Below are 106,163 nucleotides of genomic sequence, written 5' to 3' on the forward strand. Positions count from 1 at the left end.
GACGCTTCGTTACAAGTCTTAAAGATGGGCTTGTTTCCAGATGAAATAGCTGGAACAGATGAAATGACCATTTTGGCTGAAATACGTAAAAGAGTAAAAAGGGGAGTTGGATTGAAAAAAGATCCGCCAGCTAAAAGAAGCTGCACGCCATTCTATTGGCATGAAGGAAGGCAAAAACCTGGCCAGGTTAAAAATTAAAACCTTAATGGACCAATATACTCTTCTTCACGAAAAAATCAGTGACGTGTGGGAAAGGGTAGAGGAAATGACTAGCACGATTCCTGGTGTAAAGGAAATAAAAGATATCAAAGGCGTAGGTGACAGCACAGTTGCCTCATTTCTAGCAGAAGTAGGGGACTTAAACAACTATGATCACCCAGAACAAATTATTAAATTAGCTGGATTAAATTTAAAACTGGCTACGTCAGGAAAATGGAAAGGCAAAACAGTTATTACCAAGAGGGGGCGTCCTAAATTAAGAGCCCTATTGTTTAAAGTTATTTTGCCTTTAGTCCATCATAACCCTGCATTTAAAGCATTACATGAATATTTTACAACAAGAAAAGAAAATCCGTTAAAGAAAAAGCAATCCTTGATAGCACTATGTTGTAAGTTGATTCGAATTTTGTTTGCGGTAGGTACGAAGCAAGTAGCATTTAGTGCAGAAAAGATGTTACGCGACATTCCGCATTTTCGATTACAGAATGTAGCCTAGAGACATAACGTTTCCCATGTATGAATGAGAATGTAAAACGTTTATTTTTAGAGGAATGATCCATAACAATTGAAGCACGGAGCAGCCGGCTTTAATTAAAGTAGAGTACATTATATTTCTATCATAGAAGTGGTTCGTCGTCGCGTTTTACGTATCAGCAAGTATTCTTTAAATTAAGAGTGCCTTTCATGACGAAGTCTTTAAGTTTTGGTAGTATTATACTAAGAGCTTTCGAATGGAGGAGAACTCAAATGAATAAAGAACAACGTGATGAGGTTTTTAATCAAGCAAAAGAGTGGATATACGAAGCCGGTAAAGAGATAAGAGATCAAATTCACGCTCCATTAGTTATCGATACAAAATCAAATCCGAATGATTTAGTGACGACCATGGATAAAGCTACTGAAGAGTTTTTTACCAAAAAAATTAAAGATACCTTTCCGCATCATTTCATTTTAAGTGAAGAGGGCTATGGTGACAATTTAAAATCAATGAATGGAACGGTGTGGATTATTGATCCGATCGATGGAACGATGAATTTTGTTCATCAAAAAAGAAATTTCGCTATTTCTATTGGAATATATTATGATGGGGTTGGAGAAATAGGTTTTATATATAATGTGATGGAAGATATTCTCTATAGTGCTAAAAAGGGAGAAGGCGTTTATAAAAATAATGATAAGCTACCAAAGTTAAGACAAAATATTCCTTTTAATGAAACAATGTTAAGTTTAAACCATTTTTGGCTATGTGAAAATCGACTAGTGGATGAAAAAGTAATGCAAAAACTTGTAAAAGATGTAAGAGGAGCACGCACTTACGGATCAGCAGCATTAGAATTTGCATATGTAGCCGAAGGAATTATTGATACCTATTTAACACTAAGTCTTTCTCCTTGGGATTATGCAGCTGGTATCGTTATTGTTAATGAAGTTGGTGGGGTGACTACTACTGTTGATGGAGATACGATAAATATGCTCCATAAATCATCTGTAATCACAGGAAATCGAAGTATCCAGCAAACAATATTAAACGACTACGTAAAGAAAGCAAGAAAGTGACTAATTGTCACTTTCTTTTCTTTTTAAAGCTAATTCCTGTACCCATAAAAACGCAACCCAGTACCAAAAATAGAATTACGAGCCAAATATTACGATAGGCGATTGCAATACCAACGCCAATAAACATAGATATTACGAGAAAAGCCAATAATAACATTGGCCAATTTATTTTTTTCATTTTCCCATTCCACCTCTTTTTCTCAAAATCTAGTATATCCGAAAGAGTTGGTGAGTTCAAAGGGGATAACCTCTATACCTAGGGAAGTTGTATAATAATAACTGGCGAAGCAGATAAATATTTAGTATGATGGTACAAGGATCATCAATATATAAATAATTGGATGAATAGTTATGGGGGATGGCTATGGATGGAAGTTTCAGTTTTGTTTTTGATTTTCTTTTAGAACAGTATGGAACCAAAAACATTTTTTTGAAATTATATATCATCAATTTAATTTTTAGTATTATTTCCTTTAAGCTTGGGTTTGCGCGAAAACTGCCAGCATTAAAAACGATTATTGTATACATAATGCTTTTAATTGGAGTATACTTACTAACTATATTTAGCATTATGCAACTGCCGATTACAGAAAGTTTAATTGTTATTTCTGTTGTTTTAGCGATTTATCGGTTTAGACTTCATCGAGAGCGTAAAACAAGATAGTTTACATAACATGTAACGAAGTATGCATGGTTTTACCTGTGTGTGTTCAAAAAGAGGATAAGAGACTTGATGTCGGCTAACGTTACAACGTTCTTGAAAAAATCGTGAAGTTAGTTTTCGAAGCTTCTCTGTCCTTGAAAAAGAAGAACGCTTTTTCTGTGTGCGGTGTATTGCTGCCGAAGCTTTCCTTGTCCTGTTGAGCTAATACGAATCGGGCATTTAGATGCTGTTTCTCTCGCAATGTCATTAAGATAACAGAGACGAAAGAAATATGTATCTATAATATGTAGGGGTTTTTACCAGACTTTTTTGACAATTCTCTTTAATGATTAATATAGTGTTTTATTTACTTAAGTTTTAAAACCAGAGGAGGGAAACCATATCCTCTGGTTTTAACTTTAAATAAAGTCATTTGCTGCTTTTTTTTCTTCATACAAGCGGAATTTTCCTGTTGCGTGGCGCTGCAATGTCTTTTCTTCGATTCTATCGTAGCAATCATTGCATAAGTACATATGAATACGTCGATTACGTAAACGTTTAGCCTCGAAGCAATGATCTTCAATACTCTCTATTTGATCACAAATTGTACATTTTACTTGCATAATTTCACCTCGAAAATCAAAAGATAAGGTATAGTACCAATGTAGCTTCATTAATTTAATCAAGCATAGTCGAAATTTTTCACTTCATCATTCAACTTAATCTTAGGTATTACAGTAGCTAAGATTATTTTTAATTCAACGTGACAGGTTGAAAATGATAAGGTTCTTTGAATTGTATTATATTGAAGAAAAAACGGTCTGTTTTTCTAGGGAAGATATGGACTGTTCGTTTATTTAATTTCTTTGTATTTAAAGATGTAAAACTAGATCGGAACAAAGTTTCATTTAGTATAACATAATAAAGATGTTTGATGAAGTATTGGGATGGGTAAATGGACTATAAAGAGCGTAAAAGAAAGGACGATTCGATGAAAAAGAAATATTTGTATTCAGCTGGTGCAGCTGGAGTTATCGGTGCAACCGTAGCTGGATATTTTTTAAGTAATAAGGATACTCGAAAAAAATTAAAGCAGAGATACAAAAAATATCAAAACTCTATTCGATCAACCTTTGAAAATGCTGGAGTACCAGATCAATCTCCTAGCCAAGATTTAGCACAATTGGAAAATGCCAAAATGGTATCCGAAGGTTCGCAATTTGGTGTTCAATACTATACGGAAAAGAAAGAAAATAACAAAGCAGAAAAACAGCACCAATAAACTGTTATTTTCTTATCGATTATTAATGAAGAAAGTTTCCGTCAATTGACGGAAACTTTCTTCATTACTTTTTATAATGATTGGATTGTTCTTCTTCTACATCTTCTAACTGCTCTTTCTCTTTTTCAGGAATGACTTCTTTATTTTGATCAGGCTCAATTGGTCGATTTTTATTAATTGGAAACTCCGGCATATAACGGCCAACAATTGCAGCCAATTCATCAACTACCCCATATACAGGATGTCCTTGCTGAATTTTATTAGCCATGTTTCGTATTCTTTCATTCCCATCAGCATCAGCGACAACAACAGCAGTTTTTCCGTAAGGGTCATTATATAATGCTTCTGATACACTGTATTTAATCGTACCTACTCGGGAACGGTCCAGATCCTTGTCCACATCAATACCTACCACCGCGTATGGACCGGCAACTACGGATACAGCATCATTAACATTAGGAACGTCACTAGCAATTTTAGCCAAATGATTAGCGATTTCTGTATTCGTTAGTTTCTCCTTTTCATTTGGTTTTGAACTTTTTACCTGAGTGAATTTCTTATCGTTGTCTGTATCTCCAATTGATTCTTCTTGTTGTTGATTACACCCAGCAAATAAAAGCACGCAAGACAGGATGATTACCATTTGGGATAATTTCATCGTAATTCCTCCATCCAAAATAATCGATACAATTATTTTGGATAAAAGTTGTGATATTATACAAAATATAAAAGAAAATGATATATGTTTACTAATATTCCTCTTATTGACGTACCTTCCACCATACAATCGTACATAGACGGGAGTGAGGTCAAAACGAACTGTCAGCGACCAATAATTGTTCTAGAAGATTTTGGACTTTTATATGATTTATCCTTATTGAATCGTAATTCCAGTAATATTCGTTATTGGATTGTCTTTATTTGAACCATCTTTATAGTAAAGGTGTACAGGTCCCTCGTCCTTTAATGGTTTTCCATCCTTAGAAAATAAAAAATAACTTTTATATAAGTCAGCTAATGGAATGGCTGCGTTTTCACCGTTACGAATTAAAATAGCCTCAGTTGCGTCTTCTTTTATTTGTGCATGATTAAGAAAATCGTCAAGTGGCATCACATAAGAACTTTTTAAAATTTTTTCCCTTTCAAACCGCTTAATGCTTCGATTTACAGGTGGCTTTGCTTTATCCGTCACTACGCTATCCCATCTTTTGGAAGCCTTCTCTATGTCATCTTTCTTTTCTTCAGATATCGCCTTATTTGTAAAAGCATGTTCTAATTCAATTTTTCTGTCGTCAAAAATCCAAACAGATGGGTCTAGTGTTATTGGGTATGTAACTTTTCCTTTGATTGGTATGATCATTTTTATCACCTCATAGTAGTTTTCCTCATTTAGAATAGCAGACATGGTATATTTTTTCACTTCAGGCGAGTTATTTTTCCCTATCTACTTTTTGCTAATAGTGTAAGAGACAGGTTAGGTAGGCAATGTCGGTAAAAAGAAAGTGAGTTCTAACTTTATTATAGTCGGTATAATTATTATTGGATACGTATTGAAGCCTTTGCAGATGAATTACAAATTAAACGTATTTTTTTATTTGCATTTTATTGGGACTAACGATAATATAATATAGAAAGAAGTCTTTGAAAACGGAGGGGATTGTATTGATGCCAGAGGTGAAAGTAGATCATCGTGAAAAAGCCCTTGCCCTTCTTAAGGCTGATGCTGAAAAAATTTTGCGACTAATTGAAGTTCAAATAGATAACTTAACAATGCCACAATGCCCATTATATGAAGAAGTACTGGATACACAGATGTTTGGACTTTCCAGAGAAATTGATTTTGCTGTTCGTTTGAATTTAATCAGCGAAAATGAAGGTAAAGCACTCTTAGAGGATTTAGAGAGGAAGTTGAATATACTGCATGAAGCAGCGCAAAATTCCGTATAATCCTACTTACGTTCGGTTTTTGCGAGACGATAAAGGAAGCAAAAACTTTGCCTACATGTGCTATTGGCAAGGTTTTTTTGTTTAAGGAAGTAATCTGTGCGGATAGATATTCGCATTTAACTAGCTATGGATCATAATAAAGCAGTAAACTTTTTTACTAGTTAGTTGATTTGGCGTTTGGATGAAGAAACAATTACTTCTGTATTACATAATAGTAGGGAGAAGGAATATGTTAGATAAATTAAAGTACTACGATTATACGCTGATTATAACACCGATCCTTTTATCTGCATTTGGTCTAGTAATGATTTATAGTGCGAGTATGGTGTTTGCTGTTGTTCAAGGGTTGCCGCCAACATATTACTTAACACAGCAGGCTGTTCGATTTGGAATGGGTTTAGTAGGCTTTATTGTTTGCTCTGTTTTTCCTTATAGATACTATCAAAAATTGATTAAACTAATTATCTTAGGTGCGATATTATTACTAATAACAGTATTGATATTTGGTTCAACTGTTAACAATGCTCAATCTTGGGTTCTGGGAATTCAGCCTGCAGAGTTTGCTAAATTAGCGTTAATTATGTATTTAGCATCTGTATATTCGAAAAAACAGGAATATATTAATGAGTTTAATAGAGCAGTTTTACCGCCACTTATTATTACTGGTTTTATATTAGCACTTATCATTATGCAACCAGATATTGGGACAGCTTCCATCGTGTTTTTGATTGCTTGTTCCGTCATTTTTAGTTCTGGTATTCGCTTGAAGCATTTAGTTTTATTAATGTTTATTGGTATCGTGTTTGTATTGATTGCATTGCCATATATGATTACAGATGTGCGTATTGCTCGTTTTACGGGGGCATACCAACCCTTTGAAACTCCTGACTCTGATGGGTATCAGTTGATCCAGTCGTATGTTGCTATAGGTAATGGTGGACTTGCTGGAGAGGGTCTTGGTCAAAGCGTTCAAAAATTAGGCTATTTAACGGAGGCACATACGGATTTTATCATGGCAATTGTCGCAGAGGAGCTTGGTTTTATTGGTGTGTTAATTGTTATTGGTATGCTTGCAATTATTGTCCTGCGAGGAATTTTTATATCTAGAAAAGCAAAGGACAGTTTCGGAGCATTGTTAGCGATTGACATTTCGTGCATGGTAGGGATCCAAGCATTTATTAATTTAGGTGCAATTAGTGGCGTACTACCTATTACAGGAGTACCTCTTCCGTTTGTAAGTTATGGTGGTTCATCTCTTTTGGTATTAATGATATCAATGGGGATTTTAAATAATATAGCTATGCAAATTAATAAAAGAGAAATGGAACCCACAACAGAAAAGCAGTATAATAATACAAGAGTATTAAAAACTTATCAAGGAGGAAAAACATGGCACAACTCAAACAAATCAACAAAATTTTAGTTGCCAATCGGGGGGAAATTGCAATTCGTGTATTTCGAGCATGTACCGAATTGAATATTCGCACGGTTGCTATTTATTCAAAAGAAGATTTAAGTGCTTATCATCGTTATAAAGCAGATGAATCCTATTTAATTGGTGAAGGCAAAAAGCCAATCGATGCTTACCTGGATATTGAAGGAATTATTACGTTAGCAAAACGCGTTGGGGTAGATGCTATTCATCCTGGCTACGGATTTTTATCTGAAAACATTCAGTTTGCTAAACGTTGTGAAGAAGAAGGAATTATTTTTATTGGTCCGACAAGCAAGCACTTGGACATGTTTGGGGATAAAGTAAAGGCTCGTGAACAAGCTATAAAAGCAGGGCTGCCAATTATACCTGGGAGTGATGGACCAGTTCATTCATTAGAGGAAGTCGAGCAATTTGCTAATTCTCATGGTTTTCCAATTATTATTAAAGCTTCTTTAGGTGGCGGAGGACGTGGTATGCGGATTGTCCGTAGTAAAGAAGGACTTGCTGAGGCATATGATCGAGCTAAGTCAGAAGCTAGAGCTGCCTTTGGTAATGACGAAATATACTTAGAAAAGCTGATTGAACATCCAAAGCATATAGAAGTGCAAATTATTGGTGATGTTCATGGTAATATCGTTCACTTATATGAAAGGGATTGCTCCGTACAGCGAAGACATCAAAAGCTAGTGGAAGTGGCACCTAGTACATCTCTAACAGAAAAATTACGTGCAGATATTTGTGAAGCTGCAGTTAAATTAATGCGCAATGTTAAATATGTGAATGCGGGAACAGTTGAATTTTTAGTAACTGAAGATCAATTCTTTTTTATTGAAGTAAACCCACGTATTCAAGTTGAACATACGATCACAGAAATGATCACAGGTATTGATATCGTTCAGACACAAATAAAGGTGGCACAAGGTAGAAATCTACATGATTCATCAGTTGATATTCCAGTACAGGAAAAAATTGTTACAAATGGTTATGCAATACAATGCCGTATTACAACAGAGGATCCTTTGAACAATTTTATGCCTGATACTGGAAGAATTATGGCATATCGTTCTAGTGGTGGCTTCGGTGTTCGCTTAGATGCCGGTAATGCTTTCCAGGGATCCGTCATTTCCCCGCACTATGATTCATTGTTAGTAAAAGTATCGACTTGGGCAGTAACTTTTGAACAAGCATCACAAAAAATGGTCAGAAACTTAAAAGAATTTCGCATACGTGGAATCAAAACGAATATTCCTTTTTTAGAAAATGTAATTAGGCATCAACATTTTTTAGCAGGTGTTTATGATACTACTTTTGTCGATAACACCCCTGAACTATTCGTATTTCCGAAGCGTAAGGACCGAGGGACTAAAATGCTCACGTATATTGCGAATACTACGGTTAATGGTGTTGATAAAGACGGTAATAAAGAAAAACCTGTGTTCACTAAATTGCAAATCCCACGGATCGATAAATCGAAGCCAATTCCATTAGGAACAAAGCAAATTTTGGATGAGCGTGGTCCTGAAGGGTTAACTACTTGGATGAAAGAGCAAAAAGAAGTATTATTAACGGATACAACCTTTCGTGATGCTCATCAATCATTATTAGCAACTAGAATTAGAACAAAAGATTTATGTCGAATTGCTGAACCTACCGCCAGAATGCTGCCAAATTTGTTTTCTGTAGAGATGTGGGGAGGAGCAACCTTTGATGTTGCTTATCGCTTTTTAAAAGAAGATCCATGGGACCGATTATTAATGCTGCGTGAAAGAATGCCGAATGTATTGCTGCAAATGCTGTTGCGTGCAAGTAATGCAGTAGGTTATAAAAACTATCCAGATAATTTAATTAAAGAATTTGTTGAGAAGAGTGCAACAGCTGGTATCGACGTCTTTCGAATATTTGATAGTTTAAACTGGGTAGAAGGTATGAAGCTTGCTATAGAATCCGTTCGTAACAATGGTAAAATTGCTGAGGCAGCAATGTGTTATACGGGAAATATTTTAGATACGGGGCGCGCTAAATATGATGTATCTTATTATAAAAATTTAGCTAAAGAACTTGAAGAATCCGGTGCACATATTTTAGGCATTAAAGACATGGCAGGTTTATTAAAACCTGAAGCTGCATACCAATTAATCACAACTTTAAAAGAAACGGTTGACTTACCGATTCATTTACACACACATGATACAAGCGGAAACGGAATTTATTTATACGCTCGGGCGATAGATGCGGGTGTTGATGCAGTTGATGTAGCAGCAAGTCCAATGGCTGGCTTGACCTCACAACCAAGTGCACAAACATTATACCATGCATTAGAAGATCATGAGCGTCAGCCGAATATAAATGTAGATGCATATGAAAAGTTATCGTATTATTGGGAAGGAATACGTGAATATTACCGTGATTTTGAAAGTGGTATGAAAGCGCCGCATACGGAGATTTATATGCATGAAATGCCTGGAGGGCAATATAGTAATTTAATGCAGCAGGCGAAGGCAGTAGGTCTTGAGGATCGCTGGAATGAAGTGAAAACAATGTATCGACGGGTTAATGATATGTTTGGCGACATTGTAAAAGTAACTCCGTCATCTAAAGTAATTGGTGATATGGCGTTATTTATGGTACAAAATAATCTAAAAGAAGACGATATTTACGAGCGTGGGGAAACGATTGATTTTCCCGATTCGGTTATTGAATTTGCACAAGGTTATATTGGACAACCTTATCAAGGCTTCCCGCAAGAATTACAACGGATTATTTTAAAAGGAAAAGAACTAATAAAGGTTCGCCCAGGGGAACTATTAGATCCAATTGACTTTAACCAATTGAAAGAAACGCTATTCAAAACGTTGGATCGTCAAGTGACCAGTTTTGATCTCATCTCACATGCACTATATCCAAAAGTGTTTATGGAGTATCATAAATTCCATAGTAGATATGGAGATGTATCAGTTTTAGATACACCAACCTTCTTTTATGGTATGTCACGTGGAGAAGTAATTGAAGTAGAAATAGAACAAGGAAAAACATTAATTGTTAAGCTTGTATCTATTTCCGAACCACGCGAAGACGGGACCCGCGTTGTTTATTTTGAGCTAAATGGTCAGACAAGAGAAATTGTTGTAAAAGATCAAAGTATCCAATCAGAAGTAGAAATGCGTGCTAAAGCAGACAAAAGCAACGCAAAGCATATAGGTGCGACAATGCCTGGAACGGTGCTCAAAGTGCTTTGTAATCAAGGAGATAAAGTAAACAAAGGAGATCATTTACTTATCAATGAAGCAATGAAAATGGAAACTACGGTTCAATCTCCATTTACTGGTGTCATCAAGCAAGTGAATGTTAAAGAAGGAGATAGTATAGCAGTAGATGACTTACTGATTGTATTTGAATAGATAAATAGAATATACGATAAAAAGCTCGGTTCAATCCTTAATCCCTTACAGGTACAAAGATGTTTGCTTGTAAGGGTTTTCTATCTATACAGGAAACTGTAAGTCTCTTGCTTCAATAGTTTAAAGTAGTGGAGCGGGAATACTTTGTGATATATTTTCATAATAACGTTAGAGATATTAAAAGGTATCTCAGAAGATCAGCATTTTATTTATACTATAGGAAAGTATAAAACTTTATGGTTTATAGTATAAGAAAAGCTAAAGCTTTCGCCATAAAGATTTGGCGACAAGCCAAGTTTTTCTAAGAATGTTTATGGATCACTTTTACTATTACGCGAACGTGATTATTATTTGTTTTGATAAATATAGGTCTTTTCTTTTCATATTAATTAGGAAAAGACCTATATTTTTTGGAGTAGATGTAACATCTGTTTCGCTTAAAGGGATTGCACGTTTTCTTTGGTATCTATTTGTTCTGCATATTTTCTGCTTCTACTTGCTAATAATATAAAATACGTCAGCATTGCAAAATAAAGTGAGATAAATAATGCGTGTAAAAGTGCAGTTCCTAGATGCAATCTAGTGATGATTACCAATGCACCAAAAGCTACTTGCAATGTGATTAATGCTAAAGAGATCCCCCAACCCCATGACATGATACGGTTATTTCGGTAATGACGTATCATTCTAATAGCCAGAATTACTGTCCAAAGAAATAAAATTCCTGCTGCAAGTCGATGTCCCATTTGTATCCATTGCGGAACGGAATAGGATGAAAACGCTAACGGTGCATTATTGTTACAAAATGGCCAACTTCCACAGACTAAATTTGCATTCGTATGTCGGACTAATGCACCAGTATAGACGACAAGTATCGTATATATGGTAATTGCGTATATTTCCAATCGATGCGGTTTTTTAATGTGAAGTGAAGTGGCATCAAATTTTTTATCCACTTCAAATATAAGCAATGTTAATAAAAAGATACCTGCAAATGAAATTAAAGAAATTCCAAAATGTGCTGCCAATACAGCATCCGATTGCCCCCACTTTACTGCTGCTGCACCTAACAATGCCTGGAAAATTAAGAAAAACAAAGAAAAGAGAGACAGAAACTTTACTTCGCGAACATGTCCGATTTTTTTCCAAGCTAAAATTACTAGACCAACTACAGCAATGCCAACAACCCCACTTACTAATCGATGACTTAATTCAATAATTAACTCGGGTGTTATTTCGGATGGGATTAGTTCATCTTCACATAATGGCCAGCTGTCTCCACAACCATCTCCAGAATCTGTTTTCGTTACTAAAGCACCTCCCAGTAACACAAAGACCATTCCAAGTGTTGCAACTACAGATAACCATTTTAAGATTCTCATTATTTATAGCCCCCACTTTTAATCTATTTTTCGTATTAGATTTTCTCAACCATTTTTAAAACTGTTGGAAACGAAATGCCTATAACTAATAGTAGTTAAAACTCTCATTACGACATATAATAGATAATTAATTTTTCACCGCACTTAACAACGGTTTTTTATTATCTAGAAAACTATATTGGTTTTCTACATATTAAATATCATTAATAGTAGCTTTGTTGTCTAGTTATGCGCTCAAGTTACAGCAAACTTCGATCTTCTTCCTATAATGAGCAACATTGGCTTATCAAGTCGTCACGTCTTCTTTATCCCGGATGTAAGGATCCGTAATTTTAATCATTTCAAAAACATGCTAATGATATTGCGAACATGATGAGAAAAACGGGTTCTAAATCCCCGATTCGTTTGGGTCGACAGGACAGAGTTGCTACGACAGCGATACTTCGCACGCAGAAAAGTGCTTTTCTTTTCAAGGAGAAGGAAAGCTTCTTGAATAAACATCGCACGAAGAAAAAGTGCTTTCCTTTTTCAAGGACAGAGTTACTACGGCAGCAATACATCGCACGCAGAAAAGTGTTTTTCTTTTCAAGGACAGAGTTGCTACGACAGCAATACATCGCACGCAGAAAAAGCGTTCTTCTTTTTCAAGGACAGAGTTGCTACGACAGCAATACATCGCACGCAGAAAAAGCGTTCTTCTTTTTCAAGGACAGAGTTGCTACGGCAGCAATACATCGCACGCAGAAAAAGCGTTCTTCTTTTTCAAGGACACAACGAACTTCCTCATTAACTTGTTTTAATAGCACGTATTTTAATACACCCATTCAACAAACAAGGTTGCCTTCAATTTCTCAGTTCTTTTTTAACTTGTTAGACTACGCAATTATAACTAGATGTAGAACGTTTTCAATTTTATTTCATTAAATTATTCAGAACATTACTTAAAGGTTAGTAAATTAATGATAATATTAATGACCTAAAAAAAGCAATTAATTAGAAATGATTTTAAGGAGCCACAGATATGTAATACAAACAAATGGTTGCTTTCACTTTAGGTATTAAGTTATATTATAGAAGGTCCGCCTGAAAATAGGAATTTACTCAAGTTACAATTGCTGTTTTTCTTGATCTTACTTCTTTTGGAAACCAGTATCTATCGTAACATGTTCTATTTTTATTTTCACTATTAAAAAGAAAAAACGCTTGCAATGTTTTCGTTTGTTTGCTAGAAATAGTGTAGAGGGGAGTATGATAAGTTCTGTTTAGAAGATAAATAGGTGGTACGTATTTAGGCTTTTAATTATAATTATTCGCATTCGTAACAAATGGTTCACAAAAAAGTCACAAAAAGTTACGGGATATGAAGTAAAATAGAACTGAAGCTTTATTTTGTAAGCAGTTATTAGAATGTAAAACTATTCCATGATACAATGATGTTTGCTATCTAGCTATCTATGTAATTAATTAAGAACCATACATCATGCTTTTTATTTTTGGCGCTTAAAGGGGGGATATGGAATGGAAAAAGCTGAAACAACAGCCGCACACGTTGTTGGAAATGCTACAGTATCCGGGGAACAGCGCTCAAATTCAGTATTGGCGGATATTAAATCATTAATTAAGATAGGTATTATTAATTCTAATTTGATTACTGTGTTTACCGGTTTTTGGCTCGCAATATATTTTAGTGGACTTTCATTCATGGATCACATTGGGACATTCATTATAACCATGCTTGGAAGTGCACTTGTCATTGCTGGTGGATGTATGATTAACAATTGGTTTGATGTCGATATTGATATTATTATGACCAGGACTAAAACTCGGCCAACGGTAACCGGTACAATTTCATTGCAGACCGTACTCATTTTAGGCATGCTTACCTCAGCGTTTGGGTTTGGTTTCTTGCTATTTACAACTATACAGGCAACATTATTTGCATTTCTAGGTTGGTTTGTATATGTTGTTCTTTATACGATGTGGTCAAAACGAAAAACTACGTTAAATACAGCAATTGGGAGTTTATCGGGAGCAGTTCCACCTTTAATTGGTTGGGCGGCAATAGATCCGAATTTTCACATTGTTCCATTTGTTTTGTTTTTAATTATGTTTATTTGGCAAACACCACACTTTTTAGCACTAGCTATGCGAAAATGCAAAGAATATAAGGCAGCAGGTATACCGATGTTACCTGCAGTACACGGCTTTGCAATTACAAAACGGCAAATTGTTATTTACATTGCTTGTTTACTACCACTGCCGTTTTATTTAGCTTCCTTAGGAACGATATTTTTAATTGTAGCTACCGTATTAAATATCGTTTGGCTAGTAATCGGTATCAGTGGATTTTATGCTAAAAACGATATTAAATGGGCTAATATCATGTTCGTTTATTCTTTAAACTATTTAACGATCTTCTTTTTGATGATGGTTATAGTAACTTGGAGTTCTCCATTTAGTTAATATTGTCCTTAATGAATTTAAAATATAAGGAGCATCAAGAAAAGAAAGAGAGGTATAGGTAATGAAAGGTTGGATGGGAAAAATTAAAACGTTATCCCTGTTAAGTTTCCTTGCAGTTGTTTTAGCTGGTTGTGGTAAGGAAAATTTAACAGCTCTTGTACCAAAGGGGTATGGTGCAGAGACTTCCATGGATTTAATTATTCTATCGACAGCAATTATGACATTTGTCTTTGTAGTTGTATTTGTCGTTTATTTGATTGCGATTATTCGCTTTCGTAAAAAGAAGGGGCAGGAGGACTACATCCCCAAACAAGTAGAAGGGAGTAAAAAGCTTGAAACAGTTTGGACAATAATACCAATTATCTTAGTGCTAATTTTAGCAGTACCGACCGTTGCAGCAACTTTTGATTTAGCTGATGAATCAGGTAAAAAAGATGGTATTAATATTGATGTTACTGGAAACCAATATTGGTGGCATTTCAGCTATCCAAATGAAGAAATTCAAACAAGTCAAGACTTATATATCCCTACTGGAGAAAAAGTATTCTTGAATATGAAATCAACTGATGTGATTCATTCTTTTTGGGTACCAAGTATCTCAGGTAAAATGGACGTAAATCCCGAAAATGAAAACACGATGTATATTGAAGCGTATGAAGAAGGGGTTTATTGGGGTAAATGTGCTGAGCTTTGTGGTCCTTCCCATTCTTTAATGGACTTTAAGGTGATAGCAGTTAGTCCGGAAGAATATGAACAATGGGTTAAAGATATGCAAAGCGTAGATCCGAAAGCAGAGCCGCAAGATGCAGTTGCTCAAGATGGAAAAGCAGCGTTTGAGGAAAATAACTGTATGGCTTGTCATGCAATTGGATCATCACCGGCAGCAGTGGGGCCAAACTTAACAAACTTTGGTGACCGGTCAAGAATTGCTGGATTCCTCGAACCGACCAAGGAAAATCTGGTTAAATGGCTACAGGATCCGGAGTCAATTAAACCTGGTAACAAAATGACGGGCAATTACCCTAAACTGTCTGAAGAAGAATCGGATAGCATAGCAGAATATTTGCTGCAATTGAAGCCTTCTGATATAACACCAGAGAGTGCAGGGGAGTAAAAACAAAGGATGGAAGACTTAAAAGGGAGGTTTATGATTTGAGTACTGCTACTGCTCAAAAAAGAGGTTTTGGTGCAGTCCTCTGGGATTATTTAACTACTGTTGACCATAAGAAAATAGCGCATTTATATTTATTTGGTGGGGGCTTTTTCTTTATCCTTGGGGGACTGGAAGCGTTATTAATTCGTATTCAATTGATAAAGCCTGAGAATGACTTTTTAAGTGCAGGTTTATATAATGAAATGATTACTATGCATGGAACTACAATGATTTTCCTTGCAGCTATGCCGTTGTTATTAGCTTTAATGAACGCCATTATGCCATTGCAAATTGGTGCAAGAGATGTTGCGTTTCCATTTCTGAATGCACTTGGATTTTGGTTGTTTATGCTTGGAGGACTATTGTTAAACCTTAGTTGGATAATGGGAGATGCGCCTGATTCAGGCTGGACTGCGTATACCCCGTTAGCAACTGAATCACCTGGACATGGACTTGACTATTATGTGCTGGGCTTGCAAATATCCGGTGCTGGCACCCTAATGGGTGGGATTAATTTCTTGGCGACTATTGTTACGATGAGAGCACCGGGTATGACGTATATGCGTATGCCGCTGTTTACGTGGACAACATTTGTAACAAGTACACTTATTTTGTTTGCCTTTCCAGCCTTAACAGTTGGCTTGTTTCTATTAATGTTTGATCGAATGTTTGATTCAGCTTTCTTTGATGTTACATTAGGTGGAAACTCCATTATTTGGCAGCATTTATTCTGGATATTTGGACATCCGGAGGTATATATTTTAATTTTGCCGGTATTTGGAATATTTAGTGAAGTGTTTGCAACCTTTTCTAAAAAACGTCTATTTGGTTATACCGCAATGGTCTTTGCAACGATGCTGATCGCATTTTTAGGATTTATGGTATGGGCACACCATATGTTTACGGTGGGGCTTGGGCCAGTAGCCAACTCGATTTTTGCAGTAGCAACAATGGCTATTGCAGTTCCAACAGGAATTAAAATCTTTAACTGGTTGGCGACAATGTGGGGCGGAAATATTACCGTAAGCACCGCCATGCTATATGCGCTTGGATTTATTCCTTCTTTTACTATCGGTGGGATGACGGGGGTAATGCTTGCATCTTCCGTTGCCGACTATCAATATCATGATTCATATTTTGTTGTCGCTCATTTCCACTATGTTATTGTAGGTGGAACAGTGTTTGGTATTTTGGCTGGTCTTCATTACTGGTGGCCGAAGATGTTTGGTAGAGTTTTAAATGAAACATTAGGTAAAATTACATTTTGGCTATTCTTTTTCGGCTTCCACTTAACGTTTTTCATTCAGCACTTTTTAGGGTTAATGGGTATGCCGCGTCGATATTGGGTATTTCTAAAAGATCAAGATCTGGATTTAGGGAACTTAATTAGTTCACTAGGAGCCCTATTAATGGGAGTAGGTGGAATTCTGTTTTTAATTAATATTATTTACACAGCTGCTAAAGGTGAAAAAGCTTCTGCTGATCCGTTTGATGGTCGTACGCTGGAATGGGCTGTATCTTCACCACCACCATATTATAATTTTAAACAATTGCCTCTTGTTCGTGGTCTGGATTCATTGTGGATCGAAAAACGGGAAGGAAATGGAAAATTAAAGCCTGCTGAGCCGCTTGGAGATGTCCATATGCCAAATGGTTCCATTCTGCCGTTTATTATGTCTGTTGGATTTACGATTGCCGGTGTTGGGTTTATTTATCAACCGGATAATAGAACATGGCTATTGGCGGTATTTATTGGTATGGGAATCGCATTAGGCTCCATGTTAATCCGATCATTAAAAGACGACCACGGCTATTATATTAGCAAGGAAGAACTTGAAAAGGAGGCGGACTAAATGAGTCACGATCATTCCTTAAATCCAGAAACAATGCCGCAAGAACCAGAGAAGGCAACGCTGGAAGGGAAAAATAAATTCTTTGGTCTATGGTTCTTTCTCGGTGGAGAGACAGTACTATTTGCTAGCTTTTTTGGTACGTTTTTAGCTCTGCGTAACTCGACAGCAAATGGTCCAACTGGTGATGAAATTTTTGGATTAGAGCTTGTTTTTATTATGACAATGCTGCTACTAACCAGTTCATTAACTAGTGTTTATGCCATGTATCATATGAAAAACAATGATTTTAAAAAGATGCAATTATGGCTTGCTGTTACTGCATTTTTAGGTATTGGATTTTTAGGCTGTGAAATCTATGAATTTTATCATTATATTACTGACTTTGGATTTACGTTTAGATCATCGGCATTTGGCTCTGCCTTCTATACTCTTGTAGGGTTTCATGGAGGACACGTAGTATTCGGACTAAGCTGGCTTATTGCTCTGCTGGTTCGGAATGCAAAGCGAGGACTAAACTTATATAACGCACCAAAATTCAATACATTTAGCTTGTATTGGCACTTTATTGACGTTGTATGGGTATTTATCTTTACCGTTGTCTACTTGATGGGAAAGGTGGGTTAAATGATGACAGACAATACGAATTTTAACTCATTTCAAAAGCAGAGAAATAAAGAGGAAATGAAAAGACAACTGATCACATTTGTATTAATGATTGGCTTTACGATAGTAGCTTTCGCGATTGTAGCAACTGGTTCGATGCAAAAAATGTTCGCAGTTCCATTGCTGCTTATTATGGCTGTTGTTCAAGTTGGATTTCAATTTTACTACTTTATGCATATGAAGGACAAAGGACATGAGTTTCCTTCTTTAATGATTTATGGCGGTGTATGGGCAGCAATATTAACCATAGCTGCTCTTGTAGCAATTGTTTGGTGGTAGAAAGGTCGGGGGAGAACATCCCGATCTTTTTGTTTTACTGTCTAGAGCATCCGTTTCTTTATGCGAGAAGTGTCTCGTCTAGTTTAAGCGCTCATGCTACTAGCAAATTTCGATCTTTCCTACGATAGGATAAATTGGTACTTTCCGTTGACGTTTCTTTAACTCATCAATGGTCTATCGTTTGTACGTTGCTAACCAAGCGCATCTAGCTTTTGGTCTTTGCATAGGAAATTATAAAATTCTACGATTGTGGATGACTTTTTAAAAAGTAGCTTAAGTCTGGCTTAAGCGCTCAAGTTGTAGCAAGCTTCGAACTTCTTCCTACGATAAGTCAACATCGGCTAGAATCTAAAGGAAAGCCGACTAAAAGTGGGCTTGCCGCTCAGGCGTCGGCATACCCCTGTTTTAGAGGCATGTTTTCTTTATTCCGCATGTAAGGTGCCGTAAAACTATAACTTAGAGAATACGGAGAAGCTTAAAAAAAACGGCACCTGAATGCCCGATTGGTTCAAGGGCCTTTAGGTCATACCCTTGCGGTACTAACATTTCTTGGGAAAAGCATTCCAAGAAATGAAGTTTCACTTTATCTTGTCAGAAGCTCTCCAGTTTGTACGTCCACTAACCGAGTGCTTTTGGCTTTTTGTTCATTCAATCTGTTGTTAAATTGTCAAATTAGAAATGTTTTTGTGTTTTCAAATAAGTTATAATAAAAAGACAATCCTTTTTAGGGGTGAATAATTATGTGGCTAGAGTTAGAGATATTTGGTTTTCGTGCACTGTGGAGTCCCTACTTTATGGTGTTTGTTATAAGTTTAGCTGTGGCATATTTTCTTATAACCGGGCCATTTCGCCATAAATTTAGCGGAGGAGAGAGACCGACAGTTAAACAGCAAATTATGTTCTATTCCGCCATAGTACTGCTGTATGCTGTAAAGGGCGGGCCAACAGATTTATTATCGCATATCATGTTGACCGCACATATGATACAAATGGCAATATTTTTCTTGGTCTTCCCAATTCTTGTTATAAAAGGAATTCCGGAATGGATTTGGAGAAAGGTTTTATATGCTCCGATTATTAAACCAGTTGTTAAGTTGTTAACGAAGCCGATAATTTCTTTGTTACTATTTAATGGGTTATTTTCATTTTACCATATTCCTGCAGTGTTTAATTTTGCTAAATCATCACAGTTAGCGCATACTTCTATTTCTTTAATTATCCTATTTGCTGCTTTTATGGTTTGGATGCCAGTTCTTGCACCAATTAAAGAACTAGATAGAATGCGTCCATTAGTTAAAATCTTTTATATTTTTGCTAATGGTGTATTGCTTACACCGGCTTGTGCGCTTATTATATTTGCTGATAAGCCATTATTTGCAACGTATACTCAGGATGGAGCCTGGTTACAAGCACTTGCATTGTGTGTACCTGGAGATGTACTTGATGGGCTTGCTGTACAAATCAGTGGTCCGGAAATGTTTTCACCAATGAGTATCTTGGAAGATCAGCAATTAGGTGGAATCATTATGAAGGTTATGCAGGAAATTACGTACGGTATCATTTTGGGGAGAGTATTCTTTAAATGGTTTAGTGATGAAAGCGTAAAGAAGATCGATCCAGTACCAGCAGAACTTCAACACACACAGTGATTTATAATTCCTGTCTATGTCTAATTGCGGTGCAGGAACGTTTCCTTTTCTTTTAACGTTTAGAAGTAAGGTTAAGACATCATAATAGAAAGGTTTATCCCACGTCTAAGTTGCTGTAAGAATCCTGCTTTAAGAGCCATAGAGAATACAAGGAAGTCTAAATGGGAGATGACGACACCTACTGCCCGAAGCAATACACCACGATTTTTCATAGACAGGGAAAGCTTCTTGAATAAACATCGCGATTTTTCAAGGACAAGGAAGGCTTCGACAGCGCTACAATCGTGATTATACCTTTGTTTCTACAGTTTATTCAGTAGGAGATAAAGGAAAAGCCTACTGAATGAAGTTTGGCTTTATGTTTTAATTATATGGCATCAAGAGGTCCATTTGTGAGTAAGTTGTTGTTTGGCTTCATATATAGGATATAGAGAGAAAGGAGTAGTCAGATGCCTGTTTTACCAACCATAAGTACTGCGTTTATTATATTAAGTGCTATCTTAGTAGCAATTGGTTGGCGTTTTATAGTAAAAGGTCAACCAAAAAAACATAAAAAAACAATGATAGCTGCTGCAATTAGTGCATTGCTGTTTTTTATCATTTACGCATCTCGAACCATCTTTATTGGAAATACTAGTTTTGGAGGTCCAGATCACCTGGAAATCTATTATACAATTTTTCTAATCTTCCATATTATGCTTGCTACAGTAGGCGCTATTTTTGGTATTGTAACCTTGACGTTAGCTTTCAAACGAAAAATCAGTGTACATAGAAAAGTTGGGCCTGTAACTAGCATTATTTGGTTCTTTACTGCTGTAACAGGGATAGCGGTCTATTTATTATTATATATTTTGTATGATGGCGGCGAAACAACAAGTTTAATTAAGGCAATTTTGGGCACGTAAAAAAGGTTGGAACGTTTTGTTCCAACCTTTTTTATGTTTGACAAGACTTAACTCGGGTGCATTCAAGTGCTATTAATCTAAAACAGTTTCCTTCCAGCTGTTGTTCTTTATTTGTTATGAACATAAGATGTTAGCGGTAAAGCAAAGCCCATCAGAGATAAATTTAAGTTTTTAGAGAAAGACAAACCTCGTATAGATTACCGTTCACATACTTTTATATTTTAATCTTCCATTTTATTATCCCTGCTTCTTTTGCTGAAGTAAATGCGATAATGATAAGTGGTCCTAAAATAAATCCTAATAAACCAAGCAATTTCAGGCCGATAAACATAGATATCAAGGTTGCTAATGGAGAAAGTCCTATATGCTGCCCCATGACTTTCGGTTCGACTGTTCTACGAATAGCAAGCAATATAACAGCTAATACAGCCAGTTGTATAGCCAAAGTAGTATCCCCAGCCAACAGCATAAATAAAGACCATGGTCCAAGGATGACGATCGAACCAATTATAGGAATCAAATCAATGATCCAAATAATTAAAGACATAATAAGCGCTACTTCTGGTACAATGATGAACAATCCAATTAGCGTTACTGCTAAAATAATAAGACTAACAAGAAACTGTGCTTTAAAAAATCCTAGAAAGACACTAGCTAGTCGATTATTCATAAATGAGACCTTTTCGGCTGTTTCTTTTGTCATCATCTGATACATTTTTGCTTTTAGTATTGGCAATTCTAACATAAATAAAAATAAGGCGATTAAGTATACGATGAAACTAATTAAATATTGAGGGATTGAAGCAAAAAGCTGTGCAATCCTTTCAAAGGTGATAGTTTCTTTTGCTTTCGTACTTAATGCATTAAGGTTTGTTTCAATACTAGAAGAAACCTGTTTAACAAATTCATCTGGTAAATCATCGGTGTATTGTTGAAGTTGTGCTTCCCAATTTTCATAGATCCGATTCAATTTATTGAAGTGTGCGGGTACATCTTCAACAAAATTAACAACTTGTGTCACGACTCTTGTAATAGTAAACGTACCTAAAACACCAAAAATAATTAAAAATAATAGGAAAACGATAGTTACAGATATTTTACGATTAACTTTTAACCGTTTTTGGACGAGCCGTACAACTGGGTTTAGAAAAAGAGCAGTAATAAAGGCAACGATTAATGGAATAGAAATCGGTAAAATGAAAATAAAAGATAGAATTAGTAATATAACTAATAGAATTAATGTTAAATGGCGTTTGGTTAGATTGCGAAACAACGTAATAAAATAGCTCCTTTCATCATACAAACAAAAACATTTATTTATAAAAAATATAGCATTAATCAACGCGTTTGAACAGAAGAATTAATTTGGATAGTAAAAGAAATTATTATTATCTCTGTCAAGCAGTAAATGAAACAGATTAAAAGATTGGTATGGAAGAGAAAGTTTGAAATAAAGTGTTGAAAAGAGTAGCTTAAAGAAGTATTTATCCTGTATCTAAGGCGACGTAAGATACTCGCTTGAAGAATTATAGAAAATACGAAGAAGTCGTGGGGGATAAGCATCTAAATGCCCATTCCTTCGGGTCGACAAGAAAAGCCTCGACAGCGATACGTCACATTTCTTTTTTAAGGACAAGTAAGACTTCTTGATTAAACATCGCGTTTTTCAACGCCTTCCGAGCAATAGTCTTATTTTACTTCTATCAGTAGAAAACTAATACTGAAAGGAGTTTCACTTATGACAGACCTAATATGATCAATAAAAATGGCGGTAATATTAACTATAAAATTAGTTTAAGGATAGTTGATCCCTTTTCACCCGACTTAAAGTCCAAGGAGAGCAGGGATCGTGATATACATTGCATTCGATAATAATATTCTGTGTTGAATGATAAAGAGAAGATAACTGACAGACTACTGTTTAAGTAGCTCGATTTCTGTTTTTAATTTAGTAACTAAATGATTAGCTCGTTCTACAATATTATCTGGAAAGTTTTCTTCTTCACCATATTCAACACCGTGAGGATAGTAATGTTTTCCTAATAATGGTGTCATCAGTTTAATGATGGCGTTTCCACGGTCAACATCACCTTCAACGGCATAGCCTTGAATGCGAATATAGTATGTAATGTTTTTTTCTGAAGAATCAATTCGGTAATCGTATGTCACACGCTCATAGTCCCATTGCTCTGCCCGGATAAAAGCGTGTTTTCCCGTTATATGATCTAGTGCTTTTATGTCAATGACCAGATCCTCTAATCCAGTATTTTCTAATTTCATTTTCCCACCTCACCTCTTTGTCCTCATGATACTATATTAGTATGAAACGTAACAACTTTCAAGAACAAAAGCGAGAAGTGCTCGTTTAGCGGTGTACAAATTTTGGAGAACTTCTAACCAAAATAAAGGGAAACTTCATTCAAGGAGTGCTTTTCTCCTTGAAAAGAAAAGCACTTTTCTTCGTGCGAAGTGTCGCTGTCGTAGCAACTCTATCCTTGAAAAAGAAAAACACTTTTTCTTCGTGCGATGTTTATTCAAGAAGCTTTCCTTCTCCTTGAAAAGAAAAGCACTTTTCTGCGTGCGAAGTATCGCTGTCGTAGCAACTCTGTCCTGTCGACCCAAACGAATCGGGGATTTAGGAGCCGTTTTTCTCATCATGTTCACAACATCATAAGCATTTTTTGAAATGAGAATAATACGGCTACTTACATTTTGGATAAAGAAAACCTGCCTCTAAAACAAGGGTATGCTGACACCTGAGCGGCAAGCCCGCTTTTAGTCGGCCTTCCTTTAGATTCGAGCCCGATGTTGGCTTATCGTAGGAAGAAGCGCGAAGTTTACTACAACTTGAGCGCTTAAGTTAGACGATGCTACTTTAGAATAATATTTCTTAGATAATGAAAAAGATAAATTAAAACGTTTGCTGAAGCGTGAATTTTTTATTATTATACTTGTAATAATAGAGTAACTAGCATTTATTTTTTGAAGAAAACATATAATCGTATAAAAAAGGAGAACGAGCGATGCGCTTTATACGAAATCTATTATTGTTGTCTGTTATCGCCATAGCAGGATTCTATCTTTTAGAAAAAAATGATATGTCTCCTGATGAAAAGATGAATTCGATCAGTGAAACCGTAAAAGAAAAACAAGAAATGCTTAAGTCAAAAAATGTTCCCGAAAGAGACGCATTGTCCTTAGAAGGGGAATTGTTTCAATGGTATGAAAAGCCAACGGATCAATTAGTTAAAAAACTTGGTGAACCTGTTAGAAAGGATCCGAGTGCGTATGGATATACATGGTGGATTTATACCAATGAGGTTGATCAGTATATCCAATTTGGCGTTGTTAATGATCGGGTGAAAACAATTTACGCAACAGGAAAGGGAACGAATATAGAGCCTGTTACCATCGGAGAAAGCTATAAAAAAGTACAGCAACATTTTAGTTTTCCTGAAGAACTAAACTATCGTAATGGACTGGCTTCCTACACATTTAAACTTAAGTCGGAAGATAGAAAAATGCGTCCACTTGTAAAAATATCCGATTCTGTCTTTATGCAGCTTTATTTTGATACGTTTACACAAAAACTCTCATCCGTCCGTATATTGGATGTAGATATACTGTTAAAACATCAGCCTTATGAATTGCAATATCGGGGAAAACTGCCGGAAAAGCCAAAATTAACAGAAGAAGAATGGGCAAAGGTTGAGGCAGGGATGGAGCGACAGATTTTCGATATTACTAATATTATCAGGCAGCAGCACGGAAAAGATAAATTAAAATGGGAAGAATCCGTTGGAGAAGTTGCATTTCGTCATAGTAAAGATATGGAAGAGCATAATTATTTCTCACACTCCAGTTTAGATGGACGAGGGTTGAAAGAACGTCTGGAGGAAGGAGAGGTCGCATTTGTGGCAGCAGGGGAGAATATTGCTGCACAGTATCCAGATGCAGCTGCTGCGATGGAAGGCTGGTTGAATAGTGAAGGACATAGAGAGGCTTTATTAAATGAAAAATATACGCATTTAGGGGTAGGGGTATATCGTCTTTACTACACGCAAAACTTTTTAGGAAAACCCTTTTAGAAGCCGATACTTAAAGTTGGATGCAGCCCAATTATTGTTGCATCCAACTTTTTTTAATCACAAACCATGGGTACTTACATAGAATATAGTGCATATGACTATGTAGTTGAGAGGTGATCCGTATGAGTAACAGGTCCCTACATCCTTCAGTGATCGAATTTAAACAGTTTATTAATAGCCATCCGAAACTGATTGAGGAAATTCGTAAAAGTGGCAAGCCGCTCCAAGAAATGTATGAAAAATGGGCTTTACTAGGTGAGGATGATCCATATTGGACAAAATATAAACAACCCGAAAAGGAATCCAATAAAGAGGAGAAGAAGAAGCGAAATTTTTCGAAAAAAGACAAAAACACAGAGCTGTTTAATCAATTATTGAAGATGACAGAGTCCATCGATTTAGATAAAGTTCAACAGCAAATGGAACATTTTAGCTCATCTATTTCTACCATTCAAGAGATTATTGGACAATTCAAACAAACAAATCATACGAAACAAGCCCCGCATGAACAAATGGGTTGGTTTCGTGATTGAGGAGCGATAAAATGGAGCCAATTTGCTATCGTTATTTGGAACAGAATCCGGACTTGTTACATTTTGTTCGCATGAATCCAATTTGGTATCGTTATTTATCTCGAGATCCCTCCTTACTTCCAGAAATGAAGAAAGAAGCTAAATATTTTTATGGGAAAACTCTTTCCCAGCAAATAAATAGAGTTAATCAGCAAATCCAAATGGTAGGAATGTTGATGCAATTTGCAGGGGCGATGAAAGATTAAACATTTTCACAAACGGTAAAAAGTGATACTATGAAGGTGTGGAGGTGTATAGGATGATAGCGACAATGGATTATGCAGCCATGCTTGATCGTTCGGAGCAATTAAGTAACATGATTATTCATTCGGACGTCATGGAAGTCTATCGTCAATCTCAAAAAGAGTTGAAAGAGGACAAACATGCTCAAAAGCTGATCCGTGCTTTTTTAAAAATAAAAAAGGATTATGAGGAGATTCAGCGATTTGGGAGATACCACCCCGATTATAATACGATTATGAAAGAAGTTCGTAAGGCTAAGCGGGAGATGGATATGCATGAAAAAGTAGCCTCCTTTAAAGTTGCTGAGCGCAATTTGCAACAACTATTAGATGATATTAGTGAGTTTGTTGCTTATAGCGTTAGTGAACAAATTAAAGTCCCACGAGAAGGCGCATTATTAACTGGAGGCTGCGGCTGCGGAAACAGTGGAGGCTGTGGCTGTGCATCATAAAGGAGTCCTTATTTCAACAAAAAAAGAGTTTATTGAGAAAGAAGAACCCTTAGAGATACTATAACAGTGCATGTTGAGGGGATCTCCCCCTCTAAACATGCTATAATCTATATTACATGTTAAGAAATTAAAATTTGATGTGTAAAATTTATGTTTTACTGTCGGTACAATCATTCTTGCTTGCACCGACGATCAACACAAGCAAAGTTTTTTAGAACGTTAAGAAAATATAAAATTTTAACTTAGTGCAAAAATTTTTGATAGTGAGGGTAAAAGGATGCGAATTAATCGACAGGGATTAATTGTTTGGTTTCAGCATATGAAAAATCTGAAGCAAATAAAGCGGTATGGTCATTACATATACAGTTCTAAAAAGATGAGATATGCGGTTTTATATGTGGACCAGGAGGACATAGAGAAAGTAGAAGAAAAGCTAGTCAAACTTTCCTTTGTTTCTAAAGTAGAGCGCTCAAATAAGCCGTTTGTTCGCACAGACTTTGAAAATGCTAAGCTGGATAAAGCGAAGCAATATGATTATAAAATGGGAATATAATTTTTATCCCCATTTCAGTCCTGTAATACTCCCACTTCAAGAGAAATATAGAGAACGAAGAAGTCTAAGTGGGATAACGGCATTTTACATGCTGGATAATGGAAACATGCCTCTAAAACAGGGGTATGCTGACGCTTTACGGCAAGCCCGATTTTAGTCGGCCTTCCTTTAGATTTGAGTCGATGTTGACTTATTGTTAGGAAGGCGGTCGAAGTATACTCAGCTAGGAGACTTAAGCTAGACAGTGCTATTTTTAAAAAAAGTTATCTACGTTATCTACAATGTAGGAATATGATATAGTTTCCTAAAAAAGAAAAAACCTGCAGAAAAAAATCTACAGGTCCCTCTGTTTTCTTATATAGAAAACAAAAAGGCAAAGGGAGAGGAGAAACCGGAAGAAGAACTTATGGGGAAGTGTAAGTCTTCTCCGTGTTTTGAAACAACCAAGGTAACCTCTAGCTGTTTCATTATCTTAGTATAGACGATCGCGCAATTTATATACATCTTACCTAAAAATTTTCCCAGTTGAATATTTTAGTTTTCGTTTTTAAATTTTTATGATAGGATAAATGTCGAATAATGGTTAACGGAGGTGTTGCGATGCGGATTATTGCAGGTGAATATAAAGGAAGACCTATAAAGGCTGTTCCCGGAAAGGCAACTCGTCCAACAACAGACAAAGTGAAGGAAGCTGCCTTTCAAATTATTGGTCCTTTTTTTCAAGGAGGCTACGCCATCGACCTGTTTGCGGGAAGTGGAGCTCTGGGAATCGAAGCTTTAAGTAGAGGAATTGACAAAACTATATTTGTTGATAAATATCCTCTTGCTATACATACCATTCATGAAAATCTGCAACGATTAAACCTTGAACATCGAGCTGAAGTATTTCGGACAGATGCTTTTCGTGCTTTACATGCTGCGGCAAAAAGGCAATTAGAATTTCAACTCGTTCTTCTTGATCCTCCTTATGGAAAAATTAATCTTGAGAAGCTCTTAAATAAACTATTAGAGCTTCAATTAGTAGCAATTGACGGGTGGATTTATTGTGAACACGATGCATCTGAAGAACTGCCTGCTGACCATCCCCGTTTATCCATTGTGAAGCAAACAAACTATGGAGGTACCATTTGGATAACCCTCTATAAAGTTAACTAGAAGGGAGCACTTATCTTGACTAGATTGGCGATTTGTCCAGGCAGCTTTGATCCGGTTACGTATGGACATTTAGATATTATTAAGCGAGGTGCTAAAATATTTGACCATGTAATTGTTGCTGTTTTTAATAACCAGTCCAAAGCTCCATTGTTTACGGTAGAAGAACGAATAGAACTATTAAAAGAGTCTACCAAAGAACTGTCAAATGTTACGGTTGATTCATCGAACAGCTTGTTGATGGATTATGCTAAGTCAAAAAACGCACAAGCAATCATTCGTGGATTACGAGCTGTTAGTGACTTTGAATATGAAATGCAGATTACATCTATGAACAGACATCTTTATGAGGATATTGAAACCTTTTTTATGATGACGAAAAACCAATATTCGTTTTTAAGCTCCAGTATTGTTAAAGAGGTTGCTAAATATCGAGCGAATGTGAGTGAAATGGTTCCAAAAGTAGTTCAAGAGGCCTTAGAAAAGAAATTCAGATAGTTTGTTAAGTTTTAAACGTAAAGAGAGGGCTTCGCTATTCGGTAGAGCCCTCTTTTTGGACACACTTACAGATAGCTTTTCAGTTCGCCATCACAATATAGTTAAATCTTATTTTATGAACCGTCGATATAAAAGAAGAAAGGAAGCTATGATACATATAATAGTAATATATGGACCAACCGAAGCAATTGTTGTAAGAATATCCATCCATCTATTTACTGAAGTCGTATGCGCCACAGGGACATCATACATATCAAAAGCTTGTCTATCTAAATATAGGGGTTTATAGAGAAAGATGGTCAGTGTACTAGCGAAAAAACCGTGCAGGATACGTGCAAAAAAGTACGGTGTAAAACGAATGTCGGTTTTCGATATGATACTAGCTACTTGTGCTTGAACAGAAAAACCGTTAAACCCCAAAATAAAGCTTACTAATGTAGCTTGTACGAGTAATGTATCATTCACACCGGAAATGCTTTGAACACCGATCGTTATTTCAAATAAACCAGATATGATAGGTAGCCCAAATTCTGTTGAGATGGAAAAGACCATTAATAATTGTTCTACCAATTTGGCAATAACGGATGTAAAGCCAATTAGAAACATCAATTTCGTTAATACAGAAAATAAAACGATAAATCCTCCAACCATAACAAGCGTCTTTACCGAGTGAATGACAGCATCACCTAGTATTTCTCCTAATGGCCTCTCATCACTTATTCTCGCGCGATGCATAGCATAAAAAGCTCTTCGTAAGGATGTTTTAGACTTGTTCTTCTTTTTTTGCTCCATCTTCCATTCATGTTCACTTCTACCATAGAATCTCATACATAAGCCGACGAAGATATTACCTACGTAATGACATACAGCAAGTAAAGCTCCCAGTTTGTTATCATGGAAGAATCCAACTGATATTGCTGCAAAAATAAATAATGGGCTTGAAGCATTGGTGAACGATACAAGACGTTCTGCTTCTACTCTTGTTAGTTGTTTTTCTTTACGTAATCTTGTAGCTATTTTTGCTCCGGTAGGATAACCGCTTGCCATTCCCATAAACATGCCAAAGCTTCCGACACCTGGTACATTAAAGAGGGGGCGCATGATTGGCTCGAATAAAACACCGATAAATCGTACTACTCCGAAGCTAATAAGCAATTCAGCAGTAATAAAGAAGGGGAGTAAGGAAGGAAATACGACTTCCCACCAAATATTTAAACCTCTTATACTTGCTTCAAGCGATTGATCGGGAAATTTGACTAAAGAGATGGCGATACATAAAGTTATGACGGAAAAAAGAATTGTTTTTATTATTTGTGCCAATGTTGAGCCTCCTAGAAAATAGCCTTACTCTGTACTTATTCAAATGATAGTAGTAAAATTGGAATACCATTTGGTTAGCCAATCATTTTGCTTCGCGTGTTGTACAAGTATACTTCAAATATACGCACATACATAGTGGTTTTATGCCATACACTTTTTATAGTTCGTCTTTTTGAAAGCAAAATTTGTAGTTTGCCATCTGGCTTAAAATATTTACACTAGAAAAATGATCCTGTTCCATTTGCCAATTGCGTTCACTAATGCCCCATTCTATTGATATGAGCTAATACTATGCTTATTTCGTTTGAGTAATTATTGATCCTAATCCCTAGGTTACAAAGATCGAACGAATATAAAGGAGAATGTTTTTGTTTTTATGAAATGGAAAGGCTGGAAGTGGAGGGTTATATATGAGGAAAAAACATGTATTAAGCTTATTGCTTGTTGTTGTTACTGTATACTTTTTGGCATTTTTTAAATTGCCATATTATATTTATAAACCAGGTAGTGCTGACCCTCTAAATCCAATTGTAGAAGTTGAAAATGGTTTTTCTAGTAAGGGGGATATGCACTTGGTAACAGTAAGTGGTTCACAGGCTACGCCGATGCAATTCTTATTGGCAAAGGTTTTGCCACACCACGAAATATTACCATTAGATCAAGTGTTTCCTGACGGTATTACGGATGATGAGTATATGCATGCACAATTACAAATGATGGAAAGCTCGCAGGAAGCCTCTACTGTTGTAGCTTATAAAGCTGCTAATGGGAAAATTAAAATTAATTATAGTGGAGTATACGTAGCGCTTGTTATGGAAGATATGCCTGCGGATGGAAAACTAAAAATGGGAGATCGAATCATTGGCATTGATGGAAGAAAAATAAAAGAAGCAGATGATTTACTTGATTATGTGGCTACAAAACAGGCAAAGGATACGATAGAAGTCGAATTTGTAAGAGATGATAAGAAGATGACAAAGATGATAACGTTAGAAAAATTAACTGATCTTGGAGGTAAACCTGGAATTGGGATACAACTCGTAACAGATCGCGACGTTTCGGTGGAACCAAAAGTGAAGTTTTCTAGTGGACAAATTGGTGGACCAAGTGCCGGTTTAATGTTTTCTTTAGAAATTTATGATCAATTAACAAAAGAAGATATTACGAAAGGTTATGAAATTGCTGGCACTGGTGAAATTGATTATGATGGAAATGTTTATCGGATTGGCGGAATTGATAAAAAGGTAGTTGCAGCAGATAAAGAAGGGGTAGATATTTTCTTTGCGCCTAATGAGAAGGGAAAAGCAAACTCCAATTATCAAATCGCTCTAAAAAAAGCTAAAGAAATTAACACGGATATGAAAATTGTTCCAGTCGATACGTTTAATGATGCAATTACTTATTTAAAAACGTTAGATGAAAGTAAAAGACCTACTGCTTCTGAGTAGGTCTTTAACAAAGTTTAAATAACACTATAAAAATAGTTTGTTTAATTCATGACGCTTATTGTTAAAGACCGTTGTTAAGCAAAGGAGGCAAACACGGTTAGCTTAGTAATTAGACTGGCAAGATATACACTAAACTTAAGCGCTTTTAACAGTTCTAGGAAATGGTATCGTACTGAGATGGTTAGCTGTATTTGTTCTCCTTGTCATGATAGTACATGAAGGAGCTTTTTTAGAATATGTGAATCGGTGGCTGTAACTCCTGTTTTTGCAACGGTAATCTTCGTTCTGGTGGGACTACACTGTAATAGGCGTTACTTGCATGCTCTTCTATTTCTAATAATGGATGCATTTGACGTGTCATACTTGTAATTATTGGGGTAGCTAGCTTTTTCTTATGTTGATGCAAATAGGATTGTCCGGCTTTATTAAAACCAAGGATTCGTACATATGGGAGTTCATTCGGATTGCATACACTCCTAATTTCTTGTTTCGTAGTATTCGTTAAAATATGTACAAACATTCGTTGGAGTCGAGTCCAGGTGTATCGTTTTGTTTTTAATTGGTTCATCCACTCATTAAAAGAACGTACTTGTTTAACTGTTTTCCTTAATCGATACTCTAAGCCTTCATCCACTCCTTGAATCTTAGAAAGCTCTTTACTAGACATCGTAACTATTCGGTAATGTAACAGTGGAAAATAATGCTCCCAAGTGTGCCAAAGTGAAGCGGCCTGTTTATAAGTTTTCAATTGTAGATAAGTTGTTTCTGGTATAGCGTTACGAACAGATTGAGTTATGTTTCCGGACTCGATGATAGAGTTGCGTATACTAGTAGCACTTGCAATGGTTCCGGTTATTGTTTTATCGTGATAGTCACTTTGACTACGTTCAACCGTCAGAGGTGTTATAGACAGTTGAAGGTCATAAATCATTTTCACATAACTGAAACCAAGAATATTGTTAGGTTTTGATAAATCAATCTTTGCTAGATCAAGACCGATATGTTGATAAGCGGCTTTGCTTGCTTCAGGAAATGCTAACCCCATTTTTACATGTGTTTTTAGCGCTTGTTCAAATTCATTTTTCCTAGCGGTTAGTTGCTTGTAACTGTGAATGAAATCGGATATTTCCCCTGATTCACTACCAAAGCAAAGGCTAGTTGTTCCAAGAGCATCAAGAGCTAAAACTGCACCTTTAGCAAAAAGTTCACTGCTTTGGACAGCGAATGCATATGGAAGTTCAATAACTAGATCAACACCGTGCTTCAAGGCTGCTTTTGTGCGATGGAATTTATCAATTATTGCTGGCTCTCCCCGTTGAAGAAAAGTTCCGCTCATTACAGCAATGATGCAGTCTGCCTGAGTGAGTTTTTTTGCCTGTTGAATGTGATAAACATGTCCATTATGAAAAGGATTATATTCAACAATTAGACCACAAGCTTGCAATTTTCACCAACTCCTTATAAAGTAAACCTTCATTCAGTAATGTGGTTGTCCTTATCTTCTCCTGATAAGTCGAACAAAAGCTAAAACCTCAGACGTCCTTGAAAAACCGCGATGCGTTACGGACATAATTTTCCTTTCCTTGAAAAATCGCGGTGTATTGCTGACGTAGCTTCTCTGTCCTTGAAAAAGAAGTACACTTTTTTTGCGTGCGAAGTATCGCTGTCGTGGTTGTTTCTTGTCCTGTTGCCGAACGAATCGAGCATGTAGCGCCCATAACTCTTGATGCGGAAGTCTTACGGTGACCTTAGATACGGGACAAATATGTGTCTTATTGTAGCAGAAATAATAGATATTAGCATTAGAAAAATTCCACTGGGGAAAATAATAAAGGTAGAAGATGAGTTTAAATGGTTTGGAGGTGAACGTTCAATACTGTAGATAGTCTAAATATAAAAGATGATTAATGAACAACTCAATCAATAAATTGTAAATTAGTCTGTAAAGAGAATATGTTGACAAAAGTCTTTTTTTCTTTTAAAATAACTTTTGTTGCCTTGAGGTGATAATAATGAAATTTGTATTAGCTCAGCTGAAAAAAAGTGCTTATAAGGAACCTTTTGTGTTTGAAAACACTGTAAATGTTCAGGAACTAGAAACGATGAACAACGATATTCGACATATTGATGAAGTTAAAGTTTGGGGAACGTGTTTTTTTCAAGGAGATAACATTATTTTTTCCTTGCATATTAAAGGTGAAATGATACTTCCATGCGCTCGAACATTAGCGGATGTTTCATATCCTTTCGATATTCAAGCCGATGAGGTCTTTACAACTGCAACTTATTTAACGGAAGACGAAGTGGAGGATGAAGTCCATCCAATTGAGGGAGAAGTCCTTGACTTAACACCGTTAATCAAGGAAAATATTTTATTAGAGGTTCCATATCGCGTATTTTCAGATGAAAAAACAAGCCGAGAAAACAACCCAACAGCGGGGAAAGGCTGGCAAATTATTTCAGAAGAAAAGAACGAGCACACGATAGATAAGCGTTTTAAAAAACTGGAATCATTATTTAACGATGACGAGAAGCACAATTAAGCTGATTGCTTAGCGTTTTTTACTACGTAAGAAAAGTATAAAAGTTTAACGCAAGTTTTTTAGTCTCTCTCAAGTATTAAGTTCAAGCTAGGCAATCATCTGTGTGAAATGCTTAGCGTAACCAAGGTTTTCTAATCTTATGAAGGAGGTGTAAGTCATGGCAGTACCTAAAAGAAGAACTTCAAAAAAAGTAAAAAATCAGCGTCGTACGCATAAAAAATTACACGTACCTGGCATGGTAGAATGTTCAAATTGTGGAGAATTAACAAAGCCTCATTATGTTTGTAAATCATGCGGACATTATGACGGTAAAGAGGTAGTAAGTCAGTAATCGCAAACAGTGGGTCGTGTAAGAGGGGGATACTTAAAACAAATATAATAGTTTTTCGGGTATTACTCCGTAAGATTTCTTATAAAAGCTGTTGTAGAGAAAACAGGTCACAGAGGTGGTCTGTTTTTTTATGTGGACAATAACGGACATCTGGCTCTATACAGAATGTGATATATAATCAATGTTCAACTTCCATCAGCACATTTGACAGAGAACCAACTTTAGTGGCGATATAAAAATCGTTAAGATTAACGCATAAGTCCAACTAACATTAGATAACAAACAGACATTGTTGGTAACGTTTTCTTTATCTCAACTAAAAAATCTGCTAAAAATATAATCCTTTATTCTATCACACCTAGTTTTTGCATACATTGATAGCAAACGTATAAGGAGGATGTGTAATGAACGCAACAAGACAAGATGCGTGGACAAAGGATGAAGATATCCTATTAGCAGATACGGTCCTGCGTTATATAAGAGAAGGAAAAACACAATTAGAAGCTTTTAAAGAGGTGGCACAAAAGTTATCCAGAACACCAGCTGCATGTGGATTTAGATGGAATGCTACCATTCGTAAACAATATGAACAAGAGGTACAAAGCGCAAAAGAAGAACGGAAAAAGGGAAATAGAAATAATTTCTGGAATACTGCAAAGTCCCACGATCAAGATACGATAGAGACTGCTATTTTGTTATTAGAAAAAATGAAGTCTAATATTGGTCAGGCGGATGCTAGTCAATACCGTGTTCAAGAACAAACGAAACAATTAGAGCGAGAAAATTTGCATTTAAAGGAAAAGCTGGCCCGTTATGAAAGAGCTTGGGATGAAATAGGGAAGTTGTTAAATTTAGTTAAACCAGAGTAACATTAACGAACAAATAGATAAGTAAATTATTCCAGGTTTTTTTAAATTGTTTATCAAAAATAGGAACGAAAGCTAGAAGCGCTCGTTTAGCGACATACAAACTGGAGAGCTTCTGATGAGATAATGTCAAACTTCATTGGAAGGACTGTTTTTCTCTTCTTTTTCTAGTTGCTTGACGTATAAGCTAGATGAAGTAATTTTCAACAAAGATATCCACTGTGTAGAAATGGATATCGGTTCCTGGACAGTGAAAAAGACATGAATCTTTATTTATTCATGTCTTTCAATTTTTTACGAATGTTTTCTATTTAACTACAGGTTTCTCTTTAACTCCTTCTGGCATCCAAATGAGTGGGTTTTCACCCAGGTCACGTTCCATTTCATATTGAGCCTTTTTGAACCCCATTTTTTCCCAAAACCCATGAGAGTTAATGCGAGGATTCGTTTTGATTGGTAAATTATAGCTTTTGGCAAAATCTACTAATGTTTTTCCATAGCTTTGTCCTTGATATTCCGGAAGCACTTCCAATTTCCATAATGTTAAATAATCTTGTGGAGGATCAAAATAGTAATCATATTTCTTATTTACTTTATAAAGGCTCATTCTTGCTATTAAACTGTCCCCGATATAAATACCATAAAACGGGGAATCGCTTTGATTTTCTACTAGGTTATTTTCTAAATCTTCTAGCATTGACAATTCTTGGTTACCGTATTCCTTAAAATGCTTAAACTTTTCCAATGTTTTATAATTGATCATGAGTTTCTCCACTTTGACCGGTTTCACAATCCTGCCCCCTTATCTCCTGTAGACATAAAAAATTCTGGTTTAAATTCAGAATAGTTTAGGTTTTTTCTATGGTTTTATTATAATATAAAAAAGATGAAGATGAAAATAAATCGAAGCGCATATAATATCTTCTACATAGTATAATTCGGTTTCTACTTCAACAACAAGGATGAAGCTTCTATAATACCCCAATTAAGTAAGAATAAAAGCTAAAAGCTCCGTTTAACGATGCACAAAGGTGTAGGCAGTAATTAATAAAGTTATATTTTTACCGATTTTTTTGTGAATAATTTTTAATAAGTAACCTCATCGTCTAGCTTAAGCGCTTTAGGTTGTAGCAAATTTCAAACTTCTTCCTACGATAAATCATTATCGGGTTCGAATCTAAAGGAAGGCCGACTAAAAGCGGGCTTGCCGCTTTAGGCGTCGGCATACCCCTGTTTTAGAGGCATGTTTCCTTTATCTCGTCAGACCTCCCGTTTGGATGTCACTAATTGAGCACTTTTACCTTTTGTTCTGTCGCTCCGGACGAATCGTCATTTAGGTGTCGTTATCTTCGATTAGATCTCTATAAATCTTGAAAAGAGAATCTTACGGCACCTTACCTTAGATGTAGAATAAAAACAGATCACATGAAATTTGCGATTATTTTATGTACAATACTTAGAGGAGATTACAAATAAAAGGAGCAGGAATTTATGCGGATCAAACCTATCGATCTATATCAGCAAACAAAATTATTAAGGGATTATCGGGACTATAAACAGAAGATTCACACTTTTTTTGATTACAAACCATTGGATGATTTTGACCATAGGTATCATGATCTGCAACAAAGAAACTTTAAGCGTGAGGAGCTAAGCAATGCTTTACTTACCATGAATCGACAGTGGGATGCTCCTGAATCAACATATCGGAATATACAACGACTTAGAACACCTGAAGCAGTAACAGTTATCGGTGGTCAACAAGCAGGTGTATTAACAGGACCTATGTACACGATAAATAAAATCATCTCTATTATAAAATTAGCAAGAGAGCAGGAAGAAAAGTTGAATGTTCCTGTTATTCCTGTATTTTGGATTGCTGGTGAAGACCATGATTTTGCTGAAATAAATCATATTTTTATAGAACAAGAACAACAAATGAATAAATATCAAGTACATCAGCAAGTGAATAATAAGACAGCTATATCTGATATACAAATAGATAAGCAAATAATGAACCCTTGGCTTGACGGTCTATTTAAACAGTTGATGGAAACAAACTATACGAAAGAACTATATGATGAAATAAGAATATGTCTCGAAACATCGAAGACATATGTTGATTTTTTTGCAAAGCTTATTTTTCGGCTGTTTCCTAGATCGGGGCTCGTGTTGATTGATTCTGGAAATAAACATACACGTGAACTGGAAAGCGATTATTTTGTTCAATTAATCAAACATCAACCGCAAATAAGTAAGGGTGTTAGTGATTCAATAACCAAACTGCAGAAACTGGGATACTCTCCGTTGTTAACAGCAGAACTGACTGATGCTCATTTGTTTTATTATCAAGATGGTGAGCGGATATTACTGAATCGAATGGAAAATGGAGATTGGGAAGGAAAGCAACATGAGATACGTTTAACTACAGCAGAAATGATTCAAATCGCGGAAACCAATCCTTTTTGTTTAAGCAATAATGTTGTTACTCGACCAATTATGCAAGAACTACTTTTTCCTAACTTAGCGTTTATTGCCGGTCCTGGGGAACTTAGTTATTGGTCAGCGCTAAAGTCAGCCTTTCATGCGTTGCGAATAAAGATGCCTCCTATACTACCTAGGTATTCAATAACTATCATAGAACGTTCTGTTGAAAAGTTGCTTAAGCATTATCAACTGGACACACAACGAGTAATTAATAATGGAGTGCTTCAAGATAAAGCTGCATGGCTCGAAAGTAAAAGCACCCCTTCTATTCGCCAAACTGCCGATGAAGCACGGAAAAAGGTTGCTCGGGCACAGTTGCCATTACGAGAAGTAGCGATGGCAATGCGAAGTGATTTAGGAGCATTAGCGGAAAAAAATTTATTTTACTTGCAGAAACATATTTCGTATCTAGAATCCAGATTAATGCAAGCACTTGAAGAAAGACATAAGATTGAGTTAGCTGCTTTTGATTTACTTCATTGTACGTTACATCCAGCTGATGGACTGCAAGAGCGGATATGGAATCCTCTTCCTTGGCTGAACGCTTATGGGTTTAATTTCATTGAAAATCTGATGAATCAAGCCTATTCGTTTGAACAAGAACATTATGCAGTTTATGTATAAAGGGGCTTGTAGAAGAGATATGCTCTACCCGAAATGTTGTCATCTGGAGTTTCAAAAAGTTTAATCGAAAAAACACTCAGAAATTTAATCTTAACAGAAAAACAAGGAAAAATTAAATAGTGGGAAATATACTTAGCTGTGAAAAACCCCCACCAGCTGACTAAATTAGATAAAAGGTTGTCATATCAATGAATGACAACCTTTTTTTATTTTGCTTTTTAGGCAAAAAGACCCTTTTTTGTGGATGATAATGGAAAAATTGAAAATGAGGTGGTGCAGAGTGGGGGGATGTGGTAATATAATATGTACGAAGGTGGGGCGGAATATATGTTCATGGGTGAATTCCAGCACAACATTGATACAAAAGGAAGAATTATTGTCCCTTCCAAGTTTCGCGAAGAACTGGGAGCTACTTTTGTGGTGACTCGCGGGCTTGATCAATGTTTATTTGCTTATCCCATGACAGAATGGAAAGTTTTAGAAGAAAAGTTAAAAAAACTCCCCCTTACAAAAAGGGATGCCAGAGCTTTTACGCGTTTTTTCTTTTCTGGCGCAATTGAATGTGAAATCGATAAACAGGGAAGAATAAACATCCCACAAACATTAAGAACGTATGCAAGCTTAGAAAAAGAATGTGTAATTATAGGTGTCTCTAACCGAATTGAGATTTGGTCTCATTCCACTTGGGAAACTTATGTTACTGAATCAGAAGAATCTTTTGCAGAAATTGCTGAGAATCTAATGGACTTTGATATTTAGTGGTAATTCAACTCTGTATAAAAGGTGAGCGTATAAGAAGAAATGGGTGTTTTCAATGTTTAAACATATAAGTGTTTTAAGAGATGAAGCAATTAAAGGTCTTAACGTTAAATCAGATGGTGTTTATGTAGATTGTACCCTTGGTGGTGGCGGTCATGCAGAAGCAATTGCAACTAAACTAAATAAAAATGGTTTACTCATTGCTTTTGATCAAGATTTAGAGGCTTTACAAGTCGCCCAAAAAAGATTAGCTGCTTATGCAAAACAGATACTATTTATTCACGCCAATTTTAATCAGCTTGAAGTGATTTTAGCAGAACACCAACTTACTCATGTAGATGGAGTTTTATTTGATTTAGGTGTTTCATCTCCTCAATTAGATCGAGGGGAGAGGGGGTTTAGCTATCAGCATAATGCAAAGCTTGACATGCGCATGAACCAGGAACAAACGTTAGATGCATATCAAATTGTTAACAACTGGTCTTATCAAGATCTGGTTAAGATTTTTTTTCAATATGGTGAGGAAAAATTCTCGAAACAAGTTGCTAGAAAGATGGAAGAGCAGCGAAAAAAAGCACCTATAACGACCACATATGAATTAGTTGACATAATAAAAGCAGCAATACCTGCACCTGCAAGACGGAAAGGCGGACATCCAGCAAAGCGGATTTTTCAAGCATTGAGAATTGCTGTAAATGATGAACTTGGGGTATTTAATGATGCACTTCATCAAGCAGCGAGGGTACTCGGGATAAATGGAAGACTTGCTGTGATCACCTTTCATTCTTTAGAGGATAGACTTTGTAAACAAGCATTTAAAAAATGGAGTTCAAACAAAGAAACGCCACGTAATCTACCTATTATCCCAGAACAGGCTAAAGCACCATTTCGATTAATAACTAGAAAACCGATTGTTGCAACAGCTGAGGAATTAGCTCAAAATCGGCGATCACGTTCGGCAAAACTACGAATCGTGGAAAAACAAGCAAAATGGCAACAACAATTTACCTATGAAGAAGGGTGGAGAAAATAATGAGTGCGAATCATGCGAGAACTTGGCAACAGACGAGACCGCAACACACACCACATCGTAAACAACCTGTTTCTGTTAAAGTTTCAAAACAGGGATGGATTACGAAAGGTGAAAAAGTAATTTATTCCATCATTGGTTTCTGCATCATTTTAGCTGGTATCTATATGGTTTCTTATTCTTCCTCAACCGATGCGATTAATCGCAACACGCAGGAATTAGAAAGCAAAGTACATGTTCAACAATCGAAAAATGAACAATTAGAGGATGAAATTAAAGAATTAAGTGATCCAGATCGAATCATTAGGATTGCGAAGAAAAACGGCTTGAAAATACAAGATACAAAAGTAAAGCAGGCACAAGTCATCGATAATTAGCCAATTTAAGGGGAACGGACTTGTATGAGAAAAAATAAAACAACTCACTTCATGGCAGGGATATTAATCATCTTATTTGTGGGCATTTTTCTCGTTTTATCGGGAAGGTTTTTATATATTCAAGCAACAGCAGAAGTGGATGGTGTTTCGTTGGAAGCCTGGGCGGACAAGCAACGCACCTCCGCTTATCCATTACCCGCTGAACGAGGTAAAATATATGATAGTAATAGAATGTTATTAGCATATGATAAGCCAACCTATCGCTTGTATGCCATATTAAGAGAAGATTATTCGGAAGGTGCAAAGAAGCCTAGACATGTAGTGGATCCGGAAGAAACGGCTAAAACATTAGCACCTTTATTGGATATGAAGGAAAGTGACATATTAGATCGATTACAGAAAGGGATTGAAAAGAAAAGCTTCCAAGTTGAATTCGGTACAAAAGGAAGAGGACTGTCCTTACAAAAAAAGGATGAGATTGCTGCATTGAACCTACCCGGGATCAACTTTGAAAAAGAAGCTGTGCGTGCATATCCTAATGGAACATTTGCTTCTCAAATTATTGGTTTTGCTAAGAAAATGGAAACTGGTAAAAAGAAAAAGCCACAGACACAAACCAAAGGCGTAACAGGTATTGAAAAGCAAATGGATAAGTATTTAAGCGGAAAAGATGGTTATATTTCTTTTCAACGAGATAAATATAATAAAAAACTGCTTCATCCAGAAGAGGCTGTGAAAAAACCAGAGAACGGAAAAAATATTTACTTAACAATTGATCAAAAAATACAAACATTGCTTGAGGATACGTTGTCTCAAGTAGAGGAAAAGTATGAGCCAGAGCGAATATCAGCTGTGGTCATGGATCCCAAAACAGGGAAGATCATCGCAATGGGTAATCGACCAAGCTACGATCCTAACAATCCGACAAAGGTTGAAAACTGGTACAATGATGTTATTTCAACTCCTTTTGAACCAGGTTCCACTATAAAGATGTTTACGTGGGCAGCTGCGATTGAAGAGGGTGTTTACAATGGAAATGAAGCTTATAAGTCTGGACAATACCAGCCAAATGAAAAAATTAAGCCTATTCGTGACCATAATGGCGGAAATGGGTGGGGAGCAATCTCTTACGATGAAGGTTTTGAACGCTCCTCTAACGTTGCTGCTTCAAAGCTGGTCTGGGAAAAAATCGGTTCTGACAAGTATCTAGAATATTTAAAAGCGTTCCATTTTGATCAAAAAACGAATATTGATTTACCTAATGAAGTGGCTGGCGAGATTTTGTATAATTGGCCCGCAGAAAAGCTAACTACTTCATTTGGACAGGGAACGACGATGACTCCGATCCAACAAATGAAGGCTGCTACAGCCCTAGCAAATGGTGGAAAAATGATGCAGCCATATATCATTGAAAAAATAATCGATCCTAATTCAAAGCAGGTAATTGAAGAAAAATCTCCGAAAGTAGTTGGTGAACCAATTTCAAAGAATACATCGCAGCAAATGCTGAAATTATTAGAGTCAGTAGTAAATGGAAAACATGGAACGGGGAAAAATTTTAAACTAGAAGATTATACGGTTGGAGGTAAGACCGGGACAGCTCAAATCCCTAATCCAAAGGGTGGTTATTTAATCGGTCATGAAAACTATGTGTTTTCCTTTTTAGGAATGGCCCCCATTGATAATCCTCAGTTAATGATGTATGTATCTGTAAAGCAGCCAAAACTTAAGCCGAAAAAAGATGGCTCCATCCCTAATGGCGCCGAACCTGTTTCGTTCATATTTAATAATGTCATGGAAAATGGCCTGCATTATTTAAATATTGATCCAGATAAACAAAATAAGACAAAAACAGAAGCAATAGCCATACCTAGTTTAATTGGCAAAGATGTTGATGAAATGAAAGACGTATTAACAAAACGAGGTTTACGGGTTACAACAACTGGAAAAGGGAAAATAGTAAAATGTAATGTAGCTGAGGGAGATAAAGTTCTACCAAATGGCCATATCTTCTTAGTAACAGAAAAACCGCAAATGCCAAACATCGTTGGCTGGTCATTTCGAGATGCTATGCAGTTTGCTCAACTGTTGGATTTAAAAACAGAAACATTTGGTAATGGTTATGTAGCGACACAGAATATTAAAACCGGGACTAAAATTAAGCCAGGTGACTATTTGGGGATTGAACTTGTTCCACTTAAAAAACAAAAGAATAACTAAGTCTTCATCGAAGTACCCCCTTATCTTCAGTCGAAGTGAAAAAGTATAAGGGGAACCAACTAAAATTCTTCTAAATTAATCTATGAAGAAGAAATAAAAGCCAAGGGTTTTATGTAAGAGAAACAGTGTTCTAATCCATCTTCAATGTTCATATAGTGGATACAAGCATGTCTTTAAAAAGGAGATGTAATATGAAACGTGTATCCGCTGTGACGACGAAGAAAAGGATTGTCGCTGTTTTTCTTATTGGTTTAGTCATTTTTCTCATCATCGATATTCGCTTAGGCTATGTACAATTTGTACTAGGTGATCAATTAATGGGACAAGCTACAGATTCATGGACAAGAAATATCGAATTTGAACCTGAACGGGGGAGGATTCTAGATGAAAATGGAGAGGTTCTTGCTGAGAATGTAACAGCACCCTCTGTTGTTGTTGTCCCTAGGCAGGTTAAAGAACCGAAAGAAACAGCAAAAAAACTAGCGGCTATTTTAGATATTTCTGAGGAGAAAGCATTGGAATATATTACAAGAAATGCTTCCAGTGTGAACATACACCCAGAAGGTCGAAAAATCAATGAAAAACAGGAAATGGCAATTCGCTCACTAAATATGGAAGGTATTTATTTAGCGAAGGATTCAAAAAGGCATTATCCATATGGTGATGATCTTTCCCATGTATTAGGCTTTGCAGGGATTGATAATCAAGGCTTAATGGGACTTGAATTATTTTATGATGAGCTACTAAATGGTGAAAAAGGAAGTTTATCATTTTATTCAGATGCTAAAGGAAGAAGATTAGATGATTTGGCTGATATCTACACACCGCCAAAAGATGGGTTAGACTTAAAAACAACGATCAATACGAAGGTCCAAACGATTATGGAAAGAGAGTTAGATTTAGTGGAATCCAAATATGATCCGGATGGTGCTATTGCTATTGCAGTTAATCCTAAAACGGGCGGTGTTCTTGGAATGACATCACGTCCTAATTTTCATCCGGAAAACTATCAAGAGGTAGATTCTACTATTTTTGACCGTAATTTACCAATTTGGAGTACGTATGAGCCGGGTTCTACTTTTAAAATTATAACACTGGCCGCAGCACTTGAAGAGGGAGTGGTAGATTTAACAAAAGATCATTACCACGATGATGGTGCTATTAAAGTAGGAGGAGCAAGACTACGTTGTTGGAAAAGTGGCGGACATGGGAGTCAGAATTATTTAGAGGTTGTGCAAAATTCTTGTAACCCGGGTTTCGTCAATCTTGGGCAAAAGCTTGGAGACGACAAGCTATTTTCATATATTCATAATTTTGGCTTTGGTAAGAAAACAGGGATTGATTTACAAGGAGAAGGAACTGGTATTTTATTTAAACCAGAAAATATTGGACCGGTTGAGTTAGCTACTACTTCCTTTGGTCAAGGTGTTTCTGTTACACCGATTCAACAAGTGATGGCTGTAGCAGCTGCTGTAAATGGCGGCTATTTGTATAAGCCATACATTGCAGATGAATGGATTGATCCGACAACTTCACAAGTTCAGCAGAAGGTAGAACCAACTTTAAAGAAAAGAGTTATCTCGCCTGAGACTTCAAAAGAAATCCGTCAGGCGCTAGAAAGCGTCGTGGCAGAAGGAACAGGACGTCCGGCTTATGTAGATGGTTACCGTGTGGGTGGGAAAACGGGAACTGCACAAAAAGTGGGGCCAGATGGTAGATATATGGAAAACAATTATATTGTATCATTTATTGGATTTGCACCAGCTAATGATCCAGAAATCGTCGTCTATGTAGCGGTTGATAATCCAAAAAATACTGTTCAATTCGGTGGAGTTGTAGCAGCTCCAATTGTAGGGACTATTATTGGCGATAGCCTCCGAGCAATGGATATCAAACCGCAAAAGGGAGGATTGGAAAAGGAATACCAGTGGCCAGAAGAGCCAAAAGTAGAAGTTCCTGACTTGGTTGGATTAAGAAAGAAAGAGTTAACGGAGTATATGACAAATTTGTCAGTAGAAACGAGTGGAGAGGGAGACTATATCGTTGATCAAGCTCCTAGTCCTGGAACAAAAGTTGAACAAGGATCTAAAATTAGAATTTATTTAGCGAAAAAAGATCGTTAAATAGATTTATATTTGCTATAATAGATAGGCAAAATAAAGAAGAGGGTTATACTACCCTCTTAAAAACGAATGTCACAAAGAATTATTATATAGTGAGAATTTAACAAGAAGAATGGGATGTTACAAATGAATTTAGAAGAATTAGTAAGCTGTTTACCTTTTTATCAAACAAACAAAAGTATCGACAACATTGATGTTACGAACATTGTGATGGACTCACGAAAAGTGGAGTCTGGCAATTTATTTGTTTGTATTGCTGGTTATACAGTCGATGGACATGATTTTGTTAAGCAGGCTGAACAAAAAGGAGCTGTTGCCATTGTCGCAGAAAAGCCGGTGGATTCAAAGCTTCCTACTATATTTGTTGCCGATTCCCATCGAGCCTTGTCGATGCTCGCTGTAAAGTTTTTTGAGAATCCAACAAGTAAACTTCCTTTAATCGGTGTAACTGGAACAAACGGTAAAACAACCGTAACATATTTACTGGAAGCTATCTTTCAATTAGCTGAGCGGAAAACCGGTGTTATAGGCACCATACACATGAAGATTGGAGAAAAAACGTATCCGGTTGTAAATACTACTCCAGATGCAATCATGTTGCAGCAATCATTTAAACATATGTTGGACGAAGGAGTAGACCAGGCAATTATGGAGGTTTCTTCTCATGCACTTGTGCAAGGTAGAGTCCATGGCTGTGATTATGATATGGCTATATTTACCAATATCTCCCAAGATCATTTAGATTTTCATAAAGATATGGATGAGTATTTACGAGCAAAAAGTCTGTTATTTGCTCAACTGGGAAATAATTATACGGAAGAAAAACTAAAATTTGCGATTATTAATGAAGATGAAGCAGCAAGTAAAGTATTAAAAGAAAGCACTGCACAGCAAGTCATTACGTACGGTATTAATAAACCAAGTCAAGTGATGGCAACTGGTATTAAATTAGGAGCTAGAGGGATCCATTTTCAGCTGCAAACCCCAGTTGGCAATATACATATTAAAAGTAAACTGATGGGGAAATTTAATGTTTATAATATGCTGGCAGCGAGTGCAGCCGCAATAGCCGTAAACATTCCACTTTCGGTTATTCAAACAGCTTTTCAGCAAATCGAAGGCGTGAATGGACGGTTTGAGCCAGTTAATGAAGGTCAGCCATTTGCAGTAATTGTTGATTATGCACATACCCCGGACTCGTTGGAAAACGTCTTACAAACGGTGAAGGAGTTTGCCGCTGAACGTGTATTTGTAGTTGTTGGTTGTGGAGGAGATCGGGATCGGACGAAGCGGCCAATAATGGCAAAAATAGCGGCTGAATATGCAGATAAAGCAATTCTAACCTCTGATAATCCAAGAACTGAAGATCCACAGGCGATTCTAGATGATATGATTAGTGGATTATCACAAGATTCCACATATGAGGTGATTGTTGATCGTAAGGAAGCTATTTATGAAGCGGTCCATCAAGCAGCACCTGGAGATATTATCGTTATTGCTGGAAAAGGTCATGAAACATATCAGCAGATTGGTCATACAAAACATGATTTTGATGATCGAAAAGTTGCCCGTGCAGCAATTTTAGCGAAGGAGAATAAATGATGTTTACGGTAAAATGGCTTTCGCAAGTATTGCCAGACTATAAGGGAAATATAATTGGTCAATCGATTCAAGGAGTTTACACGGATAGTCGTGAGACAATGACAAATGGTTTATTTGTCCCTATTATTGGTGAACGCTTTGATGGACATCAGTTTGTCGACCAAGCAATTACGAATGGAGCAATTGCAGTTATATGGGATAAGGAAAAAAAACTACCGGAAACGATACCTGAATATATTACGGTCTTTAAGGTTGATAATACGTTGACAGCCCTTCAAACCTTAGCGTCAGAATATCGCAAATTGGTTGATCCAATTGTGATTGCTGTCACGGGTTCCAATGGCAAGACCACAACGAAAGATATGGTTGCAGCAATTTTAAAAACAACGTACAAGACCCATTATACAGCTGGTAATTTTAATAATCATATTGGTTTGCCATTAACTATTTTGTCAATGCCGAAAGAAACAGAAGCATTGGTTGTTGAAATGGGAATGAGCCACTCTGGGGAGATTCAATTATTATCCACCATCGCAAAGCCTGATTATGCTATTATCACAAATATCGGTGAATCACATATCGAATTTTTAGGTTCTAGGGAAAATATTGCCAAGGCTAAACTGGAAATACTAGCAGGACTGAGTAAAACAGGTACATTAGTAATCGATGGGGATGAACCGTTATTAAGTCATCTGCACCATCATGATTATGTAAAAACATGCGGTTTTACAGCGGGGAATGATATACAAATTACTTCATCAGTATTAAAGCAAGAACAAACCGTATTCCAAATACTTGATGGCTCCACTTATACAATCCCCTTTTTAGGAAGTCATCATGCTAAGAATGCTGCTTTGGCAATTACTATAGGCAAATGCTTAAATATACCAACAGAAAAAATCCAAACAGCGTTTGATTCTATCACGAAAACAGGCATGCGATTTGAAAAACGAATTGGAAAAAATGGCGTTACGATTATTAACGATGCATACAATGCTTCTGCAACATCGATGAAAGCTGCCATTCAGGTTGTTAAACAAATGGGCGGGTTTTCGGAAAGGGTATTAGTGCTAGGAGATATTTTAGAACTGGGAGTTTATTCTGAAGCTATACATCGATCTATTGTAGAAGTAATTGATAAACCAATTACAAAAGTTTGCACATTTGGTAAAGCTGCTAAATATATTACAGAGGCGATGAATGAGCAGAATAACCCGGTTCCTGCAGAACATTACTCAACCAAACAAGCTTTACTCAAAGCGCTGAAACCTCATTTACATGAAAAAGCAATTATTTTATTTAAAGCTTCTAGAGGGTTGAAGTTTGAAGTATTAATAACTGAGTTGAATCAGTCTATATAGTCGGGCGGTTTCGTACAAGGAGGAATAATAATGAATTTTTCTGTGTTATTTATAACCATGGCAATCGCATTCTTAATTACCGTCCTTTTATCTCCTATTTTTATTCCATTTTTAAGACAATTGAAGTTTGGACAAAGTATTAGGGAAGAAGGACCTAAATCCCATATGAAAAAGACTGGAACACCAACGATGGGTGGTATTATGATTGTTTTTAGCATTGTCATAACCTCTCTGATTATGGCATGGAAAACAAATCCAGTCGGTGTTAGCTATGAACTGTGGATTTTATTGTTTGTTCTCGTGGGATATGGTCTGTTAGGGTTTTTAGATGATTTTATTAAAATTATAAAAAAACGTAATCTTGGCTTGACCTCAAAACAAAAGCTGCTAGGACAATTAATTATTGCGCTTATTGTATTTTTTGTCTTACGATATCAAGGATTTCCAACGTATATTTCTATTCCAGGTACAACCATTCAGTTGGAATTAGGCTGGGGTTACGCTCTTTTAATTATATTTATGCTCGTTGGTTCATCGAATGCAGTAAATTTAACAGATGGTTTGGACGGGTTACTGGCAGGAACTGCAGCCATTGCGTTTGGTGCCTTTGGAATCTTAGCTTGGTATGGCTTCCCCCAAAATGAGGTAACTATTTTTGCATTAGCTGTGGTCGGAGCATTACTGGGCTTTCTTGTGTTCAATGCACATCCTGCTAAAGTGTTTATGGGAGATACAGGTTCGTTAGCATTAGGAGGAGCGATTGCTGCCGTTGCGATTTTGACCAAACTAGAGATCATTCTAGTCATCATTGGCGGTGTGTTTGTCATTGAAACACTTTCTGTGATTATTCAAGTAATATCATTTAAAACAACTGGAAAAAGGGTGTTTAAAATGAGCCCATTACATCATCATTATGAGCTTTTAGGCTGGTCAGAATGGCGCGTCGTGACAACCTTTTGGCTAGTGGGGCTTGTTTTTGCAGCTTTAGGAATTTATATTGAGGTGGGCTTAAATTGACAAGGCTAAAAAATTTTCCCTATAACCATATTCTTGTTTTAGGATTAGCAAAAAGCGGCACTGCTGCCGTAAGAGTTTTGTTACAACATGGAAAAAAAGTACGTGTAAATGATCAAAAGGCAGTAGCAACCGATTCAGAGGTAAAGAAACTAAAAGAGATGGGCGCAGATATGATACTCGGCTCCCATCCTATTTGTGTGCTTGATGGAATTGAAATCATTGTGAAAAATCCGGGAATTAATTATGAAAACCCAATTATAAAAGAAGCGATAGAACGTCAGATTCCAATTATTACAGAAATTGAGATAGCTGCCCAGCTAACGGATGCTCCGATCATCGGTATAACAGGCTCAAATGGGAAGACAACGACGACAACGTTAACAACAGAAATGTTAAAAAAAAGTAATCAGGCTGTTAAAGTTGCGGGAAATATAGGGATCGTTGCGACTGAAATAGCTGAAAACTTAGTAGAAAATGAAAGGTTAGTTTTAGAATTATCTTCCTTTCAGCTGATGGGAGTTGATAAGTTTAAACCAAAAATTGCCGTCTTACTTAATATATTTGAAGCACATCTAGATTATCATAAAACCTTTGAGAACTATAAACAGGCAAAGTTTAATATATTTAAAAATCAAACTGAAGACGATTTTCTTGTATATAATGGGAATGATAAAAACATCATAGAAGAGATTGAGAAATGCAAAGCAACAAAAATTCCTTTTTCTGTAAAAGAACAGCTTGCTAACGGAGCTTGGATGGATGAAAATTCCATTTACTTTAAAGATGAAAAGATTATGGATCGAATCGATATTGCCTTATTAGGTGAGCACAATTATGAAAATATTTTAGCTGCAGTGGCAGCTGCTAAATTAAGTGGTGCTACAAATGAAGGAATTCGAACCGTTTTATCTATGTTTACTGGGGTAAAACATCGCTTGCAATTTGTCGGTAATTTCCATGAACGCTTGTTTTATAACGATTCCAAAGCCACGAATATTTTAGCTACGCAAAAGGCATTATCAGCTTTTGAACAACCAGTTATTTTATTAGCGGGTGGTTTAGATCGTGGCAATGAATTTACGGATTTACTTCCATATATGAAGCATGTGAAAGCATTAGTATTATTTGGCGAAACGGCAAATAAATTAAAAGAAATAGGTAAAAAAGCAAATATTCCTGTTATTCGGTTAACAGAAAATGTTCAATCAGCAGTCCAAATTGCTTTTGAAATTTCTCAAGAGAAAGATATTATTTTGTTATCACCAGCATGTGCCAGCTGGGATCAATATCGAACATTTGAAGAAAGAGGAGACATGTTTATACAAGCTGTGCATACATTAGTATAGGGGCTTGTTTAAAATAAAATAATTAAAGTTCATGTTCAAAAAAGAGGATAAAAAGGCTTAAGGTCTGCTAAACTGGCAGGCGTCCTTGAAAAATCAAAGCGCTTTGATTTTTCAAGGATGTTGATCACAAAGACGTTGCAACATGACAAGGAAAGCTACGTCAGCGACGCATCGCACGCTGAAAAAGCGTTCTTCTTTTTCAAGGACATGGAAAGCTACAACAGCGATACATCGCGGTTTTTTAAGGACAAGAAAAGCTACATCAGCGTCGCAGCGCACGAAGAAAAAGCGCTCCTTGAATGAAGTTCCACTTTATCTCGTCAGAAGTTCTCCAGTTTGTATGTCACAGGATGAGTACTCCAGCTTTTGTTCTCCTGTCACAGCGCTGATACTAGCACGTCCAATGTGTCTATGTTCGAATGCAGTTAGAAACATGGGATACGGAGAAATTCGAATCGTTATTTACCGTCCTTTTTGAACATACTTTAAAAAAATTACTTTTTAAACACCCCCTAGCAATCTTGTAAAGTGGGGTGTTATTTTGCTTACAAAAAAGAATAATGCACCTTATTCTTCTCCTGATTACATTTTGATAGGTGTTATTGTTGCTTTATTAATTATTGGCATCGCCATGGTTTACAGTTCTTCATTTGTATGGGCAGAATATAAATTTAATGATGCGTGGTATTATGTAAAACGTCAAGCTCTGTTTGCAGGTGCTGGAATGATAGCGATGATTTTTACCATGAATCTTCCATATACGACATGGAAAAAATATGCCAAATTGATTCTGCTGCTTTGTTTTAGCTTATTATTACTTGTTTTGATACCAGGAATTGGTATGGTACGAGGTGGTGCACAAAGTTGGATTGGAATTGGCGCATTTAGCATTCAGCCTTCTGAGTTTATGAAGTTAGGCTTAATTATATTTTTAGCTACCTATCTATCGGTAAACCAAAAATATATTACATCGTTAAGGAAGGGCTTCTTTCCGTCTCTTTTATTGGTTTTTACAGCTTTTGGTTTAATTATGCTTCAACCTGATTTAGGAACAGGCATGGTGCTTGTATTAACTTGTATGGTCATGATATTTACTGCTGGAGCTAGGTTGTCACATTTTTTTGGACTGGCTGCTGTTGGACTAGCTGGATTTATTGCACTAATTGCATCAGCTCCATATCGGATTAGTCGAATTACCGCTTTTCTTAATCCGTGGGAAGATCCTTTAGGTGACGGATTTCAAATTATTCAATCTCTATACGCAATCGGTCCAGGAGGTTTAATGGGACTTGGATTTGGGGAAAGCTTGCAGAAGTTTTTTTATTTACCAGAGCCACAAACAGATTTCATTTTTGCTATTTTAGGAGAGGAACTAGGCTTTATCGGCGGAACCGCTGTTCTCTTGTTATTTTTTCTGTTGTTATGGCGCGGAATTAAAATAGCGCTTGAAGCACCCGATAGTTTTTCTCGCTTTTTAGCATTGGGTATTGTTTCGATGCTGGCAATTCAGGCGATGATTAATATTAGTGTTGTTATCGGATTGATCCCTGTAACTGGGATTACACTTCCTTTTTTGAGCTATGGTGGTTCTTCTTTAACGTTAATCTTATGTTCTGTTGGTATTTTGTTAAATATTAGTAGATACACAAAAATATAGAATTCACCAGACGCCTGTAAAATAAACTTGTTGGATAATCATAAGTAACAAAGCTCCTAAACATATTTATCCCACATCTAAGGTGCTGTAAGACTCCTACTTCAAAGTTATACAGAATACGAAGAAGTCTAAGTGAATGATAATGGGTACCTGATTTCCGAATCCGTTTAATTAAGATTCAGTAGGGGATGAAGGAAGCCCTTCACTGAATGAAATTTACTTGACCATGAAACTATAAAGATTAGCGAATTTTCAGCCTGTTTTAGTCTTAAAAAGAAGTATAAAGCTAATCTAAATATTATAGCTTGAAAAACTTGATTTTACCTAAGTCCTACTACATGTTTCAAGGGTGAATATGATATACTCATAGTAACAAGCTGAAATGGCATATTTATGCCATTTCTTGTTGTTAATTTAAGATAAAGGAAGAAATGGAGATGGAAAAAAAGAAAATTGTTTCTATTGAAGACCGTATCCCAAAATTGAAGCAGGCAAGGAAAAAAAAGGCAAATCGGCGGTTGCTATTTTATCTGTCTATTTTTTTCATCTTAATTTCCATCATCGTTTATTTACAATCTCCATTAAGTCATATACGTACGATTCACGTAAAGGGCAACACGTTTTTAAACGATGAGTCGGTCATTAAACAAAGCAACTTAACAAACAATCAAAATATCTGGACAATTGATAAAAAAGCTAGTGAAAAAGCGTTAGAAGAAAATCCCATCATTGCTTCTGCTAAAGTTAATCGAAAATTACCTTGGACTGTTTCGATTACAATCAAGGAATATGAACGTGTTGGTTATTTGCAACAGGAAACAAACTATTTTCCAATATTAGGCAATGGTACAGTACTTCAAAGTATGAAGCAAACATCATATAATGGAGACGCACCCTTAATCATAGGGTTTAATAAAGAAGAATATTTACATAGAATGACGAAGGAATTAGAACAGCTATCTCAAACAATAAGAAAGTTGATTTCTGAAGTTCATTGGACACCAACAGAGGAAAATCAGAATAAGATTACCTTATATATGAATGATGGTTTTTTAGTTGACGCCAGTATTCAAAACTTTGCCGAAAATATGAAAATCTATCCTTCTATCGTGACGCAATTGGACGACGATAGTAAAGGCATTATTCATATTGGTGCAGGTGCATATTTTGAATCGTTTAACAAAAAGAATTCGGCTAACTCTCAAGATGAATAATATCATTTTCTGCTCGGTAGAAAGTCATAATTTCTATATACCATACGAAATAATTTAATACAATCATCATCAAAGAATAGGTTTGATTTTTTAAAAAAATACTGAAAAATAAAGGAAATTCATGGTTTTATGTGGAATATCCTATATAATATTTTATTTTTATTAATTCGATGACGATAGATGATATAGAGAAGTTGTTTTTTTACACAGCTTCTGAATTTTAGGGGGGCTTTACTTTGAACAACAGTGAAGTTTTAGTAAGTCTTGATATAGGTACAACAAAAATTAAAGTTATTATAGGTGAGGTTTTAAATGATTCATTAAATATTATCGGTGTTGGAACTGCAAAATCCAATGGAATGAAGAAAGGAGCAATCATAGATATTGATGAGACCGTTCAATCGATCCGCAATGCTGTAGAACAAGCGGAAAGAATGGTTGGTATGCAGATAGATCGGGTTATCGTTGGTATTAACGGAAATCATATTCAGTTGCAGCCATGTCACGGCGTTGTAGCCGTTCAGAGTGAAGATAGGGAAATTACGAATGAGGATGTTACTCGAGTGATTGATGGAGCGCAAGTAATGTCTATTCCTCCAGAGCGTGAAATTATTGATGTTATTCCAAAACAATTTATTGTCGATGGATTAGATGAAATAAATGATCCGCGAGGTATGATTGGTGTTCGTTTGGAAATGGAAGGAACCATTATTACATGCTCAAAAACTATTCTACATAATATTTTAAAATGTGTAGAGCGTGCTAATCTTCAAGTAGCTGATATTTGTCTTCAACCTCTTGCTGCTGGAGCGATTGCACTGTCAAAAGATGAAAAAAATATGGGTGTTGCATTAATTGATGTAGGCGGTGGATGTTCTACAGTTTCTATCTTCGAAAATGGTCATCTAGCTTCAACCAGTGTTGTTCAGTTAGGTGGGGACAACATAACGAAAGATCTTTCCATTGGTTTACGAACTTCTACAGAAGAAGCTGAAAATGTGAAATTAAATCATGGACATGCCTTCTATGACCATGCTCTAGAGGAGGAAGTCTTTGATGTTTCCATCATTGGCAGCAATTCGAAACAGACTTCAAATCAATTAGAAATAGCCGATATAATTGAAGCAAGAATGGAAGAAATCTATGCATTTGCTGAAAGAGAAATAAGAAGAATGGGCTATCATGAATTACCAGGTGGTTATGTTCTAACCGGAGGCACCATGGCAATGCCTGGAGTGTTGGAGCTGGCTCAAGATCTATTTCAAGCTAATGTTCGGATCGCTATACCAGATTATATAGGTGTACGTGAACCACAATTTACAGCAGGCGTAGGAATCTTGCAATTTGCGTATAGGAATGCGAAAATACAAGGAAAAGAATTATTTCCAACCTTCATCCCAATGGGAAATGAACCAAAACGAGTGAAAAAACAAGTAAATTCACATGAAACAACAGAAAAGAAGAAAAAAGAATCTGGAATTGCTAATTTGTTTAAGTATTTTTTTGATTAACAAATAATCTAACCTTGTAAAAATACGGTAGTTTATCAATAATAGAAACCTCTTAACCAATTAGCTTCTAGAACGCTTGTAATTTTGCATATTAGGAGGAACGAGTTATGTTGGAATTTGATACGAGTATGGAAGAGTTAGCAACAATAAAAGTAATAGGGGTTGGTGGCGGAGGTAACAATGCTGTTAACCGAATGATTGAGCACGGAGTCGAAGGTGTTGAGTTTATCACTGTTAATACAGATGCACAAGCTTTGAATCTATCAAAAGCGGAATTAAAAATACAAATTGGTGCCAAACTTACAAGAGGGTTAGGAGCGGGTGCTAATCCGGAAGTAGGAAAGAAAGCGGCTGAAGAAAGTAAAGAGCAACTGGAAGAAGTGCTTCAAGGTGCTGATATGATTTTTGTGACTGCGGGAATGGGTGGTGGAACAGGTACGGGTGCTGCTCCAGTTATTGCTCAAATCGCTAAAGATCTTGGAGCATTGACGGTAGGAGTTGTAACACGTCCTTTCTCATTTGAAGGAAGAAGGCGTTCTACCCAAGCAATTTCCGGTATTGAAGCTCTTAAAGGTAGTGTTGATACACTAATTGTTATACCGAATGACCGACTGTTAGAAATTGTAGATAAAAACACCCCAATGTTAGAGGCGTTTCGTGCAGCCGATAATGTATTACGTCAAGGTGTGCAAGGTATTTCTGACTTGATCGCTAAGCCCGGCCTGATTAACGTGGATTTTGCGGATGTAAAGACAATTATGTTTGATAAGGGTTCTGCTTTAATGGGAATCGGTGTTGCTACTGGTGAGACAAGGGCAACCGAGGCTGCTAAAAAGGCTATTTCTTCACCATTATTGGAGACTTCTATAGATGGGGCACAAGGTATTTTAATGAATATTACTGGTGGAACGAATTTAAGCCTCTATGAAGTACAAGAAGCGGCTGATTTAGTAACTTCTGCTGCTGATAATGAAGTTAACGTCATTTTTGGTTCAGTTATTAATGAAAACTTAAAGGATGAAATTATAGTTACCGTCATAGCTACAGGATTTGACGAATCAAATAAAAAAGTAGAGCAACAACCTAAGCAGCAGCGGTCCATAATGAACCAGCATGCAGCAACCCGTGCTAATGATGAAGTTCCGTCAAGAAGAGAAAGAGATCATGAGTCTCAACAACGCGCTGCACAAGAGGAAGATACGTTAGATATCCCAACGTTTTTAAGAAATCGTAATCGTAACCGAAAACGCTAAATAAATAAGCTCTATAATTGAATTTTTCGTCACATCATAGATGGATACGTTATTTTTAAATAAGCATACAGGAAATGGATGATGAATTACTTCCTAGTAACTTTAGCTTTTGTAAACTAGCAACTGTTCACAAATTTAAAATGTACCTATAGATAAGGACATTTTATTTAGTGAATGGTTGCTTTTTTGTACTATAGGAAAGTATAAAGTTTTTTGGGTTTATAGTATAAGAAAAACTACAGCTTTCGCTAAAGACTTGGCGAGAAGCCAAGTTTTTCTAATGTTTGCCACTGGTTCGTCTGTAGCATCCGAGCTGTTTCCCAGCATGGAAGGAAATCAAAAGCCAGTTACTCTGTTCATTTCCTGTTATTATCTTATATACTTCAAATTGTTACATACTTAACCTAATAGTTAGTTTGGAACAAACGTATCTAGTCCCGACAAACACTCCAATAACTCGGTAAAACTAGTCATAATTGCCGTACAGGATATGACAGACTTTGCTAGTTTCCTTAGGTATACTAGAATCACTATGGAAGATGGCAAGCATTAAAGATATGGAAAGGGAGGAAATTTGTGAAGATTTATTTGGATGCAATCTGGGCGCTTAATTTTTTGCTAGATCTTATGTTGTTATTGCTAACCCAGGCATTAGCTAGAGATGCTACGAGGAAACGCCGTATAGTTGCCGGAGGTTTTATTGCATCCTTACTTGTTCCCATTTCCCTATATTTTTCTGATTCTTTTTTTATAAGTTTTCCGGGAAAAATATTATTTTCTGCAATTATTATTACAACTGCTTTTGGTTATCAGAATATTTATCGCTGGTCTAAATTGTTATTATTATTCTATTTTGTAAGTTTTGCCATTGGAGGTGGTTTAATCGGCATCCATTTTTTGTTACAACGTCCATTTAGTCAGGGTAGCAATGGATTTTTAACCTATAATAGTGGGTTTGGAGATCCCGTTAGCTGGCTCTTTATCATCACTTGCTTTCCGATTGTATGGTTGTTTACTAAATCCCGTATGGACAAGCACGTAAGCGAAAAAATAAGATACGATCAGCTAACTCCTGTAACCATTCGAATGAGGGGAAAAAGTTATTCATCGACTGGATTTATTGACAGCGGCAATCAATTAACAGATCCATTAACAAAAAAGCCGGTCATTTTATGTGATGAAGTCTTTTTAAAACAATGGTTTACGGATGAAGACTGGCTACGGCTCAAGCAGTGCTACCAATCACTACAGGTGCATGACTTACCGAAAGAGTGGGAGAAATATATGCAATTGGTTCCTTATCAAGGAGTAGAAGGAAGGAGTATGTTTTTGTTTACACTTCGTCCTGATCAATTAATTATTTATTATGGAGAAAAGCGAATTGAAACAAGCAAAGTTTTAATCGGTATTCAATTTGGTCGTTTAACTAAGGATGCCAGTTACCATTGTTTGTTGCATCCACAAATAATTCATTCAGCAACTATTTATACTGCTTAAAGGAGAGATAAGGTTGAGGACAATCAAATTACGCTTGCGTTTATGGTGGTATAAACTACAAATCAAACTTGGATTAAAATCAGATGAAATTTATTATATTGGCGGCAGTGAAGCACTTCCGCCACCACTCACTAAAGAAGAAGAACAGGAATTATTAGGATTATTACCAAAAGGAGATAAATCGGCTCGGGCAATATTAATTGAGCGCAACTTAAGATTAGTCGTCTATATTGCTCGAAAATTTGAAAATACAGGTATTAATATTGAAGATCTAATTAGTATTGGCACGATTGGCCTTATTAAAGCAGTGAATACATTTAATCCCGAGAAAAAAATAAAACTAGCGACATATGCGTCCAGGTGCATTGAAAATGAAATCTTAATGTACTTACGCCGAAATAATAAATTAAAATCAGAGGTTTCCTTCGATGAGCCATTAAATATAGATTGGGATGGGAATGAATTATTATTATCGGATGTACTAGGAACGGATGAAGATATTATTACAAGAGATTTAGAATCTGACGTGGATAAAAGCTTATTAAGAAAAGCATTATCTCAGCTTAATCCTCGAGAAAAACAAATTATGGAACTGCGTTTTGGTCTTGTTGGCGAAGAAGAAAAAACCCAAAAAGATGTTGCAAATATGTTGGGGATTTCTCAGTCTTATATTTCCCGATTAGAGAAAAAAATTATTCGCCGACTAAAAAAAGAATTTAATAAAATGGTCTAGCCTTGTTGTTGTAAGTTTTCATATGTTGTTAAGGATTAGATAGAAATTTCCTTGTGCATAAAAACCCTTCCAGAGGGAGATACTGTCCATGAACAGCATCACCAACTGGGAGGGTTGAACATAGATGACAAGACATAAAGTTGAAATATGTGGTGTTGATACATCCAAGCTGCCCGTATTGAAAAATGAAGAAATGCGGGAGCTATTTAAGAAAATGCAACAAAATAATGATTTATCAGCTCGAGAAGAGTTGGTCAATGGAAATCTACGGTTAGTTTTAAGTGTGATACAACGATTTAATAATCGCGGCGAACATGTGGATGACTTATTTCAAGTAGGTTGTATCGGATTAATGAAATCAATTGATAATTTTGATTTATCCCATAACGTGAGATTTTCTACTTATGCTGTTCCGATGATTATTGGGGAAATCAGAAGATATTTGCGAGATAATAATCCAATTCGCGTATCAAGATCTTTAAGAGATATTGCTTATAAAGCATTACAAGTAAGAGAAAAACTGATAAGCAAATCTTCTAAAGAACCAACACCCATGGAGATTGCGGAGGAAATGGGGATACCCCACTCGGAGATTGTGTTTGCACTAGATGCAATTCAAGATCCGGTATCATTATTTGAGCCAATTTATAATGACGGTGGTGATCCTATCTATGTAATGGATCAAATTAGCGATGACAGTGATAAGGATTCCACATGGTTGGACAAATTATCGTTAAAAGAGGGGATGCATCAATTAAATGAGCGAGAAAAGATGATTTTAAATAAGCGCTTTTTTCAAGGAAAGACACAGATGGAAGTAGCAGAGGAAATTGGTATTTCCCAAGCTCAAGTGTCGCGATTGGAGAAAGCTGCTATCAAACAAATGAATAAGCAAATGTTCGAATAGAAGAACGTTTCAACGTGTTCACGAGGAGGAAAACAGTTTGTTTCCTCCTTTTTGGGCTGTCCAGAAACTAGAGCGTCCAATCTGTAGCAAACTTCAATCTTCCTCCTACGATAGTTAATACCGGCTTGATCTAAAGGAAGGCTGACTAAAAAGCGGGCTTACCGCTAAAGGCGTCGGCATACCTGTTTTTGAGGCATGCGAATGCAAGTGAGACGTATTACTCTCATTTAAAAATCTGCTTAAATTATTTTATGGGGCTCCTAAATCCTGATTCGTTTAGGTTAATAGGACAAGGAACAACCACGACAGCAATACACCGCCACGCAGAAAAAGTGCTTTCCTTTCAAGGATACCTTCCGAACTTAACCTTTGATCTACTCTTTTTAGAAGAAAAGTACTCCTTGAATTTCACTTTTTATCATAGAAGATTTGCCGTTTGTACGCTCGCTAACCGACCATTTTTAGCTTTTGTTATGTTCATAAGTTTTTACAATGTTACTAACAAAATATTTATATGTTTAAGTCTGAAATAGGACAAATAATACTTTACTTATGCATATACATGAGTATTAGGTGAGGTGAGAGCAATGGTAAAATTATCAGAATTACAAGTAAAAGAAATTATCATTATTGACAGTGGACGAAAGTTAGGGCATATCCATGACTTGGAGATCGATACGGATCGTGGAAAAATAGTAGCAATTATAGTTATTCCTCGTGATAAAAAAACGTCTTTATTTGGAAAAACAGAAGAAATAATTATTCATTGGGAGCAAATTATACGTATTGGTTCTGATGTTATTTTAGTAAAAGATGTCGATAAACCTAAGCTATATTCCGAAACGGTTCCTCGTGGACAAAAGTAGCTATACTATGTTATCAAAATCGACCTTCTATTTTAGGATATTATCTAGCCTTCGATCAACCATGATAGTCTGAAATAAAGCTGACTTTAAACTTAATATTCTCGAGGTACAAACTATTTTCTTTATAGAAATTAAAAACAGTGTGTTTTTATGTTAAAATAATAATCAATGCAGCTTCTAATGGAGGTGTGAAATTGAGTGCAGTATTTAAACAAAAGGAGACAACCTATTTACATATAGAAAAGTGGAAGCAATTAAACGCTGACGTCATCGCTGGATTTACAACGAGAAATGGCGGTATTAGCAAACCGCCATTTCATTCGTTGAATACCGGACTTCATGTAAAAGATGTAACTATAGATGTTGTTGAAAACAGAAAAATTATTGCCTCGGAAATAGGCGTCCCACTTAGTAACTGGGCTTGTGCTGAACAGACTCACCAAACGAATGTACATATTGTGACAGATTTGGATAAGGGCAAGGGTGCAATGGATTATTCATCCTCAATCAAAGCAACGGATGGGCTGATTACAAATAAACCGGGTATTTTATGTACGGCAGTTTTTGCCGATTGTGTGCCTTTATTTTTTTATGATCCAATTACATCTTATATTGGAATTGCTCATGCCGGATGGAAAGGAACGGTAAACAAAATGGCTTCACAGATGGTACAAGCTTTTGAAGCACAAGGTGTGGAGCCGAGTGATTTGTTAGTAGCGATTGGACCATGTATTTCCAAACGTTATTATGAAGTGGATCAACGGGTGGTTAGACATATTCCAGAGTATTATCGGGAAAAAGTTGTTTTTCCAAAAGAGAATAATCGATTTTTATTCGATATGAAACAGCTGCATGTAGAAATTCTTTTACAAGCTGGGGTATTACGTAATAATATAGAGGTAACAGATTATTGTACATATCGCGATGAAACACTATTTTTCTCACATCGCAGAGATCATGGTGAAACAGGGCGAATGTTAGGTTTTATTGGCTTATTGCCATGATTATACGAGAGGAGAGAATTGGGTATCATGGATGTAGCAAGTAATTTACAGACAATCAAGCAAAATATCAGCGAGGCTTGTAAAAATAGTAATCGAAATCCACAAGATATTACGATTATTGCAGTGACAAAATATGTTACAATAGAACGAACAGAAGAAACAATTCAAGCTGGGATAACAGATATTGGCGAGAACCGTTTGGAAGGCTTTCAAGAAAAGTATCATTACTTTAAAGAGCGAGCGAAATGGCATTTTATTGGAACTTTGCAATCTAGAAAGGTGAAAGAAATCATCGATCAGATTGATGTACTGCATTCTTTAGACCGATTGTCCTTAGCTAAAGAAATAAACAAGCGTGCAAGTAAGCAAATAGAATGTTTTGTGCAAGTAAATGTTAGCGGAGAATCGTCAAAGCATGGTTTAAAACCAGAGGAACTACTGCCATTTCTAGAAAAACTAAAAGCGTACCCAAAAATTCATGTTGTTGGACTGATGACAATGGCTCCACACATTGATGATAAAACGAAACTACGTTCTATCTTTCGTGAATTAGCTCAATTACGGGTTCAAGTTCAAAGAAAGCAATATGCTTATGCCCCGTGTAATTTCCTATCTATGGGAATGAGTAATGACTACTCAATTGCTATTGAGGAAGGTGCTACTCATGTTCGGATTGGAACAAATTTAGTAGGGTGAGGTGTTGGAATGAGCATTAAGAACAAAATTAAAAATTATTTTACGATGGAAGATGAATACGAGTATGAATATGTCGATGCCAATGAGTTTGAAGTGGAACAAAAACAAGTAACAGATAAAAATAAGAATGTCGTTAATCTTACCAGCGTAAATAACCCCACTTCTAAAGTTGTATTATGTGAACCAAGGACGTATAGTGAAGCACAGGAAATTGCCGATAATATCGTCAATCGACGTGCAGTTATCATTAATTTACAACGTGTTGATAATCAGCAAGCAAAGCGAATTGTTGATTTTCTAAGCGGAACGGTGTACGCGATTAATGGCGATATTCAAAAATTGGGAGCTAAAACATTTCTCTGTACACCAGACAATGTAAATATTACAGGAACAATTACAGATACCCTGGAAGATGAATTTGAAAAAGGATGGTAGTCATACATGGTTGAGTTATTTAGGATATTGAATTTAGCATTAAACGCTTATTCGTATGCGATTATTATTTATATTTTTATGTCCTGGTTTCCTGGTGCCCGAGAATCCACCTTTGGAGAAATATTAGGGAAGATTTGCGAGCCTTACCTCGAACAATTTCGGAGATTTATTCCACCATTGGGGATGATCGATTTTTCGCCGATTGTTGCCATATTTGTATTGTACCTTGCACGAATCGGGTTACTGGAATTTTTTAACATGATTATTTATTAAACCAACATCAAATGGCGTTAATATAATAAGTGATTGACCGATATAGCCATACTGGTTACAAATTATTAGCTTTTAGTGGCAGTGTTAGCTTGTAAGAAAACGTAATAGACCAGAATTTTGATAGCGGCTAACTTTTTTATACTATAGGAAAGTATAAAACTTTAGGGTTTATAGTATAAGAAAAACGATAGCTTTCGCTACTAAGCCAAGTTTTTCTAATATTTTTATGATACGTGCAAACGAGCAGGTGGCGTTTTTTATTTAAAAATGAACCTTTTGGGAGTTTCAACATGCAATTATACCAACATTTTCGTAAAGAGGAAGAAACGTTTATTGATCTAGTTTTATCATGGAAGGAACAAGTAGAGCGCACCTTCCAACGAAAGCTCACTGACTTTTTGGATCCTCGTGAACAGCAGATCGTTAAGATGTTAATTGGTTCTAAGGATAGTGATTTACAACTGAGATTTGATGGAGGACATCCATATACAGAACGAAAGCGGGTAGTTATTGCCCCTTTTTATGAAGAACTAAAGGAAGTGGACAGCGAGCTTTGTTTATTACAAGCAAGTTTTCAAACAAAATTTGTCTATTTAACTCATCGTGATGTAATGGGAGCATGCTTATCACTTGGAGTTAAACGAAAAAAGCTTGGTGATATGGATGTCAGTGACGGTAACGTGCAAATCATTGTTGCTTCTGAAATAGTCCCTTACGTGATGACGAACTTAACCATGATTAAACATGCAAGAATCCAGCTTAAAGAGCGACCACTGACAGAATTAACGATCGTAAAGCCAAACTGGATGGAACAAGAAACAACAATTGCTTCTTTACGACTGGATGTAGTCGTAAAAGAAATCTACCGAGTCTCGAGAAAAGAAGCTGTTGGCTATATAAATAAGCAATATGTCAAAGTCAATCATAAATTAGTAGATGATGCTGCTTTCATATTGCAGGAAGGAGATATGCTTTCCGTAAGAGGAAAGGGAAGAAGTAAATTAATGCAAATTAAAGGGCGTACGAGAAAAGATAAGGTAAAAGTAACATTTGCAAGGTTAAAATAATATTGTTTTTGCAGGAATTAAGTCTTTTTTGTCGAATTAAATAATGTATGATTAATTTGTAAAAGTATGTTACTGATATTTTTAATATAATATATGGAGCAATTAGTAAAACTAGGAGGTGGCTATATTGCCATTAACACCATTGGATATTCACAATAAGGAATTTACCAGAAGATATCGCGGGTATGATCAAGATGAAGTAAATGCATTTCTAGATCAAGTAATTAAAGATTATGAAATGGTTATTCGTGAGAAAAAGGATTTACAAGAGCAAGTAGAACATTTACAAGAGAAGCTTGGTCATTTTACCAATATTGAAGAAACACTTAATAAATCGATTCTTATTGCTCAGGAAACAGCTGAAGAAATAAAAGGGAACGCAATGAAAGAATCAAAGTTAATTATTAAAGAAGCCGAAAAAAATGCGGATCGTATTATTAACGAAGCATTAACAAAATCACGTCGAATTTCGATGGATGTAGAAGAGTTGAAAAAGCAAGCTAAGGTATTTCGTACCCGATTAAAAATGCTCGTTGAAGCACAACTAGAAATGATTGAAACTGATGATTGGGATCAACTATTTGACACAGCTTTAAATGAAGATCTTGAATTGGAAGAAAGTGAAACGTAAGCCTTGACGTTAACTTGGATTTTACATATAATTCATAACACAGATATACTTTTCGCTAAAAATCGAGATTTATCGAATTTTACTTAAAATGGAAATAAAAAGCATAGATAGAGACAGTACAAAAGCGGATTGTTGCTTAAGCGAATCAGGGGTTGGTGAGAGCCTGATGCAGACTAGCTTTTAGAAGATCACTCTTGAGCTGTCATTATGAAGAAAGTAGTAATGACCGGGTTATTCCCGTTATAAATATCGAGTGAATATGGAGGCGAACCATATTTATAAGGGTGGTACCGCGAGTCTTCTCGTCCCTTTTGGGATGGGGAAGGCTTTTTTGTACGTTAAGATAATAAAAACTAGAAATTTCCTGCGTTAAAAGCCGGTATAAAAAATTATTAAACTGGATGAAGGGCTTTACAATGGAAGCCTTTTTCGATAGATAGTTTAAGGAGGAAACAAGATGGATTATAAAAATACGTTATTAATGCCAAAAACTGCATTCCCTATGCGAGGTAATTTACCTAATAAAGAACCAATTCGTCAAGCGGAATGGGAAGAGAAAAATTTATACCAAAAAAGCTTAGAGCGGACAAAAGGTCGCCCAGCTTTTATTTTGCATGATGGGCCTCCTTATGCAAATGGTGATTTGCATATTGGTCATGCGCTTAACAAAATATTAAAGGATTTTATTACTCGTTATAAATCAATGACGGGGTATTATGTACCTTATGTACCTGGTTGGGATACGCACGGATTACCAATTGAAACAGCTTTAACAAAGAAGAAAAAAATTAACCGTAAAGAAATGAGTGTTGCGGAATTTCGTAAGTTATGTGCAGAATATGCACTGGAACAGGTTGATAATCAACGTGATCAGTTTAAAAAGCTAGGGATTCGTGGCGATTGGGATAACCCGTATATTACGTTAACAAAAGATTATGAAGCGGCACAAATAAAAGTTTTTGGAGAAATGGCGAAAAAGGGATATATATATAAAGGCTTAAAACCGGTGTATTGGTCTCCTTCTTCAGAATCAGCCCTTGCGGAAGCAGAAATTGAATATTATGATAAACGATCCCCATCTATTTATGTTGCTTTTGAAGTAACAGATGGCAGGGGATTACTGGAAACTGGCGATAAAATTGTTATTTGGACAACAACTCCTTGGACTATACCTGCTAACTTAGGTATTTGTTTACATCCGGAATTAGAGTATGTAGTAGTAGCTGTTCATGGTGAAAAATACGTCGTTGGCCAAGCATTATTAGAAATGGTAGCGGAAGAATTAGAATGGAAGGATTATCAAATTGTTAAAATGTTCCGTGGTGAAAAGGCGGATCGCATCGTTGCAAGACATCCATTCTATGATCGTGATTCACTTGTGATGTTAGGTAATCATGTTACAACAGATGCCGGTACTGGTTGTGTTCATACAGCTCCTGGTCATGGGGAAGATGATTTCTATGTAGCAAAACAATATGGAATTGAAGCTTTATGTCCAGTTGATGAAAAAGGTGTATTTACCGAGGAAGCGCCAGAATTTACAGGATTATTCTATGATAAAGCAAATAAAGTAATAACAGAAAAACTGGAAGAAGTCGGTGCTTTACTAAAACTACAATTTATTACTCATTCCTATCCGCATGATTGGCGGACGAAAAAGCCGACTATTTTCCGGGCAACTGCTCAATGGTTTGCCTCTATTAAAGATTTCCGGCAAACGATTTTGGATGAAATCAAAAAGATTAATTGGTATCCGCAATGGGGAGAAACTCGTTTATACAATATGGTTCGTGATCGTGAGGATTGGTGTATCTCACGTCAACGTACATGGGGCGTACCAATTCCAGTAATTTATGCTGAAGATCAAACACCAATGATTACAGATGAGACGATTACCCATATTTCAAATCTTTTCAGGGAGCATGGATCTAATATTTGGTTTGAATGGGATGCAAAAGATTTATTGCCGGAAGGTTTTACATCGGAGCACAGTCCAAATGGTATTTTCACAAAAGAGACAGATATAATGGACGTTTGGTTTGATTCAGGGTCATCACATGAGGCTGTTTTAATGGGTAGAGAAGATCATTTTCGCCCTGCAGATATTTACTTGGAGGGAAGTGATCAATATCGCGGCTGGTTTAATTCTTCGTTGTCTACCGCTGTTGCAGTAACTGGAAAAGCACCTTATAAAACAGTTATCAGTCACGGTTTTGCGTTGGATGGCGAAGGACGAAAAATGAGTAAGTCATTAGGAAATATAATTCAGCCTGCAAAAGTTCAAAAGCAGCTTGGTGCAGATATTTTACGGCTTTGGGTTTCATCGGTTGACTATCAAGCGGATGTACGTATTTCTGATGATATTTTGAAACAAATCTCTGAAGCATATCGTAAAATTCGTAATACGATTCGGTTTATGCTAGCTAATCTTGGAGATTTTAATCCATCTACCGATCGCATTCCATATGCGGAGTTAGAGGAAGTAGATAAATATATGCTGCATCGCTTTAAGAAGGTAGTAACAGATGTAAGAAACAGCTATGAAACTTATGAGTTCTCTCCTGTTTTTCATCAAATTCATAATTTCTGTGCGGTAGATTTAAGTTCATTTTATTTGGATTTTGCAAAGGATATCCTTTATATAGAGGCTACTGATAATAAGCGTAGACGTAGTATTCAAACGGGTTACTATGAAATTTTGACCACGCTTGTTAAATTGCTGACACCGATTATTCCGCATACAGCAGATGAAGTATGGGAATACATTCCTGAAACTGAAGTAGAAAGTGTTCAATTAACAGATATACCCGCCCCTGAGGAAATGCCGGATTTTCAAGAGATTGCAGAGAAATGGGATCATTTTATGCTTGTACGTGACGATGTATTAAAAGCGTTAGAAGAAGCGAGAAATGAAAAGGTAATTGGAAAATCGCTTGAAGCAAAGCTTATCATTATGCCAAAAGATGGACAAACGAAACAGGTATTGGAAACTATTGATGACCTTCATCAATATTTAATTGTTTCTGAAGTAGATTTGGTTCAAAAACTTGATGACGGGAAAAAATATACGTATGTTGACGTTCGTGTAAACAAACATTCTGGTGAAAAATGTGAACGTTGTTGGGTAGCTTCTCATACAGTTGGAGAAGTGAGTGAACATCCAACGCTTTGCTCTCGTTGTGCAACGATCGTCAAGGAGAATAATCTCGCTTAATGATAAAAAGGTTAAATTCCGGACCAGGGAATTTAACCTTTTTGAGTGTCTGGGAACCTAAATTCGTTTCTACATGGTGGATAACTTTTTTGAAAAAGACTTCGTCGTCTAGCTTAAGCGCTCGAGCGACTAGCAAACTTCGACCTCCTTCCTACGATAAGTCAACATCGTCTCGAATCTAAAGGAAGGCCGACTAAAAGCGGGCTTGCCGCCCACCGTCGGCATACCCCTGTTTTAGAGGCATGTTTTCTTTGTCTCGTTAGAAGCTCACTAGTTTGTACGTCGCTAACCGAGTGCTTCTTGCTTTTGTTCTCACTGATTTGTTTTTAGTTGCGTGCTTTTTTCTTAATTATTATCCATACATAAAGAATAAAGTACTAAGACCTCACGGATTGGATCTTAGTTTATCCCGCATGTAAGATGCCGTAAGACTCCCACTTCAAGACCAGAGTTGATACAACAGGGTCTAAGTGGGAGAAAACGGCACCTAAATGCCCGATTTGTTCAACTAACATTCAGTAGGAGATGGAAGAAAACTCCTACTGAATGAAGTTTCACTTTATGTGAAAATTATTGCTATTTTTACTCGTAACGGTTACCATAAAAAAGACAGATCACAAAAGTTCGGAGGAAAAGTAATGTATTGGTATTATGTCATCGCACTACTTATTATCGTAGTAGACCAAGCCACAAAATGGGTGATTGTGAAAACAATGGAGCTCGGGGAACAACGTACCATCATTGATGGATTTTTTTACATAACGTCCCACCGAAATACAGGAGCAGCGTGGGGAATATTGCAAGGGCAAATGATGTTTTTTTATATTGTCACCGTGATCGTTATTATTGGCGTTGTTTACTATATGCAAACCTATGCAAAGGAAAGTAAGCTTTTAGCACTCGCTTTAAGCTTGGTATTAGGAGGAGCTATTGGTAACTTTATTGACCGGCTATTTCGGAAAGAAGTTGTAGATTTTTTTGACTTCATTATTATTGGCTATGATTTTCCAATTTTCAATATAGCTGATTCCGGTTTAGTTGTCGGAGTGTTTCTTCTTATTATTGCCATGTTTATCGATGAACGAAAGAAGGGAAAAGTACAATCATGACAGTAAATGAACATATCGTATCAGAAGAACAACATCAAAGCCGAATCGATAAACTGTTAGCTGATTTGAATAAAGAAGCATCCCGTTCAAAAGTACAAGCGTGGATAGCGGACAAACTTGTTACTGTGAATGATGACCTGGTGAAAGCAAATTATAAATGTCAACAAGGGGATGTGATCCAATGGAAGATCCCCAAAGTTGAGCCATTAGAGTTAATTCCCCAAGCAATTGAATTGGATATCGTCTACGAAGACAATGATATCCTAGTTGTTAATAAACCAAAGGGAATGGTCGTTCATCCATCTGTTGGTCATCAGCAAGGTACATTAGTAAATGCACTGCTTTATCATTGTCAAAAATTATCGCAAATCAATGGAAAAGAGCGACCGGGAATTGTGCACCGAATTGATAAAGACACGAGTGGTTTATTAGTTGTTGCCAAACATGATGAAGCACATATTCATTTAGCTGACCAATTGTCTAATAAAACAATGAAACGAACCTATCAAGCGATTGTACATGGACAAATCCCTCATGAAAATGGGATGATTGATGCACCAATTGGCAGAGATCCAAAAGAGAGACAGAAAATGGCTGTAGTAGAAAATGGAAAACGAGCAGTTACTCATTTTCGTGTGATCGAAAGCTATCCGGATTTCACGCATATTGAATGCCAGCTAGAAACAGGCAGAACTCACCAAATTCGTGTTCATATGAAATATATTGGCTATCCGGTTGTAGGAGATCCTAAGTATGGACCGAGAAAAACATTGAACGCAAACGGGCAAGTATTGCATGCTAAAGAACTAAGCTTTTATCATCCGACAACAAATGAAAAGTTACATTTTGTCGTAGATTTACCAAAATATTTTCAAGAAATCATTGCTTACATTCGTAAAATGTATTGACAAACGATCAAGGATTTGTCATAATAAAACAGATAAATACAATATGTTCCTTTAATATTAGTCCAGCGAGGCTAAAAAGGTTGCGGAATGATATGGTAAAATCTAATCCTTTTTTCCTCATGGAAAAAAGGATTTTTTGCACTATAGGAAAGTATAAAACTTTAGGCTTTATAGTATAAGAAAAACTATCGATTTCGCCATAAAGACTTGGCGACAAGCCAAGTTTTTCTAACATATCTGGGAAGCTATATCCGTTTTTAGATTGGAATAGGAGCAATATTTATCGCTATTTGATTTATAAATGTTAATTTAATTAGATGGATAGGACGGTGGGACAAATGAAGAAAAAAGCAGATCTCTTAGATAAAGCAGCAATTAATCGCGCGTTAACAAGAATTGCTCATGAAATACTGGAAAAGAACAAAGGCGGCGACGATTTAGTTCTTGTTGGCATAAAAACACGGGGTGTACCGATAACAAAGCGACTACAAGAGAAAATAAACAAAATTGAAAATATTGATGTTCCCGTGGGTGAGTTAGATATTACCTTATATCGTGATGATTTAGACAAAGTGACGGAAAATGAAGAGCCGGATCTAAAAGCGACAAATATTCCAACAGATATAAATGGAAAAAAAGTAGTATTGCTAGATGATGTTCTATATACAGGACGAACGGTTCGTGCTGCGATGGATGCAGTTATGGATCTTGGCAGACCTGCACAGATTCAATTGGGAGTACTTGTAGATAGAGGGCATCGCGAATTGCCGATTCGTGCAGATTACGTAGGAAAAAATATTCCAACATCTGAAAAAGAAATTATTATGGTAAAACTAAAAGAAGTTGATAATACCGAAGATAGGGTAAGCATTTATGAAAAATAGGCGGTTAAAATAAAATACGAATAAACCTTTAATCAGGTACGAGAGATCTGAAAGGTTGAAAAGATATGCGTGTGCTTAGCCCACGTTTACCTCTTTGCGACCTTTTGCAAAGAGGTTTTTTACTTGTACTATAGGAAAATATAAAACTTTATGGTTTTTAGTATAAGAAAAACGATAGCTTTCGCCATAAAGACTTGGCGACAAGCCAAGTTTTTCTAATCAGATATTATATCTGCTTCATGGTGGATATCTTTTTTTGAAAAGTAGCGAATCGTTTAAGGCAAAGGGTAGTGCTAGCTAAGTTGCTTTTTCTCCCGTAAGGTCTGTAAGCCCTGCCTCAAGAGGGATAGAGAGCACGCAGATCTAAGTGGAAGATACCGGCACCGACATGTTCGATTCGTTCGGGCGACAGGACAAGAAACAACCACGACAGCGATACATCGCACGCAGAAAAAGTGTACTTCTTTTTCAAGGACAAGAAACAACCACGACAGCGATACATCGCGATTTTTCAAGGACAAGGAAAGCTACGTCAGCGACACATCGGGGTTTTTCAAGGACACTGGAGATTTTCGCCTTTATTCTACTTCTATCCATAGGGATAAAGGAAAATCAACATGGAATGCAGTTTCACTTGATAGAAAAGGTATAAGGAGGGCAAGCTATGCGACACTTTATTTCTCTTAATGAATGGAATGAAGAAGAAATCATTCATTTATTACAGATGGCAGAGCATTATCGTAAGGAGCAGCTGACTTTAAAAAAACAGCTTTTTGCAGCTAATTTATTCTTTGAACCAAGCACACGTACAAAAATGAGCTTTGCCGTAGCTGAACGTAGACTGGGGATGGATGTATTAGACTTTAATGTCGAACATTCCAGTACACAAAAAGGAGAATCATTGTACGACACAGCCAAAACATTTGAAGCAATTGGAGCTAACTTATTAGTAATTCGCCACTGTGACGACAATTGGATAGAAGAAATAGGAAATCATTTTTCGCTTCCAATTATTAATGCGGGCGCTGGCAAAAAAGAACATCCAACACAGTGTTTACTTGATATATTAACGATCTATCAAGAGTATCAACAATTTAAAGGTCTTAATATTGTGATTGCCGGAGATATTTCGCATAGTCGTGTAGCTAAATCAAACGCATATACTTTACAAAAACTAGGAGCTAATGTTTATTTAACTGCAGCGAATGGCTGGCAGGATAAATCACTTGATTTTCCATACATTTCCATAGATCAAGCAGTACAAATTAGTGATGTCCTCATGCTTCTCCGTATTCAGCATGAAAGGCATGAAACAGCATATATACAAAAATCGTATTTACAGCAATTTGGATTAACAAAAAGACGTGAAAAAGCAATGAAGCCTCATGCAATAGTACTACATCCAGCCCCAGTTAATCGCAATGTAGAAATTGATACAGATTTAGTAGAGTGTGAACGTTCGAGAATTTTTAAACAGATGAACAATGGTGTTTATGTTCGTATGGCAATTATTGTGAAATTATTACAAGAGTGGGGGATTATCGATGAAGCAATTGTTGAAAAACGTCAACAGCCTATTAACTACAGGGGAGTTAGTTGTTCGTGACATTCTTATAGAAGATGGAAAGTTTAAAAGAATTGATGGAGAAATTGATGAAGCGGCTGATGAAATAATTGATGGAAGTGGGAAGTTAGCAGTACCCGGATTTATCGATGTTCATGTCCATTTACGAGAACCTGGCGGTGAACATAAGGAAACGATTAAAACCGGTACAAAAGCAGCAGCACGAGGAGGATATACTACTGTTTGTACGATGCCAAATACAAATCCAGTACCTGATAATGTCGCTAAAATTCAAGCATTACAGGAAAAGATTAAGCAGGATGCGGTTATCCGTGTTTTACCATATGCTTCGATTACGAAGCAGTTATGTGGCGATCAATTAACAGATATAAGTGCATTAGCGAATCAAGGTATATTCGCATTCACAGATGATGGTATCGGTATTCAATCAGCACATATGATGTTTGAAGCTATGAAACTGGCTAAAGCGAATCATAAAGCGATTGTTGCTCATTGTGAAGATAATTCCCTTGTCTATGGGGGAGTGATTCACGATGGAGAAGTTAGCAAGCGACTCAAGCTACCAGGCATTCCTTCGGTAAGTGAATCGGTGCAAATTGCTAGAGATGTTTTACTAGCTGAGGCAACGGGCTGTCACTATCATGTTTGTCATGTTAGTACCAAAGAGTCTGTTCGAGTAATCCGCAATGCGAAAAAAGCCGGAATTCATGTTACCGCTGAGGTCACCCCACATCACTTACTGTTAAATGAGGAAGCTATTTCGACAGACGACGCAAACTATAAAATGAATCCGCCATTACGGGCAAAAGAAGATCAAGCGGCTTTATTAGATGGATTATTAGATGGAACGATCGATTTTATTGCAACCGACCATGCGCCACATGCGGTAGAAGAAAAACAGCAAGGTATGTTACGATCCCCTTTTGGAATTGTTGGTTTAGAGCATACTTTTTCCCTGCTTTATACGAAGCTTATCTTAACTAAAAAAGTAAGTCTACGGCAATTAATTAATTGGTTAACTATAAATCCGGCAAACGTTTTTAATTTACCCTATGGTCGTCTAAAAGAAGGCTGTAGTGCAGATGTAACCGTCATTGATTTAGAAAAAACGGAAAAAATCGATAAACAAAACCTATACTCTAAAGGAAAAAATACGCCGTTTGATGGATGGAAGGTACAAGGAATTCCAGTATTAACGATCGCAGCAGGCAACATAGCATATAGGGAGGAGCTAAGATGAACAAACGTCAATTGGTTTTAGAAGATGGCACCGTATTTATTGGTGAAGGTTTTGGAAGTGAACGGAAAACAACTGGAGAAATCGTGTTTAACACAGGAATGACGGGCTATCAGGAAATTATTACGGATCCTTCTTATTGTGGGCAAATTGTTATGATGACATATCCGCTTTGTGGGAATTATGGGATAAATCGGGATGATAAGGAAACAGTCACCCCGTTTATTCATGGATTTATCGTCAAGGAAGTCGCCGATTATCCGTCTAACTTTCGTAGTGAAGAAACATTACACAGTTATTTAAAAGCAAATGATATCCCTGGAATTTCTGGAATTGACACGAGAAAATTAACGAAAATCATCCGTAACTATGGAACAATGAAAGCGAAAATTACAGATCTTTCCGAAGATGCGGAACAAATAGTTAAACAGTTACAAGTGACAAAGCTTCCCATTGATCAGGTAAAGAAAACCTCTACACTAAAGCCATATGTTGTTCCCGGGAGAGGAAAACGAGTTGTCGTTGTTGATTGTGGTATGAAGCATGGTATTTTGCGGGAGTTAACCAAACGAAATTGCCATATTACCGTTGTACCATATAATTATAATGCGGATCAGATTTTACGGTTAAAAGCAGACGGGTTATTGTTAACGAATGGACCGGGAAATCCGAAACATGTTCCCGAAACGATTGAAATGGTCAAGCAAGTTCTTGGTAAAATCCCCATTTTTGGAATTTGTCTTGGTCATCAACTTTTAGGATTAGCTTGCGGCGCCGATACAGAAAAGCTGAAGTTTGGTCATCGTGGATCGAATCATCCAGTAAAGGATATAAAAGCGGATAAAACGTATATTACGTCGCAAAACCATAGTTATGCAATTACAAAACAATCGTTAACAGAGACGAAGTTAGAGCTTACGCATGTTGCACTGAATGATGGAACTGTGGAAGGAATGAGACATACGGTTTATCCAGCTTTTTCTGTGCAATATCATCCGGAAAGTTCACCTGGACCTGAAGATACCAGTTATTTATTTGATACATTTTTGGAACTTATCCAAGCTGTAAATAAAGGGGGAGAAGTTTATGCCTAAAAACGATGCCATTTCTAAAATTCTTGTTATTGGTTCAGGTCCGATTGTTATTGGCCAAGCTGCAGAGTTTGACTACTCCGGAACTCAAGCTTGTCAAGCATTGAAAGAAGAAGGATATACTGTATTATTGGCAAATTCGAATCCCGCAACCATCATGACTGATCATACCATAGCTGATAAAGTATATATGGAACCATTAACAGTGGAATTTTTAACAAAAATTATCCGTATCGACAAGCCAGATGCGATTTTACCTACACTCGGCGGGCAAACCGGGCTTAATTTAGCCGTTGCGTTAGACAAGACCGGGATACTCGAAGAATACAATGTTACATTGTTAGGAACGACATTGGAAGCTATTCAACAAGCAGAAGATCGTGAAAAGTTCAGGGACTTGATGAATGAATTGAACGAACCTGTTCCTGCAAGTCAAATTGTTCATACGGTAGAGGAAGCTTGTTTATTTGCTGATGAAATCGGCTACCCAGTCATTGTTCGACCAGCCTACACACTTGGTGGAACAGGAGGTGGGATGTGTAATACGGAAGAAGAGTTAATTGCGACTGCCCGGAATGGTTTAACACTTTCTCCCGTCCATCAATGTTTAATCGAAAAAAATATTGCCGGTTTTAAAGAGATTGAATATGAAGTAATGCGAGACAAAAACGATCAGGTGATTGTCGTTTGCAATATGGAAAATATAGATCCAGTCGGAATACATACTGGTGATTCCATCGTAGTTGCTCCTTCACAAACATTAAGTGACCGGGAGTATCAGTTGTTACGTAATGCATCGTTGAAAATTATCCGGGCATTAAAAATTGAAGGTGGATGCAATGTTCAGCTAGCTCTTGATCCCGATAGCTTCCAGTATTATATCATTGAGGTAAATCCTCGTGTAAGCAGATCATCAGCTCTTGCTTCAAAGGCAACCGGATATCCAATAGCTAAAATGGCTGCCAAAATTGCAGTAGGCTTAACGCTTGATGAAATAACGAATCCAATTACAGGAAAGTCATATGCATGTTTTGAGCCTGCACTTGATTATGTTGTTACAAAAATACCACGTTTTCCATTTGATAAATTTACTTCAGGTGATCGGTACCTTGGAACACAAATGAAAGCAACTGGTGAAGTGATGGCAATCGGCCGTAATTTTGAAGAATCATTACTGAAAGGGATTCGTTCATTGGATATAGGAATGGATGATTTATGGTTAGAAAATCTAGTCGATATTGATAAAGGAACACTCAAACAGCGCATGAAAAAAGCAGATGATGAACGAATCTTTGTCATTGCTGAAGGGTTACGCCGTGGGATAACCATGGAAGAAATTTTTCAAATAACCAAAATAGATCGTTTTTTCTTATATAAAATAAATAAACGGATTGAATTAGAAAAAACGCTGGAAAAAAATGTAGATTCACTTGATTTATTGAAAGAAGCAAAAATACGAGGGTTTTCGGATAAACATATTGCAAGATTATGGAAAAAAACCGAAGATGCAATTTATCTCCTAAGGCAAGAGCACCAGATCTTACCTGTTTATAAAATGGTAGATACATGTGCAGCAGAATTCGCTTCTGAAACGCCATATTTTTATAGCACTTACGAAGAGGAAAATGAATCCGTACGGTCAGAACGAAGGAAAGTGCTCATTTTAGGATCAGGTCCTATTCGCATTGGTCAAGGAATCGAATTTGATTATGCAACGGTTCATTCTGTGTTCGCAATTAAGGAAATAGGCTATGAAGCAATTATTATAAATAATAATCCTGAAACGGTTTCTACTGATTTTAGCATTTCAGATAAGTTGTATTTTGAGCCAATCACATTAGAAGATGTTATGCATGTCATTCATTTGGAACAGCCAGAAGGAGTAATCGTTCAATTTGGCGGACAAACGGCAATTAATCTGGCTGCAGGTTTAGAACGTCGTGGGGTAACCATACTTGGTACTAGTCTAGAAGCGATTGATCAGGCAGAGGATCGAGACAAATTTGAACTGCTAGTTGATGATTTACAGTTGCTACGGCCACAAGGAAAAACGGTAATGCAGATGGATAATGCTAAAGAAGTTGCTGAAGCAATCGGGTATCCGGTGCTGGTACGTCCATCATATGTTATTGGTGGAGCTAGAATGGAAATAGTTTACAATGAAATGGAACTAATGGCATATCTCGCAAAAACGGAACATGTAAATGATACACATCCGATTCTCATTGATAAATATATTACGGGTATGGAAGTAGAAATCGATGCAATAAGTGATGGAGAAACTGTCATTATTCCTGGAATCATGGAGCATATTGAACGAGCCGGAGTCCATTCGGGAGATTCGATGGCTGTCTATCCTCCGCAACGAATAAGTAAACAGGTAAAAGAACAATGCCTACACGCAGCAATCCGTCTTTCTCAAGGATTAAAAGTAAAAGGACTAATCAATATTCAATTTATTGTCAGTGAGGAACAAGTCTACGTCTTAGAGGTTAATCCTCGGGCAAGCCGGACAATACCTTTTTTAAGTAAAATTACCGGAGTAACCATGGCAAATTTAGCGACAAAATGTATTTTAGGTGAGAAGCTCGCACCAATGGGGTATCAAACAGGTATTTTACCAGAAGAAGATCAAGTATCGGTTAAAGTGCCGGTGTTTTCCTTTGAAAAGCTCCGCAGTGTAGACACCATTTTAGGCCCAGAAATGAAATCAACCGGTGAGGCGATCGGTTATGACAAGACGTTAGAAAAGGCGTTATATAAAGGGCTAATTGCATCAGGATTAAAACTGCCCCAGCAAGGGTCAGTGCTATTAACGGTAGCTGATAAGGATAAAGGGGAAATGCTGGATATTGCCTTACGATTTCATCAATTAGGCTTTCAGTTATATGCCACGGAAGGGACTGCTGATTTTATTAGTCAAGCGAATATTCCAGTTATCAAAGTGAAAAAAATTGGCGCAGAAGAACCTAATGTGCTTTCTGTAATTGAAAATGGTGAAGTACAATACGTTATTAATACGTTAACATCTGGAAAAAGACCACGTTCCGATGGTTTCCGTATTCGCAGAGAGTCAGTGGAGCATGGAATTGCTTGTTTAACGAATCTGGATACTGCTAATGCCATATTGCATATGATTGATTCCATGACGTTTCAAGCAAGACAATAAAACATAAAGAGGTTGTGATCTGATGCAAAAACAGCTTATGCAGATAACGAAAAAAAAGGATATTGCTTTGGATACAGTAGAAATGGTGTTGGCAAATAAATATATTAGTAAGTACGCAGTTCCTGGACAGTTTTTACATTTACTTGTACCAGGACAGATGTTAAGACGCCCGATTTCGATTGCTGATGTGGACAAGGAAAGCGAAACGGTGACAATTATATTTAAAATACTGGGAGCAGGGACGAAACAGCTAGCAACCTGTCAAGTTGGGGAGGCGATAGACGCTCTAGGACCAAATGGTAATGGTTTTCCACTAGATATGAAACGAGATTCAACGGCTGTATTAATCGGTGGAGGAATCGGTGTCCCCCCGCTCTACTATTTAGCGAAAAAACTGCATGAACAAGAGGTCAACCTTTTCGCTGTATTAGGATTTCAAACAAAAGTACATGTGTTTTATGAAGAAAAATTTCAGCAGCTTGCGCAAACAATCATTGTTACAAACGATGGATCATATGGAAAAACAGGGTTGGTAACAGATGTTTTGGACAATTTCACCAAACCTATTAATCGTTATTATACTTGCGGCCCAATGCCTATGTTATCCGCAGTGAAACGGCAATTAGTAAACGTAGAGGGGTATATTTCTTTAGAGGAACGCATGGGATGTGGAGTAGGTGCCTGCTTTGCATGCGTTATTCCAACAGATCATCAAGGTGGTTACAAAAAGATTTGTCAAGATGGCCCGGTTTTTTCAGCGAAGGAGGTGCAGTTGCAATGAATTTAGCTGTTGAAATTCCTGGATTATCATTAAAAAATCCAATTATGCCTGCTTCTGGCTGTTTTGGCTTTGGTAGAGAATATAGTCAATTTTATGATCTTAATAAATTGGGTGCTGTAATAATGAAAGCTGCAACATTACAGCCGCGATACGGTAATCCAACACCCCGGGTTGCTGAGACAAAGGCGGGTATGTTAAATGCAATTGGTTTACAAAATCCGGGAGTTGCAAAAATTATTGAAACAGAAGTTCCGTTTCTTGCCAGCTATTCGGTACCGATTATTGCTAATGTCGCTGGAAGTACGCTGGAAGAATATAAAGAAGTTGCCAAAGCATTTAATGAAACAGATCAAGTAGCGGCATTGGAATTAAATATTTCTTGCCCGAATGTAAAACAAGGTGGCATTCAATTTGGAACGGATCCTTATATGGCACAAAAAGTAACGGAGATGGTAAAAGAGGTAAGTCAGCTGCCGGTATATGTCAAACTGTCACCAAATGTAACAGATATCGTATCGATGGCAAAAGCGGTAGAGCAAGCAGGAGCGGATGGCTTATCGATGATCAATACCATTACAGGTATGCAAATCCATCTACCGACACGACGTCCATTGCTAACTAATTATACAGGTGGCTTATCCGGACCAGCCATTAAGCCGGTAGCCATTCGGATGATTTATGAAGTAAAACAACAGGTGAAGATACCCATTATCGGAATGGGCGGTGTTATGAATGCAGAAGATGTTCTTGAATTTTTATTGGCAGGAGCAAGCGCTGTAGCTGTAGGCACTGCTAACTTTCAAAATCCGTACATTTGTGTGGAAATTATTGAACAATTACCGGATACGCTCAATAAGTATGGTTTCTCTTCGGTGAAAGCGGCAATTGGAGGTGCGATTTGCGAATGAATCCAGCAATTTATTTAGCCCTTGATTTTCCTGATTGGTCAAAAACAAATGCATTTTTAACCGAAAATGAATTGGCTGGTATCCCGGTAAAAGTAGGGATGGAGCTCTTTTATCGTGAGGGGCCAGCTATAATTGAAAAATTACAGAAAAATGATCACTCCATTTTTCTGGATTTAAAACTGCATGATATTCCAACTACAGTAAAGCGAGCAATGCGAAATCTTAGTCAATTAGAGGTAGATTTGGTCAACGTTCATGCGCTTGGCGGCGGGAACATGATCCAAGCAGCTAAAGAAGGACTATTACTTGGTAACCCAAGCGGCAGCACGAAATTATTAGCAGTAACGATTCTTACTTCTATGGATCAAAAAACAATGGAACGTGAAGTTAAGCTAACAGGTGATTTACCCGATAATGTCGTCCATTTTGCCAAGCTGTCAGAGCAAAACGGAGCAGATGGGGTCGTATGCTCTGTTCATGAAGCAAACCTTGTGAAAAAAGCATGTAGTCCATCGTTTCTTACTGTTACTCCGGGCATCCGTCTAACAAATTTACAAGATAATGACCAAAAGCGAATTGCAACCCCAACATTTGCGAGAAATCATGGTGCTGATAGGATCGTTGTTGGTCGAACGATCACGCAAGCAACGAATCCGAGACAAGTATATGAACAAATAAAAGGAGAGTGGGAAGATGGCAAAGCATGAAGAACTTATCCGCGATTTACTAAAAATAAAAGCAGTACAAATTAAGACAGAAGGCTTTTTCACGTGGACCTCAGGTATTCAATCACCTATTTATTGCGATAATCGTTTGACAATGTCTTATCCGCAGATTCGTAAAAAAATAACGCAAGCGTTTATCCATTTAATAGATGAGTTACAGTATAAACCGGATCTAATAGCAGGTTGTGCGACAGCTGGTATCCCACATGCAGCTTGGTTGGCAGATTCGCTCCATCTACCAATGGTATATGTTCGTTCTCAACCGAAAGCACATGGAAAAGCCAACCAAATAGAAGGACGAATAGAGAAAGAACAAAAAGTACTCGTTATAGAAGATTTAATTTCTACAGGCGGATCATCTATTGAAGCAGCTAAAGCTTTGCAGTTAGCTGGTGCTGAAGTATTAAGTGTATTAGCTATTTTTACATATGGACTGCCAAAAGCTACTGCTAATTTTCATCAAGCTGGATTTACTTACCACACAATTACCGGGTTCGATTCATTAATGGATGTACTAAAAGCAGATGAAGAGATTGATGAAGGGGATAAACAGAGACTGTTAGAGTGGAGAGATAGCTTGTAAAATAAACAGAAGGGGCCATCTTTTACTTTACCTATGGAAAGGCAAGCAGGCCCCGCTGATCTTTCTATGCATGCTCAAGCAGTACGAACCATTCGTCGATAGAGAAGCATTCAGGTTTCTTATTTTTTGTTTTAATTTGGAAGTAGGAAGTTATTTCTTTATTGGTGCTTAGTAAAAAAGAGAGAACCTGTTGCTTTTCTTCGATCGTATCCAGAGTTCGGTTACTCCATTCTTCTACATATAATGTTTTATTCTGAAATTTATCTTTTGAAATCGATAAGCCATTTCTCTGGAACAGTGATTTCCATTCTGACATAGTTAGATAGTTAACATGGCTTTCATCACGCATCTTTTCTAATTGATGTAAAAAGTCGCGGTGGATTTGACTAGTTGGAGCAATATTATCAATCAATAGAAACTTCCCCTTTGGTTTAAGCACACGCTTAACTTCTTGAATAAATAACTCAGGATGGGGAAAATGATGTGCAGCAATTCGGCATGTGATTAGCTCAAAGCTGTGGTCCAAAAAGGGCAATTGTTCAGCGTCTGCTATTAGATATTCAATATTTGTGAAAGATTGTAAGTGCTTTTTTGTGTTTTCTAGCATTTCTTTTGTTAGGTCTGTTGCATATACCTTAGCGACACATGGAGAAAGATGTTTAGCAACATGTCCCCCTCCAGTTGCTATATCTAATAACTTCATCGTTGTTGTTGGTTGCAGCCAAGCTTCGATTAATTTTAGATCGCTCTTCTTCCTGTGCGTACTGCTTGAGATGTAAGCCTGCTTATTTTTAGCAAATGCCAGTCTCACTTTTTCTTTTTCATCCATTGGTTTACCCTCCTAACTTTTTCTCTTAATTTAAGCATATCATCGTAATGCAATAAGTAAAATACTGTTATATAATAGAAAGTGATAATAATTACTTATTGAGATAAATTATACTTATGTTTGAAATGATAAAGTGAAACTTCCATGAGTGGGGGGCTTTCATCGCCATACAAAGGATCTCAAGCTAAAAGCGCGACGTCCTCGAAAAAGGAAACCGCTTTTTCTTCGTGCGATGCTGCTTCAAGGAAGCTTTCCTTATCCTCGAAAAAGGAAGCCGCTTTTTCTTCGTGCGATGTCTATTCAAGCAGTCACTCTAGTCCTGTTGGCCCGAACCAATCGGACATTTGACTTGCTGTTAGACTTCTTGATTCCACTTACTCTTCCAGGTGGAGGACATACTGCCGGTCAGATGTGGGATAAATATACTGAATCATAGAGGAAATGAGGTTGGGGAGAAATGAAGATAGACGACTATAAATTATTGCTGAAATTGCAAGAAATTGGAACGATTAGAGGTACAGCTAAAACGGTATTAATATCACAACCTGCTGTTACACAACGGCTCAAATATATGGAGGAATACTTTGGTCATGATGTATTCATACGTACTCCAAAAAAACTGATTCCAACACCAGAGGGTGAAATTATTTTAGACCATGCTCAAAAAGTAATAGAAAGAGAGCAAGCATTAAAAAATAAATTAATTCTTTCGCATAACGAGGTTCAGGGAACGTTATCTATTGCGTGCTCTTCATTAATTTCCCAACGGTTTCTTCCAGCCTTACTGGGAAAGTTTACAGCCAAGTATCCAAAGGTGGCGATAGATTTAGTAACAGGTATAAGTGAGGATATTAAACGGAATCATAAAGACTATCATGTGTGCATTATTCGTGGTAAAAAGTTGAAAGAAAGTACGTGTATTCGTTTGTTTGATGATCCTCTATATATTTTTGATACAGAGGAATTCCCGAAAAATAAATTAAAGGAACGACCATTAATTGCTTTCAAGTCCGATGACAGCATGCATGAGTTAGTAGATAATTGGCTATATGTCCATCAGAATGAGATTAAGCCGGTTAAAACGATTACGGTTGATCAAATTGAAACCTGTAAGCAGCTAATGAAGCAAGGACTTGGCATGGCAGTACTGCCTGAAAGTGTATCTGATTCGATGAAGGAGGAGTATCCGAATATTCCTTTACGATTAAATGGAAAAGCAGTATCTAGGCATACGTGGGTTTGTTTTCAAGACGGAGTACGCGCATTGCCTCAGGTCAACCATTTTATTGATGAACTCGTATCATTTTTAACTTTTTAAGGCTTCGTGTTTAAACTAAATCAGTGAAAGGGTATATATCAGTAGCTTAAAAAAAGGAGTGATAAGCATGGAAAATGTTATTTTTACATCGACAGCAACTGCAAAAAATGGTCGGGATGGACATGTGCAATCAGATGATGGCTTAATTGACTTAGCACTCGTTAATCCGGCAAATGATAAACAAGCTAGAGGATCAAATCCGGAGCAATTATTTGCAGCAGCTTATTCAGCTTGCTATGATGGTGCACTTCATTTAGTTGCCTCTAAAGAAAAAAAGAAAATTGATTCCGAAACAACAGCTGCAGTTAGTCTGCTTAAGGACTCTGAGGATAATGGGTTTAAAATTGCGGTAGAACTTACGATTAAAATAAAGGGTGTTGAACAGAGCGAAGCAGAGGAACTAGCGAAAAAGGCACATCAAGTTTGTCCTTATTCAAAAGCAACAAGAGGAAATATCGATGTCCAATTAAAACCCCGAGCAATCTAATTCGTTGTAGTGCGTGTTCAAAAAGGAGGATAATAAATTTTCAAGGGGCGCTATTTCGAGTAGCGGAAGTGTATGCACATTTGATACATGAGCACTAGAATGGCTTCCTCGAAATGCAATCCCATGCCAGAAAAGCGCTTTTCTTTTCCAAGGAACGAAGAAGCGAACCAATAAAGAAAACTTGGCTAGCAGCAAGCAAAGCGCAGACGATAGCCTAGTTGCACGTATACTTAGAACGTATAAAAATTTTTAACTACGTTGAATGAACTTCAACGCTAAAATTTTATACGTTCTAACGTACGATGAAATTCGATGTGTCATTTTTACCAGACATTTTGAAAAGCCCTTAAACGCCCAAGGAAGATTTTATTTTGAGTCTTCCTTGGGCGTTTTTAATTGCTTAACAAGTTGCTTATTTGGAGTAACAAAGAGTGTTTTTTGACTATCATAAGTTACAAATCCAGGTTTAGCACCGTTTGGCTTTTTTACATGTCGTATTTTTGTATAGTCAACAGGTACGGAGGAAGATTGTCGCGATTTACTAAAATACGCAGCTAACTGTGCGGCTTCCTGCAATGTTTCATCACTTGGTGCCTTCGAGCGAATAACGACATGTGAGCCGGGAATATCTTTTGTATGCAACCAAATATCATCACGAGCAGCGAGTTTCATCGTTAAATACTCATTCTGTTTATTGTTTTTACCAACTAATATAGTAGTTCCATCAGATGCTATATATTTCTCGGGCACTGGCTTTTTAGTCATGTGCTTATTTTTCCTTGCAACCATATGCTTTTTTAAATAGCCTTCTTCACGAAGTTCCTCGCGAATTTCTTGAACATCATTACTGCTAGCTATATCTATTTGCTGAAGTAATTGCTCTAAATAATCAATTTCCCGTTTTGTCTTTTCAATTTCTGCTGTTACTTTATGTTCTGATGTTTTTAATTTTTGGTATGTCTTAAAGTAATGTTGGGCATTTTCACTTGGTGTTTTCGTTGGATCTAAATCAATGGTTATTTTCTTTTGTTCCGGATTGTAGTAGTCAGTTACCGTCACTTTTTGGTCACCAGCTGACACAAGATGTAAATGTGCTGTTAATAATTCACCTAATCGTTGGTATTTTTCTTTATTTTTAGCTTTTTTAATCGTTTGCTCGTGCTTTTTTAACTTTCGTCGATTTTTATCTCGTTCATTTTTCAAAAAACGATACAAATCTTTTGCTTGTTGTTTGACACGATCCCGCTCTGCTTTTCCTGTGTAAAATTGATCCAGCATGGTATTAGTTGTAGAGAAAGTCATGTTTTCACCAGTAATATGAGTTAAAGGAATGACATGAAAATCTTCTTTTTGATGCTGGTAAATGGTAGGTGTATATTCGTTTTCAAGTAAATGTATCTGAATATCGGAAAAAACTTGTTTATATTTACTACGATCACCTAAATAAGCACGATGAACCATCTCTTTTGCAATAACCGGTGAAAAACCTGTTAAATAATTAATGATTTGGGAGTCGAGCTTGCCTGCATTAAAATCAAGTTTATTAACGAATTGCTCTGCATCTGTTGTCAAGGGATCCAATTTCTCCTGTTTGGGAGGAAGTAAGTAGGCTTGACCAGGAAGAATAGTTCGATGTCTATTTTGCGAGCTTGATACATGTTTTAAACTATCGATAATATGCCCTTGCTCTACATCTACAAGCAATAGATTACTATGTTTTCCCATCAATTCAATAATCAATTTCTTCGTGGACAGATCACCAATTTCATTTCTTCCTTGAATCGTAAATTGTACAATCCGCTCCATTCCAAGTTGATTGATTTGTTCAATGAACGCCCCAGATAAATACTTTCGCAAAACCATGCAGAACATTGGTGGCTCTTTTGGATTCGCAAACTGTTCATTTGTTAGATGCATTCGAGCATATGTTGGATGGATAGAAAGTAATAAAACGAAATTTTTACGTTTATTACGAATAGTTAAGACGACTTCTGTGTCCGTAGGTTGATAAATTTTGGTTATTTTCCCTAAAGTAAGCTCTGCTTTTAACTCTTCTGTTACTGCACGCGTTACAATACCGTCAAATGGCATACGATCACCTCATTGGCAATTATAGCATTTTTATGGACAAGTCTGCATACATATCGTTAAGGAGAAAAAACAACAAAGAAGAAAAAGCAATTTCTTCGAATAGTTATGAGCGCTAGAGTTGGAGGAATGCAGATGAACTGGTATCAATTAGATGTAAAAGATGTAGAAAAGAAACTGCATGTAACTGTGAATCGAGGTTTAACGGATAAACAAGTAGAAAAAAGACAAAAGCAGTACGGAGTGAATGCACTAGAGGCACAGAAGAAAGTACCTAAGTGGTTAATTTTCCTAAAACAATTCCAAGATTTTATGGTGCTGATTTTATTAGCAGCTACCTTAGTAGCTGGATTATTAGGTGAATACATTGATGCAATTGCAATAATGGTAATTGTCCTTGTTAATGGATTCATTGGCTTTTTTCAAGAACAAAAAGCAGAAAAATCGTTGGATAAATTAAAGGAATTATCTGCGCCAATGGCCTATGTCTTGCGAAATAAGAAATGGGAAAGGATCCCATCCAAAGATGTCGTTGTAGGAGATGTTGTCAGAATAACGAGTGGAGACCGGATTCCTGCTGATATTCGAATTGTTAAATCGGATAGTTTAGAAACAGAGGAATCAGCATTAACAGGTGAATCCTTACCAGTAATGAAGCATGCTGCTGCTATCCATCGTGATCATTTAGATGCTCAAGATCAGATTAATATGGGCTTTATGAGTACGCTAGTAACACGGGGATCTGGTATTGGTATTGTAGTAGGTACTGGTATGCAGACAGTAATGGGGCAAATTGCTTCATTAATGGCAAACACAAAAAAAGTAATGACTCCATTAGAACGAAAGCTTGCTGAATTAGGAAAAATATTAATTGTTGTTGCTCTCTTGCTTACTGCTCTTGTTGTCGTATTGGGAGTTGTACAAGGCCAACCATTATATACAATGTTTTTAGCAGGAGTATCGCTTGCTGTTGCTGCTATTCCTGAAGGGTTGCCAGCTATTGTAACCGTCGCATTATCCCTAGGAGTTCAACGAATGATTCGCAAAAAAGCAATTGTTCGCAAGTTATCCGCTGTCGAAACATTAGGCTGTGCTTCGGTTATTTGCTCAGATAAAACCGGGACAATGACGCAGAATAAAATGACTGTAAAAGAAGTCTTTATTAATGGAAAGCATTTATATGTGACAGGAGACGGGTATGAATTAAATGGCGATTATTTTTTAGATAAACAAAAAGTCGATCATCGTTATTCAAATTTAGAATCGATGTTGTTATATGGCATGCTATGCAATCATGCTTCTATTGTTGTAAAAAAGGGCAAACATGCAATAGAAGGAAATCCAACCGATGGGGCTTTGCTGATAGCAGCAAGAAAATTTGGACTGACCATAGTCAATGCAGAACCATATAAAATAATTAAAGAATTTCCGTTTGATTCTGTCAGAAAGCGGATGAGCGTCGTCGTAGAAGATGTGAATCAACGTCGTTTTCTAATTACCAAAGGAGCACCAGAAATTTTATTACCACGATCCACCTATGTGATGGATGAACAAGGGCGCCAGCTATTAAAGGCAAACCAGCAAAAAATGATTGAGCAAGCAATTAATAGTATGGCTGAAAAAGCACTTCGTACATTAGCCATTGCGATCAAGCCATTAACCAAACAAGACGATTTACAATCGAGCATACTGGAGAAAGATCTAACCTTTATTGGTGTATATGGTATGATCGATCCACCTCGTAAAGAAGTGAAAGGAGCTATTAAAGAATGTAGAAGTGCAGGAATTAAAACCGTGATGATTACAGGGGATCATGCAAAAACTGCACGGGCCATCGCTATAAACTTAGATCTAATGCCAGAAGATGGACAGGTTTTAGAAGGATCGCAGATAAATAATATGTCACAGCAGGAACTAGAAGATGTAATTGAAAATATTTATGTGTTCGCTCGAGTTACTCCAGAGCATAAGTTAAGAATCGTTCACGCGTTTCAAGAACAGGGACATGTTGTTGCCATGACTGGAGATGGTGTCAATGATGCACCTGCAATAAAAGCAAGTAATATTGGTGTAAGTATGGGAATTAGTGGAACAGATGTAACGAAAGAAGCATCCTCCCTTATATTAATGGATGATAATTTTGCAACCATTAAAGCAGCGATTGAAGAAGGACGTACCATTTACGAGAATATTAGAAAATTTATCCGTTATTTACTAGCCTCCAATGTTGGAGAAATTCTCGTTATGCTCTTTGCTATGTTGCTTTCCCTACCGTTGCCGCTTGTTCCAGTACAAATTTTATGGGTAAACCTAGTAACAGATGGGCTTCCAGCAATGGCACTTGGAATGGATAAGGCTGAGGGCGAAGTAATGAAAAAACGGCCAAGGAGCTTGAAAGAAGGAGTGTTTTCTCGCGGATTAGGTTATAAAATTATCAGTCGAGGGATTGTCATTGGCATCGTTACGTTGGTCGCTTTTATGGTGACATATCAAGCCAACCCAGATCATCTCGCCTATGCCCGAACTGTAGCATTTACCACGTTAGTACTTGCCCAATTAATTCATGTGTTTGATTGTCGGAGTGAACAATCTATCTTTTCGCGAAATCCATTTGAAAATATGTACCTCGTATTAGCAGTTCTTTCTTCATTGTTCTTGCTGTTAATCGTTGTTTATTGGCAGCCATTGCAGCCAGTCTTCCATACAGTTTCACTTAGCTTAAGAGATTGGATGTTAATCTTCGGCCTAGGTGCTTTACCAACTGTTTTATTTGGTTTTACAAAAAAGTAGATCAGAAAACTATGGGGAACGTATCTAACAGTATGTTTAGGTACGTTCTATTTATTGACGTTTTAGAGGCATGTTTTCTTTATCCCGGATGTAAAGAGCCATATTTTTCTCATTTAAAGATCTGCTTATCATGTTGCAACTTTATGAGAAAAACGGCTCCTAAATTCCCGATTCGTTTAAAGGCCTTAGGTCATACCTTTGCGTTTTCCTGTATCTTGTCAGAAGATCTGCTGTTTATATGCTGCTAACCGAGTGCTTCTAGCTTTTGCGCTTATAATCATCATCGTTAATCTGTTTCATGTATCTGCCTGCCTTGTCAATCCAAACTATTTCATTCAACGACCTATTTATTGCATAACATTTATCGGGCACAACTTTAGCGTAGGGTTATAATTTACCTTTCTCAATCAGGCTAATGGTTTGCCAAGTCACTCCTCTATTTCTGCTAATTGTTGCTGTGTTACGTCTACTTGAACACGAGCTATCTTTACTTTATTTTTCACCTCTTATTTAACCTCCATAACCTAAGTGTAATATATACATTACCAAGTCACTCTATATATTACGCAAAATATACTCTTAAACTCTGATTTCTTTTTAAACATGTATTCTTAAAGTATCTGTACATTTAACAGTCCGTTTCTATTTTACGTATGGAAAAGTTAATCCTGTATCATATATATTAAACGTATTTCTTTTCAAGTTGAAGGGAAAGAGCGTATAATATCCATAGATGGAGTGGTGATGTTTATGGCAGTAAGTATGACAGGCTATGGAAATAAACAAATAGTTACAGAACAAGCAACAATAACTGTTGAAATCAAGACAGTGAATCATCGTTTCCTTGATATACAGATGAAAATTCCGAATAGGTTATTATTTTTAGAAGAAAAACTTAAAAAGATTATTCAATCATTTTTCCAGCGGGGTAGAGTTGAGGTTTATATTCAAATAGATGGGAATACACTTTTCAGTAAACAAGTTCAAATAAATTGGAGTTTAATCGAGCAATATATGACACAATTACAGGAATTAAAACAACGTTATCAGCTTGCTGGAGATATACCGATAACGGTCATTTCAGCATTTCCAGATGTATTCTCCATTCAAGAGGTAGAAGAATATTCGGATGAATTAATATCTACATTGTTAGCAGTAGTTACGGATGTTTGCAAGCAGGTTTATGCAATGAGAAGAGTTGAAGGACAGGCATTGCAAAGCGATTTACAAGAACGAAGTGAAACATTGCAACAGCTCGTTGACGCAATTAAAAGATTACGACCAATGGTCATGAAAGAGTATCGAGAACGAATCAAACATCGATTAGAGCTGCATTTAAACCAAGAGTTAAGTAAAGATGATTCTCGCATCTATCAAGAAATTGTTCTTCTTGCTGAAAAAGGAGACATATCGGAAGAGATAACAAGAATAAACAGTCATATTCAACAATTTAAACAGACGTTAGAATTAGATGGACCGATTGGCCGAAAACTGAATTTTATTACACAAGAATTGCTCCGTGAAGTAAATACAATTGGATCGAAATCAGTTAATAGCTTGATCAGTGAACATACGATCACATTAAAAAGTGAAATAGAAAAAATAAAAGAACAGGTGCAAAACATGGAATAATAGTTGAGTTTTCCCCCCTTTTTTACGTATAATGACACTATAGGTTGTATAATGGTACCAACTATCTGTATAATCTTTCATATTGACGCATTTATTAAAAATAGTGCAAGGGTTAAAATAAACGAATTACATAGTATTAATTTAGCTTTAAGTATGTATTTAAATAGAGGTTAATGGGACTTCAAGTCTGCTAATATTTCTACATCCTTAGAGAATTTGCAATGTATTCCTGCCCGGAGCTTTTCTAGTCCTGTTATAGTACCGACATTAACACGTCCAGTGCGTTGAAGTTCGAAAGGCGAGGTTTCAAGTAGTAGATTGTGTGTATTTAAAATGATCTTCATGAGACAATCCTGTTTAAAAAATTCCGTTTTTACTCGGCTTTGTCTTCTTAAATAATTGCACTGTAATGGTAAATATGAATCTTTCGGTCTTTATTTTTATCCCGCATGTAGGGTGCCGTAAGACTCCCATTTCAAGAGCCTCGAGTTGATACAAAAGGGTCTAAGTGGGAGAAAACGGCACCTAAATGCCTGATTCGTTCAAGGGCCTTAGGTCATACCATTAAAGTACTAACATTCAGTAGGAGATGGAAGAAAACTCCTACTGAATGAAGTTTCACTTTATGATACAGTCTTTAAAGTTTATAACTGGAATGCAACTTGGATACGACGAGCTTCAACGAATTGTTTGTTAAAATAAAATAGAGAAAAAAGAAGTATACGGAGGGTTTATGTTGAGTTTACGTTTAATTAATATTGGTTTTGGAAATGTTGTTTCTGCGAACAGAGTTATTTCGATTGTATCGCCGGAATCAGCTCCGATCAAACGAATTATTAGTGTAGCTAGGGATAACAATAAATTAGTAGATGCAACTTACGGAAGAAGAACAAGAGCAGTTATTATAACAGATAGTGACCATGTTATATTGTCTGCGGTACAACCTGAAACAGTAGGTCAACGTGTGCTAAGTCATGAAGAAATAACGGATGATAATTAGGAGGAAATAATTTGATCGAAGAAAAAGGTATTCTTTTTGTTCTATCCGGACCTTCTGGGGTTGGAAAAGGAACAGTTCGCAAAGCGTTGTTTAGCCAAAAAACAGATTTGAAATATTCTATTTCCATGACAACGCGTGAGAAGCGTCCAGGGGAACAAGAGGGAGTGGATTATTTTTTTAAATCCAAAGAGGATTTCGAAACATTGATTGAACAAAAACAGTTATTAGAATATGCAAAATATGTTAATAATTATTATGGTACACCTCGTAATTACGTAGAAAAAACACTTGCTGCTGGTCACGATGTTTTTCTTGAAATTGAAGTCCAAGGTGCTTTACAGGTTCGTGAGAATTTTCCAGAAGGTGTATTCATTTTTCTATTCCCTCCGAGTTTAGAAGAACTGAAAAACCGGATTCTTCATCGTGGAACGGAAACCGAGGAGCTTGTGTTAAACAGATTAAAAGAGGCAAGAAAAGAGATTGAGATGATGGATGCTTATGATTATGTCGTTGTAAATGATGATGTTGGTTTTGCGGTTTCTAAGATTCAAGCGATTATTCAAAGTGAACATTTAAGACGTGAGCGAATTGCCAAACAATATAAACGGATATTGGAGGATGAATTGTAATGCTGGAACCATCTATTGATTCACTGTTAAGTAAAATTAATTCAAAATATACCCTCGTTATTTTATCGGCCAAACGCGCAAGGCAAATGAGTGAAACGAAAAAGGTGTTGATTGAACATCCTAAATCCCACCAATATGTTGGGATGGCTCTTGAAGAAGTTGAGGCAGGAAAATTATTTATCCAAGAGGAAAACTAGGAAAACCGATCATTTACCTCGCATGTAAGGTGCCGTAAGATACAACTAAGAGAAAACGAAAAGTTTAAATTGTAGAAACGGTAAATGCCCGATTTGTTACAAGGGCCTTTAGGTCATACCATTAAGGTACTAATAATCAGTGGGGGATAAAAGAACCCCCTCACAGATTGAAGATTTACTTTAAATTTATTGATAGAGATATGGAACGAACTGCATGTTTTAGTTTGACAATAAATTCCCTCGCGATACAAGCTGCGAGGGATTTTTCTTCAAGATCAGCTTTTTAAGCTTCTGAACTAACAAGCAAAACCGTTTCTTATTACCATTATCTCTACATATGATTAACTGTTTTAACAATAGAAAGGGGAACTAAGCAATGATTGCTTCTAAAAATATAGTCGTAGGTGTGTCCGGAGGAATAGCTGCTTATAAAGCTTGTACGCTTACTAGTAAGCTGACGCAAAAAGGTGCTAACGTCAAGGTGGTTATGACGGAAAACGCTACAAAATTCGCATCACCTTTAACTTTTCAAGCTCTGTCCCGTAATCCAGTATATACGGATACGTTTGATGAAAAAGACCCTGCTAAAATCGCTCATATTGATGTCGCTGATTGGGCAGATATTGTTATTCTTGCTCCAGCAACAGCTAATTTAATTGGTAAGCTTGCCAACGGCATTGCCGATGACATGTTAACAACGTTACTTCTTGCTACACAAGCAGAAGTATATATTGCTCCAGCAATGAATGTCCACATGTACGCTCACCCGGCTGTTATCCAAAACATGCAAACTTTAGAAGAATGGGGCTATCATTTTATCGAGCCCGGTGATGGTTATTTAGCTTGTGGGTACGTCGGCAAAGGAAGACTAGAGGAGCCTGCCTCAATTATTGAAGCAGTCGAAGCACATCAAGCAGATGAGAAGCACTTGTTTTTACAAGGCAAGCAAGTGCTTATTTCTGCTGGTCCGACTAGAGAAAAAATAGATCCAGTTCGCTTTTTCACGAATCACTCATCAGGTAAAATGGGATTTGCCTTAGCAGAAGCAGCCGCTAAAGCGGGAGCTTCTGTTACTTTAGTAGCTGGTCCTACTTCGTTAGTGGCCAATCATCCAAACATTAAAACAATTCATGTTACTACTGCTGATGAAATGTATCAAGAAATGCATAAACATTTAACTTCCAGTGATATTGTTATTAAAGCAGCGGCAGTGGCAGATTACCGCCCGGCAGTCACGTATGAGCATAAGATGAAAAAGCAAGATGGCCCATTACAGATCAAAATGGAACGAACGAAGGATATATTAAAATCACTTGGTGAACAGAAATCAGGACAGTTTCTTGTTGGCTTTGCCGCAGAAACGGAAGAACCATTTGAAAACGGGAAGAAAAAATTAAAAAGTAAACATCTAGATGCAATTGTCATTAATAATATAGCTTCTGAAGGGGCAGGCTTTGCCAAAGACACGAATGAAGTGACTTATGTAAACAAATATGGAAAAATAGAACATTTGACATTAGCGACCAAACAAGAAATTGCCAGACAAATTATTAAATTAATTCATCAGGATATGGAGGATCCAGAACAGTGAATATTGCGAAGGTTATTGTTGATGTTCCTGCAAGTGCCATAGACCAAACTTTTGATTATCTTGTACCAGAGAAATTTAAAGATATTGCTTCGGTTGGAATGCGTGTAATTGTTCCATTTGGTCCAAGAAAAGTGATGGGGTTTATCGTTGGAGAAAGAGAAACATCAACGGTTACAAAGCTAAAGCCACTTCATGACGTACTTGATCTTCAGCCTGTATTAACAAATGAATTATTAACTCTAGGCAAGTGGCTTGCCGAGCAAACAATTAGTTTACAAATAACAACATTTCAAGCAATGCTCCCACAAGTTTTAAAGGCAACCTATAAAAAAGAACTTGTCCGTATAGCGGAATCACCACTTTCTGCTGAACTGGAAACTTTTTTCGCTGGTCGTGATGTAGTCCCATATGAAGAATTCATTGCGTCCAACATTCCGTATATTCGCTTGTCAGAAGCCGTTCAAGATGGTGATGTAGTGATTGAATATATCGTCAAGTCACGGGTTACCAAAAAATATCAAACGATGATTAAACCAAAAAAAGAACTACATGAACTAGAGGAAGCCCATCTAGATTTAGCTAAAAACGCAAAAAAGCAAAAACAAATGCTGTCATTTTTTATCCAATATCCAGAACCAATTGAAAAACAAAGATTGTTACGTCAATTAAAAACTACGGATCATACAATTAATGCACTAAAGAAAAAAGGATACTTGGAAAGTTACCAAATCGAGGTGTACCGTGATCCTTATCAAGATAGGGAGTTCCCTGCTACAGAAGCTTTACCGTTAACGAACCAGCAAGCAACAGCGATAAAGCCAATGAAAGAAAAAGTGAAGAATGAAGAGCATGATGTATTTTTATTACATGGTATTACCGGGAGTGGAAAAACGGAAATCTATCTCCAAGTGATTCAAGATGTGATTGCTAAGGGAAAAGAAGCGATTATGCTAGTTCCAGAAATTTCCCTAACACCGCAGATGGTGAAACGTTTTAAGGGCAGATTCGGTTCTAATGTTGCTGTCATGCATAGTGCTTTATCGGCAGGAGAAAAGTATGATGAATGGCGTAGAATCTATCGGAAAGAAGTGCAGGTAGTAGTTGGTGCGAGGTCAGCTATTTTTGCACCATTTGAAAACATAGGGGTGATCATTATTGATGAAGAACATGAGTCTACGTATAAGCAAGAGGATCACCCTCGTTATCATGCAAGAGACGTAGCTATTTATCGTGGAAAAGCCCACCAATGTCCGGTGATTTTAGGCAGTGCTACACCAATGCTTGAATCATACGCCAGAGCGAGAAAAGGAGTTTATCAGCTAGCAACATTAAACGAGCGGACAAATAAAAAAGAATTGCCGCCAGTTGAAATTATCGATATGCGAAAAGAGTTACATGCAGGTAATCGTACCATGTTTTCCAGAGTTTTAAAACAGGCGATCGACCAATGCTTACAAAAAGGAGAACAGGTGGTTCTATTATTAAATCGCAGAGGATATTCAACTTTTGTTATGTGCCGAGAGTGCGGTCATGTAAAAGAGTGTCCCCATTGTGATATTGCCTTGACATTTCACAAACGTCATCATAAATTAAAATGTCATTATTGTTCCTATGAAGAACCAATGCCTGTACAGTGTCCTGAATGTCAGAGTGATAGCATCCGATACTTTGGTACGGGTACACAACGGGTGGAAGAAGTACTGGCCCAATTAATTCCAGAGGCAAGGGTTATCCGAATGGATGTAGACACAACACGGAGAAAAGGCTCTCATGAAAAATTGTTGACTCAATTTGCTAATAAGCAAGCTGATATTTTATTAGGTACCCAAATGATTGCAAAAGGTTTAGATTTTGAAAATGTCACATTAGTTGGTGTGTTGACTGCTGATTCCATGCTGCACTTACCAGATTTTCGTTCGTCGGAAAAAACGTTTCAAATTCTTACTCAAGTGAGTGGCCGGGCTGGACGGCATGAACTAGCTGGTAGAGTTATTGTTCAAACGTATACACCTGAGCATTATAGTATTGAACTTGCAAGTCACTATGATTATACGGCTTTTTATCAAAAGGAAATGATCATGCGGAAGAACTTTCAATATCCTCCCTATTTCTTTTTAGCCTTAATAACGATTACTCATCCGAATCAAGTAAAGGTTATACAGATTGCTCAGCAAATAGTAAATATGCTTGCAAAAGCAGTAAAACGGGAAACAATTATTTTAGGACCGACTCCATCACCTATACCACGGATAAAAGATAGATATCGTTATCAATGCATGATAAAATACAGGAATGAACCTGATTTACGCACATATCTGCGTAAAATAGTCGATTATTTTGCGGAGCAAATACGAAAAGATGGTGTATTCATTTCCATCGATTTTGAACCATATCATTTAATGTAAAAACATAGAAAGTGGGTATTTTTGATGAAACGAATTGTCTTTATGGGTACGCCGGATTTTGCTGTACCTATTTTACGTACATTATTAGATTCTCCTTATGAAGTAGTACTGGTAGTTACTCAACCTGATCGACCAAAAGGGAGAAAAAAAATTATCTCACCTACACCGGTGAAAAAAGTAGCTTTAGAGCATCATATTCCTGTGTTTCAACCTGAAAAGCTTAAGGATGAGTATAAAAAAGTGCTCGCTTATGAACCTGATTTAATTGTAACTGCAGCATATGGTCAGATTTTACCTAAAGAATTATTAACAGCACCAGCTTATGGATGTATTAATGTCCATGCATCGTTATTACCAGAATTACGTGGTGGAGCGCCAATTCATTATGCGATTATGCAAGGAAAGTCAGAAACCGGGGTTACCATTATGTATATGGTGGAAAGACTAGATGCTGGAGCTATGCTTACCCAGCGTAAAGTAACGATTGAAGATAATGATCATGTTGGAAGTCTACATGATAAGTTAGCTGAGGCAGGTTCACAGTTATTAAAGGAAACATTGCCGAAATTATTTGCTAATGAGCTTACAGCTATGGAACAGGATGAAAACCAAGCGACATTTGCCCGTAATATTACGCGTGAACAAGAAAAACTCGATTGGAGTCAATCAAGTAAAGCCATTTATAATCATGTTCGTGGACTTCATCCTTGGCCGGTTGCTTATACGCTATTTCATGGAAAACCACTAAAAATATGGTGGGGAGAGCCGGTAGAACGAACCTTCTCTAATGCCCAGCCAGGAGAAATCGTAGATAAGCCTGGAAATGAATCCTTTATTGTTGCATGTGGGGATCAAAAAGGCTTTCAAGTTATCGAGATGCAGTTAGCCGGAAAAAAACGAATGCATGTAAAAGACTATTTGCGAGGAAATCCAGATGAAATTAAACTAGGACAAATAATGGGTGAGTAATTCAGATGGCAAATAAATCACTGCGAAATACAATATTAGATACATTAATGCGAATTGAAAATGATCAGGGTTATAGTCATTTATTAATTAATCATGCGTTGAAAACGGGATCTCTTCAGACACAAGATGAAGGATTATTTACCGAAATCGTGTATGGAACGATTCAACGTAAATTAACATTAGATTATTATTTAACATCATTTATAAAAAATCAAAAGAAGCTTGATTCATGGGTAAAATCATTATTAAGAATGTCTTTGTATCAAATGGTTTATTTAGATAGGATTCCTGATCATGCGGTCATCCATGAAGCTGTAGAAATTGCCAAACTGCGTGGACATAAAGGGATCGCTTCATTTGTCAATGGAGTATTGCGTGCTGTTCAACGGAAAGGAGTGCCTGATTTATCAGCTATAGCAGATGATTCGAAACGAATTTCTATTGCTACGAGTCATCCTAGATGGCTTGTAGACCGATGGATAAACCAATATGGAAAAGAAATCACGGAAGAAATGTGTCAAGCAAATCTAGACAATAAATCTTTGTCTATTCGCATCCAACCTTTGAAAATCAGTCGTGATGTTGCCGTAAAGCAATTAGAGCAAGAAGGGTTTATTGTTCGTCCATCTTTGTTTTCCCCACAAGGTATCATTATTGAAACAGGAAACATCCTGAAAAGCAAGTTGTTTCAGAAGGGCTTTATTACGATTCAGGATCAGACGTCTATGTTAGTTGGAGAAATATTAAAACTAAAACCGGGTTTAAAGGTGCTCGATGCTTGCAGTGCTCCTGGTGGAAAAGTTACCCATATCGCAGAGAAAATGAAAAACCAGGGTCATATTCATGCGCACGATCTTCATGCTAAAAAAGTAAAACTGATTCAGAATAAAGCGAAACAGCTGGATTTATCCATTATCGACTCTTCAGCTGCTGATGCTCGTAAATTACGTAACCATTATGCGGAAGAAACATTCGACCGAATTCTTATTGATGCTCCTTGTTCTGGTTTAGGTGTCATTCGAGGAAAGCCGGAAATAAAATATCATAAACAGGAAAGCGATATTGTTCGTCTGGCGGAGATTCAATTGGACATTCTTAATCAAGTAAGTCCTCTCCTAAAAAAGGATGGCTTGATGGTATACAGTACATGCACAGTTGACCAACAGGAAAATGAACAAGTTGTTCAACAATTTTGTGAACAACAGTCAATGATAGAAGTAGATCACGCTTTTTTTACCGAATTACCGTTAGAATTGCAAGCAACTCATGGAGTTAGTTCCTATGGTTTGCAAATTTTCCCACAAACTTTTCAGACAGATGGATTTTTTCTTACTCGCTTCAAGCGAAAAAATGGCTAAAGATACTTCTTTTCTTCAGTAGATTGTGTAATACTGTAATTAATTAGAACGGAATCGAGGCATAAGAGTGTTTTGAGACTTCAAGCACTTCGATAAGAAAACCAGAAGGCTATGTGCTAAAGGAGTGAACTAATTGAAAGCTCATTTTCAAACAGATCGAGGGCAAGTTAGAAGTCATAATGAAGATTCAGGAGGCATTTTTTACAATGCAGCAAATCAGCTTTTAGCTGTTATAGCTGATGGAATGGGTGGACATCAGGCTGGGGATGTAGCTAGTCAAATGGCAACTCATCTGCTTCAGGAAAAGTGGGAAAAAACAGAAGGTCTGAATTCTCCAGATGAGGCTGAAACTTGGGTGGAAAAAGTTGTAGCAGATGTTAATACATCGGTTTATCAACACGCACAGGAAAATGAAGAATGTTTTGGCATGGGAACTACAATTGTCATTGCTATTTTGCTCAATGATATTTTAACGATTGCCCATATTGGAGATAGTCGAGCGTATATTATTTCGGATGAGACGATAAGCCAAATTACAGAAGATCATTCTTTAGTTAATGCACTCGTTCAATCTGGACAAATATCGAAAGACGAAGCGGCTCATCACCCGCGTAAAAATGTAGTTCTAAAAGCATTAGGAACGGAAGGATCTGTAACATGTGATGTCCGCTCCTTAAAATTTAATTTAGATGAAACATTATTATTATGTACGGACGGGTTGACAGACAAAGTAAGTGATAATGAGATTTATTCCCTTGTCCAAGCAAAATCAGAACTATCTAGTGTAGGACAAAATTTGATCGCTTTAGCTAATGAGCGTGGTGGGGAAGACAATATTTCTCTTATTTTAATACAACGCGAAACCCCTACAAAGAAAGTAGGTGAATCATCATGATGAAAGGCCATCTAGTAAATGATCGCTATCAAATCAAAAAGATAATTGGTAGCGGTGGGATGGCAAATGTCTATTTAGCAAGAGACATTATTTTAGATAGAGACGTTGCTATTAAGTCATTGCGTTTAGAATTTGCAAATGACGAGGAGTTTATTGCCCGTTTTGATCGAGAAGCACATTCTGCTACGAGCTTAAACCATCCGAATATCGTTAATATTTATGATGTTGGCGAAGAGGATCATTTACTTTACATGGTGATGGAATATGTAAAAGGAATGACCTTAAAGGAATACATACAGCAACATGGACCGCTTGGTGTGCAAGAAGCATTGGATATTATGCGGCAAATAACCTCTGCGATTGCTCATGCACATGCCAACGAAATCATTCATCGAGATATTAAGCCGCAAAACATATTAATTGATACAAATGGACAAGTAAAAGTTACAGATTTTGGAATTGCTATTGCTTTGAGCGCAACATCATTGACACAAACGAATTCGGTTCTCGGTTCAGTCCATTATTTATCGCCAGAACAAGCAAGGGGAGGAACGGCTACGAAAAAATCGGATATTTATTCGATCGGTATTGTCTTTTATGAGCTTTTAACAGGGCGGCTTCCTTTTTCTGGTCAATCGGCCGTATCTATAGCTTTAAAACACTTGCAAAATGATACGCCTTCTGTACGTAAATATAATACTGATATTCCACAAAGTGTGGAAAATATTGTATTAAAGGCCACTGCAAAAAATCCATTTCATCGTTATGAAACGATTTATGATTTAGAAGATGCTTTAGAAACAGCTTTACTTCCAAGTAAACTTAATGAGCCGGTTTTTGTTGCACCTAATGAAGAAGGAGAAGATACGAAAGCAATCCCGATCATTACCGATGGAGTCGATCATTCGGATAATGAAGATACGATTATCCATGCTGCCAATAGTGAAACAAAGCCTTATCAAGAAGAAAGAAAGAATGTTAAACAACCGGACAAGCAAACAAAAAAACAACGCCCTAAAAAGAAAAAAAGCAAAAAGAAAAAAAGTAAAAAGAAAAAATGGCTAATCGCTTTAGCTCTATTCTTACTGATTATTGCTGGCTTGACAGCTCTCTTCTTATTTACTGATTTTTTTAAAGCCAAAGATGTTGTAGTTCCCGATGTTAAAAACATGGCATATAACGATGCAGTAACTAAGCTGGAGGAAGCGAAGTTTACTGTAAAACAAGAAGAAGTTTTTTCAGATGACGTTGCAGAAGGATATGTAGTTAATACGGATCCTAGCGCTGGCAGTACATTGAAAGAAGGTGCTACAGTTACAGTACAGGTAAGCCAGGGAAAAGAGAAAGTTCCTTTTCCTGATTATGAAGGGAAAGATTTTGATCAAGTAAAACGACTGTTGGAAGAAGAGGGGTATGAAGTACTTGATCCTTATGAAGAACATTCCGATAAACCAGTAGGAAAAATCATTGATCAAATTCAACCAACGGCTGACAGTGAAGTAGTGCCAAGCGAAACGAAGGTTATTTTCCGAGTAAGTATTGGCCCTGAAACGGTTAGCTTAAACAATTTAAAAGGTATGACAGAAGCAGAAGCATCCGATTATTTGACGAGCAATGGGTTGAAAATGGAAAAAATAACGGAGTACTCCGACACCACACCAAAAGGAGAGGTCATTCGCCAGGAACCAGAGACAAATACAGAATTGGTTGTTGGTTCCACAGTAAAAGTTTATATTTCTTCCGGTCCGGAAAAACGACCACCTGTCTCGCATACGGTCAAATATAAGGTGCCTTATAATCCGACTAACGGTGAAGAGGAAGAAGCGAATCGTGAGGAACAAACTGTAAAAGTATATGTTGGAGATATGAATAATGATTTATCTGAAGTTTTTATGGAAGAGAAGATTACAGAGGATACAGAAGTAACCTTTACGTTAACGATTGCTCCAGGAAGTAAAGCAGAGTATATTATTAAGCGAGATGATGAAGTGATTTCCAATAAAACTGTTTCTTATGAGGAAGGTGAATAAATGGCAAATGGCAGAATTATTAAGGCATTAAGCGGTTTCTATTATGTAGAAGCTATGGGAAAGGTATACCAATGTAAAGGCAGGGGGGTATTTCGAAAAAAAAATATTACTCCTTTAGTTGGAGATATCGTAACATTTGATATTAGCGGCGAAAATGAAGGATATATTTTAGAAATACAACCTAGAAAAAATGAGCTTCTGCGGCCGCCGATTGCTAATATTGATCAAGCAATCATTGTCAATTCTGCGATAAAGCCAACATTTAATACGACATTGCTTGATCGATTTCTTGTACTAGTAGAAGCGGAAGGAATTAAGCCGGTCATCTTTTTTACGAAAATGGATTTGGTAAAGCAAGAAGAAAATCAATTCCTTGCTTACGAAAAGGATTATCAACATATAGGTTATGATGTAGAAATGCTGTCCGTAAAGAATATGAAAGAAACATCTATTTTAGAACGTTACTTTAAAGATAAAATTACCGTCATTGCTGGACAATCAGGGGTAGGAAAAACGACTTTATTAAATGCAATTGATCCATCATTGGCCTTAAAAACAGGAAAAATATCTACAAGCCTTGGTCGTGGGAAACATACGACCAGGCATGTAGAGTTGATCCCGTTACTTGGTGGATTGGTTGCTGATACGCCGGGTTTTAGCTCATTAGAATTCCAAGATATCCCGTTATCAGAGCTCGCTGATTGTTTTCCGGAGATGAAAAAAAGAAAAAATGATTGTAAGTTCCGTGGTTGTATGCACGTAAAAGAACCAAAATGTGCGGTTAAACAAGCGGTAGAAGCCGAGGAAATCCCTAAGTATCGTTATGATAATTATGTTCGTTTTTATGAAGAAATTAAACTAAGAAAGCCGAGGTATTAATATGACAAAATTAGCTCCTTCTATATTATCAGCAGACTTTGCACGTTTAGGTGAAGAAATTCAGGAGGTGGACCGTTTAGGTGTCGATTATATTCATGTAGATGTCATGGATGGACATTTTGTACCAAATATTACGCTAGGTCCGCAAATTGTTCAGGCAATTCGTCCAATAACGGAGCTTCCTCTGGATGTTCATCTTATGATCAGTAATCCAGATCAATTTATTCCAGCATTTGCAAATGCAGGAGCCGATATTATAACGGTACATCAAGAAGTGTGCCCTCATTTACATCGTACTATTCAATTAATTAAAGATCAGGGTATAAAAGCCGGTGTGGTCATTAATCCAGCAACTCCAGCAGAAATGTTACTTCCTATCTTACCTGATGTGGATATGGTGTTAATCATGACGGTTAATCCAGGTTTTGGCGGTCAATCTTTTATTGAAAGCACTATCGGCAAAATAAAGCTCGTTAATAAATGGCGGCATGATTTTGGTTTTAACTTCGAAATTGAGGTCGATGGAGGGATTAAGCCAAAAACAGCAAAAATATGTACGGATGCCGGTGCAGATGTACTTGTTGCTGGAAGTGCTATTTTTGCTGAAGAAGACAGAAAACAAGCGATACAAAAGATTTTAAATGCTGTAAAGGGAACGGTTTAACGTGTCTGTAGTAGCTATTGTCGCTAACGGGCCAAATTGGTATCCGGATTTTTATCATTATCAACCAATCGTTGATTACTGGATCGGAGCAGACCGAGGTGCTTTAACATTAGTTGAACATGATCTTACGATGGAATATGCAGTAGGAGATTTTGATTCTACTACGGATGAAGAAAAAAATGTTATTTTGAACAAAGCCAAATATTATCAGACATACCCTGCTGAAAAGAATGAAACAGATCTGGAAATCGCATTAATGAAGGCGTATGAGCTAAATCCAAAAATCATTTATCTATTCGGTGTCACTGGCGGGAGAATGGACCATGCATTAATTAATGTACAGCTGCTTTATAGGATTGTAAGCAAAGGGATTCGAGGAATTATTGTTGACAAAACGAATTATATAGAATTAACGCTTCCAGGGAAGTATACGGTGAAGAATGATGCAAATTATCCAATCGTTTCATTTATTCCTTTTTCCTCTAAAGTTGTTGGTATTACATTAGAAAACTTTTACTATCCATTAATAAATGCGACCATTTCATGGGGATCGACACTTTGCATTTCAAACAAGCTGATTAAAAATAGTGGTACTTTTTCGTATAAAGAAGGCATACTATTATTAGTAAAGAGTCGTGATGCGATTTCTGGATAGCTTTGTTTGTAAAGAGGAGGGCGAACTCATGAAATTTTATACGATCAAGCTCCCGAGATTTATTGGCGGATTTGTAAAAGTTATTATTGGAACATTTAAGAAAGAAAAGTAAACAGCTAATAAGGAGCTGGTAATGACTGGCTATGATTTTAAGTAAACTATTATGTTTTTATCCGTATGTATATAAGACTACTTTTGGAAGCTATGCTAAAATATTGCCATGAGTACGAATCCATGGCATGTTTTTTTATGGGGGATCTGACACTGATTGTAAGTTACAGTTGTTTTTTAAATGCATGTTGCAATTATCTAAGTTCCATCGTCATTGGAATAGACGGATTTTAACAAAACAATTTTTATAATAGAAACAAGCACCTTTTAATGAAGGTGCTTGTTTCATAAACGAATGCGTTAATTTTATATTATACGCGTTGTACTTTCCCTGATTTTAGGGCGCGTGCAGAAACATAAACTCTTTTCGGTTTACCATCTACCATAATACGTACTCGTTGGACATTGGCTTTCCATTTACGCTTATTAGCATTCATAGCGTGCGAACGGTAATTTCCAGTGCGAGTTTGGCGTCCAGTTATAACACATTTTCTGGCCATGCTATCCCTCCTACTTCTTTTCCTATGACAAACAAATTTCATTTCATACCTATACAATTTACCATAACTTTTTACACTTGGCAATTATTCTTTTCCAAAAAATGCAATAGATAAAGAAAACTATAGCGATGTAAATAAAGCGAAACTTGATTCAGTTGGGATTTTCCTTCATTCCCTACTAGATAGAAGTAAAACAAAGGATAACAACATCTAGGACCTTAAAAAACACTTTTCTTCGTGCTACATTGCTATCGAAACTTATTCTTCCTAGAAAGTGAACAACAATTTTTCTACTTGAGATGTATCGCTCCGAAGCTTTCCCTGTCCATCAATCCGCGAGTCGGGTATGTAGGTGAGTTCGTATTCTCTATAACTTTTGAAGTGGTAGTTTTACGGCACTTGACATACGGGATAAAGTTATCACTTTTGATAAACGTTTTTTTCTCAAATAACTTTTGATATACTTACTCAGAGTCTTCGTTTGACATGGGATACCCATGCTTTTGGCAGCAATTAAAGCAATAGGTATATCCTTTACATATCCGATTAAATAAAACTAACATTTGATGGGGAAAACTCCCATGGATAGATGTTTCATTTTATACATAAAGAAAAAATACTTGACAGATGCTTGTAAATCGTACATTGTTAGAAGGGGTAATTTTAATACGATTAAGAAATGAGTTTTTAGCGTAGAGCTTCGCTTGGCGCAGTGAAATGTTTAATGTTCAAAGTCAAAGTGTAACTTAGCATTTGCTTGTGTCAAAGGCATGTCGCCGCTAAGTTTTCGTAAAATGGAATTCATCTTTACTTTTAAAATGGTCCTGCATGTAGTAGAATATTTTTAGAATGTGAGCAGGTATTATAAGGAGGATTCAAATGTCCATTGAACTTCATACAAATGATGGTCAAGTAACGATAACAAACGAAGTAATTGCAACTATTGCCGGAGGAGCAGCTGTTGAATGCTACGGCATCGTTGGAATGGCTTCAAAAAGTCAAATTAGAGATGGTATTGCGGAAATACTACGAAAAGAAAATTATTCAAAAGGGGTTATCGTTCGACAGGAACAGCATCGCTTGCATATCGATATGTATATTATTGTAAGCTACGGTACTAAAATATCGGAAGTTGCTCATAATGTTCAATCTAAAGTAAAATATACATTAAGCCAGTCCCTTGGTTTGGATATTGATTCAGTTAACATTTATATACAAGGGGTTCGGGTAACCCAAGAATAATGGACATGAATTTATTGTTTGCTCTAGCGTCTGTTGATGAACAGGCGCTTATGAGTTCTTGTTTATTAGAGGAGGAAATGAAAAAGTGAGTTTACAACAAGTAGATGGCAAGATGCTAACACAGATGATTTTGTCTGGTGCTCATCATTTAGCAAATAATGCCAATAAAATCGATGCTTTAAATGTATTCCCTGTGCCTGATGGCGATACAGGAACAAATATGAATTTAACAATCACTTCAGGAGCAAATGAAGTAAAAAAGATATCGAGTAACCGAGTATCTGATGTTGCGGAGGCATTCGCCAAAGGACTCCTAATGGGGGCAAGAGGGAACTCAGGTGTCATTTTATCGCAAATTTTTCGAGGTTTTTCCAAAGGGTTGGATAAAAAAGAAGCGGCTACATCTGAAGAACTGGCCAAAGCATTTGAAAGTGCTGTTACATCAGCTTATAATGCAGTAATGAAGCCTGTCGAAGGCACTATCTTAACAGTCGCCAAAGATTCAGGACATAAAGCGGTAGCTATAGCTAAAAAGGAAAAAGATATTATAATGCTCATGGAAAAAATTGTAGCAGAAGCAAAAGCATCTTTAAAACGTACTCCGGAGCTGCTGCCAGTACTGAAAGAAGTAGGAGTAGTTGATTCAGGCGGACAGGGTTTAGTTACCATTTATGAGGGCTTTTTGGCTGCACTAAAAGGTGAGGAGCTCCCTGAAGATACATCGGATTTTAATATGGATGAAATGATCAATGCAGAACATCATAAAACAGCCCAAGACTTTATGAATACAGAAGATATTAAATTCGGATACTGTACAGAGTTTATGGTTAAATTCAAAGAAGATAAATTAAAAGCATATCCGTTTGAGGAAGAGGCATTTCGTAATGAATTAAGCAATCATGGAGATTCATTATTGGTCGTATCGGATGATGAATTAGTAAAGGTCCATATTCATTCTGAACACCCTGGCGAATGTCTCAATTTAGGGCAACGTTATGGTGATCTGATTAATATGAAAATTGAAAATATGCGAGAACAGCATACAGCAATTGTCGGTAGTAAACCTAAGCAAGACAAGCTTAAAACAAAAACTGAATATGGGATTGTAACGGTAGCAATGGGGGAAGGACTTAAAGAATTATTGGAAAGCCTTGGTGCAACGGTAGTAATACAAGGTGGACAAACAATGAATCCAAGTACGCAAGATATTGCGGATGCTATCAAAGCAACGAATGCGAAAAAAGTACTAGTATTGCCAAATAATAAAAATATCTTTATGGCTGCTGATCAAGCGGCAGAATTAGCTGATCAGGATGTAAAAGTTATTCCAACCAACACAATCCCTCAAGGAATTAGTGCCATGTTGGCCTTTCATCCGGATAGAGACTTTGAAACGAATGAAAAGGCAATGAATGTGGCTAGAAAAGAAGTGAAAACTGGTCAAGTTACATATGCCGTCCGTGATACACAAATTGACGGGATTTCGATTGAAAATGGACATTTTATGGGAATTGAAGACGGGAAAATTGTTGCCACAAATCCAGATAAAACGGAAACTGTTAAATTACTTTTAGAGAAGATGATCACTGAAGATGATGAGATCCTTACGGTTTTACAAGGTGAAGATGTATCAGAAGAGGAGATTGCTGAACTTGTAAAGTATATTGAGGATACGTATGAAGACATAGAAGTAGAAGTACACAATGGGAATCAGCCGATTTATTCGTATATTTTCTCTGTAGAGTAATTTTTCTTAACTATTCACAATTCATTAGTTTTTGTAACGAGTATTATCCTCCTCTCTTTTGGCAGAAGCAAGCGCTATGCCCTTGTTTAGCCCCGGCAAGCGCCGGAACTCCGACGAGGAGGCGCCTGTGCCGCAAGAGGAGTGAAACGACCTCGAGAGGCTGGTCGATCGAGTGCATAAGTTATACGAAGCTACCTTCAAAAAGATATTCATCATGTAAAAAAAGGATATCATTTGCAAGAAAATGAAAAGAGGCTGGGACAAAACTAGCCGAAAATAAATAAAAATGGTTCCGATCATCGGTTTTTGATGATTGGAATCATTTTTTGTTGGGGTATTTTCAGTGTTTATTGGTTGGTTTGTGTTTTTG

Annotated in this window: 100 protein-coding genes, 1 pseudogene and 1 other annotated feature; of the genes and pseudogenes, 84 read left to right on the top strand and 17 right to left on the bottom strand. The window is 36.8% G+C overall.

Going from position 1 to position 106,163, the window contains the following annotated elements:
* From KQI21_RS03675 to KQI21_RS03685, 3 genes are all read left to right on the top strand, one after another.
* Positions 1–198, top strand: a 198-nt coding sequence (locus KQI21_RS03675) for a hypothetical protein (protein WP_373687623.1), incomplete at its 5' end; no start/stop codon positions are given.
* 67 nt (positions 199–265) lie between these two features.
* Complete coding sequence (locus KQI21_RS03680; RefSeq protein ID WP_216482693.1) at positions 266–715, top strand: transposase; 450 nt, start codon at positions 266–268, stop codon at positions 713–715.
* Positions 716–966: 251 nt separating this feature from the next.
* Positions 967–1,776, top strand: a complete 810-nt coding sequence (locus KQI21_RS03685; RefSeq protein ID WP_216482694.1) for an inositol monophosphatase family protein — start codon at positions 967–969, stop codon at positions 1,774–1,776.
* Between the two features lie 7 nt (positions 1,777–1,783).
* Here the strand turns inward: KQI21_RS03685 and KQI21_RS03690 are convergent, their stop codons facing one another.
* A complete protein-coding gene (locus KQI21_RS03690; protein WP_216482695.1) occupies positions 1,784–1,954 on the bottom strand; it encodes a DUF5325 family protein in 171 nt (56 codons plus the stop codon).
* A gap of 186 nt (positions 1,955–2,140) precedes the next feature.
* On the opposite strand from KQI21_RS03690, the gene KQI21_RS03695 reads away from it, so the two are divergent.
* Positions 2,141–2,440: a YlaH-like family protein gene (locus tag KQI21_RS03695; protein WP_216482696.1), complete on the top strand. Its 300-nt coding sequence runs from the start codon at positions 2,141–2,143 to the stop codon at positions 2,438–2,440.
* A gap of 82 nt (positions 2,441–2,522) precedes the next feature.
* Here KQI21_RS03695 and KQI21_RS03700 read toward each other — a convergent pair whose 3' ends face one another.
* A complete protein-coding gene (locus KQI21_RS03700; protein ID WP_216482697.1) occupies positions 2,523–2,687 on the bottom strand; it encodes a hypothetical protein in 165 nt (54 codons plus the stop codon).
* A gap of 151 nt (positions 2,688–2,838) precedes the next feature.
* Complete coding sequence (locus KQI21_RS03705) at positions 2,839–3,042, bottom strand: YlaI family protein (RefSeq protein WP_216482698.1); 204 nt, start codon at positions 3,040–3,042, stop codon at positions 2,839–2,841.
* 332 nt (positions 3,043–3,374) lie between these two features.
* Between KQI21_RS03705 and KQI21_RS03710 the strand changes: the two genes are divergently transcribed.
* Entirely contained in the window at positions 3,375–3,701 is a 327-nt protein-coding gene (locus tag KQI21_RS03710) for a YbyB family protein (protein WP_253291288.1), read from the top strand.
* A gap of 64 nt (positions 3,702–3,765) precedes the next feature.
* Here KQI21_RS03710 and KQI21_RS03715 read toward each other — a convergent pair whose 3' ends face one another.
* Both KQI21_RS03715 and KQI21_RS03720 read right to left on the bottom strand, forming a co-directional pair.
* Positions 3,766–4,359 (bottom strand): YhcN/YlaJ family sporulation lipoprotein, encoded by a 594-nt coding sequence (locus KQI21_RS03715; protein WP_216482699.1) that lies wholly within the window; start codon positions 4,357–4,359, stop codon positions 3,766–3,768.
* A gap of 216 nt (positions 4,360–4,575) precedes the next feature.
* Entirely contained in the window at positions 4,576–5,061 is a 486-nt protein-coding gene (locus KQI21_RS03720; protein WP_216482700.1) for a hypothetical protein, read from the bottom strand.
* Between the two features lie 305 nt (positions 5,062–5,366).
* On the opposite strand from KQI21_RS03720, the gene KQI21_RS03725 reads away from it, so the two are divergent.
* The 3 genes from KQI21_RS03725 to pyc all read left to right on the top strand — a co-directional run bounded on the left by KQI21_RS03725 (position 5,367) and on the right by pyc (position 10,481).
* The gene (locus KQI21_RS03725; RefSeq protein WP_077320301.1) at positions 5,367–5,648 is read left to right on the top strand and encodes an Fpa/YlaN family protein; all 282 of its coding nucleotides are present in this window, start codon (positions 5,367–5,369) and stop codon (positions 5,646–5,648) included.
* 229 nt (positions 5,649–5,877) lie between these two features.
* Positions 5,878–7,071 carry an FtsW/RodA/SpoVE family cell cycle protein gene (locus KQI21_RS03730; protein ID WP_216482701.1) on the top strand — a complete coding sequence of 398 codons (1,194 nt, stop codon included), beginning with the start codon at positions 5,878–5,880 and terminating at the stop codon, positions 7,069–7,071.
* Positions 7,038–10,481: a pyruvate carboxylase gene (gene pyc, locus KQI21_RS03735; RefSeq protein ID WP_216482702.1), complete on the top strand. Its 3,444-nt coding sequence runs from the start codon at positions 7,038–7,040 to the stop codon at positions 10,479–10,481. Before KQI21_RS03730 ends, pyc begins: the two co-directional genes overlap by 34 nt.
* 437 nt (positions 10,482–10,918) lie before the next feature.
* On the opposite strand, the gene KQI21_RS03740 is transcribed toward pyc, so the two are convergent.
* Positions 10,919–11,866, bottom strand: a complete 948-nt coding sequence (locus KQI21_RS03740) for a COX15/CtaA family protein (protein WP_216482782.1) — start codon at positions 11,864–11,866, stop codon at positions 10,919–10,921.
* Between the two features lie 366 nt (positions 11,867–12,232).
* Here KQI21_RS03740 and KQI21_RS03745 point away from each other — a divergent pair, with 366 nt between their 5' ends.
* The 8 genes from KQI21_RS03745 to KQI21_RS03780 all read left to right on the top strand — a co-directional run bounded on the left by KQI21_RS03745 (position 12,233) and on the right by KQI21_RS03780 (position 20,828).
* A complete protein-coding gene (locus tag KQI21_RS03745; RefSeq protein ID WP_216482703.1) occupies positions 12,233–12,787 on the top strand; it encodes a hypothetical protein in 555 nt (184 codons plus the stop codon).
* 594 nt (positions 12,788–13,381) lie between these two features.
* Positions 13,382–14,326: a heme o synthase gene (gene cyoE, locus KQI21_RS03750; protein WP_216482704.1), complete on the top strand. Its 945-nt coding sequence runs from the start codon at positions 13,382–13,384 to the stop codon at positions 14,324–14,326.
* 61 nt (positions 14,327–14,387) lie between these two features.
* Complete coding sequence (gene coxB, locus KQI21_RS03755) at positions 14,388–15,440, top strand: cytochrome c oxidase subunit II (RefSeq protein ID WP_216482705.1); 1,053 nt, start codon at positions 14,388–14,390, stop codon at positions 15,438–15,440.
* Between the two features lie 38 nt (positions 15,441–15,478).
* Positions 15,479–17,332 carry a cytochrome c oxidase subunit I gene (gene ctaD / locus KQI21_RS03760; RefSeq protein ID WP_216482706.1) on the top strand — a complete coding sequence of 618 codons (1,854 nt, stop codon included), beginning with the start codon at positions 15,479–15,481 and terminating at the stop codon, positions 17,330–17,332.
* On the top strand, positions 17,333–17,956 hold the full coding sequence (locus KQI21_RS03765; RefSeq protein ID WP_216482707.1) for a cytochrome (ubi)quinol oxidase subunit III: 624 nt from the start codon (positions 17,333–17,335) through the stop codon (positions 17,954–17,956).
* A 3-nt stretch (positions 17,957–17,959) separates the two neighbouring features.
* Positions 17,960–18,274, top strand: a complete 315-nt coding sequence (gene ctaF, locus KQI21_RS03770; protein WP_216482708.1) for a cytochrome c oxidase subunit IVB — start codon at positions 17,960–17,962, stop codon at positions 18,272–18,274.
* 740 nt (positions 18,275–19,014) lie between these two features.
* Positions 19,015–19,923, top strand: coding sequence for a cytochrome c oxidase assembly factor CtaG (gene ctaG / locus KQI21_RS03775; protein WP_216482709.1), 909 nt, complete (start codon positions 19,015–19,017; stop codon positions 19,921–19,923).
* 449 nt (positions 19,924–20,372) lie between these two features.
* A complete protein-coding gene (locus tag KQI21_RS03780; protein ID WP_216482710.1) occupies positions 20,373–20,828 on the top strand; it encodes a DUF420 domain-containing protein in 456 nt (151 codons plus the stop codon).
* 214 nt (positions 20,829–21,042) lie between these two features.
* Here the strand turns inward: KQI21_RS03780 and ytvI are convergent, their stop codons facing one another.
* The 3 genes from ytvI to KQI21_RS03795 all read right to left on the bottom strand — a co-directional run bounded on the left by ytvI (position 21,043) and on the right by KQI21_RS03795 (position 23,486).
* Positions 21,043–22,101 carry a sporulation integral membrane protein YtvI gene (gene ytvI, locus KQI21_RS03785; protein ID WP_216482711.1) on the bottom strand — a complete coding sequence of 353 codons (1,059 nt, stop codon included), beginning with the start codon at positions 22,099–22,101 and terminating at the stop codon, positions 21,043–21,045.
* A 641-nt stretch (positions 22,102–22,742) separates the two neighbouring features.
* Entirely contained in the window at positions 22,743–23,108 is a 366-nt protein-coding gene (locus tag KQI21_RS03790) for a YugN family protein (RefSeq protein WP_216482712.1), read from the bottom strand.
* Positions 23,109–23,243: 135 nt separating this feature from the next.
* On the bottom strand, positions 23,244–23,486 hold the full coding sequence (locus KQI21_RS03795) for a hypothetical protein (RefSeq protein ID WP_216482713.1): 243 nt from the start codon (positions 23,484–23,486) through the stop codon (positions 23,244–23,246).
* A gap of 365 nt (positions 23,487–23,851) precedes the next feature.
* Here KQI21_RS03795 and KQI21_RS03800 point away from each other — a divergent pair, with 365 nt between their 5' ends.
* The 7 genes from KQI21_RS03800 (at position 23,852) to coaD (ending at position 28,385) form a co-directional block, all read left to right on the top strand.
* Positions 23,852–24,916 carry a CAP domain-containing protein gene (locus KQI21_RS03800; protein WP_216482714.1) on the top strand — a complete coding sequence of 355 codons (1,065 nt, stop codon included), beginning with the start codon at positions 23,852–23,854 and terminating at the stop codon, positions 24,914–24,916.
* Positions 24,917–25,038: 122 nt separating this feature from the next.
* Complete coding sequence (gene ylbD, locus KQI21_RS03805; RefSeq protein ID WP_216482715.1) at positions 25,039–25,449, top strand: spore coat protein YlbD; 411 nt, start codon at positions 25,039–25,041, stop codon at positions 25,447–25,449.
* Positions 25,450–25,460: 11 nt separating this feature from the next.
* Positions 25,461–25,694, top strand: coding sequence for a YlbE-like family protein (locus tag KQI21_RS03810; protein WP_216482716.1), 234 nt, complete (start codon positions 25,461–25,463; stop codon positions 25,692–25,694).
* Between the two features lie 53 nt (positions 25,695–25,747).
* On the top strand, positions 25,748–26,182 hold the full coding sequence (locus KQI21_RS03815; RefSeq protein ID WP_216482717.1) for a YlbF/YmcA family competence regulator: 435 nt from the start codon (positions 25,748–25,750) through the stop codon (positions 26,180–26,182).
* Positions 26,183–26,459: 277 nt separating this feature from the next.
* Positions 26,460–26,735 carry a YlbG family protein gene (locus tag KQI21_RS03820; RefSeq protein ID WP_216482718.1) on the top strand — a complete coding sequence of 92 codons (276 nt, stop codon included), beginning with the start codon at positions 26,460–26,462 and terminating at the stop codon, positions 26,733–26,735.
* Between the two features lie 579 nt (positions 26,736–27,314).
* Complete coding sequence (gene rsmD, locus KQI21_RS03825; protein WP_216482719.1) at positions 27,315–27,890, top strand: 16S rRNA (guanine(966)-N(2))-methyltransferase RsmD; 576 nt, start codon at positions 27,315–27,317, stop codon at positions 27,888–27,890.
* A 15-nt stretch (positions 27,891–27,905) separates the two neighbouring features.
* Complete coding sequence (gene coaD / locus KQI21_RS03830) at positions 27,906–28,385, top strand: pantetheine-phosphate adenylyltransferase (RefSeq protein ID WP_216482720.1); 480 nt, start codon at positions 27,906–27,908, stop codon at positions 28,383–28,385.
* Positions 28,386–28,493: 108 nt separating this feature from the next.
* On the opposite strand, the gene spoVV is transcribed toward coaD, so the two are convergent.
* Positions 28,494–29,705 (bottom strand): dipicolinic acid transporter SpoVV, encoded by a 1,212-nt coding sequence (gene spoVV / locus KQI21_RS03835; RefSeq protein ID WP_216482721.1) that lies wholly within the window; start codon positions 29,703–29,705, stop codon positions 28,494–28,496.
* 410 nt (positions 29,706–30,115) lie between these two features.
* On the opposite strand from spoVV, the gene KQI21_RS03840 reads away from it, so the two are divergent.
* A complete protein-coding gene (locus KQI21_RS03840; RefSeq protein ID WP_216482722.1) occupies positions 30,116–31,153 on the top strand; it encodes a SepM family pheromone-processing serine protease in 1,038 nt (345 codons plus the stop codon).
* A 229-nt stretch (positions 31,154–31,382) separates the two neighbouring features.
* On the opposite strand, the gene KQI21_RS03845 is transcribed toward KQI21_RS03840, so the two are convergent.
* Positions 31,383–32,597, bottom strand: a complete 1,215-nt coding sequence (locus KQI21_RS03845; protein WP_216482723.1) for a nucleotidyltransferase — start codon at positions 32,595–32,597, stop codon at positions 31,383–31,385.
* A gap of 88 nt (positions 32,598–32,685) precedes the next feature.
* Positions 32,686–32,871: a hypothetical protein gene (locus tag KQI21_RS03850; RefSeq protein WP_216482724.1), complete on the bottom strand. Its 186-nt coding sequence runs from the start codon at positions 32,869–32,871 to the stop codon at positions 32,686–32,688.
* 294 nt (positions 32,872–33,165) lie between these two features.
* Here KQI21_RS03850 and KQI21_RS03855 point away from each other — a divergent pair, with 294 nt between their 5' ends.
* The 3 genes from KQI21_RS03855 (at position 33,166) to KQI21_RS03865 (ending at position 34,896) form a co-directional block, all read left to right on the top strand.
* Positions 33,166–33,696 carry a YceD family protein gene (locus tag KQI21_RS03855; RefSeq protein WP_216482725.1) on the top strand — a complete coding sequence of 177 codons (531 nt, stop codon included), beginning with the start codon at positions 33,166–33,168 and terminating at the stop codon, positions 33,694–33,696.
* A gap of 157 nt (positions 33,697–33,853) precedes the next feature.
* Positions 33,854–34,027 (top strand): 50S ribosomal protein L32, encoded by a 174-nt coding sequence (gene rpmF, locus KQI21_RS03860; RefSeq protein ID WP_077320323.1) that lies wholly within the window; start codon positions 33,854–33,856, stop codon positions 34,025–34,027.
* A 404-nt stretch (positions 34,028–34,431) separates the two neighbouring features.
* Positions 34,432–34,896, top strand: a complete 465-nt coding sequence (locus tag KQI21_RS03865) for an RsfA family transcriptional regulator (protein ID WP_216482726.1) — start codon at positions 34,432–34,434, stop codon at positions 34,894–34,896.
* Positions 34,897–35,200: 304 nt separating this feature from the next.
* Here the strand turns inward: KQI21_RS03865 and KQI21_RS03870 are convergent, their stop codons facing one another.
* A complete protein-coding gene (locus KQI21_RS03870) occupies positions 35,201–35,683 on the bottom strand; it encodes an N-acetyltransferase (protein ID WP_216482727.1) in 483 nt (160 codons plus the stop codon).
* A gap of 701 nt (positions 35,684–36,384) precedes the next feature.
* On the opposite strand from KQI21_RS03870, the gene bshC reads away from it, so the two are divergent.
* From bshC to pyrE, 38 genes are all read left to right on the top strand, one after another.
* Positions 36,385–38,004 carry a bacillithiol biosynthesis cysteine-adding enzyme BshC gene (gene bshC, locus KQI21_RS03875; RefSeq protein ID WP_216482728.1) on the top strand — a complete coding sequence of 540 codons (1,620 nt, stop codon included), beginning with the start codon at positions 36,385–36,387 and terminating at the stop codon, positions 38,002–38,004.
* 327 nt (positions 38,005–38,331) lie between these two features.
* Positions 38,332–38,763, top strand: coding sequence for a division/cell wall cluster transcriptional repressor MraZ (mraZ, locus tag KQI21_RS03880; protein ID WP_216482729.1), 432 nt, complete (start codon positions 38,332–38,334; stop codon positions 38,761–38,763).
* 55 nt (positions 38,764–38,818) lie between these two features.
* Positions 38,819–39,796, top strand: a complete 978-nt coding sequence (gene rsmH, locus KQI21_RS03885) for a 16S rRNA (cytosine(1402)-N(4))-methyltransferase RsmH (RefSeq protein WP_216482730.1) — start codon at positions 38,819–38,821, stop codon at positions 39,794–39,796.
* A complete protein-coding gene (ftsL, locus tag KQI21_RS03890) occupies positions 39,796–40,170 on the top strand; it encodes a cell division protein FtsL (protein WP_216482731.1) in 375 nt (124 codons plus the stop codon). The genes rsmH and ftsL overlap by 1 nt, the downstream gene beginning before the upstream one ends.
* Positions 40,171–40,194: 24 nt before the next feature.
* A complete protein-coding gene (locus KQI21_RS03895) occupies positions 40,195–42,390 on the top strand; it encodes a PASTA domain-containing penicillin-binding protein (protein WP_216482732.1) in 2,196 nt (731 codons plus the stop codon).
* Positions 42,391–42,581: 191 nt separating this feature from the next.
* Positions 42,582–44,513: a stage V sporulation protein D gene (locus tag KQI21_RS03900; protein WP_216482733.1), complete on the top strand. Its 1,932-nt coding sequence runs from the start codon at positions 42,582–42,584 to the stop codon at positions 44,511–44,513.
* A 126-nt stretch (positions 44,514–44,639) separates the two neighbouring features.
* Positions 44,640–46,115 carry a UDP-N-acetylmuramoyl-L-alanyl-D-glutamate--2,6-diaminopimelate ligase gene (locus tag KQI21_RS03905; RefSeq protein WP_216482734.1) on the top strand — a complete coding sequence of 492 codons (1,476 nt, stop codon included), beginning with the start codon at positions 44,640–44,642 and terminating at the stop codon, positions 46,113–46,115.
* Entirely contained in the window at positions 46,115–47,476 is a 1,362-nt protein-coding gene (locus KQI21_RS03910) for a UDP-N-acetylmuramoyl-tripeptide--D-alanyl-D-alanine ligase (RefSeq protein WP_309245497.1), read from the top strand. Before KQI21_RS03905 ends, KQI21_RS03910 begins: the two co-directional genes overlap by 1 nt.
* A 30-nt stretch (positions 47,477–47,506) precedes the next feature.
* Positions 47,507–48,493 carry a phospho-N-acetylmuramoyl-pentapeptide-transferase gene (gene mraY, locus KQI21_RS03915; protein WP_216482736.1) on the top strand — a complete coding sequence of 329 codons (987 nt, stop codon included), beginning with the start codon at positions 47,507–47,509 and terminating at the stop codon, positions 48,491–48,493.
* Complete coding sequence (murD, locus tag KQI21_RS03920; protein ID WP_216482737.1) at positions 48,490–49,839, top strand: UDP-N-acetylmuramoyl-L-alanine--D-glutamate ligase; 1,350 nt, start codon at positions 48,490–48,492, stop codon at positions 49,837–49,839. The genes mraY and murD overlap by 4 nt, the downstream gene beginning before the upstream one ends.
* A 117-nt stretch (positions 49,840–49,956) precedes the next feature.
* Positions 49,957–50,142, top strand: a complete 186-nt coding sequence (locus tag KQI21_RS03925; protein WP_216482738.1) for a hypothetical protein — start codon at positions 49,957–49,959, stop codon at positions 50,140–50,142.
* 238 nt (positions 50,143–50,380) lie between these two features.
* Complete coding sequence (gene spoVE / locus KQI21_RS03930) at positions 50,381–51,496, top strand: stage V sporulation protein E (protein WP_216482739.1); 1,116 nt, start codon at positions 50,381–50,383, stop codon at positions 51,494–51,496.
* 437 nt (positions 51,497–51,933) lie between these two features.
* On the top strand, positions 51,934–52,710 hold the full coding sequence (locus KQI21_RS03935) for a cell division protein FtsQ/DivIB (protein ID WP_216482740.1): 777 nt from the start codon (positions 51,934–51,936) through the stop codon (positions 52,708–52,710).
* Positions 52,711–52,946: 236 nt separating this feature from the next.
* Positions 52,947–54,221: a cell division protein FtsA gene (gene ftsA, locus KQI21_RS03940; protein ID WP_216482741.1), complete on the top strand. Its 1,275-nt coding sequence runs from the start codon at positions 52,947–52,949 to the stop codon at positions 54,219–54,221.
* Between the two features lie 107 nt (positions 54,222–54,328).
* Positions 54,329–55,474, top strand: a complete 1,146-nt coding sequence (gene ftsZ / locus KQI21_RS03945) for a cell division protein FtsZ (RefSeq protein WP_216482742.1) — start codon at positions 54,329–54,331, stop codon at positions 55,472–55,474.
* A 576-nt stretch (positions 55,475–56,050) separates the two neighbouring features.
* Positions 56,051–56,971 (top strand): sigma-E processing peptidase SpoIIGA, encoded by a 921-nt coding sequence (gene spoIIGA / locus KQI21_RS03950; RefSeq protein ID WP_216482743.1) that lies wholly within the window; start codon positions 56,051–56,053, stop codon positions 56,969–56,971.
* Positions 56,972–56,984: 13 nt separating this feature from the next.
* Positions 56,985–57,704 carry an RNA polymerase sporulation sigma factor SigE gene (gene sigE, locus KQI21_RS03955; protein ID WP_077320338.1) on the top strand — a complete coding sequence of 240 codons (720 nt, stop codon included), beginning with the start codon at positions 56,985–56,987 and terminating at the stop codon, positions 57,702–57,704.
* A gap of 124 nt (positions 57,705–57,828) precedes the next feature.
* Entirely contained in the window at positions 57,829–58,611 is a 783-nt protein-coding gene (sigG, locus tag KQI21_RS03960) for an RNA polymerase sporulation sigma factor SigG (RefSeq protein WP_077320339.1), read from the top strand.
* Positions 58,612–59,198: 587 nt separating this feature from the next.
* A complete protein-coding gene (locus KQI21_RS03965) occupies positions 59,199–59,477 on the top strand; it encodes a YlmC/YmxH family sporulation protein (RefSeq protein WP_216482744.1) in 279 nt (92 codons plus the stop codon).
* A gap of 194 nt (positions 59,478–59,671) precedes the next feature.
* Positions 59,672–60,481 (top strand): peptidoglycan editing factor PgeF, encoded by an 810-nt coding sequence (pgeF, locus tag KQI21_RS03970; RefSeq protein WP_216482745.1) that lies wholly within the window; start codon positions 59,672–59,674, stop codon positions 60,479–60,481.
* Positions 60,482–60,508: 27 nt separating this feature from the next.
* A complete protein-coding gene (locus KQI21_RS03975; protein ID WP_216482746.1) occupies positions 60,509–61,177 on the top strand; it encodes a YggS family pyridoxal phosphate-dependent enzyme in 669 nt (222 codons plus the stop codon).
* 9 nt (positions 61,178–61,186) lie between these two features.
* A complete protein-coding gene (locus KQI21_RS03980; protein WP_216482747.1) occupies positions 61,187–61,612 on the top strand; it encodes a cell division protein SepF in 426 nt (141 codons plus the stop codon).
* A gap of 6 nt (positions 61,613–61,618) precedes the next feature.
* Entirely contained in the window at positions 61,619–61,885 is a 267-nt protein-coding gene (locus tag KQI21_RS03985; RefSeq protein ID WP_216482748.1) for a YggT family protein, read from the top strand.
* 290 nt (positions 61,886–62,175) lie between these two features.
* Positions 62,176–62,952 carry a YlmH family RNA-binding protein gene (locus KQI21_RS03990; protein WP_216482749.1) on the top strand — a complete coding sequence of 259 codons (777 nt, stop codon included), beginning with the start codon at positions 62,176–62,178 and terminating at the stop codon, positions 62,950–62,952.
* A gap of 127 nt (positions 62,953–63,079) precedes the next feature.
* Complete coding sequence (locus KQI21_RS03995; protein ID WP_216482750.1) at positions 63,080–63,583, top strand: DivIVA domain-containing protein; 504 nt, start codon at positions 63,080–63,082, stop codon at positions 63,581–63,583.
* A 95-nt stretch (positions 63,584–63,678) separates the two neighbouring features.
* Positions 63,679–63,896: a binding site (T-box leader), on the top strand.
* 144 nt (positions 63,897–64,040) lie between these two features.
* Complete coding sequence (gene ileS, locus KQI21_RS04000) at positions 64,041–66,797, top strand: isoleucine--tRNA ligase (protein ID WP_216482751.1); 2,757 nt, start codon at positions 64,041–64,043, stop codon at positions 66,795–66,797.
* Positions 66,798–67,375: 578 nt separating this feature from the next.
* Positions 67,376–67,906 carry a signal peptidase II gene (gene lspA, locus KQI21_RS04005; protein ID WP_281250294.1) on the top strand — a complete coding sequence of 177 codons (531 nt, stop codon included), beginning with the start codon at positions 67,376–67,378 and terminating at the stop codon, positions 67,904–67,906.
* Positions 67,903–68,814 (top strand): RluA family pseudouridine synthase, encoded by a 912-nt coding sequence (locus tag KQI21_RS04010; protein ID WP_216482752.1) that lies wholly within the window; start codon positions 67,903–67,905, stop codon positions 68,812–68,814. The genes lspA and KQI21_RS04010 overlap by 4 nt, the downstream gene beginning before the upstream one ends.
* 338 nt (positions 68,815–69,152) lie before the next feature.
* A complete protein-coding gene (pyrR, locus tag KQI21_RS04015) occupies positions 69,153–69,698 on the top strand; it encodes a bifunctional pyr operon transcriptional regulator/uracil phosphoribosyltransferase PyrR (protein ID WP_216482753.1) in 546 nt (181 codons plus the stop codon).
* Between the two features lie 367 nt (positions 69,699–70,065).
* Positions 70,066–70,350 carry a hypothetical protein gene (locus KQI21_RS04020; protein WP_216482754.1) on the top strand — a complete coding sequence of 95 codons (285 nt, stop codon included), beginning with the start codon at positions 70,066–70,068 and terminating at the stop codon, positions 70,348–70,350.
* Between the two features lie 12 nt (positions 70,351–70,362).
* Complete coding sequence (locus KQI21_RS04025) at positions 70,363–71,304, top strand: aspartate carbamoyltransferase catalytic subunit (protein WP_216482755.1); 942 nt, start codon at positions 70,363–70,365, stop codon at positions 71,302–71,304.
* Complete coding sequence (pyrC, locus tag KQI21_RS04030) at positions 71,243–72,523, top strand: dihydroorotase (protein ID WP_216482756.1); 1,281 nt, start codon at positions 71,243–71,245, stop codon at positions 72,521–72,523. Before KQI21_RS04025 ends, pyrC begins: the two co-directional genes overlap by 62 nt.
* Positions 72,520–73,614, top strand: a complete 1,095-nt coding sequence (carA, locus tag KQI21_RS04035; protein ID WP_216482757.1) for a glutamine-hydrolyzing carbamoyl-phosphate synthase small subunit — start codon at positions 72,520–72,522, stop codon at positions 73,612–73,614. The genes pyrC and carA overlap by 4 nt, the downstream gene beginning before the upstream one ends.
* On the top strand, positions 73,607–76,780 hold the full coding sequence (gene carB / locus KQI21_RS04040; RefSeq protein WP_216482758.1) for a carbamoyl-phosphate synthase large subunit: 3,174 nt from the start codon (positions 73,607–73,609) through the stop codon (positions 76,778–76,780). Before carA ends, carB begins: the two co-directional genes overlap by 8 nt.
* A gap of 22 nt (positions 76,781–76,802) precedes the next feature.
* Complete coding sequence (locus KQI21_RS04045) at positions 76,803–77,561, top strand: dihydroorotate dehydrogenase electron transfer subunit (RefSeq protein WP_309245498.1); 759 nt, start codon at positions 76,803–76,805, stop codon at positions 77,559–77,561.
* The gene (locus KQI21_RS04050) at positions 77,558–78,469 is read left to right on the top strand and encodes a dihydroorotate dehydrogenase (RefSeq protein ID WP_216482759.1); all 912 of its coding nucleotides are present in this window, start codon (positions 77,558–77,560) and stop codon (positions 78,467–78,469) included. Before KQI21_RS04045 ends, KQI21_RS04050 begins: the two co-directional genes overlap by 4 nt.
* Positions 78,466–79,176 carry an orotidine-5'-phosphate decarboxylase gene (pyrF, locus tag KQI21_RS04055; RefSeq protein ID WP_216482784.1) on the top strand — a complete coding sequence of 237 codons (711 nt, stop codon included), beginning with the start codon at positions 78,466–78,468 and terminating at the stop codon, positions 79,174–79,176. The genes KQI21_RS04050 and pyrF overlap by 4 nt, the downstream gene beginning before the upstream one ends.
* Positions 79,163–79,777: an orotate phosphoribosyltransferase gene (pyrE, locus tag KQI21_RS04060; RefSeq protein WP_216482760.1), complete on the top strand. Its 615-nt coding sequence runs from the start codon at positions 79,163–79,165 to the stop codon at positions 79,775–79,777. The genes pyrF and pyrE overlap by 14 nt, the downstream gene beginning before the upstream one ends.
* A gap of 64 nt (positions 79,778–79,841) precedes the next feature.
* On the opposite strand, the gene KQI21_RS04065 is transcribed toward pyrE, so the two are convergent.
* Positions 79,842–80,606 carry a class I SAM-dependent methyltransferase gene (locus KQI21_RS04065; RefSeq protein ID WP_216482761.1) on the bottom strand — a complete coding sequence of 255 codons (765 nt, stop codon included), beginning with the start codon at positions 80,604–80,606 and terminating at the stop codon, positions 79,842–79,844.
* 457 nt (positions 80,607–81,063) lie between these two features.
* Between KQI21_RS04065 and KQI21_RS04070 the strand changes: the two genes are divergently transcribed.
* Together KQI21_RS04070 and KQI21_RS04075 are read left to right on the top strand one after the other, a co-directional pair.
* Positions 81,064–81,924: a LysR family transcriptional regulator gene (locus KQI21_RS04070; RefSeq protein ID WP_216482762.1), complete on the top strand. Its 861-nt coding sequence runs from the start codon at positions 81,064–81,066 to the stop codon at positions 81,922–81,924.
* Positions 81,925–81,991: 67 nt separating this feature from the next.
* Positions 81,992–82,411: an organic hydroperoxide resistance protein gene (locus KQI21_RS04075; RefSeq protein WP_216482763.1), complete on the top strand. Its 420-nt coding sequence runs from the start codon at positions 81,992–81,994 to the stop codon at positions 82,409–82,411.
* Between the two features lie 366 nt (positions 82,412–82,777).
* Here KQI21_RS04075 and KQI21_RS04080 read toward each other — a convergent pair whose 3' ends face one another.
* Positions 82,778–84,502, bottom strand: a complete 1,725-nt coding sequence (locus tag KQI21_RS04080; protein WP_216482764.1) for an Rqc2 family fibronectin-binding protein — start codon at positions 84,500–84,502, stop codon at positions 82,778–82,780.
* 132 nt (positions 84,503–84,634) lie between these two features.
* Between KQI21_RS04080 and KQI21_RS04085 the strand changes: the two genes are divergently transcribed.
* Positions 84,635–87,289 carry a cation-translocating P-type ATPase gene (locus KQI21_RS04085; protein WP_216482765.1) on the top strand — a complete coding sequence of 885 codons (2,655 nt, stop codon included), beginning with the start codon at positions 84,635–84,637 and terminating at the stop codon, positions 87,287–87,289.
* A gap of 258 nt (positions 87,290–87,547) precedes the next feature.
* On the opposite strand, the pseudogene KQI21_RS04090 reads toward KQI21_RS04085, so the two are convergent.
* A pseudogene (locus KQI21_RS04090) lies at positions 87,548–87,792 on the bottom strand (helix-turn-helix transcriptional regulator).
* Between the two features lie 247 nt (positions 87,793–88,039).
* Here KQI21_RS04090 and KQI21_RS04095 point away from each other — a divergent pair.
* The 14 genes from KQI21_RS04095 to spoVM all read left to right on the top strand — a co-directional run bounded on the left by KQI21_RS04095 (position 88,040) and on the right by spoVM (position 102,305).
* Positions 88,040–88,921, top strand: coding sequence for a YicC/YloC family endoribonuclease (locus KQI21_RS04095; RefSeq protein ID WP_216482766.1), 882 nt, complete (start codon positions 88,040–88,042; stop codon positions 88,919–88,921).
* A gap of 736 nt (positions 88,922–89,657) precedes the next feature.
* On the top strand, positions 89,658–89,921 hold the full coding sequence (gene remA, locus KQI21_RS04100) for an extracellular matrix/biofilm regulator RemA (protein ID WP_077320362.1): 264 nt from the start codon (positions 89,658–89,660) through the stop codon (positions 89,919–89,921).
* 11 nt (positions 89,922–89,932) lie between these two features.
* Positions 89,933–90,550: a guanylate kinase gene (gene gmk, locus KQI21_RS04105; protein WP_216482767.1), complete on the top strand. Its 618-nt coding sequence runs from the start codon at positions 89,933–89,935 to the stop codon at positions 90,548–90,550.
* Entirely contained in the window at positions 90,550–90,747 is a 198-nt protein-coding gene (gene rpoZ / locus KQI21_RS04110) for a DNA-directed RNA polymerase subunit omega (protein WP_216482768.1), read from the top strand. Before gmk ends, rpoZ begins: the two co-directional genes overlap by 1 nt.
* Positions 90,748–91,123: 376 nt before the next feature.
* Positions 91,124–92,338 (top strand): bifunctional phosphopantothenoylcysteine decarboxylase/phosphopantothenate--cysteine ligase CoaBC, encoded by a 1,215-nt coding sequence (gene coaBC / locus KQI21_RS04115; RefSeq protein WP_216482769.1) that lies wholly within the window; start codon positions 91,124–91,126, stop codon positions 92,336–92,338.
* The gene (priA, locus tag KQI21_RS04120; protein ID WP_216482770.1) at positions 92,335–94,743 is read left to right on the top strand and encodes a primosomal protein N'; all 2,409 of its coding nucleotides are present in this window, start codon (positions 92,335–92,337) and stop codon (positions 94,741–94,743) included. The genes coaBC and priA overlap by 4 nt, the downstream gene beginning before the upstream one ends.
* A gap of 24 nt (positions 94,744–94,767) precedes the next feature.
* On the top strand, positions 94,768–95,712 hold the full coding sequence (gene fmt, locus KQI21_RS04125; RefSeq protein WP_216482771.1) for a methionyl-tRNA formyltransferase: 945 nt from the start codon (positions 94,768–94,770) through the stop codon (positions 95,710–95,712).
* Between the two features lie 5 nt (positions 95,713–95,717).
* A complete protein-coding gene (gene rsmB / locus KQI21_RS04130; protein WP_216482772.1) occupies positions 95,718–97,070 on the top strand; it encodes a 16S rRNA (cytosine(967)-C(5))-methyltransferase RsmB in 1,353 nt (450 codons plus the stop codon).
* 133 nt (positions 97,071–97,203) lie between these two features.
* Entirely contained in the window at positions 97,204–97,965 is a 762-nt protein-coding gene (locus KQI21_RS04135) for a Stp1/IreP family PP2C-type Ser/Thr phosphatase (protein ID WP_216482773.1), read from the top strand.
* Positions 97,962–99,995 carry a Stk1 family PASTA domain-containing Ser/Thr kinase gene (gene pknB, locus KQI21_RS04140; protein WP_216482774.1) on the top strand — a complete coding sequence of 678 codons (2,034 nt, stop codon included), beginning with the start codon at positions 97,962–97,964 and terminating at the stop codon, positions 99,993–99,995. The genes KQI21_RS04135 and pknB overlap by 4 nt, the downstream gene beginning before the upstream one ends.
* Positions 99,996–100,874 (top strand): ribosome small subunit-dependent GTPase A, encoded by an 879-nt coding sequence (gene rsgA / locus KQI21_RS04145; protein WP_216482775.1) that lies wholly within the window; start codon positions 99,996–99,998, stop codon positions 100,872–100,874.
* Position 100,875: 1 nt separating this feature from the next.
* Positions 100,876–101,538 (top strand): ribulose-phosphate 3-epimerase, encoded by a 663-nt coding sequence (gene rpe / locus KQI21_RS04150; RefSeq protein ID WP_216482776.1) that lies wholly within the window; start codon positions 100,876–100,878, stop codon positions 101,536–101,538.
* Position 101,539: 1 nt separating this feature from the next.
* Complete coding sequence (locus tag KQI21_RS04155; RefSeq protein WP_216482777.1) at positions 101,540–102,193, top strand: thiamine diphosphokinase; 654 nt, start codon at positions 101,540–101,542, stop codon at positions 102,191–102,193.
* 28 nt (positions 102,194–102,221) lie between these two features.
* Entirely contained in the window at positions 102,222–102,305 is an 84-nt protein-coding gene (gene spoVM / locus KQI21_RS04160) for a stage V sporulation protein SpoVM (protein WP_077320374.1), read from the top strand.
* Between the two features lie 310 nt (positions 102,306–102,615).
* Here the strand turns inward: spoVM and rpmB are convergent, their stop codons facing one another.
* Positions 102,616–102,804, bottom strand: a complete 189-nt coding sequence (gene rpmB / locus KQI21_RS04165; protein ID WP_216482778.1) for a 50S ribosomal protein L28 — start codon at positions 102,802–102,804, stop codon at positions 102,616–102,618.
* A gap of 879 nt (positions 102,805–103,683) precedes the next feature.
* Between rpmB and KQI21_RS04170 the strand changes: the two genes are divergently transcribed.
* Positions 103,684–104,046 carry an Asp23/Gls24 family envelope stress response protein gene (locus tag KQI21_RS04170; RefSeq protein ID WP_216482779.1) on the top strand — a complete coding sequence of 121 codons (363 nt, stop codon included), beginning with the start codon at positions 103,684–103,686 and terminating at the stop codon, positions 104,044–104,046.
* A gap of 85 nt (positions 104,047–104,131) precedes the next feature.
* The gene (fakA, locus tag KQI21_RS04175; RefSeq protein WP_216482780.1) at positions 104,132–105,793 is read left to right on the top strand and encodes a DAK2 domain-containing protein; all 1,662 of its coding nucleotides are present in this window, start codon (positions 104,132–104,134) and stop codon (positions 105,791–105,793) included.
* Positions 105,794–106,163 lie beyond the last annotated feature (370 nt).

The organism is Virgibacillus proomii (genome assembly GCF_018916875.1).
Classification (GTDB): Bacteria; Bacillota; Bacilli; order Bacillales; family Amphibacillaceae; genus Virgibacillus; species Virgibacillus proomii_B.

What these genes read in the sequence shown, in the direction of transcription:
- KQI21_RS03680 (WP_216482693.1), top strand. Translation starts at nt 266, where the DNA reads ATGACTAGCACGATTCCTGGTGTAAAGGAAATAAAAGATATCAAAGGC.
- KQI21_RS03685 (WP_216482694.1), top strand. Translation starts at nt 967, where the DNA reads ATGAATAAAGAACAACGTGATGAGGTTTTTAATCAAGCAAAAGAGTGG.
- KQI21_RS03690 (WP_216482695.1), bottom strand. Translation starts at nt 1,954, where the DNA reads ATGAAAAAAATAAATTGGCCAATGTTATTATTGGCTTTTCTCGTAATA.
- KQI21_RS03695 (WP_216482696.1), top strand. Translation starts at nt 2,141, where the DNA reads ATGGATGGAAGTTTCAGTTTTGTTTTTGATTTTCTTTTAGAACAGTAT.
- KQI21_RS03700 (WP_216482697.1), bottom strand. Translation starts at nt 2,687, where the DNA reads ATGACATTGCGAGAGAAACAGCATCTAAATGCCCGATTCGTATTAGCT.
- KQI21_RS03705 (WP_216482698.1), bottom strand. Translation starts at nt 3,042, where the DNA reads ATGCAAGTAAAATGTACAATTTGTGATCAAATAGAGAGTATTGAAGAT.
- KQI21_RS03710 (WP_253291288.1), top strand. Translation starts at nt 3,375, where the DNA reads ATGGACTATAAAGAGCGTAAAAGAAAGGACGATTCGATGAAAAAGAAA.
- KQI21_RS03715 (WP_216482699.1), bottom strand. Translation starts at nt 4,359, where the DNA reads ATGAAATTATCCCAAATGGTAATCATCCTGTCTTGCGTGCTTTTATTT.
- KQI21_RS03720 (WP_216482700.1), bottom strand. Translation starts at nt 5,061, where the DNA reads ATGATCATACCAATCAAAGGAAAAGTTACATACCCAATAACACTAGAC.
- KQI21_RS03725 (WP_077320301.1), top strand. Translation starts at nt 5,367, where the DNA reads ATGCCAGAGGTGAAAGTAGATCATCGTGAAAAAGCCCTTGCCCTTCTT.
- KQI21_RS03730 (WP_216482701.1), top strand. Translation starts at nt 5,878, where the DNA reads ATGTTAGATAAATTAAAGTACTACGATTATACGCTGATTATAACACCG.
- pyc (WP_216482702.1), top strand. Translation starts at nt 7,038, where the DNA reads ATGGCACAACTCAAACAAATCAACAAAATTTTAGTTGCCAATCGGGGG.
- KQI21_RS03745 (WP_216482703.1), top strand. Translation starts at nt 12,233, where the DNA reads ATGATGAGAAAAACGGGTTCTAAATCCCCGATTCGTTTGGGTCGACAG.
- cyoE (WP_216482704.1), top strand. Translation starts at nt 13,382, where the DNA reads ATGGAAAAAGCTGAAACAACAGCCGCACACGTTGTTGGAAATGCTACA.
- coxB (WP_216482705.1), top strand. Translation starts at nt 14,388, where the DNA reads ATGAAAGGTTGGATGGGAAAAATTAAAACGTTATCCCTGTTAAGTTTC.
- KQI21_RS03765 (WP_216482707.1), top strand. Translation starts at nt 17,333, where the DNA reads ATGAGTCACGATCATTCCTTAAATCCAGAAACAATGCCGCAAGAACCA.
- ctaF (WP_216482708.1), top strand. Translation starts at nt 17,960, where the DNA reads ATGACAGACAATACGAATTTTAACTCATTTCAAAAGCAGAGAAATAAA.
- ctaG (WP_216482709.1), top strand. Translation starts at nt 19,015, where the DNA reads ATGTGGCTAGAGTTAGAGATATTTGGTTTTCGTGCACTGTGGAGTCCC.
- KQI21_RS03780 (WP_216482710.1), top strand. Translation starts at nt 20,373, where the DNA reads ATGCCTGTTTTACCAACCATAAGTACTGCGTTTATTATATTAAGTGCT.
- KQI21_RS03790 (WP_216482712.1), bottom strand. Translation starts at nt 23,108, where the DNA reads ATGAAATTAGAAAATACTGGATTAGAGGATCTGGTCATTGACATAAAA.
- KQI21_RS03795 (WP_216482713.1), bottom strand. Translation starts at nt 23,486, where the DNA reads ATGATGAGAAAAACGGCTCCTAAATCCCCGATTCGTTTGGGTCGACAG.
- KQI21_RS03800 (WP_216482714.1), top strand. Translation starts at nt 23,852, where the DNA reads ATGCGCTTTATACGAAATCTATTATTGTTGTCTGTTATCGCCATAGCA.
- ylbD (WP_216482715.1), top strand. Translation starts at nt 25,039, where the DNA reads ATGAGTAACAGGTCCCTACATCCTTCAGTGATCGAATTTAAACAGTTT.
- KQI21_RS03810 (WP_216482716.1), top strand. Translation starts at nt 25,461, where the DNA reads ATGGAGCCAATTTGCTATCGTTATTTGGAACAGAATCCGGACTTGTTA.
- KQI21_RS03815 (WP_216482717.1), top strand. Translation starts at nt 25,748, where the DNA reads ATGATAGCGACAATGGATTATGCAGCCATGCTTGATCGTTCGGAGCAA.
- KQI21_RS03820 (WP_216482718.1), top strand. Translation starts at nt 26,460, where the DNA reads ATGCGAATTAATCGACAGGGATTAATTGTTTGGTTTCAGCATATGAAA.
- rsmD (WP_216482719.1), top strand. Translation starts at nt 27,315, where the DNA reads ATGGTTAACGGAGGTGTTGCGATGCGGATTATTGCAGGTGAATATAAA.
- KQI21_RS03840 (WP_216482722.1), top strand. Translation starts at nt 30,116, where the DNA reads ATGAGGAAAAAACATGTATTAAGCTTATTGCTTGTTGTTGTTACTGTA.
- KQI21_RS03850 (WP_216482724.1), bottom strand. Translation starts at nt 32,871, where the DNA reads ATGGGCGCTACATGCTCGATTCGTTCGGCAACAGGACAAGAAACAACC.
- KQI21_RS03855 (WP_216482725.1), top strand. Translation starts at nt 33,166, where the DNA reads ATGAAATTTGTATTAGCTCAGCTGAAAAAAAGTGCTTATAAGGAACCT.
- rpmF (WP_077320323.1), top strand. Translation starts at nt 33,854, where the DNA reads ATGGCAGTACCTAAAAGAAGAACTTCAAAAAAAGTAAAAAATCAGCGT.
- KQI21_RS03865 (WP_216482726.1), top strand. Translation starts at nt 34,432, where the DNA reads ATGAACGCAACAAGACAAGATGCGTGGACAAAGGATGAAGATATCCTA.
- bshC (WP_216482728.1), top strand. Translation starts at nt 36,385, where the DNA reads ATGCGGATCAAACCTATCGATCTATATCAGCAAACAAAATTATTAAGG.
- mraZ (WP_216482729.1), top strand. Translation starts at nt 38,332, where the DNA reads ATGTTCATGGGTGAATTCCAGCACAACATTGATACAAAAGGAAGAATT.
- rsmH (WP_216482730.1), top strand. Translation starts at nt 38,819, where the DNA reads ATGTTTAAACATATAAGTGTTTTAAGAGATGAAGCAATTAAAGGTCTT.
- ftsL (WP_216482731.1), top strand. Translation starts at nt 39,796, where the DNA reads ATGAGTGCGAATCATGCGAGAACTTGGCAACAGACGAGACCGCAACAC.
- KQI21_RS03895 (WP_216482732.1), top strand. Translation starts at nt 40,195, where the DNA reads ATGAGAAAAAATAAAACAACTCACTTCATGGCAGGGATATTAATCATC.
- KQI21_RS03900 (WP_216482733.1), top strand. Translation starts at nt 42,582, where the DNA reads ATGAAACGTGTATCCGCTGTGACGACGAAGAAAAGGATTGTCGCTGTT.
- KQI21_RS03905 (WP_216482734.1), top strand. Translation starts at nt 44,640, where the DNA reads ATGAATTTAGAAGAATTAGTAAGCTGTTTACCTTTTTATCAAACAAAC.
- KQI21_RS03910 (WP_309245497.1), top strand. Translation starts at nt 46,115, where the DNA reads ATGTTTACGGTAAAATGGCTTTCGCAAGTATTGCCAGACTATAAGGGA.
- mraY (WP_216482736.1), top strand. Translation starts at nt 47,507, where the DNA reads ATGAATTTTTCTGTGTTATTTATAACCATGGCAATCGCATTCTTAATT.
- KQI21_RS03925 (WP_216482738.1), top strand. Translation starts at nt 49,957, where the DNA reads ATGTTGATCACAAAGACGTTGCAACATGACAAGGAAAGCTACGTCAGC.
- KQI21_RS03935 (WP_216482740.1), top strand. Translation starts at nt 51,934, where the DNA reads ATGGAAAAAAAGAAAATTGTTTCTATTGAAGACCGTATCCCAAAATTG.
- ftsZ (WP_216482742.1), top strand. Translation starts at nt 54,329, where the DNA reads ATGTTGGAATTTGATACGAGTATGGAAGAGTTAGCAACAATAAAAGTA.
- sigG (WP_077320339.1), top strand. Translation starts at nt 57,829, where the DNA reads ATGACAAGACATAAAGTTGAAATATGTGGTGTTGATACATCCAAGCTG.
- KQI21_RS03965 (WP_216482744.1), top strand. Translation starts at nt 59,199, where the DNA reads ATGGTAAAATTATCAGAATTACAAGTAAAAGAAATTATCATTATTGAC.
- KQI21_RS03975 (WP_216482746.1), top strand. Translation starts at nt 60,509, where the DNA reads ATGGATGTAGCAAGTAATTTACAGACAATCAAGCAAAATATCAGCGAG.
- KQI21_RS03980 (WP_216482747.1), top strand. Translation starts at nt 61,187, where the DNA reads ATGAGCATTAAGAACAAAATTAAAAATTATTTTACGATGGAAGATGAA.
- KQI21_RS03985 (WP_216482748.1), top strand. Translation starts at nt 61,619, where the DNA reads ATGGTTGAGTTATTTAGGATATTGAATTTAGCATTAAACGCTTATTCG.
- KQI21_RS03990 (WP_216482749.1), top strand. Translation starts at nt 62,176, where the DNA reads ATGCAATTATACCAACATTTTCGTAAAGAGGAAGAAACGTTTATTGAT.
- ileS (WP_216482751.1), top strand. Translation starts at nt 64,041, where the DNA reads ATGGATTATAAAAATACGTTATTAATGCCAAAAACTGCATTCCCTATG.
- KQI21_RS04010 (WP_216482752.1), top strand. Translation starts at nt 67,903, where the DNA reads ATGACAGTAAATGAACATATCGTATCAGAAGAACAACATCAAAGCCGA.
- pyrR (WP_216482753.1), top strand. Translation starts at nt 69,153, where the DNA reads ATGAAGAAAAAAGCAGATCTCTTAGATAAAGCAGCAATTAATCGCGCG.
- KQI21_RS04025 (WP_216482755.1), top strand. Translation starts at nt 70,363, where the DNA reads ATGCGACACTTTATTTCTCTTAATGAATGGAATGAAGAAGAAATCATT.
- pyrC (WP_216482756.1), top strand. Translation starts at nt 71,243, where the DNA reads ATGAAGCAATTGTTGAAAAACGTCAACAGCCTATTAACTACAGGGGAG.
- carA (WP_216482757.1), top strand. Translation starts at nt 72,520, where the DNA reads ATGAACAAACGTCAATTGGTTTTAGAAGATGGCACCGTATTTATTGGT.
- carB (WP_216482758.1), top strand. Translation starts at nt 73,607, where the DNA reads ATGCCTAAAAACGATGCCATTTCTAAAATTCTTGTTATTGGTTCAGGT.
- KQI21_RS04045 (WP_309245498.1), top strand. Translation starts at nt 76,803, where the DNA reads ATGCAAAAACAGCTTATGCAGATAACGAAAAAAAAGGATATTGCTTTG.
- KQI21_RS04050 (WP_216482759.1), top strand. Translation starts at nt 77,558, where the DNA reads ATGAATTTAGCTGTTGAAATTCCTGGATTATCATTAAAAAATCCAATT.
- pyrF (WP_216482784.1), top strand. Translation starts at nt 78,466, where the DNA reads ATGAATCCAGCAATTTATTTAGCCCTTGATTTTCCTGATTGGTCAAAA.
- pyrE (WP_216482760.1), top strand. Translation starts at nt 79,163, where the DNA reads ATGGCAAAGCATGAAGAACTTATCCGCGATTTACTAAAAATAAAAGCA.
- KQI21_RS04065 (WP_216482761.1), bottom strand. Translation starts at nt 80,606, where the DNA reads ATGGATGAAAAAGAAAAAGTGAGACTGGCATTTGCTAAAAATAAGCAG.
- KQI21_RS04070 (WP_216482762.1), top strand. Translation starts at nt 81,064, where the DNA reads ATGAAGATAGACGACTATAAATTATTGCTGAAATTGCAAGAAATTGGA.
- KQI21_RS04075 (WP_216482763.1), top strand. Translation starts at nt 81,992, where the DNA reads ATGGAAAATGTTATTTTTACATCGACAGCAACTGCAAAAAATGGTCGG.
- KQI21_RS04080 (WP_216482764.1), bottom strand. Translation starts at nt 84,502, where the DNA reads ATGCCATTTGACGGTATTGTAACGCGTGCAGTAACAGAAGAGTTAAAA.
- KQI21_RS04085 (WP_216482765.1), top strand. Translation starts at nt 84,635, where the DNA reads ATGAACTGGTATCAATTAGATGTAAAAGATGTAGAAAAGAAACTGCAT.
- KQI21_RS04095 (WP_216482766.1), top strand. Translation starts at nt 88,040, where the DNA reads ATGGCAGTAAGTATGACAGGCTATGGAAATAAACAAATAGTTACAGAA.
- rpoZ (WP_216482768.1), top strand. Translation starts at nt 90,550, where the DNA reads ATGCTGGAACCATCTATTGATTCACTGTTAAGTAAAATTAATTCAAAA.
- coaBC (WP_216482769.1), top strand. Translation starts at nt 91,124, where the DNA reads ATGATTGCTTCTAAAAATATAGTCGTAGGTGTGTCCGGAGGAATAGCT.
- fmt (WP_216482771.1), top strand. Translation starts at nt 94,768, where the DNA reads ATGAAACGAATTGTCTTTATGGGTACGCCGGATTTTGCTGTACCTATT.
- rsmB (WP_216482772.1), top strand. Translation starts at nt 95,718, where the DNA reads ATGGCAAATAAATCACTGCGAAATACAATATTAGATACATTAATGCGA.
- pknB (WP_216482774.1), top strand. Translation starts at nt 97,962, where the DNA reads ATGATGAAAGGCCATCTAGTAAATGATCGCTATCAAATCAAAAAGATA.
- rsgA (WP_216482775.1), top strand. Translation starts at nt 99,996, where the DNA reads ATGGCAAATGGCAGAATTATTAAGGCATTAAGCGGTTTCTATTATGTA.
- rpe (WP_216482776.1), top strand. Translation starts at nt 100,876, where the DNA reads ATGACAAAATTAGCTCCTTCTATATTATCAGCAGACTTTGCACGTTTA.
- spoVM (WP_077320374.1), top strand. Translation starts at nt 102,222, where the DNA reads ATGAAATTTTATACGATCAAGCTCCCGAGATTTATTGGCGGATTTGTA.
- rpmB (WP_216482778.1), bottom strand. Translation starts at nt 102,804, where the DNA reads ATGGCCAGAAAATGTGTTATAACTGGACGCCAAACTCGCACTGGAAAT.
- KQI21_RS04170 (WP_216482779.1), top strand. Translation starts at nt 103,684, where the DNA reads ATGTCCATTGAACTTCATACAAATGATGGTCAAGTAACGATAACAAAC.